The sequence below is a fragment of the Paraburkholderia sp. SUR17 genome, assembly GCF_029536165.1.
Classification (GTDB): Bacteria; Pseudomonadota; Gammaproteobacteria; order Burkholderiales; family Burkholderiaceae; genus Paraburkholderia; species Paraburkholderia kururiensis.
The window spans coordinates 2069801-2183556 of sequence record NZ_CP120509.1 but is presented as its reverse complement, the minus strand read 5'-3'; the positions used below and the strand labels follow the sequence as shown (position 1 = coordinate 2183556).

The following is a 113756-nucleotide window of genomic DNA, read 5'->3' as shown; positions in this document are numbered from 1 at the left end:
GCGGCAGGCCGTTGGGGTTCGCGTCCGTCTTGATCATGATGGGCGGCACGGCGCCGATCAGCACGGCCTTCGCCACGCGCTTCGTGCCATGACGGCCGATGTAGTGCGCCACTTCGCCGCCGCCCGTGGAGTGACCCACGAGCGTTGCTTCGCGCACGTCGAGTGCGTCGAGCAGCGCGGCGAGGTCGTCGGCATACGTGTCCATGTCGTTGCCCTCGAACGGCTGGTCCGAGCGGCCGTGGCCGCGGCGGTCGTGTGCGATCACGCGAAAGCCGTGCTGCACGAGGAACAACATTTGGGCATCCCAGGCATCGGCATTGAGCGGCCAGCCGTGCGAGAACACGACCGGGCGGCCAGTGCCCCAGTCCTTGTAGAAGATCTGCGTACCGTCTTTCGTGGTGATGGTGCTCATGTGTGTGCTCCTGTGAGCGATGGCGGCCACGCGTCGCACGGAGTGCTGCGGGCTGCCAACGCGGTTGAAAAGAACGTGATGCCTGACTGATGCGGCACAACCGGCACGACCGGCATAACCGGAACAACCGGCACGACCGGCTGGCGCGTGTGTCGCGCCAACCGACGCGCCGCACTACGGTGCAGCGACCCGCGTGATGGTCGATACCCTGGAATCCGCGGCCTCGCTCGGCGCAGACCAGCCCCCGCCCAGCGACTTGTAGAGCGCGACCAGCGCGAGCGCCGTGTCGCGGTCGGTCTGCGCGAGCTTGTCGTCGGCGGCGTAGAGCGAGCGTTCGGCGTCGAGCACGGGCAGGAAGTCCACCAGACCCTGGCGATACAGGCGCGTGGCCACGGTCACGGCTTCGCGGTCGCTCGCGGTTTCCGCGCTCAGTTGATCGCGACGCACGCGCGACTGGCCATACGACACCAGCGCTGTCTCCACGTCGCGCAGCGCGCCCAGCACGGTGCGCTGGTAGGCGGCCGCGGCGGCGTCGGTGCGCGCCTCTTCGGCATGCACCTGAAAGCGCACGCGGCCCGCATCGAAAATCAGCCAGCGGATGCTGGGCCCCACCGAGAGGTACCGGCTGGGCGAGGTGAGGAACGTGGAGGCATCCAGACTCTCCAGCCCCGCTGCGCCCGTGAGCGAGAAGTGCGGATAGAGGTCGGCCTTCGCCACGCCGATGCGCGCGTGGGCCGCCGCGAGCCGGCGCTCTGCCGCGCGAATGTCGGGGCGCCGCTGAAGCAGGTCGGAGGGCAGGCCGACGGGCACGTCGGCGACCGGCGCCGGAATGGCCTGGGGCGCATCGAGTTGCGCGAGCAGCGCTTCGGGTTGACGCCCCACGAGCGCGCCGATCCGATAGATCGAGCCGCGCGCGTCCGCGGTGAGCGAGGGGATTTCGGCCTGTGTGTCCGAGACCAGCGCTTCGGCACGCAGCATATCGAGGCGCGACGCAAGGCCCGCGTCGAACTGGGCGCGCGTGAGCACGAGCCCGTCCTGCTGGATGGCGAGATTGCGGCGCGCCACGTCGAGCCGGCGCTGCGCGCCGCGCAGCTCGATATAGTTGCGCGCGATTTCGGCGGCCAGCGTGAGCCGCACGTCCTCGCTGCCGGCAACGGCGGCTTCATACGAAGCGTTCGCAGATTCGACGCTGCGCCGCGTGCCGCCGAACACGTCGATTTCCCACGACGCATCGAAGCCCGCTTGCCAGAGGTTGCCGTTCTTGCCCGGACCCATGCCGCCGGGTTGCACGCCGGTGGGCACGTTGGCGCTGCCGTGCGTGCGGCGATAGAGGCCACCGGCATCGACCTCGGGATAGTCGGCTGCGCCCGCGATGCCGCGCAACGCGCGGGCTTCACGCACGCGTGCCTCGGCTTCGGCGATATCGGGCGCGGATTGCAACGCGTCTTCGATCAGCGCGTTCAGCGTGGTGTCGCCCAGGTTCTGCCACCAGCTATCGAGCGACGCGTCGGGCGAAGCCGCCTTCGACGAAGCCTGGGCGCGCTCCCGATACGCCGCGGGCAGCGCCGTTTTGGGCGCCACGTAATCGGGCCCCACGGTGCAGCCCGCAACCATGCCGGCCATGACACAGGACACCGCGCCCGCGAGCCACGCCCGCGAGCGTCGACGCCCCCGCGCTAGTTCAGGAATTCGAGCCATTTCGGCTGCTCCCTGATGAAGATCCGCGTTTCCACCGACATGCCCGGCGCGATCCACTTCATCGCCTCGCCGGGATTGTCGAACTCGATCTTGACCGGCACACGTTGCACGATTTTGACGAAGTTGCCCGTGGCGTTTTCCGGCGGCAGCAGCGCGAAGCGCGAGCCCGTGCCGCGCTGGATGCTGTCCACGTGGCCGCGCAGGTGCAGGTCGGGGAAGGCATCCACGTCGACGGCCACCACCTGGCCGGGACGCACGCGCGTGAGCTGCGTTTCCTTGTAGTTGGCGATGACGTAAAGGTGTTCGGGCACCACCGAGAGCAGCAATTGACCCGGCTGCACGAAGTTGCCGGGTTCCACCGTTTTCTTCGCAATGCTGCCTGCTTCGCCGGCATAGATCTTCGTGTACGTGAGGTTGAGCGCGGCCTGGTCCACGGCGGCGCGCGCCTGGGCTACGGCGGCTTGCGCCGTGGCGGTCTGTGAGCGTACGAGTTTCGCTTGCGCCTGGGCGGCCTGAACGCGAACCTGCGCTGCGATTACCGAGGCACGCGTGCTCGAGGCCGCCGCCTTGCCTTCGTCCACGCGCTGCGAAGACACGGCGCGAATGTCGGATACCGATTGCAGGCGGCTCAGGTTCACCTGAGCAAGCTTCGCGTTGGCTTCGGCGACTTCGAGTTCGGCCCGCTGACGTGCAATTTCCGCATCGGCCACGGGAATCTGGTCGCGCGCTTCCTGGAGCTTGCCTTCGGCATCGGCGAGGCTTGCTTTGGCCTGCTCCAGTTGCACCGCGTAATCGCGCGGGTCCAGTTCGATCAGAAGCTGGCCCGCTTGCACCTTGCTGTTGTCGTCCACGTAGAGCTTTTTCACGTAGGCCGGCACCTTCGGAATGACGGATACGACGTGGGCGTCCACGTAGGCGTCGTTCGTGCGCTTCTCGTAGAGATCGGGCACGAGGAAGTACAGCGCGATGAGCACGAGCACGGCGAGCCCGAGCGCGCCGAAGACCAGCGAGCGCCGGCTTGCGGGCGGCACGGCGACCGGAGGTGGCGCGGCGGGACCAGGCGACATCCCGGCCGCAGGCGCAGCCGCATTGCGCTTTTCAGCGGGCGTTTCGTGCAGCGGGGTCTCGCTCATTGCGACCTCCTGTCAGCGGAGGCGGCGAGTGACGGGAGCGCATCGTGCCTTCGGGCCGGTCGCCGTGCGCGGGCCGCGCAGCAGGTTGTGTCGTGATTCATGATGGTTTCTTCGGAACGGGCGTGAGCGGCGTGAGCGGCGTGACCGTCGCGGCTGCAACGGGCGTAGGCGGCACGAGCGGGAGCACGCAGAGCGTGAGCACGCCCACGGCGGCCATGAAGGCGAACGCGTCGGCGTAGGCGAGCGTCGCGGCCTGATGCGCGGTCTCTTCGGCCAGCATGCGCACTGCGGCGCGCGAACTGTCGAAGCTCGTATAGCCGCCGTTGCCCGTGAGCGTGGCGCCTAGCGTGGCAAGCCAGTCGCGCGTGACGTCGCGGTCCATGCGGACGTGGTCTGCGAGGCGCGACGAATGCAGCGTCTCGCGATGGGTGATCAGGATAGTGAGCAGCGCCACGCCCAGCGACGCGCCGAACTGGCGAAACGTCATGTAGAGCGATACGCCGTCCAGCAGCCGGTTCTGCTCGATTCTCGCCACGGTGCCGCTGCCCACGGCGGGCAGGAGCGGCGAGAGGCAGGCCGCATAGAGCACGAGCGGCAGCACGAAGTAGGGGCCGGGCGTGCCCGTGGTGAGCAGCCGGTGGAATACGACCATCGAGGCGATCAGCATGACGAGCGCGATCGCAATCGTCTTGCGCTGGCCCACGCGTGTGATGAGCGGCACGATGAGCGGTCGCATGGCCGCGGCGGAGAGCGCGTAGACGCACATGATCTGGCCCGTCTGCGTCGCGCTGTAGGTGTTCGCCGCGAGGTTGCGCAGGAATTCGGGCAGCACGAAGACGCTGCCCGAGAGAATCATGCCCGTGAACACGCCCAGCACCGCGGACGAAAGCACGTGGCGGTCGCGCAGCAGATCGATGCACATGAGCGGCGAGCGATTGGCGGAACTGCCTTGCCAGGCCACGAACAGCACGAATGCAGCCGCGCCCGCGAAGGCGAGCGTGCGCAGATGCGGCGAGCCGAACCAGCCGTCTATCTCGCCGCGATTCAGAATGACCTGCAGCGAAATGAGCGCAATGGCGAGCAGCGCGATGCCGGGCCAGTCCGTCTGCACGACGCGTTGCGACGAGGCGGGCGGCATGACCGGAAAGTAGCGGGCAATGAGCCACAGCGCGGCGCCGGCATAAACGAGGTTCGGCAGGAAAATGAGGCGCCAGTCGTAGTGGTCGGTGATGTAGCCGCTCGCGAGCAGACCGGCGGCGCTCGACAGATAGAGCACCGTGGAGACGCGCATCAGCGAGGCGCTGCGTTGCGGCTTGGGCATCAGCACGTAGATGCTCGCGCGCCACCACACCACGAGCCCCGCCGCGGCGAGGCCCTGCAGCGCGCGCCAGACAAGCATCGTCTCGAAGCCGGGCGAAAGCGCCACGCCCATCGAGGTGCCCGCGAAGGCCACGATGGTGGCGAGCAGAAAGCGCCGATAGCCGACATGGCCCGCGAGCCACACGGAAACCGGTACGCCGAGAAAGAGCGCACAGCTGTAGAGGGTGAGCAGCCAGCTTGCCTCGTCGCCGGAGACGCCGAGCGAGCCCGTGAGGTCCGGCAGCACGAGATTCATGCTGTCGAACGTGTAGAACTCCATGCCGGTGGCGAGCCCGAGTCCCATCAGCAGCGGTCCGGTGTGAGCGGGGGGAATGGTGGGCAAAGCGGCGGATGCGGCGGCGCCCCCTGCCTGCGCCGGGGCGTGCAATGCGGAGGTCGAACGGGCAAGGTCGGTCATGAATGACGGCTCAGGTGATGCGTGCGGGCGAATCGACGGAAACGGTGCAAACAAAACGGTACGACGCACGAAAGCGGTGCCGCCGTGCTTCGCCGCTAGTCCTTCCAGTGCGAGCCGAGAATCAGGCCGCAGAAATTTCTGCGGCGGTAGTTCGGGTCGCACCGTTCGAGCACGTCGGCATTGGCGGTGCCGAAGGTGGTGAGCGGGCGCCGCTCCATGCCTTGCGCGAACGTTTCGAGAATCTGTTCCTTGAAGCGCGGGCCGCGCGGAAACGCGTTCACCACTTCGTCGCGATCGGCCTGGCACACCTCGTCGAAGTGCATGCCGAGCAGGTCGGTTTCCACGCCCGCGCCCAACAGCGCCGTGAGCGAGGGCATTTCCGCGTGCAGGCCGAACGACGTGTGAAGCGCCACGGCGCGGGCGGCTTCGGCCACGTCGTCGTCGCGCACGCCGTGGCACGAGAGAAACGCCTGCAATGCATTGGCGCTGTCCAGCTCGAAGCGCTTCTGCGAATCGCGATAGAGCGGCGTGAGCCCGATGTCGTGAAAAAGCGCGGCCACGTAGAGCAATTCGGTGTTGCAGGCCAGCGCGCGATGCTTGCCGACCAGCGCGCCGAACAGAAACACGCGCACCGAATGCCGGTAGAGAATGTCCGGTTCCATCGCCATGACCGTGGCGAGCGCGGCCTGTGCCATGGTGCTGTCCGGTATCGGAATGCCGGCGACGCAGCGGCTCATCGTGTCTCCTGTCACAGATCGAGCAGTGCGGCGAGCGAGTAGTGCCCTGCGCCCCCGATGGCGATGGTGCCGAACAGGATCAGCAGCATCCACGCGAACTGCCCCTGTTCCACGGTCCATTCGGGATGCACGCGCAGCAGTGCGATCGCGGTCACGGCCATGACGGGCAGCGCTGCAAGCCGCGTCGCGACGCCCAAGATCACGAGCACGGGGCACACCACTTCCGCGAAGATCGCGAACGCGATGGTGAGCCGCTTGCCGAAGTGAAATGGGTCTTCTATGGCCGCGGCCTCGCTGGCGTAGTGCCGCACCTTCGGCAGACCGTGCACGATGAGCAGCAGCACGCTCGCGCTCACGCGCAGGAAGAGCAGGGCGATGTCGTTGGAGTGCGCTGCGAAATGCGTCGTGATGCGAGCGAGTGCCAGGTTCATGGTGTGCGATCCGGGTGACAGGGAACGAAGCGCGATCAGAACGCGAAGCAGCTACAGCCGAGCGCGCCCCAGAAGCCGTTGTCGTCGCCCGTCGGTACGTTGCTGCGCCATGCCCACATGTGGCCGTGGCCGTGCACGCCGCACTGGTTCGAGCAACCGTCGATGCAGGCGCGCGCCGTGGCCTCGGCCGCAGTCATCGATGTGGCCGAAGCAGCCGGCCGATAGCGGCTGTAGCCGCCGAACTCCGCCACCGGCGACCACGTGGGGCTCACAGGCAGCGCGGGCGGCGCGAGCGGGCTGAATTCCTCGTCGGCGTAGACCACCTTGCCGTTCACCACGGTCAGCACCGACGAGAGGTACTTGATGCGTTCTTCGTCCACGGTGAAGAAGTCGTCGGTAAGCGCGGCGAAGTCTGCGTACTGGCCCGGCACGAGGGCGCCCTTGCGGTCGTCTTCGTTCGAGAACCATGCGCTGCCCACGGTGTAGCGGCGCAGCGCTTCCATGCGTTCCAGCCGGTTGCGCTCGGGGTACAGCAGCGTGCCGCCCACGGTACGGCCCGAGATCATCCAGTAGAGCGAGACGAACGGGTTGAAGCTCGCCACGCGCGTGGCGTCCGTGCCCGCGCCCACGGGTAGGCCCGCCGCGAGCATCTTCTGGATGGGCGGCGTGCGTTGCGCGGCTTCCTCGCCGTAGCGGTGGATGAAGTACTCGCCCTGATAGGCCATCCGGTGCTGCACCGCGATGCCGCCACCCAGGGCGGCGATGCGGGCAATGTTGGCTTCCGAGATGGTTTCGCAGTGGTCGAAGAACCAGCGCAGGCCGTCGAACGGCACTTCGCGGTTCACTTCTTCGAACACGTTGAGAAAGCGGCTGATGGATTCGTCGTAGGTGGCGTGCAGGCGGAACGGCCAGCGGTTCTGCACGAGCAGCTTCACAACGCCCTTCAGCTCGGTTTCGAGCGACTCCGGCAGGTCCGGGCGCGGCTCGAGAAAGTCTTCGAAGTCCGCGGCGGAGAACACCAGCATTTCGCCCGCACCGTTCACGCGCAGGAACTCGTCACCGTCGCCGGGCTTCGTCATCTTCACCCAGCGAGCGAAGTCGTCGATCTCCTTCTTCGCGTTCTGCGTGAACAGGTTGTAGGCGATGCGCATGGTCAGCTCGCCGCGCTTCGCGAGTTCCATGATGACGGCGTAGTCGTCGGGGTAGGCCTGGTAGCCGCCGCCTGCGTCGATGGCGCTCGTCACGCCCAGCCGGTTCAGCTCGCGCATGAAATGGCGCGTCGAATTCATCTGGTCGTCATACGGCAGCTTCGGGCCTTTGGCGAGCGTGGCGTAGAGCAGGCCCGCATTGGGGCGCGCGATCAGCATGCCCGTGGGGTTGCCGCCGCGGTCGCGCTGGATCTCGCCGCCGGGCGGGTTCGGCGTGTCTTTCGTGTAGCCCACGGCGCGCAGCGCGGCGGCGTTCAGGAGCGCGCTGTCGTAGAGGTGGAGGATGAAGACCGGCGTGTCGGGCGCAATGGCGTTGATCTCTTCGAGCGTGGGCCCGCGGCGTTCGGCGAACTGCAGCTCGTTCCAGCCGCCCACCACGCGCACCCACTGCGGGGCCGGCGTGCGGGCCACCTGGCGGCGCAGCATGTCGAGCGCGTCGGCGAGCGAGGGCACGCCGTCCCAGCGCAGCTCCATGTTGAAGTTGAGGCCGCCGCGAATCACGTGCAGGTGCGAGTCGTTGAGCCCCGGAATCACGGTGCGGCCTTGCAGGTCGATGCGCCGCGTGTTGGCGCCCGCGCGCTGCATCACGTCGCGGTCGTTGCCCGTGGCGAGCACGCGGCCGTCCTTGACGGCCAGCGCCGTGACGAACGAGCGCTTTTCGTCCTGGGTCGCAATCTTGCCGTTGAAGAAGACCGTATCCGCGGTCGCCGTGTCGTCGAACTGGGCAGTCATCGTGCGTTCCTGTAGGTGGGTGGACAGGGCTGTCCGAAATGGCGTGAAGGCGATGGGCGGTGGCGGTGCGGCCGTGTGGTGGTGTGGCCTGGTCGCCGTGTTGAGGGTCGCCTCGTGCTGCGCCGTCTGTTTTTCAACACTACGCAAGGGCTGGCTGAAAGTCCTTAGCCGCACCTGAAACGTTCTGAAGCAAGCGCGCACGCGGGCTGAACGGCGTGCATCGATGCATAACGGGAGGATGCGGGCGGCGGCGGGCAGCCTCAGGCCGAAGCAGGCGGCCTCAGGCAGAAGCAGGCGACAGCGCGGCAGGAGAATTCAGAACGATTAAATCGGTGCGGCGGCGGCGCGTTGTTACGATGGTTTCGCGTCCTGGCCGTGGCGCGAAGCTCTGTCGCCGCGGCACCTGCAGGCGCTTTTTCTCACCATTGCGCACCGCAAGGACCGACGTCATGCAATACGTCTACTCGCTCTTATCGGGCCTGCTGTTCGGCATCGGCTACGGGCTGTTGGGCCTGAAATCGCCTGCGCCGCCCTTGATCGCGCTGGCGGGGCTGCTGGGCATGCTGGGCGGCGACCAGCTCGTGACGCAGCTGAAGGCGCACCTCGCGGCCCGCAACGCGCCGGCTGCGGTGAGCGCGCCGGCGTCCACGTCGTCCATGCCCACCCACACCTCCACGCCCATCGTCACCGCGCAGCGCGACGCGGGTGCCGACGACCAGCCGAAGCCATGAGCACGGCGCACGAGAGGACCCCGACATGAACTTCCCACCGTCTGCCGTGCAGGGCGGCCAGCCGCATGAGGTGCATGAGGTGCACGAGGTGCGCGCCGAAGCATCGACGCCGCAACGCCTCGTCACCATCCTCGCGTTCATCGCGGGTTACGTGGACGCGTTCGGCTTCGTCGCGCTGTTCGGCCTCTTCGCCGCACACGTCACGGCGAACTTCGTGCTGATCGGCGCGAACGTGGTGGGAGAGGGCCAGGGCATGCTCATCAAGCTGCTCGCGTTTCCGGCGTTCATTGCGGGCGTGGCGGTGGCCCGCGGTGTCGTGGGCATGGCGCAGCGGCGCGGCGTTTCCGCCGAGCGCGGCCTTTATGTGCTTCAGGCTCTCTGCCTGTGTCTGATGATGGCGGCGGGTCTCGTCGTCTGGCCCCACTACGGGCCCGAGAGCGCGTGGGCCATCGTGGCGGCGCTCTTCGGGGCCGCGGCCATGGGCGTGCAGAACGCCCACAGCCGGCTCGTGCTGCCCGGCCAGCCGCCCACCACGATGATGACGCTCAACGTCACGCTGGGCGTGCTCTACACCATCGACGCTCTCACCGGCCACACGAGCGACGCGAAGCGCGCGGCGCGCGAGCGCCTTGCCGACATCCTGCTGCCGGTGGCGGGCTTTGCCATGGGCGCGATCGTCGCGTCCATCGCGTTTGTGCAGGCTTCGTTCTGGGCGCTGCTGTTCCCCGTCATCCTGCTCGCCATCCTGGCGCTGCGTGCCGGAACAGGCTCATGCGCGGTGGCCGAATGAAGCGGCGGTTCGTGACAGGACGTGGCGGCCGGCTCGCCATGCGGCCGCGCCGCCACAAGAAGATTTAAGCGAACGCAAAGGACTCTTCAGCGCGGCGCGCATAACGTCATGCTGCGGGTGTCGCGTGGCTGGTCGCCGCAATGTCCGCCGCGTCGCGCCTGGGGTCACGGTTCACTGCGCGGGTCACTGCGCGGGTCACTTCGCGGTTCACGTCGCGGTTCACGTTACCCGCCGGCGGCCCATGAGCACGCTGCGAGCAACGCATGACGGATGCGGCCGCAGCCCGCGGTATAGCCATTCCTTCCTGTGCGAGGACACGCCAAATGGAAGAACTCGATCGTTGGGAACACGTCGTCATGCTGCTGTGGCTGCAGTCCGAGGCGCGTCAGCCGATGCACGCCGTGCGGCCCGAAGCGGCGCGCTCGCACGCGCGCGGCGGCGCAGGCGCACGCAAGCAGGCGGGCGGCAATGCCGCGCGGGCGGCGGCCGGCGTCGGGCTGAACCGCACGTCGATCATCGCGCTCGAGAAGCAGAACGACAGCTCGATGCTGGTGTCGTGGAGCGACTCCACGCGCTGCCGCTACATCGACCAGCGCTGGATCAGCGCCAAGTCGCGCTCGAGCGGCTACTGCGCGCTCACGGGGCGCGCCATCCGTCGCGGCGATCCGATCTACAAGCCGCAGTGGCGCGGCGCGCATCGTCCGGCGAACAGCATGGAGATGATTCTCGCCGCGGAGCTGGAACAGATGGCCGCGCGCTGAAGCAGAGATCCGGCTCACATGCGCGACTCACATGCGCAGCTTCATGTACGGCTTCACGCGCGACCCGGGCTCCGGCCGCGACGCTTGCCGCCCGAAACCAGTCCGGCGCCGCCCAACACGATGGACGGCGCCGTTTCGTAGTTCGCATTGCAATTGGAGAAAACAGCATGATTCGAAAGACGTGGATCTCGGTGGCCGTGGCGGCGTGTGCCGCCGTCTGCGTGCAGACCGCACAGGCGCAGGTGGTGGGCCATCAGACGATCGGCATTTCGGTGACCGAGGCCGACGCGATTCTCGCGGGCTGGAGCGTGAAGCGCTCCATCCTCGGCAAGCCCGTGTTCAACGAGCAAGGGCAGCAGGTGGGCAAGGTTTATGACATCGTCGTGGCGCCGGACAAGTCCGTCTCGTACGCGATCGTGGATGCCCAGCGCTTCGTCGGCATGCGTCACGACGTGGCGGTGCCCATCGAGCAGCTCGATTTCGCCGACGGCAAGCTCGTGCTGGCCGGCGCCACGCGTGAGGCGCTGAAGGCCATGCCGGTGTTCCAGTACACGAAGATGCCCGTGGTGCCTAAGCCGCGCGACGCCTATCAGCACCCGTGACGTGACATGAAGTGAAGTGCCTGCATGCCTTCGCGGCCAGTCGATCGTTCGGCGCCGCGGCCCGAAGGCATGCGCCGCCGCTCACTGCAAGCTGCTTATTGGAAAACCGGAATAGAAGCAAGCCGTACTGCCTGAGAGATTCACGCCTCCAATAAAAAAATCCTCTAATCAAAAATATCGAACATTCAGTTCGGAATATTTAAATCTTCGAATGAGGGGAATGCCGTAGCATGAGCGTGCCGCGCGGGGCGCGCCGGCAGGACTGATGACTTAATACCGACTCATTTGTCGAAAGACAGCTTGCAATGATTCAGATCGGGCAACTCCACGTCTTTCTCGAGAGCCGCGAAATTCGTTTGAACGGCGAACGGGTGCGTATCGGCAGCCGCGCATTCGATATTCTCGAATTGCTGATTCGGGCCGAAGGCGCATTGGTGTCGAAGGACGAGATCATCCGGTGCGTGTGGCCCACAACGATCGTTCAGGAAAACAACCTGCAGGTTCACATCGCCGCCTTGCGCAAGGCGCTGGGCCCACAGCGCGATCTCATTCGCACGGTGCCCGGACGCGGCTATTGTCTGGTCGGCGCGCTCAGCGACGCGGCGCCGAAGCGCAGCACGGCAGACCTCGTGCCGCCGCTGCCGGTATCCGCTTCGGCGCTCGTGGGGCGCGAGGCTTCGATAGCGCAGGTCGCGGATGCACTCGGCGCGCTGCGCATCGTCACGCTGGTGGGCTCGGGCGGCATCGGCAAGACGCGTGTGGCCACCGAGGTGGCGGCGCGCGTGGCATCGCGCTTTCCCGACGGCGTGGTGTTCGTTCCGCTCGCTTCGGTATCGGACCCGCGCTTCGTTGCAGACGCGCTCGCGGATGCACTCCCGGCTGCGCTCGCGGGCTCGCTCGGCATGGCGAGGCCGGCCGGCCGCCTGGCGCTTGCCGACATCGTGCCGGGCCTCGCGGGCCGGCGCATGCTGCTCGTGCTCGACAACTGCGAACATCTGATCGACGTGGCCGCGCAGGTGGCCACCGCGGCCACGGCTGCGAGCGAAGGGCTCTGCGTGCTGGCCACGAGCCGCGAGGCGCTGCGCATTCCCGGCGAACTGCTGCACCAGGTGCCGCCGCTCGACGTGCCCGGCGAGGCGGATACGGGCGACGCCATCGTGCAGGCCAGCGCCGTGCAGTTGTTCATTGCGCGCGCACGTGCCGCGGACGCGCGCTTCCCGCTCAACGAACGCACGCTGTGCCTCACGGCCGCCGTATGCCGGCGGCTGGACGGCATACCGCTTGCCATCGAACTTGCGGCGGCGCGCGCGGCGGTGCTCGGCGTGGAAGTGCTCGCGGACCATCTGGACGACCACTTCCGCATTCTGGCCGGCGGCTTTCGCACGGCGCTGCCGCGGCATCAGACCTTGAAGGCGATGCTCGACTGGAGCTATCGCCTGCTCGACGAAACCGAGCGCACGCTGCTGCGCTGGCTCGGTGTCTTCATGGACGGCTTCTCGTTCGACGCCGCGTATTACGTCGTGAGCGGCATGACGGGCAACGGCATGGAACGCAGCGAAGGAAGCAGCGCGCCGCGCGGCTTTTCCCAGCCGCAGTTGCTCGACGCGTTGAGCGGGCTGGTCGCAAAGTCGCTCGTGATTCGCGAAAGCGCGGACGCGGGTACCGGCACGGACACGCGCTACCGCTTGCTCGCCATCACGCGTGCCTATGCGCTGCAAAAGCTCGAAGACTGCGGCGAGCGCAAGGAGGCGGCGCTCGCGCATGCCACCTATTTCCATGCGGTGTTCTCGCAGGCGCCCTCGCTGACCAGTGGCCACGCGCCCGGCACCTGGTTTCTCGCGTTTCGCCGCGAACTCGGCAACTTGCGCGCGGCGCTCGACTGGGCCTTCGCGCCCGGTGGCGACGCGGTGGTGGGCATCGCGCTCGCGGCGGTCGCGGTGCCGTGCCTCTTCGATGCCTCGCTGATCGACGAATGCTGCGAACGTGCGCGCGCCGCGCTCGATGCCACGCTCGACCCCGCCGTGGCGCCCGTGCCGCCCGAGACGCGGTTGCGCCTGCTCGCCGCCTACGGCGCTGCACGCGTCTATACGCACGGGCCCGTGCGCGAGGTGCTCGACGTCTGGGCCGACGTGCTCACGCTCGCGCTCGAAACGGACAGCGGCGAGTATCAACTGCGCGCCTTGTGGGGGCTCGCGAGCGCCTGCCGCTACGCAGGCAACGTCCGCGCGGCGCTCGCGTTCGCGCAGCGCTTTCGCGCGCTCGTGACGCGGCAGGCCGATCTGCCGGTGGGCCTGATCGGCCTGCGGCTCGAGGCTATCGCGCTGCACTATGCCGGCGAGCAGGAGGCCGCGCGCGAGCGGCTCGACGAAATGCTGGCCGTCTACGCGCATCCTGTGCATCGCTGGAACGTAGTGGGGTTTCGCATCGAACACGGCATTGCCACGCGGGCCACGCTTGCGCGCGTGCTGTGGGCACAGGGCGAGACGCGCGAGGCGCTGCGCGTGGCGCAAGACGCGCTCGATGCCGCGATGCGCTACGAGCACGACATCGTGACCTGCTACGTGCTGGTGGAAGGGCTCGTGCCGGTCGCGCTGCTGACGGGGGCGCACGACGCTGCGCGAGAAGGCATCGCGCTGCTGGAGACGCGCGCGGCACGCACCGGCTTCGTGATCTGGAGCGCCTGCTGCGCCTGTTATGCCGCGAGCCTGAAATGTGCCGTCGATCCGCAGCCGGCTCATTTGCGCGAATTCGCCGCCGCGCTCGACGGCTTGCGCAAGACCGGTTATCTCGCGCCGCTCACCCTGCTGCTGGGCCAATACGCGCGTGGTTTGCGTGCCTGCGGACGGCACGACGAAGCCGCAGCCGCGCTCGACGAAGCGAAGCGCCACAGCGAAGCCAATGGCGAGCACTGGTTCGATGCCGAACTGCGCCGCATTGGCGCGAGCATTCCCCGCGTACACGGGCCGGGCGGCCTGAGCAACATGAGCGACCTGAGCGGCATGAGCGATGAAGTGGCCGCCGCCGCGCCGCTCGCGCGCCGTACGCTCAAATCTGCGTGATGAAGCGGTCGATCAGGTCGGGGCGGTCGAGCTGTTCCACCCACCATTGCAGCGCACGTCCCGCTTCGTCTTCGCGCCATGCGAGGTAGCAGTGCGTGAATTCGCGCATGCCCGTGACGCGGCGTGCCACCAGCTTGCCTTCGTCGATGGCGCGCTGGGCGAGGCACTCGGGCAGCGTGCCCACGGCGAGCCCCTCGCATTGCGCCGCGAGCTTCGCGGCGAGGGTGGGCACGGCGATGTAGGGCTGGCCGTCTTCGGTGGCCACGGACCGCGGTTGCAGTTCGCGCGAGGTGTCGCTGATCACGGCGCCGCGATAGCGCAGCACCGTTTCGAGGGAAAGCGGTTCGGGCAGCTGCGCGAGCGGATGGTTGGGCGCGACCGCGAATACGTGGCGCAGCGTGCCCACGGGCCGCGCCACGATATGCGGCAGCGGTGGCGGCTCGCCGGTTGCGCCCACCACGAGATCCGCGCGGCGTGTGACGAGCGCGTCCCACGTGCCGCCCAGCACTTCGGTGGACAGGCGCAGCCGCGTATCCATGGCGAGGCCGTAGAACGTATGGACGTACGGCCACAGCGCGCCGAACGGCAGGATTTCGTCGATGCACAGGCGCAGTTCCGACTCCCAGCCGTGCTGGATGCGCAGCGCCTTGAGTTCGAGCTGCTCGGCCGCATGCAAGAGGCGCCGGCCTTCTTCCACCACCACGCGGCCCGCATGCGTGAGGCGCGCGCGCCGGCCGCTGCGGTCGAACAGTTCGACGTTGAGATCGCTTTCGAGCTTCTGGACGAGATAGGTGAGCGACGACGGCACGCGGTGCAGCCGTTCCGCTGCTTCGGCAAAGGTGCCGGCCCGGTCGATCGCATCCAGTGCTTCGAGGGCTTCGAATGACAGCTTCATGGCCAGATTCCTGTTCGTATGGGGACGTCGCGGCGGGCGCAGGGCAAGTCGGCCGTGCCGGCATCCACGGCGCATCAGCGGCATCGTAGCTTGATTGGGGCCGGTTATGAGCGCGCTTCAGAACGTTTCAAGGGGCTTTGCCACCGCATGCATGCGGGTTTGCGCAGCATTCGACGTGCTCGCGGCGCGTCATGGTTCTCATCCGATGCAAGGAACGGCAGATGCCCGCCGTGCCGCATCCGCACGTTCAGAACGTTTAACCCGCGGCCAAGGCTTAACACGCGGGCCTTCGCTAACCTCGTCAATCCAGCCATGCCGCCTGCCGCGCGGCGCACCCGTTTGCCGAGGTCGACCATGAGCGCCAGCCCGCCGAACCCTTCCGCTTTGCCCGACTTGCCCGACGTGCCGGCAGCGGAACTCGATACGCCTTACTCGTCGCTCGAACATCGTCAGCACCAGATGTTTCCGAAGCTCTCTGCCGCGGAAATCGCCAGCCTGCGGCGCTTTGCGATGCCCATGCACTTCGCGGCAGGCGAATTCGTGTTCGAGACGGGCCAGGTGGCGCCGGGTCTCTTCGTGCTGCTGAAGGGCCGCGTGCGCATCTGTTCGCGCGACCGCCTGGGTCGCCAGACGCTCGTCACGGAACACGAAGACGGCCACTTCATGGCCGAGATGGCGCAGCTTGCGGGCAAGCCCGCGCTGATCGACGGCTTCGCCCTGACCGACTGCGACACGCTCGTGGTCACGCCGGAACGTCTGCGTGCCTTGATCGTCGCGGACGCCCAGCTGGGCGAGCACATCATGCGTGCGTTGATCCTGCGGCGCCTCGGGCTCATCGAGCAGGGGCTCGGGCCGATCATCGTGGGCGATGCCGGCGATGCGCACCTCGTGAGCCTGCAAGGTTTCCTGCGCCGCAACGCCTATCCGGCTTCCATCGTCGATGCCCGCACGGACGCCGACGCGGTGCGCCTGCTCTCGGGGCTCACCACGGGCCCCGCGGATTTCCCGCTCGTGTTCTGCCCCGACGGCTCGGTGCTGCGCGCGCCCGACGAGGCGCAACTCGCCACGCGCCTCGGTCTCGTGCCCACCTTCGAGCGCTCGCACATCTACGACGTGGCCATTGTCGGTGCGGGGCCCGCGGGACTGGCGGCTGCAGTGTACGCGGCCTCGGAGGGGCTCTCGGTCGTGGTGTTCGACCGGCGCTCGCCGGGAGGCCAGGCCGGCGCAAGTGCGCGCATCGAAAACTACCTCGGCTTTCCCACGGGCATCTCGGGCCAGGCGCTGGCGGCGCGCGCATTCCAGCAGACGCTGAAGTTCGGCGCGCATGTGGCGATTCCGGGGTCCGTGGTCGATGTGCATCGCGAGGTGGCCCGTGAGGTGGCCCGTGAGGTGGCCCGTGACGTGACGCGGGATGCGACCCGATCCTCCGCTGGTTTCGTGCTGGGCCTCACCGATGGGCAATGCGTGCGCGCCCATGCCGTGGTGGCGGCGAGCGGCGCCGCGTATCGCAAGCCCGCGGTGCCGGGGTTCGAGCGCTTCGAGGGGCGCGGCCTCTATTACTGGGCGTCGCCCATCGAGGCGCGGCTTGCGAAGGGGCAGGACATCGTGCTGATCGGCGGCGGCAACTCGGCGGGGCAGGCCGTGGTGTACCTCGCGGGCTTCGCGCGCAGCATCCGCATGCTGATTCGCGGCAAGGACCTGCGCGCGAGCATGTCGCGGTATCTGATCGATCGCATCGCGGCGCTGCCTAATGTCTCGGTCTGCACGGGCTGCGTGCTCGATGCGCTGGAGGGCGACGCATGCGGGCTCGCGCAGATTCACATCGTGCGGGACGGGGACGGGGCGCGAGCAGGGTTGGAGCCAGAAACGAAACCAGAAGCGGAACCAGAAGCGGAACCAGAAGCGGAGTCGGCCTGCGCCCAGGCCCAGGCCGACGGCAAGACGCGCGAGACGATCGCGACGCGGCACCTGTTCCTCTTCATCGGCGCGGATCCCAAAACGGACTGGCTTGCCACCAGCGGCGTGGAACTGGACAGCCGCGGCTTCGTCGTGACGGGACACCGCTATGCGCTGGAGACCAACGTGCCGGGCCTCTTCGCCGTGGGCGACGTGCGCTCGGAGTCGGCCAAGCGCGTGGCCGCGGCCGTGGGCGACGGCGCGGCCGTGGTCGCGCAGATTCACGCGTACCTGGCGAACATGAAAGCGCATGCGTAGCGACCAGCCGCCGGTCGCGTCGCGGGCGGGTTCAGTCCGCGTTCGTGTCCGGGGCCGTGGCCAGCGGGGCGGGTTCCGATGCAGGCTCCGACTGCGCGCGCCGCGATCTGGCGAGCGGCGACCCGCTGGGCGGCGAACCATTGCGCCGCCAGGCGCCTGGCGACATGCCCACCGTTTTCTGGAACACGCGGCTCAGATGGCTCTGGTCCGCGAAGCCGCAGATAGCCGCAATGTCCGAAAGCGGCAGGCCGGTTGCCTCGATGAGGTTGCGCGCCTGGGCCGTGCGCTGCTCCAGCAGCCACTGGTGCGGCGTGCGCCCCGTGGTCTTCGCGAACGCGCGGATGAAGTAGGCGCGCGACAGTTCGCATTCGCGGGCAATGTCCGAAATCGATGCGCCCGCGTGCGAGGCATTCATCAACATTTCCTTGGCCCGCGCTTCGGCCGCCATGGAAAGCGCGCCTTTCAGGGGCTTCAGCGGTGGCTGCGCATCGGGCACACCATGCGCCACGCGCGCGTTGCCGTATTGCCGCGCGAGATGCGTGCCGATGGCGAGTCCTATCTCTTCGACAAACAGCTTGCCGAGTGGGCCAGGCGCTTCGAGACCCGGCGCGAGCGCCTGCGCGAGACGGCCCAGCACGCGGTCTTTCTGATGCATGGCGCAGGCGAGCCCTGCGATGTCGGCAATGCCATGCTCGTCGGCGAGCCGCATGAGGAAGGCGCGCGGAAGCTCCACGAGCACGAAGTCGAAGCCGCCGTAGAGGTCGGCGCGGTAATCCTCGGAGAAATCGCGGATATAGATGGAGCCTGCTTCGAAGCGACGGTCCACGGCGCGCGCGCCGCGGAAGATCTTGCGCCGGTGCCCTGCTGCAAGCGAAACGCCGATCAGGAAGCCGCGCTCGCAGGCGGGCATCGCGATGCGGTCCAGTTGCGCCTCTTCCATGCACTTGCGGTAGAAGCGGATGTCGTCGCCATCGAACTGAACGTCTTTGAGCAGTTTGCTCGACACGCAACCCAGCGTGTCCTTCGACGCCTTCGCAGCGCCGGCCGTTGCGGTGTGTGCGTGAGACATGGGGCGGATTCCTCGAGACCGTGTGTGGCGTCGTCGTGACGGGCGGCGCCAGACGGCCCGGCTAAAGACAATTGCAGGACAACTACGGGACAACTACGGACGGCTGCGCAGGACTGCGCCATGGCGTGCGTGAGCACTATTGTTCAAGACAGGATATTACCGCCCGTTTACTTTTTTGACATTTCATCAGGCGGGTGCGCGCCCGAGGCGCCATTGCAAAACGCTGCCAGAAGCGAGGAGAGTGGCCATGAATAGGATCGGCACATTGCTGGTGAATTTCGACCAGCGCGAAGTTCATCAGCACGGCCGCTCGCTGCGTGTCGGCGCGCGGGCGCTCGACATTCTGGAAGTGCTCTTTCGTGCCAACGGCGCGATTCTTTCCAAGGACGACATCATGGATGCCGTCTGGCCCGGCCTGATCGTCGAAGAGAACCGGCTTCAGGTGCACATTGCCGCGCTACGCAAGCTGCTGGGCGGCGACCGCGATCTCATCAAGACCGTGCCGGGCCGCGGCTATCTGCTCGTGGCTCACGCCGCGCGCACGGCCGATCCAGGCACCGATGCCGCCTCCCACGCCGATGCCGACCTCGACACCCGGGCCGCAGGCTCGCGGCAATCGACTACAACGCCGCGAGGCCGCATGCTGCCCGTGGGCGTTTCGCGTCTGATCGGACGGCAGGCCGAAGTCGAGCAGATCGTCGATCAAACCACCCGCACGGCCGTTACCACCCTGGTGGGCGCGGGCGGCATCGGCAAGACCTGCCTTGCCGTGCATGTCGCGCGGGAAATGCGCGATCGCGGCAACCTCAGCGTGTACTTCGTCGAGCTGGCCCAGGCGTCGTCGCCCGATGCCGTGCTCGCCACGCTCGCAGCCGCCCTGGGCCTGGCCGATGCTGCCGCGCCGCTCAGTGCACAGAGCGTGGCCGACGCGTTAGCCGACACCTTGGCGGACACCGGCTGCCTGCTCGTGCTCGACAACGCGGAGCACGTGATCGACGCGGTGGCGAGCCTTGTCGAAGTGCTGGTGCTGCGCAACCCGGCGTTGCGCGTACTCGTGACGAGCCGCGAGCCGCTGCGCATCTGGACCGAGTGCGTGTTTCGCGTGGAGCCGCTCGCCGTGCCGGCCAACGGAGCATCCGCCGATGCGATCCTCGCCCATTCCGCCGTCGAGCTGTTCCTGCATCGCGCACGCGCCATCGTGCCCGGCTGTGCGGCGGACGAAGCGAGCCTTGCGATCGTGGCCGACATCTGCCGGCGTCTCGAAGGTTTGCCGCTTGCCGTGGAGCTGGCCGCGGCGCGGGTCGCCACGCTCGGCGTGGAAGGCGTGGCCTCGCGGCTCGACGACCGCCTGAATCTGCTCACGGGCGGCCTGCGTTCAGCCTTGCCGCGCCACCAGGCCTTGCGCGCCACGTTCGACTGGAGCTACGCGCTGCTCGACGCCACCTCGAAGGCGCTCTTCAGGCGGCTCGCGTTCTTCACGGGCACGTTCAACTTCGACGCCGTGTGCGCAGTGGCGACCGAGCCCGGCATGCCGGTCGCGTCCGTCATCACGAGCCTCGGCGAGCTGGCCACGAAGTCGCTCGTCAACGTGGAGTGCCGCGGCGCCATTGCCCAATACCGGCTCACCGAATCGACGCGCGCCTACGCCATGGAAAAGCTGCGCGACGAGGGCGAGGTGCAATTGATCGGCACGCGCCACATGTTGCACGTGCAAAAGCGCATGGAAGAAAGCGCGCTGCCCGCGGGCGGGCACCCGGCCGGCGGCGCCGCGCAGGAGCGCCCGCAGCCATCGCTCGACGAGGCCCGCACGGCCTGCGACTGGGCGCTCGCCGGCGACGGCGACCGCGCGCTCGGCGTGGCGCTGGCCGGCGCGCTGGTCTGCACGCTGTTCGAAGCGGGCCTCGTGCACGAATGCCGCGACCGCGCACAACGCGCGCTCGCGATACTGGACACGTTGCCCGCGGGCGCCGTGGACACCGTCTGCGAAATGCGCCTGTGCACCGCGTATGCCTCCACGCTGCTCTACACCGACGTGCCCGTGCAGAACGCCCTGTCGCTCTGGAACCGGGTGCTCTGGCTTGCGCGCGACGCCGGCGACGACACGTTTCAGGCGCGCGCGCTCTGGGGCCTGTGGAACACCATGCTCACCACGAGCGACATTCACGCATCGATGCGCTTCGCGACGCGCTTCCAGCATCTCTCGGAGCGCAGCGGCTCGCCGTTCCAGCAGGCGCTCGCCGCGCTGATGGTGGCCGTGTCGCTGCACCTCTTCGGCGAGCACGAACAGGCGCGCCAGCGCATCGAACGCGTCATGGATTCCATCGACGAGTCGCGGCCTTCGGAGTGCTCGCTTTCGGTCGATCCGCTCATCATCGGCAACGCCACGCTCGCGCGCATTGCCTGGATTCAGGGCGACGCCGAACGTGCCATGCAGTACATCGAGAAGGCCATGAATCGCGTGAGGGCCGACATGCTCGAACCGTCGCTCAGCCATCTGCTTGCGGTGGGCGTCGTGCCGCTCGCGCTGCAATGCGGCGAGCTGGAGACCGCGTCGCGCTACCTCACCATCCTGCGTTCGCAGGTTGCGATCCATCGCTTCGAAAGCTGGCAGGACTACGCGGAATGCCTCGCCGGGCAGATCGATATCGAATGCTGGCGTACCGAGGCGGGGCTTGCGCGCATGGGGCCCGCGCTGGCGCGGCTGCTCGCGCGCGGCTTTCGGCGGCTCGTCACGCCCCTGATCGTGGTATGGACCGAGGGGCTCGCGCGGGCGGGGCGCATCGACGAAGCGCGCGCAAGGCTCGACGAAACGCTCGCGCATGGCGAGGCGAACGGCGAGCACATCTTCTTGCCGGAGCTGCTGCGCGTGCGCGGCGTCGTGGAACTGGAGCGCGCACGCCGGGTGGCCGAACGCGCACCCGACGCCGCAGAAATGCACGAGGCCGCGGGCCGCCGGCTGCTTTCCGATGCGATGAAGCTTGCCCATGAGCACGACGCGCCCATGTGGGAACTGCGCGCGGCGCTCGACTTCGCGGGGCATCTGGCGGAGAAAGGGCAGGTGCGGCAGGCGGCGGCGCTCACGGCGGACCTCTCGCCGCGTTTCGACCTGCACTCGGATGCGCCGGACATTCGCCGTCTCGTCACGCTGGGCGACACGCTGGCGAAGAAGATGGGCACTTCGCGTGCCGCCGAGGCCGGTTATGGCAGCGAGACCGCTTCGTCGCAGAAGGCGACGGCGTCGCCGGCACAGCAGGCCTGGCAAACGCCCGCGCTTGCCGTCCATCCGGCGGCGCGGTCGTTGCAGTGAGCCTGTGCATGAGGCGGTGAAGCCGCGGCGGCGACGGGCGCCTTTACGCTTGCGTTTGTTCCATTCGGCGCCGCAGCGCGTCGCCGGCCAGCGGCATCTCGCGAATGCGCAGACCCGTCGCGTCGAAAAGCGCATTCGCGAGTGCGCCCGCTGTCGGTCCCATCGCGGCTTCGGCGGCGCCCAGAAACGGCGTGCCGGGCCGGTCGATCAGATGCACGGCGACGCGCTTAGGCACCGACGAAAAACGCAGGATCGGATAGCTGCTCCAGTCGAAGCTGCGAATGCGTTCGGTGTCGTAGCGCAGTGCTTCGTGCAGCGTCCAGCTTGCGGACTGGATCACGCCGCCCTCAATCTGGTTGCGGATGCCGTCCGGATTCACGATCTGCCCCGAGTCCACGGCCACCTCGGCGCGCTCCAGCGTAACCTCGCCCGTCTCGGGTTCCACCGATATTTCCACGGCCATCGCCACGTAGGCCATCAGGTTCTTGTACTTCGCGAAGCCGAAGCCCACGCCGTGATGACGGGCGCGCGGCGAAGACATCGCACGTTGCCAGCCGAAGCGTTCCGCCGCGAGCCGGATCACCTCCTTCGCGCGCGGGTCGTCCAGGTGGCGCAGGCGGAATTCCACAGGGTCGATCTTCGCGGCGTGCGCGAGTTCGTCCATGAAGCTTTCGATGGTGAACACGTTCGTATGCGCGCCCAGCGAGCGCATGGCCGAGGTCTGCAACGGCATGGTGGGCGAGAAGTTGTTCATCACGTACAGGTTCGGCAGCGCGTAGAGCGGAATCGCGTTGCGGTCGCCGCCGCCCTCCGGTTGCAGCATCGGCACGGAAGGCGCCGAAACGAAGGGCTTTTCGAGCATGCGCGCAGGCAGCAAGCGCCCCGCGTTGACGATGCGCTCGTTGTGCGAACTGCTCCAGAGCGCGTAGCGCCAGTCCACGATCTGCCCGTTCGCATCCAGCGACGCGCTCACTTCCGTCACCATCGCGGGCGTGAAGTGGTCCCAGACGTGCTCCTGCTCGCGCATCCATTGCACGCGGATAGGCTCGCCCGGCAGCGCCGCAGCGATCAGCGCGGCGTGTGCGGCCACGTCGTCGGCGCCGTTGTGGCCGTAGCAGCCGGAGCCTTCGGTGTGGATGCAGCGCACGTTCTCCTTCGGCAGGCTCAGCATGTCGGCGAGCGCATCGCGCAGCGGATAGACGCCTTGCGAGTGCGTCCACACCGTGAGCTTGCCCGCGTCGAACAACGCCACGGAACACGAAGGACCAATCGATCCATGCAGCAGGTAGCGCTTTTCGTAGCGCGCGTTGAGCGTCTTCACGGCAGGCGACGTGGGTGCGTGCTGGTCCGCGATCTTGATTTGCTGGGTAGCAAGCGTCTTGAGATCGCGATGCACGGTGGCCGGGTCGGGCAAGGCGCGGCCAGGCGACCACTTGCTGCCTGCCATGAGCGCGCGCTGCGCCACCACAGCCTGCCACTCGCCCTTCGCGACCACGGCGAGCATGCTGCCGTTGCGCACCACCTTCACGACGCCGGGCAGCTTCATGACGTCGTGCTCGTTGGTGTCGAGCAGTTTCGCGTCGTACGACGGCGGCATCACGACGCGTGCGTGCAGCATGCCGGGCAGCTGCATGTCCTGCACGTAGCTCACGCCGCCCGTGACCTTCGACGGAATGTCGAGCCGCGGCAGCGACGTGCCGATCACGTTGAACGTCTTCGGGTCTTTGAGCGGCGAGGTGGGCGTCGCATTGCGATGCAGATCCACGAAACTCACCGCTTCGCCGTACGTCATGGTGCGGCCGTCCGGCGCGTGGATCACGGCGTCGCGCGTCACGAGTTCGCTGCTCGCCACGCCGAAGCGTTTCGCGACGGCTTCCACGAGCAGGCCGCGCACCTGCGCCGAGGCGTTCAGCAGCGCGCTGCCGCTATCCGCCATGGTGTGGCTGCCCGCGGTGAGCCCTTCGTCGGGCGAGGCGCCCGTGTCCGCCGTGAGAAACGTGATGAGCGAGGGTGCCATGTCCAGTTCTTCGGCGGCCACCTGAAGCAACGCGGTGCGCACGCCGGTGCCCAGTTCCACCTTGCCCGTGAATACCGTGACCTTGCCTTCGGGCGTGATCTTGATCCACGCGTCGAGCAGCGGGTTGGTCTTCAGGCTGCCCGCCAGCATCTGCGTTTCCTTCGCCACGTGCACGGCCGCGCCTTCGTCGGCGATCACCTGCTGGGCGAGCGCCTCGGCGCCCGGCACGAGGCTGAACGTCACGACGAGCGCGCCCGACACCATGAAGCGGCGGCGGCCTTCATCGATGGATTCGTCTTGAGGGTTCATCGGTCGGCCCTTGCTCTCAGGTGGGGATATGCGCAGCGGCGGCTTCTGCCTTCGGCTCCGGCAGCCCGGCCACCTCGCGAATGGCGGCGAGGATGCGCATGTGCGTGCCGCAGCGGCAGAGGTTCGGCTCCATGTGCTCGCGCAGTTGTTGTTCGGTGGGATGCGGGTTGCGCTCCAGCAGCGCCTGGGCGCGCACGATCATGCCCGCGATGCAGTAGCCGCACTGCGCGGCCTGGTGCTCGATAAACGCCTTTTGCAGCGGCCCCGGATGCGTTGCCGTGCCCAGGCTTTCGATGGTGCGCACGGGGCGTGTGCCCACGGCGCTCACGGGCAGCAGGCACGAGAACGTCGCTTCGCCATCCACGATCACGGTGCACGCGCCGCATTGCCCGAGGCCGCAGCCGAACTTCGCGCCGTGCAGGTGCAGATCGTTGCGCAATACGTAGAGCAGCGGCGTGGAAGGATCGATGTCGAGCGCGTGCTGCACGCCGTTCACGGTGAGGGAGATCATCGTGGGGGGGTCTCCGTTTTGAGCGTCTTCCTGAGGCCGGCGACGAGCGGTGCGGCGTCGGGCCATGCTGGCTTCGCCGAATACGCGCCGCGGAGGTAGGCGGCGAGGTCCGCGATCTGGCGGTCGTCGTAGAGGCCGCTGAATGCGGGCATGTAGTTGATGGCGTCTTCGCCGTGCCACGCGATGCCGTTGAGCATCATCTGGATCGCGTTGCGCGGGGTCGCGGCGTTCACCGCGGTGCTGAACGCAAGGGTGGGGCGCTCGCCGATGGTCTGCATGGGCGACGCCGGACCGTGGCATTGCGCGCAGGACGCGTTGAAGAGCACGGCGCCGCGTTGTTCGGCGGGCGTGGTGGGATGCGACGAGGCTGGCGTGATCGCGGCGGTTGTGTCCGCCGTTGCGTTCGCTGTTGCCTCGGTAGAGGCGGTAGAGGCGGGCGTCTTCTGGATCGAAAGGAGGTAAGTCGCAATGGCCTGCACGTCTTCGGTCGGCACGCGTGCAAGGTCGCGCGTCACGGGCAGCATGGGGCCTGCCGCGGCGCCGTGTTCCGAGGCCCGCCCCGTGCGCAGGTATTCGATCAGTTGCGCCTCGCTCCAGGGCCGCACCGCTTCGGAAAGCGCATTGAGCGGCGGGGCTTCCCAGCCGTCCACGATGCCGCCGTCGAACGCGCGGTCCGCCTTTTCGCCGCCAATCGCGTTGAGCGGCGAATGACACGAGGCGCAGTGGCCCAAGCCGTCCACGAGCAGCTTGCCGCGATTCCAGACGGCGTCGTGCGAAGCATCGGGTTCGCGTGGACCAGGCCTTAAAAACAGCACGTTCCAGAACGCGACGAGCGGCCGGAAGTTGAGCGGGAAGACCAGCTGGTTCGCGGGCGTGGTCGCACGAACCGGCTCGCGGCTCATGAGATACGCGTAGGCCGCCGAGATGTCGTGCTCCGGCATGCGCGTGAAATGGACGTAGGGAAAGGCGGGATAAAGCTGATGACCGTCGCGCGCAATGCCGTGCCGCAAGGCGCGCGCGAATGCGGCTTCAGACCAGTGGCCGATGCCCGTGTCCGCGTCGGGCGTGATGTTGGTGGCGTAGATCGTGCCGAACGGCGTGGCGAGCGGCAGGCCGCCCGCAAAGGGCCGGCCGCCTTGTGACGTGTGGCACACCACGCAGTCGCCCAGCGCCACCACGCGCGCGCCTTCGCGCACGAGCTGCGGGTCGAAGCCGGCGGGCGAGGGCACCGGCACGGGGTTGATGGCGGGCTCGTACAGGATGCCGGCCGCCACAGCGAACGCCGCGATGGCGAGACCGGCTGCGGCGATCCATAGTCGTCTGCGATTCATGTCGCTCCTGGCCTGCTTGCGGGTTCAACGATGGCGCCTAGTCTGTGTCAGACCCGCCCTGTTTGTCCTGACGAGGCCTGAAACTGGGGCTTAATCGTTCTGAAGCGCGTACTGGTCACACGCATGCTCACGCCGACGGCGTGGCCTGGCGCGCCTGGCTCGGCTGATTGCGCACATGCGGTCGCCCCACCGCGAGGAAATGCAGCAGCGCGAGAACCGGGAACGTCATGGCCACGCCCGCCACGAGCGGCCAGCCGCCATGTTCGTAGAGCACACTGGCGAGCGCCGAGCCGATCGCGCCGCCCACGAAGATGCTCGTCATGTAAAGCGCGTTCAACCGGTTGCGGCTTGCCGCGTGCAGCGCATAGATTTCGCGCTGGCCGAGCACCATGTTCATCTGCGCGGCGAAGTCGAGCGCGATGCCGGTCACGACAAGGCCGAGCACACCCCAGGCCGGATGAATCAGCGCCGGCGCAAAGGCCAGCGCCCCTGCCACGAGGGCGACGAGCGTGGCGCGCAGCGAGTGGCCCGCATCGGCGAGCCGGCCCGCTACCGGCGCAGACGTCGCGCCGATCGCCCCCACCAGCGCAAACACGCCGATGGCAGTTTGCGAAAGCCCGTAGTGGCGCGTGAGTTCGATGGGCACCGCGGTCCAGAACAGGCTGAACGACGCGAACATGAGCGCCTGGTACAGCGCGCGATGGCGCAGCACCGGCATCGTGCGCACGAGGTGCAGCAGCGAGCCGATCAGCTCGAAGTACGTAGCGCGATGATCGGGCTTGCGCGGCGCGATGGTGAGCGCGAGCACGGTGGTGACGATGGTCATCACGACCGCGGCGCCCGCGAACACCACACGCCAGCCGAAGTGCCCGGCCACGATGCTGGAAAGCGGCCGCGACAGCAGAATGCCGAGCAGCAGCCCGCCCATGATGGTGCCCACCACGCGCCCGCGCGAGTGGTCCGGTGCGAGGTGCGCGGCGAGCGGAATCAGGATCTGCACGGCCACCGAGCTGAAGCCGATCAGCAGCGAGACCGCGAGGAACGCGCCCGCCGAATGCACCATCGACGCCACCGCGAGGCTCGCAATGGAGACCACGGCGGTCGCGATCATGAGCTTGCGGTTTTCGAGCAGGTCGCCGAGCGGCACGATGAAGAAAAGACCGAGCGCATAGCCGATCTGCGTGAGCGAGACGATGAGGCTCGCCGTGCCGTCCGACATGTGCAGCGACGGCCCGATCAGTTCGGTGATGGGCTGCGCGTAGTAGAGGTTCGCGACGATGGCGCCGCAACTGAAGGCGAACAGCGCGATGAGCCCCTGGGTGAGTCCGGCGGCCTGGCCGGGGTGGGTCAGAGCAGGTGACGGCGTGGACATGACGACTCCTTGAACGATGAGCACCAGCGATAGGTACCGACCGCGCCAAGCATAGGCGGCCGGTCCCTCGCGCGGAATACGTACGGTGCGCAACCCGGCATTGCGCACAGCGCAACGGCGGCCTGTGGGCCGCGCCTGCGCTGGCATAATCCGCCGCATGGACAAACTGCTCGCCCTCACTACGCTGCTCGAAGTGGCCGATGCCGGCGGCTTCGCCAAGGCCGCGCAGCGGCTTGGCGTGGCCACGTCGTCGGTGACGCGGCTCATGGATGCGCTCGAAGCGTCGCTCGGTACTGCGCTGCTCACGCGTACGCCGCGCCGCGTGAGCCTCACGGACGCCGGGGTGGCCTACGTGGCGCAAGTCTCGAAGCTGCTCGACGAACTCGCCGAGGCCGACGAGAGCGTGCTGGACAGCGGCGCCGAACCCGTGGGCGCGCTGCGCGTCACCGTGCCCTCCACGTACAACCGCATGGTGCTCGCGCCGCATCTGGCCGCGTTTCTCGACGCCTACCCGCGCGTGGCGCTCGACGTGCTGGTGTCCGACCGCTTCGTGGACCTCGCGCTGGAACGTATCGACGTGGCGGTGCGCATCGGCTTGCCGTCGAACGATCCTGGCTTGATCGCGAGAACGCTCGCAGCGAACCCGCGCTTCGTGGTGGCGAGCGCGGCTTACGTGGAGCGCGCGGGCGCGCCGCAAACGCCCGCGGAACTTGCCGGGCGCGAGTGCGTGCGCATTGCCTACGGCGGCAGTTATCGCGCGCGCCAGGTGTGGACCTTCACGCGCGACGACGGCGAGGAACGTGTGCCGGTGCGCGGGCGGCTGGTGTCGAACAGCCTCGACATGCTGCTCGAAGCCGTGCACGCGGGGCAGGGTTTCGCGCTATTGCCCGACTGGCTCGTGAACGACGATCTCGCGGCCGGCCGCCTGCTGCGTTTCTTTCACGACTACCGCGTCACACCGCAAAGCGGCGAGGTGGTGGCTTACGCCGCGTATCTGCCGAACCGGCGCAATTCGTCGAAGGTGCGCGCGTTGCTGCAGTTTCTCGAAGCGCGGCTCGCACTGCGCGAAGGCGCGTAGCAGCGTTCTGCCGGATCGGCCCTGTTGGCGGCACAGATCGTGCGCACGTGCGGGACACCTGCGGGGGGAACGCGCGTGGCGATCTTCCGTCGTCCCGGCTCCGCGCAGCCAAGGCCATCACATCGAACGGATGCCGCGCATCCGTGGGCTCAAGAGAGGCGAAGCAAGCTGCGTGCTCCGATTGCATGCACGGCATGGGACACGACATGCCACGCGCGGCCTTATCTCCCCTCAGCGCCCCTCAGCGCCCCTCGGCGCCGATCGCGTCCATCTCGGCCAGCACGTCGCTGCTCAATTCGAACGCCGCAGCCTTCAGGTTTTCGCGCAGATGCCCCACGGACGACGTGCCGGGAATCAGCAGGATGTTGGGTGCGCGGTGCAGCAGCCAGGCGAGCGCGACCTGCATGGGCGTGGCGTCCAGCGCCTGGGCGATCTCCGCGAGTTTCGTCGACTGGATCGGCGAAAAGCCGCCCAGCGGAAAGAACGGCACGTAGGCGATGCCTTGTGCGGCGAGGTGGTCGATGAGCGCGTCGTCGTCGCGGTGGACCACGTTGTAGTGGTTCTGCACGCACACCACCGGCGCGATGTGCTGCGCTTCGGCCACCTGCGCTGCGGTCGCATTGCTAAGGCCAATGTGGCGCACGAGCCCTTTCTGCTGAAGCTCCGCGAGCGCAGTCACCTGCTTTTCGATCGATCCTTCCGAAGGGCGATGGACATCGCCCATGACCCGCAGGTTCACGACGTCCATCACGTCGAGGCCCAGATTGCGCAGGTTGTCGTGCACGCCCTGGGCGAGCTGCGCGGGTTCCTGCGCGGGCAGCCAGGCGCCCTCGGCGTTGCGCACGGCGCCTACCTTAGTCACGATCACGAGGTTGTCCGGGTACGGGTGCAGCGCTTCGCGAATGATCTGGTTCGTGACGTGCGGGCCGTAGAAGTCGCTCGTATCGATGTGATTCACGCCCGCTTCCACGGCTTCGCGCAGCACGGCGATGCAGGCGGCGCGGTCTTTCGGCGGTCCGAACACGCCGGGGCCGGCCAGCTGCATAGCGCCGTAACCCATGCGGTTCACGGTGCGATCGCCAAGCTGGAAGGTGCGAGTGGAATGGAAGGTAGCCATGTCGTTCTCCTTGGGTGGGGTGGTGGGACAGGAGGCGAGGGCCAGTATGAGCGCAACTGCGTTGTTCGATAATCCAGGCTAGTGTGTACGGGTTGTTCGAAAATCTGCACAGTCAATGCCTTCTCAGGACACCTCCGGCATGGAAATGAACGATCTGGCCGCCTTCGTCGCCGTCGCGCGCGCGGGCGGCTTTCGCGACGCGGCGCGCGCGAGCGGCGTGTCGGCGTCCAGTCTCAGCGCGGCGGTGCGGCGCCTCGAGACGAAGCTGGGTCTGCGCCTGCTCAACCGCACCACGCGCAGCGTGGCGCCCACCGAGGCGGGCCAGCGCCTCATCGAAAAGCTCACACCGCTTTTCGCGGAGATGGAAGCCGCGCTCGACGTGCTGAACGGCTTTCGCGACAAGCCCGCCGGCACGCTGAAGCTCAACGTGCCGTCCAGTGCCGCGCACATCGTGTTGCCCGGCGTGATTCCGCCGTTCTTGCAGGCGTATCCCGGCATCCGCGTGGAAGTGGTGGTGGAGGATGGCTTCGTCGACGTGCTCGAGGTGGGCTGCGACGCCGGCATCCGCTACGACGAGCGGCTCGAACAGGACATGATCGCGGTGCCCATCGGCCCGCGCGTGGAGCGTTTCGCGACCGCTGCGGCGCCGGCTTACCTCGATCTGCACGGACGCCCCGAGCATCCGCGCGACCTGCTCGGCCACGTATGCCTGCGCGGCCAGTTCGCGGGCGGCGCGATGGCCATGTGGACCTTCGAGCGCGACGGGGAAGTGGTGCGGCTCGACCCGCCCGGCACGCTGGTGGTGCGGCCCGCGGCGGCGATGGACCTCGTGGTGAGCACGGCGCTCGCGGGCGTCGGCGTGGTGCACCTGTTCGAGGACATGCTGCGGCCCCACCTGGAAAGCGGCGCGCTGGAGCCCATTCTGGAGCCGTGGTGGCAGCGGTTTTCGGGGCCGTTCCTGTACTACCCGGGCCATCGCCACGTGCCCGCGCCGCTGCGGGCGTTCATCGACTTTCTGAAGCGGGGCGAGGCTGCGGCGGCTGCGGCTGCGGCTGCGGAGGCGACGGCAGGGCCGGCTACGTTGACCGCTGCTGCGCAAACTGCGCCGCATACTCCACCGCCGACCACCTGAACGGCACCACTGCCGCGCTGCGCCTCACCTCTTCGATGTGGAACCGCACCAGCCGCTCGGCGCCGGCGAACGCATCGAGGTCCGGGCCGCTCCAGATCACCTCGGCCTGCACGGCGAGATAGAGCAGATCGCCGTGTTCGAAGTCGATGAAAAGAAGCCCCGCGCGCGGTTGGCTGACCAGATTGCCGAGCGTGTTGAAGAAGCGGTTGCCCTTGAAGTCGGGCGCGGTCAGCGTGCGGGCGTCGTCCACGCGCACGAAGCCCGGCAGGCCGCCGCGATGCGAGACGTCCACGCCGCGCGCCGGTCCGGCGTCGTCGGCCAGGTTGGCGCTGGCAATGAAAAACGTATCGGCGGTCGCGATCAGCGCGCGGTCGGCGTCGTCGAGCGCGGTGGCGACGCGCTGCGGTGCCGCGGCACGCGCGGATGCATCGCGTTGCAGCGGCTGCGGTTCGCGGCGCTGGATGTATTTGGGGCAGTTGCCGAAGCTCTGGCTCACATGCAGCGTGAAGGCGCCGTTGCCGGCAGCGGTGACGATGCCGTTCACGCGATTGCGCCGCCGCGTCGTGAACTGGATGCCGAGGCCGCCCAGCGCCGCGCCCACGTTCCATGCATCGGCCAGCGGATCGCCGGGCAACGCGTGACCCGCAATGCGCAGCGTTTCGGGGTCCGGCGAGAAGACGAAGCCAGGCTCGCCCACGCGCAGCGTCGCCCACGGCTGGCCGTTGGCATCGAGTCCGCCCAGCACCATGAAAGGCAACTCTGCATAGAACGCGCGATGCTGCTCCGGCAGATAGGTGCGGATGCCGCGCGTTCCGCCGCTATTGCCGCTATTACCGCCGCTGCCTGCGCCCGCACGCACCTGGGCTTCGAGTTCGCCGGCGTGAAACGGCCAGTCGGCACGCGGCCCGTCAAGCGAAAGAGGCGGCGGTAACGTCGAAAGGTCGGACATGATGGGCTTCTCCTGAGACACGATGGCACGCTGAAGCTGCACGGACGGCGCGGCACCGGGCGTGTGCCGCTCGCTTCGGCCACTCATTTGGCGACGCATTCGGCTACTTACCCGGGCACTCACCCGGCAACGCATTCACCCGTTCGTTCAGCGACTCGCCGGGCCACTCATTCGGCCAGCAGCCCGGCCTTCGTCTGCGGCATCGGGACGAAGCGCGGCAACGCTTCGATGCGGCGCAGCCACGCGCGCAGGTTCGGATACGGATCGAGCGAAATACCGCCTTCCGGCGCGTGGGCGATGTACGCGTAGGCGGCGACATCGGCGATGGTCGGCGTGTCGCCCGCTGCAAAGCGCTTGTTCGCGAACTCGCCTTCGATCACGTCGAAGAGCTTCACCGCGACACGTTGAGTGAATGCGTGGTCGAGCGGCGCGCCGAACACGGTGACGAGCCGCGCCGCGCACGGACCGTAGGCGATGGGCCCCGCGGCCAGCGAGAGCCAGCGCTGCACGGCCGCGGCGCCTTGCGGGTCGTCGGGCAGCCACGACGGGTCGCCGTAACGCTTCGCGAGGTAGACGAGAATCGCGTTCGAATCGAACAGCACGGTTTCGCCGTCTTCGATCACGGGCACCTGCCCGAACGGATTGAGCGCGAGAAACTCGGGGCGGCGGTTGTCGCCGGCCTTCATGTTCACCTCGACCACTTCGAACGGCAGATCGAGCATCGTGAGAAACAGCTGCACACGGTGGCCGTGGCCCGACAGGCGCGTCGTGTAAAGGCGAATGGGGTGGCTCGGACGCGAGGTAGCGGGCGTGGGCGACATGCGAGGTCTCCGTCTGGTGTCGGGTTGAGAGGGCACCTGAAAGGGCGTGGACTGAAGCGTAGGGCGTGCGCCGCGTCCGGTGAAGACGGATAATCGCGGAAACATAATCCTTTCCGAGTGGACAATCAGCGATGGCCGATGTACGCGACGTGAATCTGAACCGGCTGGCGATCTTCGCCGCCGTGGTGGAGGCCGGGTCCCTGACGGCCGCGGCCGGGCGGCTGGGTCTCGCGAAGACGATGGTCAGCACGCACATGCAGCGGCTCGAGGCCGAGGTGGGTGCGAGCCTGCTGGTGCGCACCACGCGGCGCCTGAACGTAACCGACGCCGGCCGCGCGTTCTACGAAGCGAGCGTGGCGATTCTGCGCACGGCCAACGAGGCGCTCGCGGCCGTATCGGGTGGCACGGGGCCGTTGCGCGGCACGCTGCGCGTGAGCGCGCCGGTGGACTACGGGTCGGTCGTGGTGGTGCCCGCGCTCGCGGCGTTGCGCGCGGCGAATCCCGAACTCGATGTCGAACTGCTCTGCAACGACCGCGTCATCGACCTTGTGACGGAAAACGTGGATGTCGCGGTGCGGCTGGGCCGCCTCGCCGATTCGAATTACCGCGCGGCGAAGGTGGACGGCTACGAGCGCTGGCTCGTGGCGAGCCCCGAATGGATTGCGGCATGGGGCGAGCCGCGCACGCCCGAGGCGCTCGCGGACCGGCCCTACGTGGCGCGGCCCGTGCCGGGCCGTCCGCAGGCGCTGGAACTCGTGAACGCGCGCGGCGACAAGCGCAGCGTGCGCTGCAAGCGCGCGTTCACCACCGACACCGCGCCCGCCGCCCGCGCCGCCGCGCTCGCGGGTGTGGGCTTCGGCTACCTCACAGACTTTTCGATTGCCGCCGACGTCGAAGCGGGCCGCCTCGTGCGTCTCTTGCCCGCGTGGCGCTCGCCGGCGGCAGGCGTGCACGTCGTTTATCCTTCCACGAGCCATCCGTCGCCCAAGGTGCGGGCCTTGATCGATGCGCTCAAGACCCGCCCAAGGCATCCGTTCTGACTTCACCCGTTCACGCGATTCACCGTCCACTTCCGCACAGACCGACATGAGCCACTTCAAACCCGTCGCACTCGAACATGCCAGCCGCCTCATCAACCACGGTCCCACGGTGCTCGTTACGAGCGCCGACGGCAGCCGCCGCAACGTGATGGCCGCGGCCTGGTCGATGCCCGTGGAGTTCACGCCGCCGCGCATCGCCGTGGTGATCGACAAGCACACCTTCACACGCGAACTCGCCATGGCGAGCGGCACCTTCGGCATCTGCGTGCCGGGTGCCGCCTTCATCGACCACACGTATGCGGTGGGTTCGTCGAGCGGGCGCGAGGGGGACAAGTTCGCGAAGTACGGCATCGAAACCGTGCGAGGCCCGGTGCTGGGGTTGCCGTTGATCGAAGCGGGATGCGCGGCCTGGATGGAGTGCCGCCTGATTCGCGAGCCGCATACCGAAGACGCCTACGACACCTGCTTCGGCGAAGTGGTCGCCGCCGCCGCGGACAGCCGCGTGTTTGCGAACGGCCATTGGAGCTTCGACGGATCGAACGCCGGGCTGCACACCATCCACCACCTGGGCGCGGGCATCTTCGTGCCGGTATCGAATCAGGTGAGAGCAAAGCCGTTGTGAGGCATGGGCGGCGGGGTCTCGGCCTCGCGCATTGACGGTTGTGTGTGGCCGTAGCGGCGTGCGCTGACGCCCGGCTTACCGCTCCATCAAGTCACGCGTCGGCGCCCTGTGGCCATGCGTCTGCGGTGTGGCTGTCCTGCCGCTCAGCAGCGAATCCACCACGCGCCGCAGTAGCGCCGCCGACACCGGTTTGCTGAGCAGCACGTCCCACGGCCAGTCGCCCTGCGCGGGCAGCGGGAAGGTGGCGGTCAGCATGACGACGGGAATGCGCAGCGTGGGCCACTCGGCTTTCAGACGGCGGCACAGCTCCAGCCCGTCGACGCCCGGCATCATCAGGTCCGTGACGATGGCGTCCGGCCGTTGCGCGGCGGCGAGCGCCATTGCGTCGACACCGTCGTGCGCGGTGAGCACGCGGTACCCGTCGATCTCGAACACGAGCCGCAGCGCGCGCAGGAAATTCCGGTCGTCGTCTACAAGCAGCAGCGTAGTCATAAGCCTTTCCATTCCCGGGCGGTGTCACCGTTGCAACCGCGGTGCCGCCGCCGTTAAGTGGCGTAGCGATTGCCGTGCCTGCCCCTCGCGGGCCTGACGTTTGTCTTGTGCTGTGGGTGCGTGCAGGCGTTTTCCGCTGCCGCCGATGGCGTCCGCGCGCCGCTCCTGTTTGCACGGTGGTGGCGTTTCTTTCATGGTGTGCCGCGCGGATGCTTTGCGGCCTTGCCGCATGGCGGGCATGGCCTTGCCGGGTACGCCGGCTGCTATTTCACCGGGGCGACAAGGTTGTCGCAGTCCTATGGGAGAACCCAGATGAACAAAGACCAGGTGAAGGGCGTAGCCGAAAAGGTGAAGGGCAAGGTCAACGAAGAGGTGGGCAAGGCCACCGACAACCCGGGCCGCGAGCTCAAGGGCGATCTTCAGCAGGGCGCCGGCCAGGCGCGCAAGGATATTGGCGACATGAAGGAAGCCATCAAGGACGACGCTTCGCGCCGTCACTGATGTGTCTGCGGCGGGACGGCACGGCGCGCAGCGCCGGCCGTCCCGACCGTGCTGGAGCGCTTGCGTGCAAACCTTGCCTTGCGCTTTGCGCCCGCTTTACCTCTGCCTTGCGTCTGCTTGACGTCCCTCACAACGCCGCGATGCGCGCCACGATATGCGGCGCCCAATACGACGCCGTGAATAGCCACGTGGCAAGCGCAATGAGCGCCGCGGCCACGATCACGAGCGGCGTCAGCACGCGCCGCGTGCGCCGCGACGGCGGCGTGTTTCCAGCGCGAATCAGCGCTTCGGCCACGGCGAGGTTCGGCACGTAGAAGAAGAACGCCATGAAGGCGTCGAAGGGGCCATCGAAGGTGCGCGAGTGATGGCCGATGCCGTGTGCCAGTTTCAGCCAGAGACCGTAATCCATTCGATACAGCCACGAGCCCACCGCGAGTGCGACGAGCCGGATGGCCCATGCGCGATGCCGTGCAAGCTGCCGGGCTCTTGCATGCCTGAATGTTTCCACGGCGGCCACCACCATGAGCACGCCATAGAGGCCGAAGCCGACGTTCATCGGCGTGCCGCCCACGGTGCCGAGCAAGGCGATGTAGAGCGTGCCGCCCAGGCCCGCAATGGCTGCCGCCGCAACGTAGACGCGCCCCATCCAGCGATGCAGCCGGGGCGTCGTGCCGCGCCGGCCCGTGATCAATTGCGCCGGACCCATGGCGAGCAGCATCGACCCCGCGAGGAAGTGCGCCCCAATCGCCACGCTGCCCCAACGCTCGCCGGGCACGTAGAGGCGCGGCAGTACCGCGTTCCAGTCGCGAGGCTCGCCTGCGGGAATCGCGCCGCCGTAATAAACCGCAATGTAGACGCCGAAGATCGCCATGCTCGCCCACGTGACGGCAACGAGCGCGCGCCATCCGTAACGAAGCGCAGGCGATGAACGCAGCGAACCGGAAAGATCGAGCGGGCCCAGCGGCGGCTGCGCGGCGGGCGAAGACAGCGGCAGGTCGGGTTTCATGCGCCCGATTATAGGAACGCGCAGGCGAGGTCGCAGCGCGGCGCGCAGGCGTCGCCGGGAATGTTCGATGCGGTGTCGATGGCTCGTTCAATCGCTCACCAAGGGGGAGTGTCATGTTCGTCCACAACAAGCGTCTGCAGTACACCGTGCGGGTCGGGGAATGCGATCCCGGGCTTGCGAATCTGCTGCTCGAGCAGTTCGGCGGTCCACAAGGCGAACTCGCCGCGGCCATGCGCTACTTCACGCAGGCCATCACCGAAGAGGACCCGGGCCGCAAGGACATGCTGTTCGACATCGCAACGGAAGAGTTGAGCCACCTCGAAATCATCGGCTCCATCGTGGCGATGCTGAACCGCGGCGCGAAGGGCGAACTGGCCGAGGCCGTGGACGCCCAGGCGGAGATGTACCGCAAGCTCAACGGCGCGGGCAACGACAGCCACGTCACGCAGGTGCTGTACGGCGCGGGCACGCCGCTCACGAACTCCGCGGGCGTGCCGTGGAACGCCGCGTATATCGACACCATTGGCGAGCCCACGGCGGACCTGCGCTCCAACATCGCAGCCGAGGCACGCGCGAAGATCATCTACGAACGGCTCATCAACGTGAGCGACGACGCGGGCGTGCGCGAGGCGCTCGGTTTCCTGATGACGCGCGAGGTCTCGCATCAGAAGTCGTTCGAGAAGGCGCTGTATTCGATCAGCCCGAACTTTCCGCCGGGCAAGCTGCCGCCCGTCAAGGAGTACGCGAGCCAGTACTTCAGGATGCAGGTGGGCGATCCGCCTGTGCCGGGCCCGTGGAACCAGGGCCGCGGACTCGAACTCGTGCCCGAGCCGCAGGTCGCGGTGGGTGGCGGCGACGGACTGGCGAGCGGGAAACTCGACGGCAAGGAGGTGGCGGCCGTGGAGGCGATGAAGCAGCGTCTTGCATCGGACACCGCCTCCGACCCCGAGACCGGTGCCGAACTCGGCATGACGGGCATCGAGGGCGAGGAGAAGTAGGCCGCATCGGATGCTGTGTTTGCGGCGTTGTAAGCGCCGTGCCGCGCGATTGAAAAAGCTGCCGGGGAAAAGGCTGCCGGCCAAGATCTGCCGGCCAAAAGCTGAAAACGCGGCCGGCGTGATGAAGACGAACGGACCGGGCAGGTGTCGTACACCGCCCGGTTGCTTCAATGCGCGGCAGTGGCCGGCCGCTGCCTGAAGAATGCCATCCACGCGGCGATGAAGAGCACCAGCGCAAGCGACGCCGTATAGCGGCTCAGTGCAAGCCCGCCGTGATCGACGGGCTTGTCGAGAAAGTCGCCCACTACGGCGCCGAGCGGTCGCGTGAGAATGAACGCGCACCAGAACAGCAGCGTCTTCGAGATGCGGGTCCAGTAGTGCGCAATGGCGAGCACGAGCAGCAGGCCGCCGAACAGAACGGCTGCGCCGCTGTAGCCGAAACCCGCCGAGTCCGCGGTCCAGTCGCCGAGTGCGGTGCCGAGCGTCTGCGAAAACATGATGGTGACCCAGTAGAACACCTCGGCCTTCGGCGACGACACCGTGCTGACCGACACCGAGCCCGTTGTGCGATACCACGCGAGCAGCGAAATCAACACCAGCGCGAACAGGATCGAACTGCCGCCCGCGTAGCCGATGCCGAGCGAGCGGTCCGCGAAGTCGGCGAGCGTCGTACCGACGGTGGTGGTCGCGATGATCGTGAGCCAGTAGAGCGGGGGATGAAACTGTTTCGCGCGAACCTGCGCGGTGACGGCGGCAATGAAGATGACCGCGAAGATGGCGGTGCCGATCAGATAGCCGAGATTCATCGACATCGAGACGGCGTCGCCGCCTGTTTCGCCCAGCGTGGTGGCGGCAATTTTTACGATCCAGAAGCCGAGTGTGACCTCGGGCACTTTGGTAATGGCGAGCGGTTGTTTCGTCATGCGCGGTTCCTTGTTTCCTCGTGTTCGGGATAGTGCTGTGAGTGCAGGCGGTCTCAAGAGTATCCGCAGGCGCTTAAGAGAGTCTTAGCCACGGCGACGTTGGAGACCCGGAAACGACGAAGGCCGCATCGTGCGGCCTTCGCTTCATTGTTTGCGCCTCGGGGCTCGGGGCTCGTGCGCTCCATTGCGCCCCATCACGCGTGGATCATGTGGATCAGGCGCGTCGTGCGACTCCCGGCAACACGCACAGCAGTTCGTATGCAAGGTTTGCACCCAGCAGCGCCGTGGTGCCGAACGGATCGTAGGGCGGCGCCACTTCCACGAGATCTGCGCCGACGATATCGAGCCCCCACGCGCCGCGCACGATCTCCAGCGCCTGCGGCACCGTGAGCCCCGCGATCTCGGGCGTGCCCGTGCCCGGCGCGTAGGCGGGGTCGATGCCGTCGATGTCGAAACTGATGTACACGGGGCCGCCGCCCACGCGTTCGCGCACCTCGTCCATGAGCGGGCTCAGCGAGCGGTTCCAGCATTCTTCGGCCTGCACGACGCGAAAGCCCTGCTCGCGGCACCAGTCGAAGTCTTCAGCCGCGTAGCCCGTGCCGCGCAGGCCGATCTGCACCACGCGCTCGCAGTCGAGCAGCCCTTCTTCCACCGCGCGGCGAAACGGCGTGCCGTGGGCGATCTTCTCGCCGAACATGGTGTCGTTGACGTCGGCGTGCGCATCGACGTGAATCAGGCCGACGCGGCCGTGCTTGCGATGCATGGCGCGCAGGATGGGCAGCGCGATGGTGTGGTCGCCGCCCAGCGAAATGGGCCGGCAACCGTGGGCGAGAATCGCGTCGTAGGCCGCTTCGATGCGAGCGATGGAGTCATGCAGGTTGTAGGGGTTGGTCGCCACGTCGCCGATATCCGCCACGCGCAGCGAGTCGAACGGCGCTGCGCGCGTCGCCATGTTGTAAGGCCGCAGCAGCACCGATTCGCTGCGAATCTGGCGCGGCCCGAAGCGCGCGCCGGTGCGGTTCGACGTGCCCAGATCGAACGGCACGCCGACAAAACAGGCGTCGAGCCCCTGCGCGCTTTCCGCGTGCGGCAGACGCATCATCGTGGCGATGCCGCCGAAGCGGGGCATCGCGTTGCCGCTCATGGGCTGGAAGTATTCGTCGCTCATCGCCGTTCCTCGTGGTTTGCGGGTGGGTTTTCGATATTCATCTGTTGTGGCCTATCATGCTCATGACCCTTTGCGGCAGTAGTTTGTCGCGCCAGAATCGAAACTTGAATCGCTAATTTGCAACGTTCACATTGATGAATTCATATGTATCTACAGGTGGCCTGGAGATGACATGCTTGGCGCGCTGACCGATCTCGACCTGCGCCTGATACGCGTGTTCGTCGCCGTGGCGGATGCCGGCGGCGTGAGCGTTGCGCAATCCACGCTCAACGTGAGCCAGCCCACCATCAGCACGCAGCTTTCCACCCTGGAGACGCGGCTCGGCTTTCGGCTCTGCGAGCGCGGCCGCGGCGGCTTTCGGCTCACGACAAAGGGCGAGCGCTTCTACGCGCTAGCAAAGAAGCTCTACGCAGCCGTGGACGAATTCAGCAGCGAGGCGCGCCATATGGACAAGCAGCTCGTGGGCGCGCTCCACATCGGCCTGATCGGACATACGCCCGTGAGCCATAACGCGCGCATCAGCGAAGCGATTGCGCTCTTCAGGCGGCGCGACGAAGCGGTGCGTTTCTCGATTTCGGTGCGGCCGCCGGGCGAACTCGAAGAGCGGTTGCTGGCGGGCGACGTGGACATCGCCATCGGCTATTTCTGGCACCGCGTGCCCACGCTCGACTACACGCCGCTGTTCGAAGAGCGGCAGGTGGCGTACTGCGGGCGCGGCCACCCGCTGTATCGGCAGGCGGGGCGCGTCGACCCGGCGAAGGCTGCGGACTTCGAATGGGCGTGGCGTACGTATCCGCTGCCCGAGGTGCAGCTTTCCACGACGCCCGCGAAGGTGACCGCTCAGGCGGACAACATGGAGGCCGTCGCGCTGCTGATTCTTTCGGGCCACCACCTGGGATATCTGCCCCAGCATTTCGCGGCGCCGTATGTGAAGCAGGGGCTGCTCGCGGCGCTGAACCCCGCGAAGCTACGCTACGACGTAACGTTCCACATGGTGACGCAACAGCGCAGCCGCCGGGGGCCGATTGTCGAGGCGTTTCTCGAAGACATGCGGCGGGCGCATGGAGGGACGCCAACGCCAACGTGACAGGGGCAGAGGGGCACGTGGGCACTACAGGGGGCAACGCTCATCCTTATCCATGCCGCATAAAACGGTCTCTTTGCATGCGAATTCCGGAATGGGCGTCCGTCGCGCGCCATCCCACGCCTCGCAATCCACGCGAACGGGCCAGCCTTGCGCCTACCCGTTCAATCCCTCCCGGCTGCCCCGGCCGCGCGCCGCCGCCGTGCAGCGCCGGTTCAGTTCCGACCGGATGAAGCGGTCTGCCAGCAGCCGGCGAGTTTCGAGCAGCCCGTAGCGGGTGCACAGAATGCCCTCGATGGCCTGCCAGTCGGCATAGCGTCCGCTGTCGGCCAGGCTGTAAGCCACGTGTCGTATAGTTTCGCGTCGTCCGGTCCTGAGCACGTCTGTCGTGGTCCTCACGATCTGCCCCCTTCGGCTTGGACATGTGCAGTGATGCGCCGGTGCGCGGCACCTCGTGCGTGCGCACCGGCATGTCGATCTTTTCAATATAGGACTGAGCCTGCGGATGCGGCAAGGCGGCAAGCTTCGGCACGGCCCGGCACGCGGCACGGGACCGCGCGTTCCCGCCGCATGCCCTGTGCTATGTTTGCGGCTCGCCCCACCTCCTGGCTGCTTTGTCCCCATGCCGATCATCAGCGAACTGTTCGTCTATCCGATCAAGTCGTGCGCAGGCATTGCGCCTGCGCGTGCACGCCTTGGCGAAACCGGCTTCGATTACGACCGCAACTGGATGCTCGTCGATGCCGCGGGCGCGATGCTCACGCAGCGCGTTCATCCGCGGCTCGCGCTCGTGAAGCCTGCCCTCGGCGACGGCGTGCTCACGATCAGCGCGCCGGGCCGCGCCCCGCTCACCACGCCGCTCGCTGCCCACGCGCTTCTCGACTCTCTTGCCGGCGCACCCACCGTGGCAGCCACGGTATGGAAGGACACGGTCGAAGCGCTCGATACCGGCGCCGAAACTGCCGCATGGTTCAGCGACTTCCTGGGCTTTCCCGTGCGCCTTGTGCGCTTCGCGCCCTCGGCGCGCCGCGAGGTGAGCCGCAAGTGGACCGGCGAATTCGTTTCAACGACGCAATTCGCCGACGGCTATCCGCTGCTCGTACTGGGCCAGGCGTCGCTGGACGACCTCAATGCGCGGCTCGCGGCGAGGGGCGCGCCGCCCGTGCCCGTGAACCGCTTTCGTCCCAATATCGTGGTGACAGGGCTCGACCCTTACGAAGAAGACTACGTGGAGCGCCTCGAGATCGACGCGAACGGCGTGCCCGTGGATGTGCGGCTCGTGAAGCTCTGCACGCGCTGCCCGATGCCCACCATCGACCAGCAGACCGGCGCACCTGACCCGGCGTGGCCGCACGAGCCGCTCGACACGATGCAGGCCTATCGTGCGAACCCGCGTTTCGACGGCGCGCTTACGTTCGGCAACAACGGCATCGTGGTGGCCGGCAGCGGGACCTGGCTCGAAGTGGGCATGACCGTGAATGCCGAATTGGGCTTCGACGCCTGAGCGCCGGCCCGTGGGCAAGCGTGCATGAGGCGTTGATAGCGGCGCCCACGCTTGCCGAACATCACGCCGTAGCCGCCGCTTCCTGCAAGATCCAGTCGCGAAACAACTGCATCGCGGGCGACAGGCGGCGCGACTTCAGCCACGTGAGCCAGTAGGCGCCCGCACGCAATTCCGCCTCGAACACGCGCGCGAGCGTGCCCGTCTGCAGTTCGTGCACGAACATGCGCGGCGGCGCGAGCGCCACGCCCGCGCCCTGAACGGCCGCTTCCGCCATCAGCCGCGACGAATCGAATACCGGCCCCGTGGCCGCGAGGGGCGACATGCCGGCCGCCGCGAACCAGTTCGGCCATTCGTCGATGCGATACGAGCGCAGCAGCGTTTCGTTGGCGAGATCGGCGGGCTTCTTGAGGCGTCTCGCGATAGCCGGTGCGCAGAGCACCGCGAGCGGGGCATCGAGCAGCAGCGTGTTGTGGGTGGCGGGCCAGCCGCCGTCGCCGAAACGCACTGCGAAGTCGAGCCCTTCGGCCGCGAGGTCCACGAGGTTGTTGTGCGTGAGGAGGCGCAGTTCCACGAACGGATGCGTTTCGCGAAACTGCCGCAGCCGCGGAATTAGCCAGCCCACTGCGAACGTGCCCACGGCGCCTACCGTGAGCACCTGGCGGCGCCGGCCGCCTTCGAACTGCTTGAGCACGGTCTCGATGCGCCCGAACGATTCGCTGAGCACGGGCAGCAGGGCGAGCCCTTCGTCGGTGATGGCAAGGCCGCGCGGCAGGCGCTTGAAGAGCGCGCAGCCGAGCCGCGCTTCGAGCGTGCGCACCTGCTGGCTCACGGCGGCTTGCGTGACGTTGAGTTCCTGCGCCGCGCGCGTGAAGCTCAGATGCCGCGCCGACGACTCGAATGCCCGCAGCGCGTTGAGGGGAAGATGAAGACGCATGGTCGCCGAAGCCGATAGATTTTCTTTTGCGTGGCGGCAATTATCGTCGATTGTGGACTGCCCGCAACGGGCCGATAGTGCTGTTCCGGCAGCCCCCTTGCCCGACCATCACGACAAGAGACGACCCATCATGACCCATCGCCCGCATCGCCCTTCGCGCCGTACCCTGTTGCTTGCCGCCGGCATGCTGCCGTTTGCGTTCACCCTGGAAGCGCGAGCGCAGACTCCGTCAACGCCTTCGCAGGACGCTTCCGTGCGAGACGCGCTCGCTGCGCTGGAACGCACGTCGGGCGGGCGTCTGGGCGTATGCGCCATCCCGACCTGCGCGGGCGGCGAGGCGGGCAGCGAGGCAGGCTGCAAGCCGCGCGAAGTCCGCTATCGCGCCGACGAACGCTTTCCCTTTTGCAGCACCTTCAAGGTGGTTCTGGCCGCGGCGATTCTCGCGCGAAGCCTCGACGTGCCGGGCCTGATGCAACGGCGCATCCGCTACACGAAGCACGATCTCGCGCACTACTCGCCGGTTTCTTCGAAGCATGTGGAAGACGGCATGACAGTAGCGGAACTATGTCAGGCCGCCATTCAGTACAGCGACAACACGGCGGCGAACCAGCTCATGAAGGTGCTGGGCGGTCCGCAGGCCGTGACGGCCTACGCGCACGCCACGGGCAACGCCGCCTTCCGGCTCGATCGCTGGGAGACCGAACTCAACACGGCTATCCCCGGCGACCTGCGCGACACGTCCACGCCGGCCGCGATGGCGCGAACGCTGCAGACGCTTACGGTGGGGCAGGCGCTGCCGTCCGCACAGCGCGATCAGCTCGTGACGTGGCTGCGCGGCAACACGACGGGCGCGCATCGCATTCGTGCGGGTGTTCCGGCAGATTGGCAAGTGGGCGACAAGACGGGCACTGGCGATTACGGCACCGCCAACGATCTGGCCATTCTCTGGCCGCCCGGGCGTGCGCCGGTCATGCTCGCCGTCTACTTCACCCAGCGCGAGCCGAAGGCGAAGGCGCGCGACGACGTGATCGCGGCAGCGGCGCGCATCGTGGCAGGGGCGTTGGGATAGGGCGGTTGCGGGCGCGCTTCGGTTTCGATGTCAGCTTTTGTTTCGGGCGACCGCTTCAGGCGACAGGCCGCAGGCAGCCCGCAGCAGACGCTCTTCAAGCCGCCTGCATGACGCGCCGGAACGCATTCGGCGCTACGCCGAGCGCTTCGCGAAAGCGATGGCTGAAGTGCGTCGCGTTCGCATAGCCGCATTGCGCGGCCACCTCGGCTAGCGGCAGCGCCGTGTTGCGCAACAGTGCGCGCGCCCGCTCGATGCGCCGGCCCGCAATCCACGCATGCGGCGCTGCGCCGAACGAGATGCGGAACATCCGCGCGAAATGGTATTCGGAGAGCGCGGCCTCGCGCGCCAGGTCGCCCAGCGTGACGGGCTGCGTGAGATGCGCGTCGATGTAGTCGCACAGGCGCCGGCGCACAGCCGGCGCGAGGCCGCCTTTCAGCGCGAGGCCGGCGCGCGTGGCGCTCTGCCCGCGCAGCAGCAGGCTCAGCACTTCGTGCGCGGTTTCGTTGACGCGCAGCCTGCCGTCGGCGTCGTCCCAGTGTTCGTCGATCAGCATCCGGCACAGCGCCGCGATGCGTTCGTCCTCGAAATAGGTGCGGTCGGCGAGCGTGAGTTCGCGCGGTTCGCGGTCCAGTTCCTGCACCGCGCGGCGCGTGAAATGCTCGGGCAGGAAGTAGAGGTGCAGGAAGTGCATTTCGCCGCGCACCCACCACGACGACTCGTGATCGCCCGGCAGCGCGCACAGGCGGCTCGGCGCGCCATAGCGGCCCGGCAGCTTGCGGCGCTCGGTGCGATAGCCGCCGTCCAGGTAGCACGACAGCGTGTGGTGGCCCGGGTGGTCGTAGGCGGTTTCGACTTCGTCGGTGAAGCGCGACCATTCGGCGATGGCGAGCTGGTCGCCGAGCCACGCGAAGCGTTCGAGCTTCGCGTCCGTTTCACTCAATGTGCGGCACACCGAATGCAGGCCGAACGGCATCTCGCCGGCCTCGCGCAGGCGGGCGAGGATGTCGGGCGTGCTGTCGTTCGCGGGGGCAAGGGTGGGATCGCGCATGGTCGCGCCAGTATAAGGCCCGGCGTGGGCCCCTTGCCGGCGAGCTACCGGCCAGCCCAGAAAAGACCGCAATTCTGGACAACGGACTGCCCGCGCAGGGCGGCATAGTGGGCGTTCCTGGGCAGATTTCGCCCGCGGCCCGACGTGCGTCGAGCCGCGCGGCGGGGCGAACACGACAACCGATGCCCAGGCTCGCTACCCACCACCGTTCATTGCGCCATGAATCTCTTTCTTTACGCCGTCACCGTGCTGATCTGGGGCACCACGTGGATTGCCATCAAATGGCAGCTCGGCGCCGTGCCGCCGCCGGTTTCCATTGCGTGGCGTTTCTGGCTCGCGGCCGCCGCGATGTTCCTGCTGCTGCGCCTGCTCAGGCGGCCCATGAAGCCGCCGCGCGGCGCGTGGCGCTTTCTCGTCGCCCAGGGCCTTGCGCTCTTCTGCATCAACTTCCTGTGCTTCTACTACGCCGAGCAGGCGGTGCCGAGCGGGCTCGTGGCCGTGGTGTTCTCCACCGCGCCGCTGCTCAATTCGATCAACGGCCGGCTGTTCATGGGCCGGCCGCTCCAGCCGTCGGCCATTGCCGGTGCGGCGCTCGGCCTCGCCGGCATTGCGTGCCTCTTCCTGCAACAAATGGCGGGGCACGTCGGCGATCACGGCACGTGGTCAGGCCTTGCCATCGCGTTCCTCGGCACGATGTGCTTTTCGGCGGGCAACCTGCTCTCCAGCCGGATGCAATCGATCGGTCTCAATCCGCTCGTCACCAACGGTTGGGCCATGCTGATCGGCGCGGCGGTGCTCACGCTGGGCAGCGCGCTCGCCGGCCTGCCGTTCACGGTGGAGCTCACGCCGCGCTATCTGGGCGCGCTCGCCTATCTCGCCGTGCCGGGGTCGGTGATCGGTTTCACCGCGTATCTGACGCTCGTGGGACGCATTGGACCGGAACGCGCGGCCTACTGCACGGTGCTGTTCCCGCTGGTCGCGCTTGCGGTGTCCACGGTGTTCGAGGGCTACCAGTGGTCGCCTCTCGCTGTGGTGGGCCTGCTGCTCGTGGTGGCAGGCAACCTCGTGGCGTTCGACGTCACGCGCCGCGTCTTCGTGCGGCGCGCGAGTTCGTAGGCTGAGAGTGGGGTGAGCGCGACAGGTTGGCGCCGGAGCGCGTGGCATTCGGCATAGCCTGCGAGGGGCTCGTGTTGAGCGTGTTGGCGTCTTTTGAGGGCCGGAAGCAACTGCTGGACTGAAGCGCGAGGGAATAAAGTACGTGGGCCAGGCGTTATCGCTGGCAGTGCCGCGCGTCTCTTGCGCGGTGTCCGGCGGCGGGCTTTCATTCGCGCGGCCGTTATGCACCCTGGTACGCACCCTTCGAGCTTCCAGCAGAGCCACGATGAACACCAACACCCTACGAGCCCAGGCCGAACGCGCGCGCCCCGGGCCGGCCGCGCGCTACAGCCGCGTCGCCATCCTGCTTCATTGGGCCATCGCCGCCGGCATCCTCTGCAACGTGGTGCTGGCCTGGACGGTGGATGCCTTGCCCGACGACTGGGTGCGCCCCGTCATCGACACGCACAAGTCCATCGGCATCACGGTGCTGGGCCTCGTGCTCATGCGCATTCTGTGGCGCGCATCGCACCGGCCGCCGCCGCTGCCGCTCGCGTTTCCCCGGGCCGAGCGCTTCGCGGCGCACGTGGCGCATGGGCTGCTCTACGCGATCATGCTGGGCCTGCCGCTTTCGGGCTGGTTCCACGACTCGGCCTGGAAGGACGCGGGCACGCACCCGATGACGCTCTTCCATCTCGTGCCGTGGCCACGCGTGGGCTTCATCATGCATCTCGAGCCGCAGTTCAAGGAGCACATGCACGACGTGCTTGGCGCTGTGCATACGTGGTTCGGCTACGCGCTCTATCTGGTGCTGGCGTTGCACGTGGGCGGCGCGCTCAAGCACGAGCTGATCGATCGACATTCCGTTTTGCGGCGGATGTGGCCATGAGTTCCGTGCCCGATTTTGCGGCGCTCGAAAGGCGCAATGGCGAGCGCGACGTCAAGTGCAATCCCAGGCGCAACGACCAGGGCAATCCGGTGAGCCAGGCGGCGGACGCGCACGCTCGCCCGCCGCGCTGCGCGTCTTCCATGACTCGATCGGCGGCTGCCGCGACCCATACGCTCGGCGACGCCTTCGCCCAGGCCTCGTCGCGCATCACGCCGCGCGGCACGCCGCTCGTGAGCGTGCTGATCCACGGCGGCGTGCTTGCTGTATGGATCGTGCTGTTCGCCCGCGCGTTCTTCCTGCACAACGTGGTGGCGTGGTCCGTGGGCATTGCCTATGTCGTGTACGACACGCTGCTGCTCGCGTTCGTCGCCTTCAAGACGCTGCCGCTGATGAAGCCGCAGCCCTCGCACGCACCGGACGCCGCAGCGCAAGGCGCGCAGCCCACGCTCGGTGTGATCGTGGCGGCCTGGAACGAGGCGTCGGTGCTGCCCGTCACGCTCAAGGCGCTGCTCGAACAGGACGCGCCGCCCGCGCAGATCGTGATTGCCGACGACGGCTCCACGGACGGCACCGCCGCGCTGCTCGCGGGACGCTACGGTCTCGTGCCGCCGCTCGAAGGGCAGATCAGCGCGCCGAGCGTGCTGTTTCCCACGCTGCGCTGGCTGCGTCTGCCGCATGCGGGCAAGGCGCACGCACTGAACGCGGCAATTGCGCTGATGGAGACGGACACGGTGCTCACCGTAGACGCCGACACGCGTCTTGCCGGCACGGCGTGCGCCGCGATGCGCGACGCGTTCGCGCGCGAACCCGAACTGGTCGCGGCCACGGGCATCATCACGCCGATGTGCGCGCGTACGCTGACGGGCCGCTTTTTCCAGTGGTTTCAGACCTACGAGTACATCCGCAACTTCATTTCGCGCTTTGCGTGGATGCGGGCGGACAGTCTGCTGCTCGTTTCGGGCGCGTTCGCGTGCTTTCGTCGCGAGGCGCTCGTCACGGTGGGCGGCTTCGACACGCAATGCCTCGTGGAAGACTACGAACTGATCCACCGGCTGCGCCGCTACGCCGTGGAGCACGGCAAGACATGGCGCGTGCGCGTGATCGGCACCGCGCACGCGCACACCGACGCGCCCGGCACGCTCGCCGCGTTCCTGCGCCAGCGCCGCCGCTGGTTCGCAGGCTTCCTGCAGACGCAGTACTGGAACCGCGACATGGCGGGCAATCGGCGCTACGGCGCGCTAGGTCTGCTGATGATGCCGGTGAAGGCCATCGACACGTTGCAGCCCATCTACGGACTCACGGCGTTCGTACTGTTGCTGGTGTTCCTGTTCACGGGGCGCATCGGCATTGCGCTTTCGGTGTCGGCGGTGATCGTCGCGAAGATCGGGGTGGACCTCGCGTTTCACCTGTGGTCTGTGCACCTGTACCGACGCTGGACCGGCGAGCGCCGCGGCTCGCATTTCGCGCTCGCGGTTCTCGCGGCGCTGGCCGAGCCGTTCAGCTTCCAGTTGCTGCGGCACACGGGCGCGGCGCTCGGCTGGTTGCACCTGCTGACGGCGCGCAAGAGCTGGGGCGTGCAGGAACGAACGGGACTCGTCGACGAGGCGCGTCGGTGAAGGGCTGAAGAAGCGCTGAAGAAGAAGGACTGAAGCGCTGCGCTGCTCAGCGGTCGCAGCGCTTTTACGTCCGCTTTTACTCCCCCTTCTACGCCCCCTTTCTACGAGCTGATGAGCCCAGCCGCCGGACGACGTGGCCGCCGCAAACGCAAAGGGCCGCTTACGCGAGAATCTCCGAAAGGTGGTCGAGGCGCGAAGCCATCTCCGGGTCGCTCGGCTTTTCGAACACGTCGCAGAACGCGACGGTGGCCGCCTGGGCGCTGTTCGTGCTCTTCACCGCGGAAATGGCGCCCGATTCCGAGGTCTCGAGTTCCTGCTTCAGATAACCGTAATTGGCCGCCTGGCTCGACGGGTCGAGCCCGTGCTCGTGCGCGTAGTCGATGAGCCCCTGCTTGCGCGAGCCGCCCCACTGGGCAATGCCGTAGCCGTTGCCGTTGTCGTCGGCCATGTTGGAACTGGGCGCGCCGATCGCGCCGCCCTGATTGATGCCTGAATTCATGCCGCCGCTCTCGTGCCAGAGGTTCGCCACGATGCCGGCGGCCTGGTCGCGCGTCAGACCGAAATCGTGCTGGAGGTTCGAGACGTAGGCGTCCGCGGTCTGCTTGCTCTGTTCGGGCGTGAGCGCCGTGGTTTGCGGCGCCGTGCTGAGCGCAATGACCGAGCCCGTTTGCTGCGGCGAACCCGATTGACCGTTCGGCGTGCCGCTGTTGCCGGTGACGGGGGCGCTCGTGGTGCCGGTCGTGGCGGGTGTCGTGGCGCCGCCGGTCGTGCCGGTTGCGGCGCCGAGATTGAACGCCGGCGCCTGGAAGTTCGAGGTGCCTGAACCGAAGCCGCCGCCTCCGCCGCTGCCCGTGTTGCCGCTGGTGTCGAAGTCGCCGTTCGCCGTGGCGACGCTGAGGTCGGCGAGCAGCTGTTCGATGTCCTGCATGATGCGCAACTCGATGTCCGACGCAGACGGCGTGTTGCCGGCCTGCGCGTCGTCCACGGGCGTCTGCGTGCGGAGGTACTGATTGGTGATGGTGTTGCTCATGGTAGTGACCGGGTCGTGAGAAAGAACGGGAAGCCGGACAAACGAAAGCACGAACGACACGTACGGCGGGAACGACAGAGCCGCGCGCAGGCGAGGGTGCACCGCCTGGTTGCTTCAGGACACTTTATTCATGCGTCATGGCAGCGCCGGTAAGGGCGCGAAGCGGCGTGTCGCGAAGCGAACGCAGGCGTGCCGGGAGGGACCCGGCGAGGGGCACCTGAAGCGGCAAGACAAGGGAAGGACGCGCCGCCGTCAGCGGCCGGCGGCGCTCCAGGAGGTGAGGTGGGGTTGTTTCGGATGATGCGGCGCCGGAGATCAATCGCCGCCGCCGTACAGCGCGTTGATGCGGTCGAGTGTGCCGTCCTGCTTCGCGCGCAGGAAGTCCTGATAGACCTCGGCGCGTGTCTTCGCGTGAGGCGCGCCGCTCGCGCTCATGCCGGGCAGCTGGCCGCCCACGGCGTCGTTTGTCATGGCTGCGTTGTCGCCTTGCGCCGTCGCCGTGCTGGTGGCGTCGGTCTGTGCGTAGGCCTGAGCGGCGCCGAGTGCGAGCGCGGCTGCTGTAATCAGGAGTGAAAGCTTCATGATGTGCTCCATTCGCCGAAATGGGACCGGAGTCGGTCGTCCCGATGCGATGCGTCCGTCGTAGCTGGAACGCGATATGCACGGGTTCGCGTGCGGCTTTGTGCGGATGAAATGACCGCGGTGGAGGCCGCGGTACACGCACGAAAGCGGCACGTGCAGGGTGAACCGTGCGTGGACGCGGGTTATTCCCGCTCAGGAAGATTTATTTAGTCGGAGGTGTGCGAGCGATCAGTCGCGGCGCTCATCACTCGCCGTTGTTCGCCTCGCTGCGGTGCTGCGCGGCGAGCCGTTCCTGCTGGCCCGGCGGCACCGGGTCGTAATGACTGAACTGGATGCTGTAATTGCCGTCGCCGCCCGCCATCGCATTGAGCCGCGACTGGTAGTCGTTGAGTTCCGCGAGCGGCACCTTGCCCGCCACCACGATCGCGTTGCCGCCCAGGGTGCGCGTGCCGTGCACCTGGCCGCGGCGCGCGGAGAGGTCACCTATCACGTCGCCCATTGCGGCTTCGGGCGCCATCACTTCGATATCCACGATCGGTTCGAGCACGATGGGCTGCGCCTTCAGCACGGCCTCGATGAAGGCTTTGCGGCCCGCCGTGGCGAATGCTACTTCCTTCGAATCGACGGGATGGCTCTTGCCGTCGTAGACGGTCACGCGCACGTCCTGCATCGGAAAGCCCGCGAGCGGGCCGTTCTCGATCACCTGAAGAATGCCTTTCTCCACGGCGGGAATGAACTGCCCCGGAATGGCGCCGCCCTTCACGGCGTCCACGAATTCGAAGCCCGCGCCGCGCGGCAGCGGCTCCACGCGCAACATGACTTCGCCGAATTGCCCCGCGCCGCCGGTTTGTTTCTTGTGGCGGCAATGGCCCTCGGCCTTGCCGCCAATCGTTTCGCGCCATGCAATCCTGGGCGGGCGCGTCACGACTTCGAGCTTGTACTGCTCCGTGAGGCGTTCCAGCATGTAGCGCAGATGCAATTCGCCGAGGCCGCGCACCACGGTCTCGTTGGTGCCCACAGGGTGATCGATCACGAGGCACGGGTCTTCGGCGGCCAGCTTTTGCAGGATCTCCCACAAGCGTTGCTCGTTGCCGCGCCGCGCGGGCTCGATAGCGAGGCCGTAGATGGGCGTGGGGAAATCGAGCGGCGTGAGGTGGATGTTGCCGTCCTCGGGCGCGTCGTGCAGCACGGCGTCGAAGCCGATCTCGTCCACCTTCGCCACGGCGCAGATGTCGCCGGGGCCGGCGCGCTGGATGTCGGCGTGGTCCTTGCCCTGCAGCATCAGCAGGTGCGCCACCTTGAAGGGCTGACGTCCCTCACCGATATAAAGCTGGCTGTCGCGCGTCACGGTGCCCTGATGGATGCGAAACACCGCCATCTTGCCGATGTACGGGTCCATCACGATCTTGAAGACATGCGCGAGCACGTGCTTGTCCGCCACGGGTTGCGCATGCACGACTTCGACATGCCCTTCTGTTTCGCGATAGAAGAGCGGCGGATTGCCTTCGGTGGGGTTCGGCAGGAGTCGCACGAAGATGTCGAGCAGCGCGCCGATGCCCGCGCCCGTGGCCGCCGACGTGAAGCACACGGGCACGAGATGCCCTTCGCGCAGCGCGCGCTCGAACGGTGCGTGCAACTGCTCGGGGCGAATGGCCTCGCCTTGCTCCAGATAAAGCTCCATCAGTTCCGGGTCGAGTTCGATCACCTGATCGATGAGCGCGTCGTGCGCCGCTCCCACCGAAAGAAAGTCCGCTTCGCCCGACGGATTGAAGAAGCAGTCCACCACGTCGCGCCCCTGCTGCGCCGGCAGATTGATGGGCAGACAGGTCTTGCCGAACGCTTCCTGAATCTCGGCGAAGAGACGCGGCAGGTCCACCTTTTCGCCGTCGATGCCGTTCACGACGATCATGCGGCACAGCTTGCGTTGCTCGGCGTACGCCATCATGCGCCGCGTGGTCATCTCGATGCCGGTGCGCGCGTTGATGACGATGGCCGCGGTCTCCACGGCGGGCAAGGCGCTGATCGAAAGGCCGGCGAAATCGGGATAGCCCGGCGTGTCGAGCAGATAGATGCGGGTGTCGTGGTAGTGGAAGTGGGTGACGGCGGAGGAGAGGGAGTGGTGGTACTTGCGTTCGAGCGGATCGAAGTCGCACAAGGCGGTGCCGCGCTCCACGGTGCCTTGCGTATGCACTGCGCCGCCCTGAAACAGGAGTGCTTCCGCCAGCGATGTCTTTCCGCATCCTGCGTGTCCCACCAGAGCAATGGTGCGGATGGCTTCGGGGCTGTAGTGCATGGCCGCCCTCGTCCGGAGATGGAGGTGCGGCCATTATTGGCGAAAAAAGCGGGCACGGCTAGTTGGGTATTCGAGCGTGGCCGGCAGAACGCGTGAGCGTGGCCGCTTACGCTGCAACGCAATAACGGCGTGGCGCCGCTTCCGCTATGCGTTGCCGGCGAAGAGCGAGTCGTCTATCGGCAATGCGCGCAAGGCCGCTTCGACGAGCGCGAGGTCGGCTTCGCGGCTGCTCGCCTGGATGTCGCGCAATGGCGAAACGTCGAGCGCGATGGCGCGGCAGTGCGGGTAGTCGCGCACGCGCAGTTCAGGCGCGACGGTGGTGAAGAACGCGGTGGTGGGCACGTCGAAGCCGGCGGCGATGTGCACGGCTGCCGTGTCCGACGTGACGAGATGGCGCGCCTTGGCCACCCAGGCGAGAAAGTGCGCGGTATCCGGCGACAGTGCGCTCACATCGATGTAGCGAGGATGATCCACCGCGCCGAAGCCGAGCACAGGCAGATCGAACCGGCGCGCGAGCGCATCGACGAGCCGTGTATGCGCCGAGGCCGGAATGCTGCGCACCGGCGTGCTCGCGGTGGGGCAGAACATCACGTACGGAGCGGTTTGCCAGGCCGCGGGCAATGCGGGCAGACGCAGCCGTTGCAGCCAGCGGTTGGCTTTGTGTGCGGCCGGGACCGTGGCCGCATCCACGCCGAGCGCTTCGAGAAAGAAGTCGATCATCGGCAGCTTCATGAACGCGGGCCAGAACAGATGATTGCCCACGTCGATGCGCGGGCCGTCTGCGGGCAGCGCGGCGAGCGGCCAGGGCAAGGGGCGAAAATCGGCGATCACGCCTTGCGCGAGTGCGTAGAGCGCTTCGACATAGCGCGGCGCTTCGGCGGGCCGGTACACGGTGAAGCGCACATGAGGATGTGCATGCGCGATAGCCTGAATCGCCGTGAGCCCGATGATGGAGTCGCCCAGCGTCACGCCCATGCCATTGATGATGTGCGCCGCATGCGCTTCGGTGTAGTCGATGCGCAGCGGTTCGGCGAGCGCGCTGACGATGCCGTCTTTTACGCCGAGCGCGCGGGCGCTCTCGATGTCGCGGCCGGTCACTTCGAAGTCGTACGGCGCGACGATCTGCGCGTCTGCGCTCAGCAGTGAGCCGGGATGCGTAAGCGCTTCGTCGGGGCGCAACGTCGTCATTGTCCTTGTCCTCTGGCGGGCCCGTTTGTCGATCTGTCGATCGATGCGGATCGTACACGACTGCGTTCAGACACGCAGTCGAGCGCGCAATGCAGGGCGATGTGCGAGCCGCGCGACTCCTATGATGAATGCTTCACGGAACGCCAAATCGAACGTTCAAACGTGTTCCATAGAAAACTGTGCCGGGGGCCAAAGTGGGAACAAGGGGACGGGGTTCATCATGGGAGGCCGGGGCGCAGGCATGCGAAGACCGCGGCGCGATTCTTCAGCAGTCGGTGCTGTTTCGCGACATGCCTCAGGCATTGGTGCGGCATGCCGCGACCCACGTGGTGGAGCGCCGCTTGAACGACGGGGAAGCGCTGTTTCTCAAGCACGACCCGGACGACTTCGTCGCGTTCGTCGTATCGGGCCGCGTGTATTCGGTCATGTACGGGCCCGACGGACGCGAGCTCATCATCAACAGCACCGAGCCGGGCGATGTGGTGGGCGAGACCGCGCTCGTCGAATCCGGCGTGCGCGAATCCGCGGCGTTCGCGTGCGGGCACACGCGCATTTTCATTCTCGGCCGACGCCACTTTCCCGAACTCACGAAAGAGCCCGTGTTTCTGCAGCGTCTGCTCATGCTGCTGCGCCTGAAGCTGCGCGAAGCGGCGGCGTTCGTGGAATCCGTCTGCCTGTATCGGCTCGAGTCGCGGCTTGCGCGCTATCTGGTTTCCGTGGTGGACCGGTGCGGGCGCGCCGAATACGGCGGCATCGTCGTGCCGCTGCCGCCCAGCCAGAGCAGCCTTGCCGCGATGGTGAACGCGAGCCGCCCCAAGCTCAATGCGCAATTGCAGACGTGGCGCCGCAACGGCCTTGTCACGTGGACGCAGGACAAGCTGCTTATCGTCGATGTCGATCAGTTGCGCTACATGGCCAACGTGGCCGGCGGCTGATGCACAACGCGCGCCCTTGAAACGAAAGCGCCGAAGCGGTGTGCCGCTTCGGCGTGCTGCCTGCGAGTTTCACGACTGTCACGACTGTGACGAGTGTCGCCGGTGAACGCCACTCGCAAGGGCCGACCGCTCAGATCGCGCTGCCCGGAGGGTTCAGCGCGTTGAGGATCGTGAGGAGGCTCGTGAGGTTGTCGGCGACGCCCGTCTGCGCGACCTTTTCGGTGGCGCCCGCAGCAGCCGTCGTGTCGAGCGTGTAGACCTGCATCACGCCCTGGTTGGCGGCGGCCTGCGACAGCGTGTTCTGCTGCTGCTGCGACGACACCGAGTTCTCGAACAGGATGCCGGTGGAGTGGGCCATCGTCTGGTAGATCGAACCCATCGCCATGGCCGGAGCCTCGGCGACGACTTTCACGTTCGACTGCGTGACGGCGTCGGTGATCTGGTTATTGACGGAAGTGGGAAAGGCCATTGCTGTGCTCCTGAATCATGCGTTTCATGCGTTGAGGATGATGCCCTGCGTATCACGCGTGACGGCGGCGCGCCTTAGCGCTGACGGAACGCGTTGAGCACCGTGAGCAGGCTCGTGAGGTTGTCCGAGACGCCCGTCTGCGCGACCTTTTCGGTGGCGCCCGCGGCCGCGGTCGTGTCGAGGCTGTAGATCTGCATCACGCCCTGGTTGGTGGCGGCCTGCGTGAGCGTGTTCTGTTGCTGCTGCGCGGACACGGCGTTCTCGAACAGGATGCCGGTGGAGTGGGCCATCGTTTGATAGATGGAACCCATCGCCATGGCGGGCGCTTCGCCGACCACCTTGACGTTGGACTGCGTGACGGCATCGGTGACCTGGTCGTTCACGGAAGTGGGAAAGGCCATGTTGAGACTCCTTGAGGTTGGTGCACGGCACGTGCCGCGCTGGTTGCATGAACGTCCACCATGGGACTCTGTGAAGCTCTCAGGCCGCGGGCGGCGGGGCGGGCTGCGCGGCGGTGTTGGGGTTTGGCGCGGCGTTGCCTGCCGTGTTGCTCGTGGCGGTGTTTTGCGGCGTTGAGGTTTGTTGTGTCGCCTGGCCTTGCTGCGGTGAGGCCTGTTGCGTCGAGGCTTGCTGCGCGCTGTCCGTCTGCGTGTCCGCGGGCGTTTTGTTCGCGTCGTGCAACTGCGTGAGCGCATTCGCAAGCTCGCGCTGCAAGGGGCCGAAGTTCTGCTGGAAGCAGCGTTCCACCTCGCTCTTCACGAGATTCGCGAGACGGTCTGCGATCTGCGGCAGCACGAGTTGCGCGGCGGGCGGCACGCCGCTGCCTGGAAGGCTCAGCGCGGAAGGCCGCAGGTCGTTCAGCGAGCGTGCGCTCTCGACGATCTTGAGGATGGCGGCCTCTTCGTGCTCGTGCGCCTGCAACGCCTGCGCCGCTGTGCTCTGCAGTTTCTGCAGGATGTCGCGGATGACGTTCTCCGAGCGCTGACGTCCTTCAGCCAGTGCCTGTGCGGCCTGCGCGCGCGCGTGGTCGGCAGGGTCGCTCGACGTCATGTTGCCTCGCACCTGAGTGGTGGCAGGCATCGCGGCAGGAGCGTCGCCGCTTGCCCACGACTGCTGGAAGTTCTCCAGTTCGCGCGCCTCGGCCGGCGTCAGGCTGCGTTTGAGCCAGGTCTCCGCGAGACGGCGCAACGAGGAGGAGACCTGCGATTCGATATCGCTCATGGGGTGTCCTTGAGTTCTTCGTGAATAGGCTGAATCGGCCTGAATCGGTGTGAGCGGGCGTGGTGCGATTCAGCTTGCCTTGCGGTTCGCGAGTGTCTGGCTGTACTTCGCGATGCTCTGATCGATCTTGTCGATGGCGAAGCTCGCGGCATCGGCCTCGATCGCGCCGGCCGCTGCGGCGACAGCAGCCGCGGCGCCCATCAGCAGATCGGTGGCCAGTGCACCCAGTGCGTCTTCGGCGGCGCCGGTCAGGTTCTCTTTGGCGATGTCTTCGGTCATCTTCTTGAGCAGCACGGCCTGGCTTGCGAGCGCGAGCTTGCTCACGCCGTCGAAGTAGTTCGCCGCCGACTGTGCAACGAGCCCCGATGCCTGGCTGATCATCATGTCCGGCGCAGTCGCGATCTGCGACGCCGCGTAGCTCGCGGTCTCCGCGTTCGTGAGCTGGACCGCCTGCACGATCTGGCTGTTGAGCGCATCCGTGGGCGGCGTAGCGGCTTGCATCTGCGCGGCGAGCAGCGTGTTCATGCGCGACAGCGGAGTGGGTTGTTGGGGCATGGGTATCGGTGTTGGTGTCGGTGTTGGTGTCGGCGTTGGCGTTGGCGTTGGCGTTGGTGTTGGTGTTGGTGTTGGTGTTGGTGTTGGTGTCGGTGTTGGCGTGGGTGCAGGCACAGGTGCAGGTGCAGGCTCAGCCGTGCTGCCCGAAGCCGGCGCAGCGTCTTGTGCCTGCTGGGCAGGCGGCGCGTCCTGTGTCGTGCCTGTACCCGTAGCAGCGCCTTTGCCCGCATCGGCCCCCGGCGCCGCGCTTGCGCCCTGCGTCGCAGCCGCCGGCCGCGCGCCCTTCGTAAACAGATCCCAGATAGCCATGACGGAGTGCTCCAGTGTTGACCTCGACCGCTCGCGTTATGCGCATCGGCTGCGCTATTCGCCGATGGCCATGATCAGCGCCACGGCTTTCGACACCACGGCGGTCGATATCTGGTTCAGCGACTGCTGGCTCTGCACCGCGTTCTGCAGCGACAAACCCGCGGAGTGGCTCGCAACCTGGTAGAGCGATGCAATGGCCTGCGCCGGCGCCTCGGCAACGACCTTGACGTTGGTTTGCGTGACGGCGTCGGTGATCTGGGCATTGACTGCGGTGGAATCCGCCATGGAGTTTCTCCTTGAGGTCGTGGGTCCGTTGGATCGCGAGGCGCGGCTCGGGTAACGGCAGTAAGAACGTCTCAGCCGCGCATTCGTGAATGCGGGCGTGGCTGCGTGTGACGCTTTTCCACGGCGGCGCGCAGCTTGCGGCGCAATAGCTCGACACGTTTGCGCGCGAGCGCTTCGTTGATGTGCAGCTCCTCGGCAATCGCGGCGTAGGAAAGCTCGTGTTCGAACTTGAGCGAGAAGAGCTGGCGTTGCGCGGGCGTGAGCCGTTCGATGGCCTCGGCGATCAGCGCCAGTCCTTCGCCAAGCTCCACGATGTGCGCGGGTGAAATGGTGGTGGCCGCGGCTGCGCCCAGGTAGTCGGCATCGGACTCGTCGCAGTAGTACAGCACGCGGCCTTCGCGGCTCGCGTGGCGCACGCTGTCGAGGAACACGTGATTGAGCACGGTGAAGAGAAACCCTTCGGGGTTGCGGATGCGATCGGGCATGCGCCGCATGTAGACGAGGGCCTTGAGCGCCGTGTTTGCGACAAGATCGTCGGCGGCGACGCGATCGCCCTTGGCAAGGTTGCGCGCGCGTTGTTCGAGGTGGCCGCGAACGGAACGCCACGCGCGTTCGAATGCGGCATTCGCCGTGCATGACGCATCGGCGCGCGGGCGAAACGTGCCCGTGGGTAACACGTTGGTCTCGGGTCTCATCGCTATCTCGCGTGATGGGGTGCACGTGAGATTGGCGATGCGCAGAGTGCGTAGCTGTTACCTGGGTGACAACAAACGCCCCTCGCGTTCGATTCGACTCAACTTCATGCCCACTGCATCTGAATGCGGGCAGCGCTCATGCGCGCTGGTTGAATCGGATGCTACGTGCGGCTTTTGCGAGCCTGCATGGCCCGCGCATAAGAGGCGACCATGGCCGCCAGTTCCTGGGCGGCGGGCGTGAGCGGCGCGTCCGCACGTTGCAGCAGGCCTATGTCCGTGCGCTTGACGCGCTCGCGAATGGGAACGGTGGTGAGCATGCGCGAGAACGACCGGTGCCGCGTCACTACCGAAGGCTCGAGCGAGAGGCAATCGGTTTCGATGATCAGGTGCAGCGCGTCGAACAGCGCCTCGGTGGTCACGAAAATCTTGGGCGGCTGCAGACGATGTTCGGCGAACAGATCGACGAGGCGGCTGGCGGGTGCCGTGCCCGCCGCGATGCCGGGCTGATGCGGCGCACGTGTCGCGATCCATTGGCAGCCCGCGAGCTGGCGCAGCGACGTGGCGGCGGCGAGCGGGTGCCCGCGCCGACATACCACGACCGGGTCCGACGCATAGAGCTTCGTGACTGTCAGCCCGGTGACGTCCGTATGTTTCGACACGGGCGCCACGGCGAAGTCGAGCGTGCCGTCGCGAATCCACGAGACCATCATGCGCGACGTGCCGCTCATGAGATGCACCGCCACGCGCTCGTAGCGTGCGCGAAACTCGCTAAGTACGGGAGCGAGCGTATCGACGAGCGGTTCCGTGGTCATGCCGAGCGAGACGGTGCCTTCGAATGCACCGCGCAATTGCGCCATTTCCTGTTCGGTGCGCTCGCACTCGCCCAGAATCGCGCCGGCGCGCGCGAGCAGCCGCTGGCCGAACGCCGTGAGCGCGATGCCGCGGTTCGTGCGCGTGAAGAGCGTGGCGCCCAGCGTGCTCTCCAGGTTTTGCAGCTGTTGCGTGACGCCGCTCTGCGCGGTGCCGAGCGCGCGCGCCGCGGCGCGCAGACTGCCGTGCTCCACGACAGCGGTGAAGATGCGCAATTGCGTGAGCGTGAGAGCCATGGCGATGGACGATCGGAAAAGACGATCATGATAGCGGGATCAGCACTCGTGCAGGCAGGCGGCCGAACGTACCATGGCGTTCCGTCGCGGCGGCCACGGCATGCCCCACCGAAGGTCGCACGCGAACCCTCCCGCCGTTTGCCCGGCTCGTCACGATCGTCACGTCCATCATGCACACACGCATCACGCCCTTGCTCTCGCCTGCCATCGGCACGCGGCGCGAGCTTGTCAGTTTCCATTTCGGTTCTTCGTCCCGGGGGGACGGCGCCAAGATCTACATCCAGTGTTCCCTGCACGCCGACGAAACGCCGGCCATGCTGACAGGTGTGATGCTGAGACGCCGCCTTGCCGCGCTCGAGGCGCAAGGCGTGCTGGCCGCGGAGATCGTGCTCGTGCCAGTGGCGAATCCCGTGGGTCTTGCGCAGAACGTGCTGGGGCAGTTCGTCGGTCGCTTCGAATTGCTGAGCGGCAAGAACTTCAACCGGCATTTCCTCGATCTCGCCGCGCTTACGGCAGGCGTCGAAGAGGCCTTGACGAGCGATGCCGGGCGCAACGTCCAGATCGTGCGCGAAGCCGTGCGAGCGGCGCTTGCCGCGCAGACGCCGCAGACGGAGTTCGAATCGCTGCAGCTGGAATTGCTGAGGCTTTCGTTCGACGCGGACGTCGTGATCGACCTGCATTGCTCGCTCGAAGCCACCATGCACCTGTACACGAGCGACGCGGGATGGGAGGCGTTCGAACCGCTTGCGCGCTACCTGGGCGCGCGGGCGTCGCTGCTCGCCACAGATTCGGGCGGCCTCGCGTTCGACGAAGCGCACAGCCTCTTCTGGTGGGGTTTGCAGCAGCGTGCGCCGGCAGGGCGGCCCGTGCGGGCGGGCACGGTGGCGACGACGGTGGAGTGTCGCGGTCAACGCGACGTGACGTGGGAGACGGCGCAACAGGACGCCGACGCCATTGTCGATTTCCTCATGCTGCGCGGCGCGATTCGCGGCGAGCCGAAGCCCTTGCCTGCGCTGCTCGCCGACGCTACGCCGCTTGCGGGCAGCGAGCCTTTTTACGCGCCGGTGAGCGGCATTCTGGTGCATCGCGTGGAGCCGGGCGCTGCGGTGCGCGCCGGCGATGCGCTTTTCGACATCGTCGATCCGATCACCGACGAAACGGTCACGCTCACGAGCCGCACCGACGGCATCCTTTACATGCGGCGCGCCGTGCGTTTCGTGACGGCCGGTGCGCCGCTGGGTCGCGTAAGCGGCGTGCGGCCCATTCGCAGCGGAGTGCTGCTGAGCGCGTGAGCGCATTCATCGCGCACTGAACGTGGGCACGTGTTGCCCACGGCGTTCATCAGAGCGCGAGCGCGGCCGCGACGCCTGTCGCGATACCTGCCACCGCCGCGGCGATGGTCACGCCTTGCAGCCAGTTGCGCCGCGTGAGCAGCGTGATGGCCGCGAGTGCAATCGAGATCTGGATCAGCGTGGTGGCCTGCGCCCAGCGGTGGTGCCGGTGCAGTTGCGTTTCGGCTGCGGCGTCGTTTCGTTCCACTTCCTTTTCGAGCGCTTCCGCCTGCGTGCGGATGGGCTCCTTCTGGTCGCGATACTTTTTCACGTCGGCTTCGAACTTCGCACGCGCGGGCGAATCGGCGGGTGCGAGCGCCGCGCCCAGTTCCGCGAGATTCTGCTTTTCGCCCTTTGCCTGGTAGTAGGCCCACTGATTGGCCGCTTCCGTCTTGCGGATGGCGGCCTCGTTCTTGTAGTAGAGCGCGAGGTTCTCGGTCGTGCCGCTCTGGTAGGAGAGGATCGCGCCCACCGTGGCGAGCACCGCGGTCATCACGGCGATGCGGCCCGGCAGCGGGTCTGCGGACGGTTCGCCGCCGTGGGCGCTGTGTCCGCTGTGTCCGCTGTGTCCATGTACCGCGTGCTCCACGGCGTGATCATGGGGTCCGTGAACTTCATATTCTTCAGGCATGGCTCGAGGCGTTCCGAGGAGACGTAAGAAAGGCGTTAGGGTAAAGCAAAGCAGGCCCGCGCGGTCAGGCGCGAAAACCATGGCGGGCGCGTCTTGTCACAGCGGCTCGTCGTGGCTGCCGGAGGTGACCGCCGGGTAGTGGTCACAGGGCTGTGATCACGACAGTCGGCCGTAGGCGTTACGAGGCGGTCGTGCGGCGCTGCTCGATGCGCTCCGTGACCCAGCACACGGCGAGTGCGCACACCGTGCCGAGTGTGACTTCCGCGAAGCGCACGAGCGCGATGTTCCATGCCGGACCGCTCGCGGGCACGAGCAGGACGATGGTGGTCGTAATCGCGCCGAGGCGCGCGGCGCTTCCCATGTTGAAGCACCAGCAGCCCGCAATGACGATGGCCACGCTCGCCATATAGACCGCGAAATGCAGCCACGCGTGCGTGAAATGCGGCCACGCGTTCGTGGCGCCCGGGCCGCCGCCCAGCATGGCGCCCGCGAATCCGACCAGCCCGCCCGCTATCGCCCCGATGAACTGGTCGCGCGAGAGATGCATCGTGTCGCTGTAGCTGTTCTGCGTGACGGCGATGGCCGTGATCGCCGCCCAGAACGCCTGTTCGGTATGCAGCGCGAGGCCGATGCCATAGGCGAGGCTCGCGCTCAACACGGCCTGCAACGCCATCAACAGACCTTGGGCCAGACGTCCCTTGAACGGCAGCCCCTTGATGAGATCGAACATCGACCGTTGCAGGGCGTCGAGGGCATCGATGCGGTTTTCTTCGCGTGTTTTCATCGGTGAACGAGGGGGTGCTTCAGGAGGTGTTTTCATACGCAGAGCGTCCGCAGGTATTGGGCCGCGTGTTCGAGGTCGTGTTCGATGGCGCGCCGCACGCCGGCTGCGTCGTGTTGCTTCAACTGTTGCATGAGTTCTTCGTGGGCGTGGTTGAGCGTTTGCGCGAAAGCGGCGTCGCCGAACAGCAGGTTCGAAATCGGGCCCACCTGGAGCCACACCGTTTCGATCAGATCGACGAGCAGCGGCGAGCCGCCTGCGCGATAGAGGATCAGATGGAACTTCTCGTTGGCGTCGAGGTAGCGCTTGTGCTTGCCTTGCGCGAGCGCGTCGGCCATGGCGGCGGCGAGTGTGTCGAGGCGGCCGATGTCGCGTGCCGAGAGGTGCGGCACGCCGCGCTCCGCGGCCTCACCTTCGAGTATCAGGCGCACGTTGAGCACGTCGTCGAATTGCGCCTTCGTGAGCTGGGGCACCACGACGCCGCAGTTCGGCACATTGACCACGCCCGATTCGGCCGCGAGCCGTTGCAGCGCCGCGCGCACGGGCATCTCGCCCACGCCGAGCTGCGCCGCGAGATGATGGATCTTGAGCCGCTCGCCCGGCATGAAGCGGCCCACGGTGAGCCACTGACGCAGCGTGGCGTAGGTCTCGTCCTGGAGCGAATGATGATGGCGGGTTTTCATTGACCTCGATGTGTCTTTACGTGGGTCACGTGAGCGCGGCGAGGCACGCGGCGAACGTATCGACGAGGCGATCCACGTCTTCGGCCGTTGTTTCCGGACACACCAGCATCATGTTGTGGAACGGCGTGATGAGCACACCGCGGTTGAGCAGGTACAGATGAACGATGTGCTCGAGTTCGTCGTCCAGTTGCGCTCTCGCCTCGCTGCCGTTGCGCGGCGGGGTGGGCGTGAACTGGAATTCGGTGCGCGCGCCCACGCGCGTCACGCACCAGGGCAGCGTGTGGCGCGCAATCGCCTCGTTGAGTCCGTCTTCGAGACGGCTCGCCAACGCGAACATGTGGGCATAGGCCGCTTCGGTCATGACCTCGGCGAGTGTTGCGCGCATCGCGCTCATGGCGAGCATGTTCGCAGTAAGCGTGGTGCCGATACCCGAGTGACCGGGCGGCGCGGCGCGCTTCGCCTGCTGCGCGCGGGCCGCGAGTTCTGCGCTGAAGCCGTAGACCGCGCACGGCACGCCGCCGCCCACGGGCTTGCCGAGCACGAAGAGGTTCGGCTCGATGCCGTGCGCCTTCGCGTAGCCGCCGGGGCCGCTGCTGATGGTGTGCGTTTCGTCGATGGCAAGCAGTGTGCCGTGGCGCCGGATGAGCGCCTGGGCTTCCTGCCAGTAGCCCGCCTCGGGCAGTACCATGCCGATGTTCGTCATGGCCGGCTCCGCGAGCACGCAGGCCACGTCGTCGCGCTTCAACGCATCGGCCAGCGCGGCGAGGTCGTTGAATTCGACTACGCGCGTGTGTTCGAGCAGGTCGTGCACCTGGCCCAGCAGGCTCGCGCGCTGGGTGGGCCGTCCGTCGATCAGATCGACGAACACGTCGTCCACCGTGCCGTGATAGCAGCCGTTGAACACGACGATCTTGTCGCGCCCCGTGGCGGCGCGCGCCCAGCGCAGCACGAAGCGGTTGGCGTCGCTCGCTGTCATGGCGAACTGCCAGTAGGGCAGGCCGAAACGGCGCGCGAGTTCGGCGCCGACCCACACTGCGTCTTCGCTGGGCAGCATCGTGGTGAAGCCGCGTTCGGCCTGGGCCGCGAGCGCGCGTGCGACGGGTGGCGGCGCGTGGCCGAACATGGCGCCCGTGTCGCCGAGGCAAAAGTCCACGTAGCGGTGGCCGTCCACGTCGGTGAAGCGGGCGCCGCGTGCTTCGTCCACGTAGAGCGAGAAGGGCGTGGACCAGTCGTTCATCCAGTGCAGCGGCACGCCGAAGAGCAAATGCTGCGCGGCTTGCGCGGAGAGCGCCTGCGACTTCGGCCGCGCGGCGGCAAAGGCATGACGTTCGTGCTCGAGCAGCGCTTGCGCGCGTTCCCAGTTCACACCGTGACGAATCTTCAAGCGACGCTCCTTCGAATGGTGACCCGCGGCTGGGTGCGTGTGAGCCACACGCACCGGTTCGTGGCGGCATTGGATTTGATCAAATCCTGGCACGGAAAGCGGATGCTGTAAATTTGATCAAATTTTCCCGTGCGCGCACGGCGCCTGGGTCCAGGGTGGCAGGGAGCGAAGGCGCGGCGTTTTTTGTCGTGTGGCATCGCGAAACCGTCATAAACCGCGGGCTCCCGCTGCGCCGGCCATGCCGGTGCCCTCCCGCCGCGCTCCGGCGAGCGTCGCGCGGGCAGGGTAAAATGCCGCCGAGCCCCGTCTGGCGCGGCTCAGCAGGCGATAGGGATAGGCAATTCCCGCGATCAAACTAACCAATTTTGCAGCGGTGCAGCATTCCCGTAATCTTCGTCTGTCGCAGTTTTATTCACGTTTCAACCCGAACGTCTCAACCCAACCGCGTAAGGAAAGCACGCATGTCTCTCATCAACACGCAAGTCAAACCGTTCAAGGCCACGGCATACCACAACGGCGAATTCGTGCCGGTTTCGGAAGAGAACCTCAAGGGCAAGTGGTCGGTCGTCGTGTTCTACCCGGCTGACTTCACGTTCGTGTGCCCGACGGAACTGGGCGACCTGGCCGATCACTACGCCGAGTTCCAGAAGCTGGGCGTCGAAATCTACGGCGTGTCGACGGATACGCATTTCACGCACAAGGCGTGGCACGACACGTCGGACACGATCAACAAGATCCGCTATCCGCTCGTCGGCGACCCGACGGCAACGCTCGCCCGCAACTTCGAAGTGTTGATCGAAGAAGAAGGTCTCGCGCTGCGCGGCACGTTCGTGATCAACCCCGAAGGCCAGATCAAGCTGTACGAAGTGCATGACAACGGCATCGGCCGCGACGCGAAGGAACTGCTGCGCAAGGTGCAGGCTGCGCAGTACGTGGCAGCGCACCCGGGCGAAGTGTGCCCGGCGAAGTGGACGCCCGGCGCTGAAACGCTGAAGCCGTCGCTGGACCTCGTCGGCAAGATCTAAACGCTCTCATAACGACCACGGTCGTTCCCGACCGGGCCACTTTTCCCACTCATTTGCATGAGCCGCAGGCGCCATTCGCGCCTGCGGGTGGCCCGGTGTTTGCCTTTTTTCTGTACCGCCATTCGCCGGAAATCGCCATGCTCGACGCCAATCTCAAGAATCAACTCAAGAGCTATCTCGAAAAAATCACGCAGCCTATCGAGATCGCCGCATTTCTCGACAACGGCGAGAAGTCGGCGGAATTGCAGGGGCTGCTGCAGGAAATTGCTTCCCTGTCGGATCGCATCACGCTTGCCGAGCATCGTGACGCGGCAGCCCAGGGCGAGCGCGCGCCTTCGTTCACGCTGCGCCGCCCCGGTACGGACATCGCCGTGCGCTTCGCGGGCATTCCGATGGGCCACGAATTCACCTCGCTCGTGCTTGCGCTGCTGCAGGTGGGCGGGCATCCGGTGAAGCTCGAGCCGGAAGTGATCGAACAGATTCGCAACCTCGACGGCGATTTCGCCTTCGAAACCTATGTGTCGCTGTCGTGCCAGAACTGCCCGGAGGTGGTGCAGGCGCTCAACGTGATGTCGGTGATCAATCCGCGCATCCGCCACGTGACGATCGACGGCGCACTGTTCCAGGACGAAGTGGAAGCGCGCCAGATCATGGCGGTGCCCACGATGTACCTGAACGGCGAGGTTTTCGGCCAGGGCCGTTGCAGCGTGGAAGAGATTCTCGCGAAGCTGGATACCGGCGCGAGTGCGCGCGCGGCCGAGAAGCTCAAGGCGAAGGAAACCTTCGATTTGCTCGTGGTGGGCGGCGGCCCCGCCGGCGCCGCCGCCGCGATCTACGCAGCGCGCAAGGGCATTCGCACGGGTGTGGTGGCGGAACGCTTCGGCGGCCAGGTGCTGGATACGCTTGCCATCGAGAACTTCATCTCGGTGCAGGAAACCGAAGGACCCAAGTTCGCGACGGCGCTGGAGCAGCACGTGCGCGCCTATGACGTCGACATCATGAATCTGCAGCGTGCCGAGGCGCTCGTGCCGGGCCAGCAGATCGAGATTCGCCTCGCGAGCGGCGCGGTGCTGCGCGCGAAGAGCGTGGTGATTGCGACGGGCGCGCGCTGGCGTGAAATCGACGTGCCGGGCGAGCGCGAGTACCGCAACCGCGGCGTGGCGTACTGCCCGCACTGCGACGGTCCGCTCTTCAAGGGCAAGCGCGTGGCCGTGATCGGCGGCGGCAATTCGGGCGTGGAAGCGGCGATCGACCTCGCCGGCATCGTGAGCCACGTCACGCTGCTCGAATTCGGCGCCGAACTGCGTGCCGATGCCGTGCTCCAGCGCAAGCTGTTCAGCCTCAAGAACGTGACGGTCATCAAGCAGGCGCAGACCACGGAAGTGGCCGGCGACGGCAGCAAGGTCACGGGCCTGCACTACCTGGAGCGCACCACGGGCGAGAAGCGTCACCTCGAACTGGAAGGCGTATTCGTGCAGATCGGCCTCGTGCCGAACACGGAGTGGCTGAAGGGCACGGTCGCGCTGTCGAAGCACGGCGAGATCGAAGTGGACGCGAAGGGCCAGACGTCGGTGCCGGGCGTGTTCGCCGCCGGCGACGTGACGACGGTGCCGTTCAAGCAGATCGTGATCGCAGTGGGCGAAGGCGCGAAGGCTTCGCTGGGCGCGTTCGAGCATCTGATCCGCTCGTCGGTGGAGCGTGAGCAAGACGCGCAGCAACTGGCCGAAGTGGAATAAGCCGACGCCGGCACAGCTGGTCAGCTCAGCAAAAAAGAAACGGCCCGCCATGAATGGCGGGCCGTTTTTCATTGAGCGCGGCGGGACGCGATTGCGTTGAAGGCGGCGCAATCTGCCGCGCGCGTTTAACCGCACTTAGCTGCACTCAGCCGCGCACGCCGATCTGCTTCTTCCAGCTATCGACGATGCGCTTCGCGAGCGCATCGTAATTGCCGCCGAAGTGATGGTCGCCCGGCGTGCGCACGAGTTCGATGCCCTTGCCCGCGAGCGACGGACACAGCGAATCGGGCTCGCGCTCGCCGTACACGCACTGCACGATGGCGGGCGGCATCTTCGCGAGTTCGGGGCTCACCGGCAGCGCCTTGTCGCTCGCGGGCATGCCGAGCCAGCCGGTCACGCGAATCTGGAAATCGGCGTCGGGCGCAAAGCCCAGCAGCGACACGAATGACACCTTCGCCCGCAGCGCCTCGGGCAGGCGGTTGTACGCGAACGGCATGACGTCGGCGCCGAACGAATAGCCGACGAGCGCGATCTGGCGCGTGTGCCAGCGCGCGCTGTAGGTCTTCAGCACGCGGGCCAGATCGTGGCTAGTTTGTGCGGGCGTCTTTTCGCGCCAGAAATAGCGCAGCGAATCCCATCCCACCACCGAAACGCCTTGCCGCTGCATCGCTTCGGCAATGGTCTTGTCGAGATCGCGCCAGCCGCCGTCGCCGGAAATCACGACAGCGAGCATGTCCGAAGGATGTGCGGCAGGCAGTTCGACGAGCGGCAGGTCGGAGACGTCCTCTTCGCTCTGGACCTCGGCGCGCAGATGCGGCTCGGTCAGCGCGCCGAGGCGCGCGGCCTTCGTCATGCCGGGGGCGAACGTTTCTTGAGTGACCTGGTGCGCGCCGGTTGTCGTCGCAGGAATCGCGGAGCCGGCCGCGGAATTCGCCGCGCGGGTCACGCCTTTGGCGAGGAATCCAGGCAGCCCGGGGCCGCGGCTCAGGGCCGGGTCGGCGGGGCAGGGCGCGAAGCGCGCGTCGAGCGTCTTGTCCGCATCGACCGACACCGCGCCTGCAATCGTATTGGCCGGCGCCTGCGCGAGCGTGCGTTCCGCGAGCAGCGCGCCTTCGCCCGTGCCGGCGACGATCGGCGAGTAATAGCGGTTCGATTCCACCTGGCGTTCAAGCTGATGCCCGATCGCTTCGGCGTCGCCGTAAAGCTTGTGGCAGTTTTCGCGCGTGGCGGCGGTGAGCTTCGCGGCGTAGCGCGCCGTATCCACGCCCACCACGAGGGCGCCGTGGCGCGCGAGCGCGTCCGCGGCTTGCTGGTCGGACGGCGCCCAGCCGCTTGCCTGCGAAAACAGCACGACGAAGCCACGCATGTCGCCCGCGGGCTTCGTGACGGTGACGTCGCCATAGCGGCCGCCCGCTACGTGGTCGGGTGTTTCGGCGTGCGCGGAAGGCGCGAAGGCGAGGGCCGAAGCGAACGTCAACAGCGCGGCCGACGCCGCGCGCACGAGGCGCGGCGAGCCGGCTACCTTGCGGCCTGCCGAAGCCGAAGCCGAAGCCGAAGCCGAAGCCGAAGCCGAAGCCGAAGCCGAAGCCGAAGCCGAAGCCGAAGCCGAAGCCGAAGCCGAAGCCGAAGCCGAAGCCGAAGCCGAAGCCCGCCCACAAACCACGCGTGCTGCCCGGATCAAACCTACTTGAATCAACCCAGTAGCCTTCACGACCGCGACCCTCCCGCCAAAAGCGAAAGATCGGCCAGCGTGAGCAGCACGCTAACCGACCCGGAAGCCGCCAGATAACGTGGCTCCCAGTGCGGCTGAAACTTGTTCTTGAAGCCGCGCAGGCCGCGGAAGTTGTAGAACCAGCCGCCGAAGCGCCAGGCGAGCGCCGCGGCGCGGTGCCAGGGCGAAGCGAGCGGTGTCGGCTGCATGCCCGAGAGCGGCGCGACGCCGAGGCTCAGCGAGCGGAAGCCCGCGCTCTTCAGATGCAGCGCGAGCTGTGTGAACAGATATTCCATGGCGTAGGGCGAAGCGTCGGGCAGGTGGCGCATCACGCCGACCGTCGCTTCGGTATGGAGGTCGGTGGTCATGAAGGTGACGAAGGCGAGCGGCTTGCCTTGCTGGCGCACCAGCATCACGGATTGCGCCGCGAGGTAGCCCGCCGTGAAGGCCGCCACCGAGAAGCTCTTTTCGCGCGCCACGCGGCTTTCGAGCCACGCGTCGGAGATCTCGCGCAGGATGGGCAGGCAGTCGGGCACGCGGTCCGGCTCGATCAGCTCGATGGAAAAGCCGTCGCGCTCGCCGCGTTTCAACGCGTAGCGCAGATGCGCACGGTGCGAGCCCTTCAGTTCGAACTCGGGCAGTGCGATGTGCGCTTCCTCGCCGAGTTTCATCAGCGTGAGGCCGGCGTCCAGATAGAGCGGCAGCGCATCGGCGCGCACCTGGTAGAACGCGGCGCGCCCGCCGTGCGCGTGAGCGAGTGCGACGAACTGGCGGATCAGGCCGGGCCATTCGCAGCGCGAACCCACCGGGTCGTGCAGCGCGGCCCACGTGCGTCCGCGCTTGGCGTACATGAGGAAGGCTTCGCGCGACTCCGAGAACAGGAAGCTCTTGTCGCCCATCATCGCGAGCACGGCGTCGCTGCGCTCCTGGGCGCGCACGATACGCGCGGCTTCGAGCAGATCGGCCTCCTCGGGTTTTTCGAAACGGCCCGGCGCGGGCCGCAGCAGTTGCCAGCACGCGAGCGCCGCCGCGAGCAGACCGGCGGCGAGTGTGGCGCGCAAGGCGCGCGGCGCGCGTTCGTCGAATGCGAACTGCCACCAGAGGTGCTGCGAGTATTGAACGTCGCGGAAAGCGAAGAAGAGCAGCCACACCGCGAGCGCGATCACCATGCCCACCGACACCAGCCAGCCCGGCGTGAAGCGTTCGGCGAACAGCGACGAATGACGGTTGAAGCGCTTGCGCGTGGCGAGCAGCAACGCAATCAGCACGCACAGCACGCCCGCTTCCACGAACGCGAGACCCTTGGCGAGCGAGAGCGCGAGGTTCAGCGACGCAATGATGAGCGCGAACCACCAGGCCGCGTCGAGGCGCCGCAGCAGACCGCGGGCCACGAAGAGCAGCAGCACGCCGAACAGGCTCGCGAGCATCTGCGAGCTTTCCATGACCCACAGCGGCAGCACCGTTTGCAGGATCGCGATGCGCTTCATGAACGCGGGCGTCGCGCCCGAAATCACGAGCATGCCGCCCACCACGAAGGTGCAGATGGCGAGAAAGAGCGGGGCGAGCTGCGAGACGCTTTGCGCACCGCGCTGCGCAAGGCCGGATGCGAGCGGTGCCTTGAGCGCGCGTCCTTCGAAGACGGCGAGCACGCCGGCGGAGAGCGCGAGCGGCACGCCGAAGTAGATCGCCCGATAGGCGAGCAGCGCGGCGAGCACCTGCGGCATCGGCACGCTGCCGCCGAGCGCGTAGACCATCGCCGCCTCGAAGACGCCCACGCCGCCCGGCGTGTGGCCGATCATGCCGAGCAGCATCGCGGCCGCGTAGACGGTGACGAACTGGACAAAGCCCACGTGCGCGGCTGCCGACGTGTCGCCGTGCGGCAAGAGCGCCCAGAGCGCGAGGCCGGCCGCGACCACGTCGACGGCGGCGAGCGCGAGTTGCGCCACAAGGTCGCGGCGTGCCGGAATGTTGAACGAGAGGGCGTCGCGACCGAAGAGTCGCAGCTTTTTAGGCGCCGTGCCGCACGCCGCGATCAGGGCGCCGCTGCCGGCGAGCAGCACTGCGCCGAAGAGCCGCAGCGTGTCGGGCGCGAGCCCCATCATGCCGGCGAGCGTGCCGGCCGAAGCGACCATGCCGGCCGCCGTCATCATCGCGAGGGCCAGTGCGAGCGTGACGCTCGTGAACACGGTCATGCGGCCCACCTGCACGGGCGTGACGCCCGCCACGCCGTACACGCGACAGCGCACGGCGCCGCCCGTCAGCGCGCCGAACCCCGTGGCGTTGCCCAGCGCCGAGCCGACGGTGGCGCCCACCCACAGCGGCAGGCGCGGCACTTTGGCATCGACGTAGCGCAGCCCCACCGCATCGCGGCCGACGAGCGCCACGAAGCTCGCGGCGGTGGCGCCGAGCGCGCCGATCCACTCGCTCGCGCTCAGGTGATACAGGTGCGAGACGACGGAGCGGTAATTGACGGTTTGCGAGAGGTGTTGAAAGACCAGCAGCAGGAGCGCGCACACGCTTGCCGCAAGGACGGGCACCGTAAAGCGCTGCAGGTGCCGCGAGCCACAGACGCGCCGCGCAAGAGCACGGACGCGGGCGAAGCGGGATGAATCAGTGTCGGACATGTATCGGCAAGGATATGGACTGGCATCGTGCCGCTGTGACCTCGAAGTTCGAGGCGCTGTCCGGCGGCGGCACGGTCGATCCTTTACAGCTTGTTTACGCGTGTCGGGCGGGCGGAGCTTCCGCCGACCCTTCTAGCGCGTGACCGCGCGCCTGCGTATGCGCCCACCGGCGTGTTCCGCCCGTTAGCGCGCGTAAAGATTTCGTAAAAGACAGCAAACGCTTATAACGGCCGAATGGTTGACGGGCTTTAGGGAAATGTCTGGATTTGTTGTGTTAATGAAAGATTTAATCCGGGCCGGCGTTTATTTGTGTTTTGCGGACGCTTTGTCGATCGGGCCGGCGATGAGCGGGGCCAGCCCGGGAAGTCAGTGCCGCTGAAGGTGGGCCGGTAAATGGGGGTAAATGGGGGGCAAACGGGGGCAAACGGGGCGCGTCGAAGCGAGCGCTCAGGGGACCAGGTCCCAGTGATCAGGCCTCGGGAACTAAGCCTCGGCCCGGCCTTGCGCGGTGAGCCGCACAGCGGCGACGCTTGCGGCCATCACGGCGAGCATGCCGAGCAGTTGCGTCGCCGAGAGCCGTTCATGCAGCACCACGAAGCCCAGCGCCGCGCCGATCGCGGGCTCGAGGCTCATGAGCACGCTGAAGGCGCCCATGTTCATGCGCCGCAGCGCCATCATTTCGAGCGAATACGGCAGGAGCGGCACGAGCAGCGCGAGGCCTGCGGCCGTCGGCCACAGGGCGGCAGGCAAGCCGGCCGGATCGAGCGTGCGCGCTACCGGCAAGGCGACGACGGCGGCAACGGCGAGCGACAGCGCGAGTCCTTCCTGCTGCGAAAACAGCTGGCCGACGCGACGGGTAAGGATGATGTACGCGCCCCAGCCCAAAGCGGCGCCGCACGCCAGCAGCATGCCGGCCGGGTCCAGCGGACCGTGGGCGCTGCCCGTGCTCATGGCAAGCACGCCAGCGCCGGCCAGCACCGGCAACGCGAAGCGCGGCCAGCCGCGCAGCGCCGTGGCGGCCACCGCGAGCGGCCCCAGAAAGCCGATGGTCGCCGTGGCGCCAAGCGGAATACGCAGCACTGCCTCGAAGTAGCAGAGCGTCAAGCCCGCCATCGCCGTGCCGAGCGCGAGCGCCGCCCGCCATTGGGCGCCGGTCAACCGCAAGAGACGCGGCCGCGCCAACAGGAGCAGTACGAGGGCGGCGCACACCAGCCGCGACGCGGTGACGGAGGCGGAGCCGTGCGCGGCCATCAACGGCTCGGAGAGCGCCGAGCCCAACTGCACGCTGATCATGGAGCCCGTCGCGAGCGCGGGGCCCGCGAGGCGCGGCGATGCGGATTCGGTGGCTTGCGGTGTCACGGTCGAGTCTCCATCGATAGTGTCACCACAGTACGCGCGCGCTGGGTTCAAAGGAACGTGGCAGAATCTATCACCTCCCATAACGTTCTCTTATGGCTATGGATCTCGATATCGGATCGTTGCGCGTCTTTCTTGCCTGCGTGCGGCTCGGCAGCATCAGCCGCGCGGCGCAGGCGTTCGGGCGCACGCAGCCGGCGCTCAGCCAGCAATTGCGCCGGCTCGAAGAGCTGGTGGGCGACGCGCTGTTTCAGCGCGCGCCCAAAGGCGTTTCGCTGACCGATACGGGGATGGCGTTGCTGCCCTACGCCGAGCGCATCGTCGCGCTTTCGGGCGAGGCGCTGGCGGGCGCGCCCCGCGCCACGTTGTCGGGGCGTTGCAGCGTGGGCCTCCTGGAAGACCTCACCGGTACTGCGTTGCCCGCCGCGTTCGCGGACTTCAGTTGTCTGCATCCATCGACGACGCTCGAACTGCTGGTGCTGGGCGGTGCCGAGACGATGGCCGCGCTGGAGGCGGGCCGCATTCAGCTTGCGCTCTGCGATGCTGCGTTTCTGGAACGGCCGCTGCGCTGGGGCACGCATGTGCCGCTCGGGTGGGCGGCGGCCGAGGGCTTTGATGCGTTCGCGGACCCGCTGCCGCTCGTGCTGTTCTCGGAGCCGTGCCGCTGGCGCAACGTCATTTTTTCGGCGCTCGCGCAGGCGGGGCGCCAGTGGAAGGTGGCGTTCGAAAGCGGCAGTCTTTCGGCGGTTCAGGCGGCGGTGCGGGCGGGCGTCGGCGTGGCTACGCTGTTGCCCACGGCGACCGGACCGGGCATCGCGCGCGTGCCCGACGCGGTCGGTCTGCCCGTGCTGCCCGACATCGAAATTGGACTCGCGCGGCGGGCCGGCAATGAAGAGGACGGTCTCGTGAACGCGGTGGAGGCGTTGCTCAAGCAGTTGGTGGCGTAGAGAAAGCGCGCAGAGCGCACGTGGCAGAGGCCGCTGAATGGGAAAGAGGTGCAGCCGAAGTCCGAGAGAGAAAGGCGCAGCCAGAATCGCCGAATGGGAAAAATGCGGCCGAGGCCATTAAAAGGGAAGAACGCGGCCGAAGCCACCGAAAAAGAAAAACGCGGCCGAAGCCACCGGAAAAGAAAAACGCGGCCGAAGCCGCGTAAGCGCATCATGCGGCCGGATGGGCCGAATCAGCGTGGAGATCGAGGAGATCGCCTTCGGGAAGACGATGCAACAAAGCCGCCCGAATATAGCGAAATCCACTGACGATATTGATTCCGGAAATGGCAATTCAGTGTTGAATGTGATGCAGGAATGACGATGCCGATCGCTCGCGGGCTCGCCTGGTGCCCGTTTAGCCGCTGTTTCAGGGCGAATGCCGTACAAAGCGACAGGTCCTGCCGATACACCGCATGCAGGTACCGTCATTATTTCTTATCCGCCGAATAACAATTGTGCGGAATAATGGGAATTTCATTGGCCGCTCGTCACCATTTTGATACAACGCGTTTAGTCAGCGAATCGACTGGAATTAAGGCGGGTTAGTCTCCTCGGGCAATTGCAGCATGGGTCAATCTCATTGGTTAGCCTCATTGGCTACCCATTTCGCGCGCATTGCCTCGTTTATAAACAGGAGAACATCAATGAAAAGACTCGCCCTTACCATGCTGGCGCCGTCCGCACTGTTTGCGGCCGGCGCGGCCCACGCGCAGACCAGCGTGACGCTGTACGGCACCATCGATACCTCGATCACCTACGTGCACAACGCTCAGGGCAACCAGAATCTCTGGGCGCTCGGCAACAGCAGCAACGGCAACCTCTCCGGCACGCGCTGGGGTATCAAGGGTTCGGAAGACCTGGGCGGCGGTCTCCATGCAATCTTTCAGCTCGAAAACGGCTTCAATCCTTCGACAGGACAACTCGGCCAGGGCAGCCGCCTGTTCGGCCGTCAGGCTTATGTCGGGCTGGCGAGCGCGCAGTACGGCTCGCTCACGCTCGGGCGTCAGTACGATCCGCTGATCGACCTCGTGCAGGGCCTCACCGAAGACAACTACTTCGGCAGCGCCTTCGCCACGGCGGGCGACGTGGACAACTACGACAACAGTTTTCGCGTGAACAACGCCGTGAAATACGCGTCGCCGGTCTGGTACGGCCTGCAGGCCGAGGCGATGTATTCGTTCGGCGGCGTGGCGGGCAGCACGGGCGCGGGCCAGTCGTACGCGGCGGCGGTGTCGTACACGAACGGGCCGCTCGGCGTGGCCGCGGGCTACTTCTATGCCGCCAACAGCCAGGCGACAGCAGTGCCGCGTACGACATGGGACAGCACGTCGGACGGCACCTTCGACGGTCCCGTCAACACCGGCTACCAGACTGCCCATTCGCTTTCCATCGCACGCGTGGCGGGGCAGTACGCCCTTGGACAATTCACGTTCGGCCTTGCCTACAGCAACGCGCAATACCGTCCCGACAGCAGCTCGACGTTCGTTTCCAGCGAGAAGTACAACACGGGCCAGGGCTGGTTGAACTACCAGGTTGCCGCGCCGTTGCTGGTGGGTCTCGGCTACAGCTACACGAAGGCAAGCGGCGATACGTCCGCCACTTATCACCAGGTTTCGCTGGGCGCCGACTACAACCTCTCGAAGCGCACCGACGTCTATTTGACCGCCGCATATCAGCACGCGAGCGGCCAGACGGGCAACGGTACGGGCGGTTCGATGCCGGCACAGGCGTCCATCGGCTCGTACGGCTATGCCGGCACGAGCACGCAGGAGATGGTCAATCTGGGGCTGCGCCACAAGTTCTGACCGGTGTTGGTCGCGCCATGCACGTCGCCGCGCGGCCGCGTTGCCCCGAAAAGGGTGAAAAGGGCGAACGCGGTACGCGGCGGCGGCTCCGCATCGTCGTGACCGGATGGCGCTTCAATACGGCCTCCCGTCACGTTGCGAACACGCGGAACACGCCGGCGAACAGGCCCGAGAAACGCGCGAGCACCGTGCGCGGTGCCCGCCACGCACTCGTCAGCGAGACCCGTGCGGCTTCGTGGCTGTCGGTGCTGAGCCAGATCCGCTCGCCGCGTTGCAGGCGCATTGTCTCGCCCGCCTTCATCCAGTAGTCGTAGGGCGAGCGAATGCGCGTGAGCCAGATGCGTTCGCTGTGCACGCGCAGTTCGGCGTCGGCGGTGACGCGCCAGGTGACGGTCTCGGCCGGGTTCACCGCGAAATGGAGCACGAGCTTCGGCAATGCCTCGTCGTCGCGCGGGTTTTGCTGCGCGGGCCGGTGGCTTAACAACTGAGATGCGGACTGCAAGCTGGACTGCTGTGACGCCTCTTCCATCTTCTTTCTCCGTCAGTAGAAGCCGACAGAGGAAGGGCGCCGTCACCACAAACTAAAAGGCCCCAAACCTTGTCGGCGGGGCCTTGTGATACGCAAGTGATGCTACCTGCTATCGCGCACGCGTCCCCCATGACTCGAACCAACGGGCGTAACCCCAATGGTTGTTCATTGGCTTATTAATCGCGATGGTGGCGAGGGCTGGCGTATGCATGCGAACGAGTGTGTCTCGACTGGCGGGTAATTGTCAATCTTTGTGTCGGCCTGCGCCGAAAAAACATTCGCGAGCAGGCTCGCCGCAGCGGACGCGGCCCTTCATGCGGCCTTCCACGCCGATGGGAAATGCAGATGGAACCGCGTGCCTGCCTCGTCGCTTTGCACGCTCACGGTGCCGCCGTGCAGGTCCATGATGGTCCGCACGATCGCGAGGCCGAGACCCGTGGAGCCGGCCGCCGTGCTCGTGCGCGATTCGTCGGCGCGGTAGAAGCGGTCGAAGATCCGTTCGAGATGCTCCGGTGCGATGACGGGCCCGGGGTTGGCCACCGTGACCGTGATGCCCTGGGCGTCCGGCGCGGCGCTCAGCGTCACGGTCTCGCCGCGCGGCGTGTAGCGCAACGCGTTGGCGAGCAGGTTGCTCACCGCGCGGCGGAACAGGTCCACGTCGGCGCGCAACGTGCCCTTCGCGTCCACGCGAAGGGCAATGCCGTTTTCATCCGCGATGCCTTCGAAGTAGTCCGCAATGCGCGTGAGTTCTTCCTGCGCTGCGAACGTGCTCGCGCTGCGCGCGAATTGCGGATGTTCGGCGCGCGCGAGGAACAGCACGTTTTCGACCATGCGCGACAGGCGCTCGCATTCCTCGATGTTCGACACCAGCAGCGCCTGATATTCGTCGACGGAGCGCGGTCGCGCGAGCGCCACCTCGCTCGCGCCGCGCATGTTGCCTAGCGGTGTGCGCAGATCGTGGGCGAGGTCGGCCGTGAACTGCGAGAGCCGCTGATAGCCGAGTTCGAGCCGGGCGAGCATCGCGTTCAGCGCGTTGGCCAGCGCGCGCAGTTCGGCGGGCGCTTGTGCCGCATCGATGCGCGTATCGAGCGCGCCCACCGTGACGCGCGCGGCGCTGCCCGCCATGTCGCGCAGCGGCTTGAGCGTCTCGCGCACGGCCGCGTAGCCGAGTATGGCCGCCGCCGCGAGCGCGCACAGCGTGATGCCCGCAATGATGAGCCGGTAACGCGCGAGCAGCGCTTCGCGGTCGCTCATCTCGCGGCCCACCACGGCCTCGATCACGCTGCCGTCGCGCAACTGCATGCCGGTGGCGACGCCGCGCAGGCTCAAGCCGCCCGTACCGCGCCACGCAGTCACGTCGTGTTCGAGAATGCGGTGCGTGAACGAGACCTGCTTCAGCGTGCCGATCGCAAACTGCGACGGGTTGCGTTCGAGCAGCACGTTGCCGGCCTTGTCCGTGATGCGCATGAAGAACGCCTGGTTGCCGAGCACGAGGCTGCTGAGCCGCGACTCGTGCTCGCGGATGTCGTCGATGCCCTGCAGTTCTTCGGCGAGGCGGCGCAGGTGGCGCGCGGTGAGCACGAGATCGAGGTCGTCCTGCGCGCGGATCTGGTCGGCGAGTGCGTCGTAGAGCACGGCGCCGCCCGCCGCGAACACGAGCACCGTGATGGCGGCAAACCAGAGCGCCAGCCGCGCGGTGAGCGACAGCGGCCGGCGCATCAGCCTTCTCTCGCTTCGAGCACGTAGCCGACGCCGCGCACGGTATGAATCAGCTTCACGGCGAAGTCGTCGTCAATCTTCGCGCGCAAGCGGCGAATGGCGACGTCCACCACGTTCGTGTCGCTGTCGAAGTTCATGTCCCAGACGTAGGAGGCGATCTGCGTGCGGCTCAGCACCTCGCCGGTGCGTCTTGCGAGCAGATGCAGCAGCGCGAACTCGCGCGGCGTGAGGTCGATGCGCTTGCCCGCGCGCCGCACGCGCCGCTGGCTCGCATTGATTTCGAGGTCGGCGATGGTGAGCGCGTCGCCCTCGCGCGCCTGACCGCGCCGCGCCAGGGTGCGCACGCGCGCAAGCAGCTCGACGAATGCGAACGGCTTGATGAGGTAGTCGTCCGCGCCCAGTTCGAGGCCGCGCACGCGGTCTTCCACTTCGTCTCGCGCGGTGAGGAACAGCACGGGCGTGTCCTTGCGGCCGCGCAACTGCTGCAGCACCTGCCAGCCGTCCATGCCGGGCAGCATGACGTCGAGCACGATAACGTCGTGTGCTTCCTCGAGCGCGAGGTGCAGCCCGTCCACGCCGTTGCGGGCGACGTCCACGACAAAGCCGGATTCTTCGAGGCCCTTCTTCAGATAGTCGCCGGCCTTGGGCTCGTCTTCGATCACGAGAACCTTCATTACGGCACCCTCGTTGGTGAACTGGAAAATGAGCTAAGAAAATAAGCTGGAAAGAGCTGGAAGTGAGCAGACAAACGAGCCAAAAACTGTTGCCGATGATACCCGGCGCGCGGCGCGGCCATCATTACATCTTTGTCATTCTTGCGCCATGGAGCCGCAAATGCAGACCCCGCAGACTGCGCACATCTTTTCTGCGCCCGGGTCTTCGCCATGTGGATCGTCAAAGTCGCGCTGCGGCGCCCCTACACGTTCATCGTTCTCGCGCTGCTGCTCGCGATTCTCGGGCCATTGACGATCCTGCGCACGCCCGCCGACATCTTCCCGAACATCGACATTCCCGTCATCAGCGTGGTGTGGAGCTACAACGGTCTCTCGTCGGAAGACCTGTCGCGCCGCATCGTGGCGCCGTACGAACGCGCGCTGACGTCCGACGTGGAAGACATCGAACACATCGAATCGCAGTCGCTGAACGGCGTGGCGGTAGTCAAGATCTTCTTCCATCCGGGCGCGGACATCACGCGTGCGATGAGCGAAGCGTCCACGGGCGCGCAGTCGCTCTTGCGCATCCTGCCGCCCGGCACGCTGCCGCCGCTCGTGCTCACGTACAACGCCTCGACGGTGCCCATCATGGAACTCGCGCTGTCGAGCAAGACGCTGCCCGAACAGCAGCTCTACGACCTCGGCAACAACTTCATCCGCACGCAACTGGCCACGGTGCAGGGCGCCGCGGTGCCCATTCCGTACGGCGGCAAGGTGCGGCAGATCATGGTCGACATCGACCCGCAGGCGCTCGCCGCAAAGCACCTCACACCGACGGACGTGGTGAACGCCGTCAACGCCCAAAACCTCGTGCTGCCCGGCGGCACCGCGAAGATCGGCACGTTCGAATACAACGTGAACATGAACGGCGCGGCGCGCTCGGTGGCCGAACTCAACGCGATTCCGGTGCGCGCGAATCCGGACGGCACCGTGATCTATCTGCACGACGTCGCTACCGTACGCGACGGCTACGCGCCGCAGACCAACATCGTGCGCCACGACGGCCAGCGCGCGGCGCTGCTCGAAGTGGAGAAGAGCGGCAGCGTATCGACGCTCGACATCATCTCGAACATCAAGCAGCTCTTGCCGCGCATCCGCTCGCAAATGCCGGCGGCGCTCGACATCCGCACCGTGACGGATCAGTCCACCTTCGTGAAGTCCGCCGTGTCGGGGGTGGTGCGCGAAGGCCTGATCGCGGCGGGGCTCACGGCAGCCATGATCCTGCTCTTTCTCGGCAGCTGGCGCGCCACGCTCATCATCGCGATCTCGATTCCGCTCGCCATTGTTTCATCGCTGATCGCGCTCTCGCTGCTCGGGCAGACCATCAACATCATGACGCTCGGCGGACTCGCGCTCGCGGTGGGCATTCTCGTGGACGACGCGACGGTCGCCATCGAGAACATCACGCACCACCTCGAGCAGGGCGAGCCGCTGCTGCAGGCCATTCTCTACGGCTCGGGCGAAATCGCGGTGCCTACGCTCGTCTCCACGCTATCCATCTGCATCGTGTTCGTGCCCATGCTGCTGCTCTCTGGCGTGGCGCGCTATCTGTTCACGCCGCTCGCCGAAGCGGTGGTGTTCGCGATGCTCGCGTCGTACTTCCTCTCGCGCACGCTGGTGCCCACGCTCGCGATGTATCTGCTGCGACACACGAGATCGACAGGCGAGGCGGGTCTGCCTGACGCAGACAGCGCGCCGCGATTCGAGGCGCTGCGGCGTTTCCAGCAGCGCTTCGAGGCCGCGTTCGAAGGTCTGCGCCAGCGCTATCGCCGCACGCTCGAACGGGCGCTCGCGCAGCCGCGTCGCTTCGTGGCGGGCTTCATCGTGATCGCGTTCGGTTCGCTAGCACTTGCCCCGTTCCTTGGCCGCGATTTCTTCCCGCAGATCGATTCGGGACAAATCCGCCTGCACATGCGGGCGAAGACGGGCACGCGCATCGAGCAGACGGCGCGTCTGACCGACGAGGTGGAAGGCACCATCCGCACCGTGATTCCGCCTGCCGAGCTTTCCACCATCGTGGACAACATCGGGCTGCCGGCGAGCGGCATCAACCTCTCCTATACGAGTTCGGGGCCCATCGGCAGCGCGGATGCCGACATTCTCATCACGCTCAACGCGAAGCACCATCCCACAGCGCAGTACGTGGCCGCGCTGCGGCAGAAGCTTGGCACCGCGTTTCCGGACATCACGTTTTCATTCCTGCCTGCGGACATGGTGAGCCAGATCCTCAACTTCGGACTGCCCGCACCCATCGACATCCAGGTGATCGGCACGAACCTTGACCAGAACCGCGCGTTCGCCGATGCACTGCTCGCAAAGCTGCGGGGCGTGGACGGGCTTGTCGACCTGCGCATTCAGCAGCCCGCCGACCAGCCTGCCATCAACGTGGACGTGGATCGCACCAAGGCATTGCAGGCGGGCCTGCAACAGCAGGACGTGGCGCGCAGCCTGCTGATCGCGCTCTCGGGCAGCGCGCAGACGTCGCCGAACTTCTGGTTGAATCCCGCCAATGGCGTGAGCTACCCCGTCATTACGCAGACGCCGCAGTACGACATTCACTCGCTGCAGACGCTTGCCAACATTCCGCTCGCGGCCACCTTCACGCCGGGCACGGGCGGATCGGGCAGCAACGCGGGCGCGGTCACGGGCATTCTCGGCACGCTCGGCACGTTCTCGCGCGGCTCGCAGCAAGCGGTGGTGTCGCACTACAACGTGCAGCCCGTCATCGATATCTACGCCTCTGTGCAAGGGCGCGACCTGGGCGGCGTGGCCGCGGACGTCACGCGCATCGTCGATGCGGCCAAAGCACAGTTGCCGCGCGGCGCGCGCGTCGTGATCCGCGGCCAGGTGCAGACCATGCACGACTCGTTTGCGGGTCTGGCGGCCGGCATCACGTTTGCCGTGCTGCTCGTGTACCTGCTCATGGTCGTGAACTTCCAGTCGTGGCTCGATCCGCTCGTGATCGTCTGCGCGTTGCCCGGCGCGATGGCCGGCATTCTCTGGATGCTGTTCGTCACGCACACCACGCTCAGCGTGCCCGCACTCACGGGCGCCATGATGTGCATCGGTGTGGCGACGGCGAACAGCATTCTCGTTGTGAGCTTTGCGCGCGAGCGGATCGCCGAAGGCATGGCGCCGCTGAAGGCCGCGCTCGAGGCCGGCGTGAGCCGCTTCCGTCCGGTGCTGATGACGGCGCTCGCCATGGTGATCGGCATGGTGCCGATGGCGCTCGGTCTCGGCGACGGCGGCGAGCAGAACGCGCCGCTGGGCCGCGCCGTGATAGGCGGACTGCTTGCCGGCACGCCCACGACGCTGCTCCTTCTTCCCGTGGTGTTCGCCCTCGTGCACGGCTGGCTCGCCTCACGGCGGCGCCATGCGGTGGAGCAGCCCATCGATACCAGCATCCTGAATTGAGCGGAGTTGACCATGTCTTCCAGCGATTTCGACACGGCCGCGCGCGACGCGGAGGCACCCGGCGAGGCTTCGGCCGGTGAAAACACGGACCGGACGAGCCAGGCGAGCCAGATGAACGACAGCGAGCGCAGCGCCGCCGCCGACGTGCCTGCCGGCAAACCGGCCTCAGCACGGAATCGGTGCGGTCGGCGTGGTCGACGTATTGCCTTGGTGGCCGCCGCCGTGGCGGCAGCGCTCGCGGTGGGCATCGTGCCGCGCCTGTCCGCCCACGCGGCGTTGAAGAAGCAGACCGCGGTGCTCGAAGTCCCAACGGTGCAGGTGACGAAGCCTACCGTGGCGCCCGCTGACCAGCCGCTCGTGCTGCCGGCCGACATCGAGGCCAACCAGCAGACGCCCGTCTTCGCGCGCACGAACGGTTATCTGAAAGCGTGGTACGCCGACATCGGCACCCACGTGAAGGCGGGGCAACTGCTCGCCGTGATCGATGCTCCCGAAGTGGACGCAGCCCTGCGCGCCGCGCGCGCCGATCAAGCGCAGGCACGGGCAAACGACCAGCTTGCGCAGGTAACGGCCTCGCGCTGGCAACAGCTCGTCGACACGCACGCGGTCTCGCAGCAGGAGACGGACATCAAGGTGAGCGACGCGCAGGCGAAGCACGCCGCGCTGCTCGCGGCGCAGTCGAACGTGGCGCGGCTTGCGCAGATGCAGTCGTACGAGAAGGTTTATGCGCCGTTCGACGGCGTGGTGACGGCGCGCAACGTCGACGTGGGCACGCTGATCGATGCGGGCAGCGCGGGCGGTCCGGCCAAAGAGATGTTCGACCTCGCGCAGACGCGCACGCTGCGCGTCTATGCCGACGTGCCGCAGAACGATGCGCCGGCCGTGAGCGACGGCACGCCGGCGTGCCTCGTCCTCACGCAGCAGCCGGGCGAATGCCATGCCGGCACCGTGGTGCGCAACAGCGGGGCGATCAACCCGTCCACCCGCACGCTGCGCGTGGAAGTGGATGTGCCCAATGAGGACGGCGCGGTGCTGCCCGGCTCGTACGGCCAACTGCGGCTGACGTTGCACCGCGCGCGGCCGGGGCTTTCGGTGCCCGTGAACGCGTTGCTGTACCGGCCGCAGGGCGTGCAGCTCGCGACCGTCGATGCCCGCCATCGCGTCGTGCTGAAAACGATCACGCCGGGGCGCGACTTCGGTACGCGCATCGAGGTGGTCGCCGGCGTGGGGGCGAACGATCAGGTCGTCCTGAATCCGTCGGACTCGATCACCGATGGCGAGCAGGTGCGCATCGCGCCAGCGGGTGGGGCACAATCATGAGAGACGATGTTTTCTGCGGGCTCGTCGGGCGTATCAGGCAGCGTGTCGGCGCCAGGGCGGCAAGCGAGGGTGGACTCTGCCCTGCGGACCAGCGCTGCCGCCACAACGATGAAGGCACGCTGCGGCACGCTCGTGTCGCGCTCGCGGGCGCGCTCGCCGCGCTGCTGCTGGGTGGCTGCATGATCGGCCCTGACTACGTGCGCCCGCAGGTCGATGTGCCTGCGGCGTACAAGGAGGGCGCGCTGTCCACCTCGTCGCCGGCCGCTGCCACTGCCGCTGCCGCTGCCGTTGCCACTGCCGTTGCCACTGAGGCAGCGGGTGGCGACGCGGCGTCGTCCGCCTGGACGCACGCCATGCCTGCCGATGCCGCCGCCCGCGGCCCATGGTGGACGCGCTTCGGCGACGCGCAGCTCGCTGCGTTGGAGTCGCGTGTCGACGTGTCGAACCTGACCGTGCAGAAAGCCGCCGCGCAGTGGCGCGAGGCGCGCGCCATGGTGGCCTCCGCGCACGCGGACTGGTTCCCGACCATTGGTGCCTCCACGGCTGCGTCGAACCTGCATGACTCGGCGAACGTCATCGGTCACCAGCAGACGGCGGGCAAGACGTTCCAGGACTACGCCGTGGTGGCCGACGCCACGTGGGAGCCGGACCTCTGGGGCCGCGTCGCGCATGAAAACGACGCCGCCCGCGCGAACGAGCAGGCCAGCGCCGCGGATCTGGAAAGCGTGCGGCTTGCCATGCAGTCCGAGCTGGCCGTCGACTATTTCAATCTGCGCACGCTCGACGCCACGCAACGCCTGCTCGACCAGACGCTCGCGGACTACCGCCAGGCGCTCAATCTGACCACGAGCCGGTATCGCATCGGCATCTCGTCGCAGGCGGACGTGGAGCAGGCGCGCACGCAGCTGCAAGCCACCCAGGCGCAGGACCTCGACCTCGGCGTGGCGCGCGCGCAATACGAGCACGCCATTGCGACGCTGATCGGCCAGCCGGCCTCCACATTCACGCTGCCGCCCGCCGCAGCCAACTTCACGCCGCCTGCGATTCCGCCCGGCGTGCCGTCGCAGCTGCTGGAACGCCGGCCCGACATCGCCGCCGCCGAGCGCCGCGTGGCCGCGGCCAACGACGAGATCGGCATCGCGGAGTCGGCGTTTTTCCCGAACCTCGTGCTCTCCGCGGCGGGTGGGCTGGAAAGCTCGGCGCTCTCGAACTGGCTGATGGCGCCTTCGCGCGTGTGGTCGCTCGGGCCGGCACTGGCGGGCACCCTGTTCGACGGCGGCCGTCGCAGAGCCGAGACCGACCGCGCGAAGGCGCAGTACGACGCCAGCGTGGCCGACTACCGGCAGACGGTGCTCGCGGCGTTCCAGCAGGTGGAGGACAACCTGGCGGCGCTGCGCATCCTGCAGCAGGAGACGACGCAGCAGGATGCGGCGGTGCAGTCGGCCGACAAGACGCTGCAGCTGGAACTCGAGCAATACCGCGTCGGCACCGTGAATTATCTGGACGTAGTGGTGGCGCAGAACACGGCGCTCACGAACGAGCGCGCAGCGGTCGACTTGCGGCGGCGCGAAATGGACGCGAGCGTGGATCTCGTGAAGGCGCTGGGAGGTATCTGGTAAGGCGGAATGGCCGCGGCGCGTGCCGTGAGAAAGGGCGGAGCGCGTCCTGGCATTCGTCGACCGACTGTTGTAATCTACCGACAGGCTATCTGATATACTACATACGGAATATTGATTTTTGCGGCGACGCACCATATGATTGAGTCATCCGTTCTCTCAATCTTATGGAGCTTCAAATGGAATTTGTATCTCTCGGGCTTTTTGCCCTCGCCGTGGTGGGTCTGGGCGCTGCCGCAACTGTGCTGCTGACCCGGTGGGTGCCGACATCCGTGGCGCGCCAGGCCGCTCTGCACGGCCGGTTTGCCGATCTGGGCGACGTGCCGGCTGCCGTTCCCGCCGCTTCGTATCGTCCTGCTGTCCGTAAAGAGGCGATGAATGTCGTCGGAACTTCAAACTGAAGCGAGAGTAACGCCGATGGCGACCCCTCTCACGCTCGCGTTGCAACCCATCAACGCGAGCGCCAGTCTGCGCGATCAGGCCTACGCGATGCTGCGTCAGGCCATTGCCGATGCGGACATCTATCAGTCGCACGACGAAATAAGGCTGGACGAGCGCGAACTGAGCGAAAAGCTCGGCGTGAGCCGCACGCCGGTGCGCGAGGCGATGACGCTGCTCGAGCAGGAAGGTTTTCTGCGCATGGTGCCGCGCCGCGGCATCTATATCGTGCGCAAGAGCAAGCGCGAGATTGTCGAGATGATCCAGATGTGGGCGGCGCTCGAAAGCATGGCGGCGCGTCTTGCCACGCTGCATGCGAGCGACGGGGAAATCGCGAAGCTGCGCCACATGTTCGACGACTTTCGCGACACCACGCCCGCCGAGCACATCGAAGAGTACTCGGACGCGAACATCGCCTTTCACCAGGCCATCGTGGAACTCTCGAAGTCGCAGATCATTCTGGACACCATCAAGAACATCTTCATCCACGTGCGTGCGATTCGCCGCATGACCATTTCGCAGAGCGATCGCGCGTCGCGGTCCATCGTCGATCATCTGCGCATCATCGAGGCGCTGGAGAAGCGCGACACGGAACTCGCGGAAAAGCTCGTGCGCCAGCATTCGCTCGATCTGGCCGCTTACGTCGAAGCGAACTGCGACTTCCTCGATTGAACACGGCGGCGGGCGGCGCATGAGCCGCCCGCCGCTTTAGTTCATCTTCCACTCACGCCGAATCACATCGCCCGCAGCGCTTCGACCATCGTTGCGCCGAGCGCCGCCGGCGACTGCGCGACGTGCACGCCCGCCGAGCGCATGGCCTCGATCTTCGCGCCGGCCGTGCCCGTGCCACCCGAAATGATTGCGCCCGCATGGCCCATGCGCCGGCCGGGCGGCGCGCTGACGCCCGCGATGAAGCCCACCACGGGCTTCTTCGTGCGCGCGTCTTTCAGGAAGCGCGCGGCGTCTTCCTCTGCACTGCCACCGATCTCGCCGATCATGATGATGCCTTCGGTGTCGTCGTCGACGAGGAACATTTCGAGACAGTCGATGAAGTGCGTGCCGTTCACGGGGTCGCCGCCAATGCCGATGCACGTGCTTTGCCCGAGTCCCGCCGCGGTGGTTTGCGCCACCGCTTCATAGGTGAGTGTGCCCGAACGCGAGACCACGCCGATTTTGCCCGGCCGATGAATGTGGCCCGGCATGATGCCGATCTTGCATTGGCCCGGCGTGATGACGCCCGGGCAATTGGGGCCCACGAGCCGCGTGCGCGAACCGGCCAGCGCACGCTTCACGCGCACCATGTCGAGCACGGGAATGCCTTCGGTGATGCATACGACGAGCGGCACGCCGGCGTCCACGGCTTCCAGGATCGCGTCGGCCGCCACGGGCGGCGGTACGTAGATCACCGAAGCATTCGCGCCCGTTCGTTCCACTGCGTCTGCCACGGTGTCGAACACGGGCAGCCCCAGATGCGTCGTGCCACCCTTGCCGGGGGTGACGCCGCCCACCATCTGCGTGCCGTAGGCGAGGGCCTGTTCCGAATGGAACGTGCCCTGCGAGCCCGTGAATCCCTGGCAAATCACCTTCGTACCACTATCGATGAGGACGGCCATGTCAGTGCACTCCTTCAACGGCCTTGACCACCATGGCGGCGGCATCGGCGAGATGATCGGCGGAAAGAATGGGCAGGCCCGATTCGCGCAGGATCTGTTTGCCCAGTTCGACGTTGGTGCCTTCAAGCCGCACCACGAGCGGTACGTCCAGTTCCACTTCGCGCGCCGCGGCAACCACGCCTTCGGCAATCACGTCGCAGCGCATGATGCCGCCGAAGATGTTGACGAGAATGCCCTTCACCTTCGGGTCGCGCAGAATCAGCCGGAATGCCGCGGCCACGCGTTCCTTCGTGGCACCGCCGCCCACGTCGAGGAAGTTGGCGGGCTCGCCGCCGTAGAGCTTGATGATGTCGAGCGTCGCCATCGCAAGGCCGGCGCCGTTCACCATGCAACCGATGTTGCCGTCGAGCGTCACGTAGTTGAGCGCATGCTGCGCGGCTTCGAGTTCGGCCGGGTCTTCCTCCGCTTCGTCGCGCATGGCTTCGATCTGCGGATGGCGGAAGAGGGCGTTGTCGTCGAAATTGATCTTCGCGTCCAGCGCGAGCAGATCGCCGTCTTCCGTGACGACGAGCGGATTGATCTCGACGATGGAGGCATCCAGTTCCACGAATGCGCGCCACGCCGCCAGCATGAACTGCGTGGCTGCGTTGATCTGCTTGCCTGAGAGCCCCAGCGCAAACGCCAGCCGGCGTGCGTGGTAGGCCTGCATGCCCGTAGCCGGATCGATGGCGAGCTTCACGATCTTCTCCGGCGTGCGGGCGGCCACGTCTTCGATCTCCATGCCGCCTTCGGTCGATGCCATCACGGTGACGCGCGAGGTGCTGCGGTCGATCAGCATTCCCAGGTAAAGCTCGCGTGCAATCGCGCAACCTTGCTCGACGTAGACGCGTTTCACCTCGCGCCCGGCCGGCCCCGTCTGCTTCGTTACCAGCACGGAAGACAGCATTTGCTCCGCGTGGCTCGTCACTTCCTCCGCTGAGCGCACCACGCGCACGCCGCCCTTGCCGTTGGGGTCGTCGGCGAAACGGCCTGCGCCGCGCCCGCCCGCATGAATCTGCGCTTTCACGACCCATGCCGGGCCGCTGAGCGCCCGTGCCGCCTCGCCGGCTTCGTGAGCCGTGAAGGCCACGCGCCCTTCGGGCACCGCCACGCCGTACTGCCGCAGCAGCGCCTTCGCCTGATATTCGTGAATGTTCACTGTCTCCTCGCTCGCGTTCGTCCGTTCCAAAGGGCACCGCAGCCGGTGCGGGAAAGATCGTGCTTGACGACCTCAAAAATATGGTATGTGATATATCACACGTCATCAAGACGTGACGAAGTCCAGGGTTTTCCCGGGAATGCAGGGCGCGAAGGCTGGAAAATTTGAGTTAATCACTTGAACCAAAAAGAGATTTGGCTCGAACCACCAGCGAATGGCACGGGAAAATTCGTCTTGATTGAATGTGATATATCACATACGGTGTATTGAAAAGCGGTCGCAGGCTATCCGCGTGCCGGGTGTCTTCGATGTGAGCAGCAGTCGCCGTTGAACAAACCGATCGACCAGGAGACGACCATGTCCGCAGTGGTTTCACCCGTCAGCCCCAGCGGCACCACGACCGCAGAAGACACCCTCAAGCAGAAAAGCCGTGACGCGAACATCGTCTCGGGCGGCCATCTGGTTGCGCGAGCCCTGAAGAACGAAGGGGTGGACACCATCTTCACGCTGTGCGGCGGCCACATCATCGACATCTACGACGGCTGCGTCGACGAAGGCATTCGCATCATCGACGTGCGTCACGAGCAGGTAGCCGCGCACGCGGCAGACGGCTATGCGCGCCAGACCGGCAAGCTCGGTTGCGTGGTGACGACGGCCGGCCCCGGTTGCACGAACGCGGTGACCGGCATCGCCACGGCGTTCCGCTCGGAAAGCCCGGTGCTGCACATTGGCGGCCAGGGCGCGCTGGGTCAGCACAAGATGGGTTCGCTGCAAGACCTGCCGCACGTGGACATGATGTCGCCCATCACGAAGTTCGCGGCCACGGTGCCCAGTACCGAACGCGTGGCCGACATGATCTCCATGGCTGCACGCGAATGCTTCAACGGCGCGCCCGGGCCCGCCTATCTCGAAATTCCGCGCGACGTCCTGGACCGCGAAGTCGATCTCACACGCGCCGTGATTCCGCAACCAGGCCACTATCGCGCGTCGACGAAATCCATTGGCGACCCGCGCGACATCGAGAAACTGGCCGACATCCTCGTCAACTCGGAACGGCCGGCCATTCTCTACGGCCAGCAGGTATGGACGGCACGCGGCCACGAAGAAGCCATTGCGCTGCTGCGCGGCCTCGACATTCCCGGCTACTTCAACGGCGCAAGCCGCGGCCTGCTGCCGCCGGGCGACCCGCATCACTTCGACCGCACGCGCTCGCAGGCCTTCGCCAACGCGGACGTGCTGATCGTGGTGGGCACGCCGTTCGACTTTCGCATGGGCTATGGCCGGCGCATCAGCAAGGAGCTCACGCTGGTGCAGATCGACATGGACTACCGCACGGTGGGCAAGAACCGCGATATCGACCTCGGGCTCGTGGGCGACCCCGGCGCGATTCTCAATGCCGTCTTGCAGGCCGCGAGCGGCCGCATCAAGAACGACCGGCGCGAAGCGCGGCGCAAGTGGATGGCACAGCTTCAGGATGCCGAAATGACGGCGACCGAAAAGCTGATGCCACTCTTCAAGTCGAACAACACGCCGATTCATCCGTACCGCGTCGCCTATGAACTCAATGCGTTCCTCGGCGAGGACACCATCTACATCGGCGACGGCGGCGACGTGGTGACGATCTCCGCGCAAGCCGTGCGTCCGCGCCGGCCGGGTCAATGGATGGACCCGGGCGCACTCGGATCGCTCGGCGTGGGCACCGGCTTCGCGATTGCCGCGAAGCTCGCGCATCCCAACAAGGAAGTGCTCTGCTACTACGGCGACGGCTCGTTCGGCATGACCGCCTTCGACATGGAAACGGCCAATCGCTTCGGCGTGCCGTATCTCGCCGTGATCGGCAACAACTCCGCGATGAACCAGATTCGTTACGGACAACTGGCGAAGTACGGCGAAGAGCGCGGCAACGTCGGCAACCTGCTGTCCGACGTGCCCTTCAGCAAGTTTGCCGAAATGCTGGGCGGCTACGGCGAGGAAGTGCGCGACCCCGCGCAGATCGCGGGCGCCCTGCAGCGTGCCCGTGAAGCGATTCATCGCACCGGTCGCTCGGCGGTGGTGAACATCTGGGTCGACCCGCGCGAATATGCGCCGGGCACGAAGAACCAGACCATGTACAAGTGACGCGCCGATCACGCGAATCAGGAGAAGGAGACATCAAATGGGCAAGGCACTCGATGGTGTGCGCATTCTCGACTTCACGCATGTGCAGTCTGGCCCCACCTGCACGCAGTTGCTCGCGTGGTTCGGTGCGGACGTAATCAAGGTGGAACGCGCAGGCGCAGGCGACATCACGCGCGAGCAACTGCGCGACGTTCCCGATGCGGACAGCCTCTACTTCACGATGCTGAACGGCAACAAGCGTTCGATCACGCTCGACACGAAAAACCCCGAAGGCAAGCGCGTGCTGGAAACGCTGATCCAGCATTGCGATGTGCTCGTGGAGAACTTCGCGCCGGGTGCGCTGGACCGCATGGGCTTCACGTGGGAGCGCATCCAGGAACTCAATCCGCGCATGATCGTGGCTTCGGTGAAGGGCTTCGGGCCTGGGCCGTACGAGGACTGCAAGGTCTACGAGAACGTCGCGCAATGTGCGGGCGGGGCGGCCTCCACCACGGGCTTCGACGATGGCCCGCCTGTGGTGACCGGCGCGCAGATTGGCGACAGCGGCACGGGGCTGCATCTCGCGCTCGGCATCGTGACGGCGCTCTATCAACGCGTGCAGACGGGCCGCGGTCAAAAGGTGCTGGCAGCCATGCAGGACGGCGTGCTGAACCTGTGCCGCGTGAAGCTGCGCGACCAGCAGCGGCTCGAACGTACCAGCGTGCTCAAGGAGTATCCGCAGTATCCGAACGGCACCTTTGGCGAAGCCGTGCCGCGCGCCGGCAATGCATCGGGTGGCGGGCAACCGGGCTGGATCCTGAAGTGCAAGGGCTGGGAGACCGATCCGAACGCCTACATCTACTTCATCACCCAGGCGCCCGTGTGGGATCGCATCTGCAATCTGATCGGCCGCGAAGAGTGGATTAGCGATCCTGACTATGCAACGCCGAACGCGCGCCTGCCGCGGCTCAAGGAAATCTTCGCCGAGATCGAACACTGGACCATGCAGCGCACCAAGTTCGAAGCGATGGAGCTGCTCAACAAGTACGACATTCCGTGCGGTCCGATCCTCTCGATGAAAGAAATCGCCGAGGACCAGTCGCTGCGCGCGACAGGCACGATCGTCGAAGTGGACCATCCGGTGCGCGGCAAGTACCTGACGGTCGGCAACCCGATCAAGCTTTCCGACAGTCCGACCGACGTGAAGCGTTCACCGCTCCTTGGCGAGCACACCGACGAGGTCATGGCGGAACTCGGCTACTCGTCGGAGCAGATTAGCGCGCTGCGGGCTGCGGGCGCGATCTGAAGGCTGTTCTGACGACCGCTTTCAAGCGCGACGCCGCCACCCTGGAATAGCCGGCCTCTCGCGCTCGCCGCCGCTCTTCGTTGTCTGCCCGGCAGAGGACATGCAACGCGACACCCGTGCGCCGCTCATGCGGCGCGCAGGGCGGCTCTTCTTCAACCTGTTTCGGAGACGGCAGGACATGGCATACGAAGACGCACTCACGCTCAAGGAACGCGGCACGGCCGCCGTTCAGGACGCAACCGGCCGCGCGGGGAAGACGCACAAGGACATCGTGCGGCACATTCTCGATCACGTGAAAGCCGAAGGGCGCAACGCGCTCACGGCGCCGGAAGGCAAGCTCATTTGCGACGTCTACGGCATCGCGGTGCCGAAGGAAGGCGTGGCGGCCACCGCCGCGGATGCGGCGCAGCTCGCGAGTGAAATCGGATTCCCAGTGGTACTGAAGATCGTGTCGCCCGACATCCTGCACAAGACGGAAGCGGGCGGCGTGCTGGTGGGACTCGCGAACGCGGAGCAGGTAACGCAGGGCTTCGCGACCATCATGGAAAACGCTAAGCGCTACAACGCCAACGCGAATCTCGTGGGCGTGCAGGTGCAGCAGATGGTGGGCGGCGGCCAGGAAGTGATCGTGGGCGCCGTGACCGACCCCTCGTTCGGGAAGCTTGTGGCGTTCGGTCTTGGCGGTGTGCTGGTCGAAGTGCTCAAGGACATCACGTTCCGCCTTGCGCCGGCCACACGCGACGACGCGCGCTCCATGCTCGACGGCATCGCGGCTGCGGAAATGCTGAAGGGCGTGCGCGGCGGCGAGCCGGTGAACCGCGACGCGCTCGCTACGCTGATCGAAAACGTGTCGCGGCTCGTCACGGACTTCCCTGAAATCGCTGAGATGGATCTGAACCCCGTGTTCGCGAGCAAGACAGGTGCGATTGCCGCGGACGTGCGCATCGTGCTCGATTTTTCGCCGCCCGTGGAGCGCTATCGTCCCAGCCAGGAAGACATCGTGCGGCAGATGAACCGCATCATGCGGCCGGATCGCGTCGCGGTGATCGGTGCCTCGTCGGAAGACGGCAAGATCGGCAATTCGGTGATGAAGAACCTGATCAACGGCGGCTACCAGGGCGATATCTATCCAATCCACCCGAAAGCCGACGAGATCATGGGCCGCAAGGCGTATCGCAGCGTGCTCGACGTGCCGGGCGATATCGACGTAGCCGTGTTCGCGATTCCCGCGAAGTTCGTTGCGGCGGCGCTCAAGGAAGTGGGGCAGAAGGGTATTCCGGGCGCAGTGCTGATTCCGTCGGGCTTCGCGGAAACGGGCAACGTGGAAGGCCAGCAGGAGATCGTGGCGATTGCGCGCGAGTACGGCATCCGCCTGATGGGGCCCAACATCTACGGCTTCTACTACACGCCGAAGAACCTCTGCGCGACGTTCTGCACACCGTACGACGTGAAGGGCAAGGCGGCGCTCTCGTCGCAGTCGGGCGGCATCGGCATGGCGATCATCGGATTTTCGCGTGCGGCGAAGATGGGTGTCTCTGCGATCGTCGGGCTCGGCAATAAGTCCGACATCGACGAAGACGATCTGCTCACGTTCTTCGAGCAGGACGACAACACGGAAATCATCGCGCAGCACTGCGAAGACCTGAAGGATGGCCGCGCATTCGCGGAGGCGGCGCGCCGCGTGTCGAAGAAGAAGCCGGTCGTGGTGCTGAAGGCGGGACGCACGAGCCTTGGCGCACGCGCGGCCAGTTCGCACACCGGCGCGCTCGCCGGCAATGACCGCATCTATGAAGACGTGTTCAGGCAATGCGGCGTGATCCGCGCGCGCTCGCTGCGCGATCTGCTCGAATTCGCGCGCGGCATTCCTAAGCTGCCCACGCCGAAGGGCGAAAACGTCGTGATCATCACGGGCGCGGGCGGCTCGGGCGTACTGCTCTCGGATGCCTGCGTGGACAACAGCCTCTCGCTCATGACGATGCCACCCGATCTGGATGCCGCGTTCCGCAAGTTCATTCCGCCCTTCGGCGCAGCAGGCAACCCCGTGGACATCACGGGCGGCGAGCCGCCCACCACGTATCAAAACACCATCCGGCTGGGCCTCGAAGACCCGCGTATTCACGCGATCATTCTTGGCTACTGGCACACCATCATCACGCCGCCCATGGTGTTCGCGAAACTCGTGGTCGAAGTGAAGGAAGAGATGAAGGCGAAGGGCATCGAAAAGCCCATCGTGGCATCGCTCGCGGGCGACGTGGAAGTGGAAGAGGCGGCGGCCTATCTCTACGAGCACGGCGTGCCGGCCTACGCGTACTCCACCGAAATTCCGGTAGCGGTGCTCGGCGCGAAGTACCGGTGGGCACGCGCGGCAGGCCTCATCTGATGCCGGCGTGAGTGAGCGAATGCGACGGGCCGCACGCTGTGTGGCCGGTCGCACATAGACGGGCATCGGCAACGTTCAGCATGGTGCGGACGGCCGGCATGACGACACGTGTGCAGGGCCGGACCGCCACGGAGGCAAGCATGGAAACATGGATGCGCTTCATGTCCAGCGACGGCGGTATCGCGTTTGGACGCGTCGAGAACGGCTATCTGCACGAATACGAGGGCATCGACCAGCCCGTGCCGACCGGCGCCGTGCTCTCCCTGCGCGCGTTGACACCGCTTGCGCCTTGCGCGCCGGGCAAGGTGGTGGCGCTATGGAACAACTTTCATGCGCTTGCCGCGAAGCTCGGCAAGGCCGTGCCCGCGCATCCGCTTTTCCTCATCAAGCCCGCGGGTTCCGTGATCGGGCCAGGCGAGGCGATCCGGCGACCGTCCAGCTACGCCGGCAAGATCGCGTATGAAGGCGAGTTGGGCATCGTGATAGGCAAGCGTTGCCGCGATGCGAGCCTCGAGGCGGCCGAGGCGGCCATCTTCGGCTACACCATCGTCAACGACGTGACCGCCGCCGAACTGCTCAACGAGAACCCGGATTTTCCGCAGTGGTGCCGCGCGAAGGGATTCGATACGTTCTGCGCAATTGGCCCGGCGATCGTCTCGGGCTTCGACTGGCGCGCAGCGCGCGTAGTGACCACGTTAGATGGCGCCGAGCGGCAGAACTATCCCTTGGCGGACATGGTGCTCACGCCCGCGGAGCAGGTCAGCATGATTTCGCACGACATGACGCTGGAGCCCGGTGACGTGATTGCATGCGGCACGTCGCTCGGCGTGGGCTCGATACGCGATGGCGCGACGGTCACGATCGCGATAGAAGGCATCGGCGAGCTTGCCAACACACTGGCCGCGACGCAGGCGCAGCAGCCGACGGTAGCGACGATGGCGGGGCAGGAATGAACGCGGTTGCGCACAGGCTGTATGTGCGCACAGGGCTGCGGCGAGGCATGCTGCCGTGCCGAAACCCGAAGCGAGGCTGTGAATCAGTGGGCTGTGAATCAGTGGGCTGTGAGTCAGTGGGCTGTGAGTCAGTGGGCCGGGAACCCCCGGCCCATGAATCAGTTTCCAGCCTGGGGCGAGATCTCGCGGAAGTACTCGCTCTTCTTGCTGAGAATCAGCTGCGCGAGAAAGTCGGCGTCATAGGCGCGATGCAGATGCGCATGAAACCGTTCGATGTAGGCCGTGATGCGCGCAAGCTCGCTGCTGAACTCGTTGAGCGCGGCGAGCGTGTCATGGTCCCAGCGAAAGCGCAGCCCCAGGTCGCTGAACGCCGCGTTGTAGGCGTCGAGGTGGGCGTCGAGGTGGGCGTCCGCCGCGCTTTCGGTCGCGCTGCGGGACGGGTTGCGCGTGATGGAATGGGACAGAACCGAAGCGTGATTCATGGTCGGACTCCTGTGCAGTCGAGTGAGAGAACTCGACTCCAGCATAGAGGCCGCAATGGATTTGCAATAGTTAAAGTTTTATTGGAAGTCCATAACTTAGCCTTTATGCACCGTCGATTCGGTCACGCGCGTGATCCGTTCGATCAGCTGCGCGCCTTCTTCCATGAGAAAGCGCTTGAAGGCGAGCGCAACGGGCGGCAGCCGCTTGTTGCGGCGATGCACGACGTACCAGTTCAACATGACGGGGAAGGTCTCCACGTCGAGCACGACGAGATTGCCCACCTGCAATTCGAGCGCAATGGTGTGGGCGGAAAGGAAGGCGATGCCCATGCCGGCAATCACGGCCTGCTTGATCGTTTCCGTGCTCTTGATCTCCATGGCGATCTTGAGATTCGAGAGCTTGCCGGCGAAGCCTTCCTCCATGGAATTCCACGTGTCCGATCCGCGTTCTCTCACGATGAACGCCTCGTTCGCGAGCGTGTTCAGCTTGATGTTGCGCTTGTGCGCGAGCGGATGATTGGGCGCCGCCACGATCACGTACGGATGCGGCGCGAAAGGCTCGTTGATGGAGTCCATCTCGTGTGGCGGTCGCACCATGACGGCGAGGTCGGTTCGGTTCGTGGCCAACTGATGCAACAGTTCCTCGCGATTGTGCACCGCGAGGTTCAGCACGACGCCCGAATAGCGGCGCATGAATTCGGCAAGCAGGCGCGGAAAGAAGTAGTCGCCCGCGCTGATCACGGCAACGTTGAGCGTGCCGCCCGAGACGCCCTTCAATTGCCCCATCGCTTCGTCCACTTCGTGGAACTGCTGGATGATGGCGCGGCTGTAGTGAAGCATTTCGGTGCCGGCGGGCGTGAGGTAGATCTTCTTGCCGAGCTGCTCGAAAAGCGGCAGGCCCGCGTGTTCCTCGAGCTGCCTCACCTGCGTGGAGACGGCGGGCTGTGTGAGGTGCAATTCCTCTGCGGCGCGCGAGAAGCTGAGATGGCGCGCCACCGTCTCGAACACCTTGAGCTGGCGCAGCGTGGCGTTTCTCATCGTCATGGCCTTATCCATAAACGAAGGTGAATGCTGATAATAACAAACTTTAATTATGAGTAATTCAGCAATGACCCTAGCATGACTTTGAAAGCATGAGTCGCGGGCCGGGAAATGCGGGTTAACGCGCGGGTAGACGCGGCGCAAAGCAGTAAAAAGCGGGAAGAAGTGGTAAAGAACGGCGAAAAACAAGGAGGGCGCGGTTCCGGAGCATGCGCGGAGCCGGGCAGGCGGGAGCGAAAGGCGGCACAGGTTTTATTCCGCATTTTGCTTAATTCCCGTAATGGAAAATCCGGCAGTCCAATAGCCGGGACATAACCATAAGGCGGAATGGATGCAGGCCGGCGTATTGGCCTGTTGCCCTGAATACATAGCGGAGACAAGTCTCATGGAAGACGTCAATCAACCGGCGGCCGGTCCGTTCTGGCAGAACCGCTGGTGTCAGCTTGTCATCGGCATGATGTGCATGGCGCTGGTGGCTAACCTCCAGTATGCCTGGACCCTCTTCGTCGCGCCGATGAACGCGAGACACCATTGGGGCCAGGCGTCGATTCAACTCGCCTTCTCCATCTTCATCCTGACCGAGACGTGGCTCGTGCCGGTGGAAGGCTGGCTCGTGGACCGCTTCGGCCCGCGTCCCGTCGTGGCAGGCGGCGCAGTATGCGCCGGGCTCGCGTGGGTACTCAACTCGTATGCCACGACGTTGCCCATGCTGTACGTTGCCGCCGTGATTGCGGGCGTAGGCGCAGGCGGCGTGTACGGCACCTGCGTGGGCAATGCGCTCAAGTGGTTCCCGGACCGCCGCGGCCTTGCCGCAGGCCTCACGGCTGCAGGGTTCGGCGCAGGCGCTGCCGTGACGGTGATTCCGATTGCCAACATGATCACGCGCTCGGGCTACGAACACACCTTCCTGTTCTTCGGCCTGCTGCAGGGCATCGCGATCTTCGTGCTCGCGCTGGTGCTCAGGAAGCCTCAGATCCGTGCGGTGACTGCGCAGAAGAAGCGCTTCGCGGTATCGCGCATCGACTTCACGCCAGGGCAGATGATCAAGACGCCGGTGTTCTGGGTCATCTACGTGTGCTTTGTCGCGGTGGCGGCGGGCGGCCTGATGGCCACCGCGCAGATCGGTCCCATCGCGAAGGACTGGGGCTTGGCCCGCATACCGATGACGGTGTTCGGCGCAACGCTGCCGCTGCTCACGCTCACGCTTTCCATCGACAACATCTGCAACGGCTTCACGCGTCCGCTATGCGGGTTCATCTCCGACAAGATCGGCCGTGAAAACACCATGTTCCTGATCTTCATCGGCGAAGGGCTCTCGCTGCTCGGCATGATGCAGTTCGGCACGAACCCCTATGCGTTCATGGTGTTCGCCGCGCTCATCTTCCTGTTCTGGGGCGAGATCTTCTCGATCTTCCCGGCCATTTGCGCGGACACGTTCGGCAGCAAGTACGCAGCTGCAAATGCGGGCACGCTCTACACGGCGAAGGGCACGGCGTCGCTGCTCGTGCCGATCGCGTCGGTGCTTTCCGCAACGGGCGGGTGGAGCGCGGTGTTCGTGGCCTCCGCGGTCATTACGATTGCCGCGGGTGTATCGGCCAAGTTCATTTTGCAGCCCATGCGGGCGCGCTGGATCGAATCGGGCGAAGCCTTGTCCGGTGCGGTGCGCAATGGCAACGGCGGCGCGTCGCGGCTCTCGCACTGGCCTGAGCAGACCGGCGAGTAATCACGTGAGCAGGAAGGCGAGAGGCAAGAGCGCGTAAGCGTGCAAGGCTTCATCGAAGGAACGGTCGCACATGAACGTTTCGCTGCATCAGTTGAAGGTTTTCGTGGTGGTGGCGCGTGAGCGCAGTTTCACGCGCGCCGCGCGCGAGTTCGGGCTCACACAGTCCGCAGTGAGCCGCTGTATTCGCGAGCTCGAAGATGCGATCGATCTGCGGCTCTTCGATCGCACCACGCGCCAGGTCGCGCTGACGTCGGCGGGCGCGGGGCTCGAGCAACGCATTGGGCGGTTGCTCGACGAGATCGAACTCGCGCTCAACGAGGGCCGCGCGTCGTGCGTCGGCCATACCGGTGTGGTGGCGCTGGCCAGCAATGCCGTGTTGTCGTCCGGCTGGTTGCCTCTGGGACTCGCGCAGTGCGCTGCCGCATTTCCGGCGCTTGCCGTGCGCATTCGCGATTTGCCGCAAGCCGCTGCGATTCCGGCCGTGGAGCAGGGCGAGGTGGATTTCGCGCTGATCGCGGATTCGCTCGTGGCCGGGAACGCAACGGTCGCGGCGGCCGGCACCATCGAAGCCCAGCCGCTTTTCACGACGCCGCTTTGCGCCGTGCTGCCTGTGGGTCACGTGCTCGCGCAACGCGACGCGCTTACGTGGTGCGACCTCGATGCGACGCCGCTCATTACGCTCAACGACGACGCGTGCGGCCACGGTGTCATCGCGCGGGCACTGGCCGCGCGCGCGCCCGATGCGGCATCGGTTCAGGAGCTTGGCCATCTCGCCGCGGTGCTGCGGATGGTGGAACTCGGGCTCGGCGTGGGACTGTTGCCCGTGGGGGCGCATTGGCCCGCGCCCTCAGCCGCATTGGCGGTGCGCGTGCTGCAACCCGAAGTGACGCTCACGACCATGCTGGTGCGGCGCAAGAACCGCTCGCTGCGTCCGAATGCTGAAGCGGTGTGGCAGCAGCTTGTCGCCTATGCACACGATGGGGCGAATGAAGCGGCAAGCGCAGCAGCGGGCGCAGCCCCAGGCGACACCGCAGCCGTAGACAAAAGCGTGCAAGCCGCATCGCCGGACGCCCCCGACACCGCCGACGCTCTCGCCCGCCCTCCGGTGCGCACGGTCGCATCGTCGCACGGTGCGCAGCGACCGCCGTCCTTCACGGCGCGCATCGCCTGAGGCATGGGCCTTGCATCCGGGGACGCGAGGGCCCGCGTGCGATCCAGCGTGCAGCGCCCATGCGAACCACCACGCGGAGCGAGCGAATTGCAACCCTTCGATCGATGCAAGGAGTCTCACCATGGAATCAACCACCCACGCAGACCTCATCCGCCATGATCTGCTGATAGACGGCAAGCGCATTGCGCCCAGCGGCGGCGACTATTCCGTCGACCTGAACCCGGCCACGGAAGAGCCCATCGCACTCGTTGCGCAAGGCACGGTGGCGGATGTCGACGTCGCCGTGCGTGCCGCGCGTGCCGCGCTGAAAGTCTGGAACGGTATGCGTGCCGGCGAACGCGGGCGCATTCTGGGCCGCTTCGCCGAGTTGTTGCGCGAGCATCAGGACGAGATCGCGGCGCTCGAAAGTCTCGATGCGGGCAAGCCCATCGCCGCCGTGATGCGCCAGGACGTCCCGGCCGCCATCGACACGCTCGCCTACTACGCGGGCTGGTGCGACAAGATCAACGGGCAGGTGGTGCCCGTGCGTCCCGACGCGCTCACCTACACGGTGCGCGAGCCGGTAGGCGTGGTGGGCGCGATCGTGCCGTGGAACTTCCCGCTCATGATCGGCATGTGGAAGATTGCGCCCGCGCTCGCGTGCGGCTGCACGCTCGTGGTGAAGCCAGCGGAGATCACGCCGCTTTCGGCGCTGCGTATCGGCGAACTCGCGCTCGAAGCCGGCGTGCCGCCCGGCGTGCTCAACATCGTGACCGGCAAGGGCAAGGTGGTGGGCGACGCGCTCGTTGCGCATCCGGGCGTGGACAAGGTCACCTTCACGGGCTCGCCTTCGGTGGGGCGCGGCATTCTGCAAGGCGCCGCGGGCAACTTCAAACGCGTGACGCTCGAGCTGGGCGGCAAGTCCGCGAACGTGATCTTCGCCGATGCGAATCTCGATCAGGCCGTGCGCGCGGCGGCGTCGGGCATCTTCTTCAACACGGGGCAGGTGTGTTCCGCGGGTTCGCGCATCCTTGCGCATCGCGATGTCTACGACGACGTGGTGGAGCGGCTCGCGGCACGCGCGAAGGCCATTCGCGTGGGCGACCCGTCGGGACGCGACACGTCCATGGGGCCGCTCGTTTCCGCAGCGCAGATGAAGACCGTGCTCGACTACGTGAGCATTGGCCGCGACGAGGGCGCGGCGCTCGTCACGGGCGGCAAGCGCATCGGCGAGCGCGGTTTCTATGTGGAGCCCACGGTGTTCGCGAACGTCGAGCACGAGATGCGCATTTCGCAGGAGGAAATCTTCGGACCGGTGGCGAGCGTGATCCGCTTCGAAGACGAAGAGGACGCTGTGCGTATCGCAAACGGCACCGCCTACAGTCTTGCGGCCGGCGTGTGGAGCGCCGACATCGGGCGCGTGCATCGCATGGCGCGCGAATTGCGCGCGGGCACGGTGTGGATCAATACCTATGGCTATACCGACGTGCGCCTGCCGTGGGGCGGTACGGGCGATTCGGGTTTCGGGCGCGAGCACGGCGACGTGGCGATCGAAAACTTCACGGAGCCGAAGGCGGTATGGCTCTCGCTCGCGCAGTAATGCGGCTGCGGGCGTAAAGAAGGCGGGCCGCTTACACGGCCCGCCTTTTGTTTTTACTGCGTCAGGGCTGTGCGCAATGACGTACGCGTGCACGCACGCGATATGCCGATATCACGCCCCCTGCAACGCCATCCGTTCGCGCTGCTTTACCAGGCCGAGCACGATGTCGATGGTGGGTGTCGGCTCGCCAATCAGGCGCCCCATCTCCTGCACGACGGTCAGGAGCGGATCGATCTCCAGCGGCCGGCCGTGTTCCAGATCGACGAGTGTCGAGGTCTTGTGCGCGCCCACCGCACCCGCGCCATCGATGCGACGCTCCACGTCCACGCGAAAGTGCACGCCGAACTGCTCGGCAATGCGCTTGGCTTCCAGCATCATCGTGCGCGACAGGGCGCGCGTGGCCGGGTCGCTCGTGATGATGTCGAGCGTGGCATGCGTGAGCACGCTGATCGGATTGAAGCAGAGGTTGCCCCAAAGCTTCAGCCAGATTTCGTCGCGAATGTTGTCGCGTATCGGCGCATCGAATCCGGCGGCCTGCATGATCTCGTGCAATTGCTGGATGCGCGGCGTGCGCTCGCCGCTCGGCTCGCCGATGGGAAACTTCTTGCCGTAGACGTGTTTGATGACGCCAGGCTCCGCGATTTCAGCAGCGGGATACAGCACGCAGCCGATGGCGCGTTCAGGCGTGAGGCGCGTCCATTGCGCGCCGTCCGGATCGACGCTTTCCAGCCGCGTGCCCGCGAACTTGCCGCCGTGCTGATAGAAGTACCAGTACGGAATGCCGTTGGTGCCCGTAACGATGGCGGTGTGGCTACCCAGGAGCGGCTGCATCGAATCGATGACGCCGGCGACCGAATGGGCCTTGAGCGTGATGATGACGTAGTCCTGCACGCCCAGTTCGCGCGGGTCCGAGGTGCAACGCACCCTGGCCACGTGTTCCTCGCCGTCTATCAGAAGCCGCGCACCGTTGGCCTGCATGGCGGCGAGGTGCGGCCCGCGCGCAACGAAACTCACGTCCGCGCCCGCGCGTGCGAGTTCCACCCCCATGAGCGCGCCGATTGCCCCCGCCCCGAAGATACAGATCTTCATGATGACATCCCCACTGACGATGAAAGGCCGGTTGCCCTTTGCACGCGTGGGCGCTGCGCCGCGTCCCGTTCAGGCGAACGGGAACGGGGCGCGCCGGCGAGGGCGATGATCACAGCATAGGAGGCAATGTCGATTCACGACAGTTAAAGTTTTTCGATTCAACCATTAGGAATGGCTTATGAACGCCTTCAGGCGCGGCGCGCGAACAGGAAACTGACGCCGATGGCGCCAAGGAACGCACCGCAGCAACGGTTGAACCAGCGGCGCACCGAGGCGCGCGCGAGCCAGCGCGCCAGATACACGCCGGCCGCGGAGTAGAGCGCAATCGCAATGCATTCGAGCACGAGAAAGCTCGCGCCGAGCACCGTGAACTGCGGCAGCATGGGCTTCGCGATGTCGACGAACTGCGGCAGAAACGCCGTGAAAACGAGGATCGCTTTGGGATTGCCCGCCGCGACGAAACACTCGCGCCGGGCCATGTGCGCAAGCGAGCCGCCGTCGTCGGCCATCGCTGCAAGCGGCCCGGCATCGCTCCGCCAGAGCTGGATGGCGAGCCAGACCAGATAGGCGGCGCCCGCCAGCTTGATCGCGAGGAAAAAGAGTTCGGAGGCTTGCAGCACGACCGCGAGGCCCGTCGCCGTCAGCACGATCATCGTCGCGAAAGCGACGAGGCGGCCCGCGCCGGCAATGACCGCTTTGAGGAAACCATGTCGCGCGGCGGCGTTGATGGAGAGCAGGTTGTTCGGGCCCGGCGCCATGTTGAGGGCAAAGCAGGCGGGCAGGAAGAAGAGCCAGGCGGAGAGGGACATGGCACATCACCAGTGTGGGGGGATGCGCGGATTGTAGCGTGCGGCACGCGCGCGAGTCCCCTTGCGCGGGTTTCGGCTGCACTGTTTAATCCGCTGCACGACATCGAACACAACGGAGAGCCGCATGAAAGGCAGCACCATCGAGTACCGGCATGCGAAGGGCCGCGCCGTGCGCGAACACATGAAGCGTTCGGCGCACCGCCAGATCGGCGATCTGAGTCGCGACCCGCTCGCGCCGTTGCGCGAGCAGGCCGCGCACTACGCACCGCGGCTCGTGGCGCTGCATCACGGCCGCATGGCGGTGTCGCCGCTCGCGTTCTTTCTCGGCAGCGCGGCGTTGCACGCGCATGACCTGAGCCGCATGCCTCACACCGGCATGCTTGTGCCCCTCTGCGGGAATGCGCATCTGCTCAACTTCTGCGGCTTCGTCACTGCCGGGCGCGAGCTGGCGTTCGAAGTCGACGCGTTCGACGAAGCCGCGATAGGCCCGTGGGAATGGGACGTGAAGCGCCTCGCTGTGAGCCTCGTGCTGGCGGCACGTCAGCGGCGGCTATCCAGCCGCGCGGCCGAAGAGCTGGTGCTGGCCGCCGTGGCGCAGTACCGCGACCGCATGCGTCAGTACGCGCAATACGGCGCCGTCGAGATGTGGCACGAGACGATCACGTTCGACCACATGATCGAAAGCGCGCTGGCACCGGAGGCGCGTCGCGCCATCCGGCGCGCTCTGGAAAAGGGCGCGGCGGGGGCGGATGGCAGCGCGCCCGGCTCGCTCGTCGATCGCACTGCGCACGGCTTCGCATGGCGCAACGCGCCACCCACGCTATTTCGCGCAGAGCACGCCGCGCCGTTGTTCGCATCCGACGAGGGCGGGTTCGAAGCAGGCGCAGACTGGCGCAGCGTGATCGAGCCGATGTGGGAGCAGTATCGCGAGACGCTGGCGCACGACCGGCGCGCCTTGCTCGATCAATTCACGCTTCAGGATCTCGCTTTCCAGATCGAGGTCGAGAACGGCGCGAGCCGGGACTTCGTGCTCTTGTGCACCGATCATCACGACAAGCCGCTCTTTCTTCAGGCGAGGGAATCGCACCCGTCCGCCATTGCGCGATACGTCGATGCCGGCTCGCCACGCGCCTTGCCTGCACGTCATGACGGCGAGCGCGTAGTGATGGCGCAGCATCTGCTGCAGGCTACGAGAGACGTTTTTGCAGGCTGGACCGCCCGTGCCTCGCAGCGTCCCTTCCATGTGCGCGAATGGCGCGACAGGAAGCTTGCCGCGAATGTCGATCTGTTCGACAGCATGCTGCTTGAAAGCTACGCGCGGCTCTGCGGCTGGGCGCTCGCGCGGGCGCATGCGAAGGCGAGCGGCGAGGGCATCGAGATTGCCGCCTACATGGGCCGCAGCGATCAGTTCCCGCAGTCGCTCGCGGCGTATGCGCGCGTCTATGCAGACAAGGCGGAGCACGACTACGATGTGTTCCTTGCGGCGTGCCGAAGCGGCAAGCTCGAAACGCAAAGCGAAAACGACGGCGCCGCAGACATGTCCGGCACGCGCGCCGCATGACGTCATGCGCGGCACGCGCCAATCGTATGCATCACATCAAGGAGACAAGGCAAGGTGAGCATGGGAACAGAGGTCCAGCGTCATGAAGGCAGCGCGGCAGATCCGCGCGCAGGCAAGGTTGCACTCGTCACGGGTGCGGGCAGCGGGATAGGGCGCGCCGTGGTGAAGCGTCTCCTCGCGCACGGTTATCGCGTGGTACTGGCAGGGCGTCGCGCCGCGCTGCTCGATGCGCTAGTGGCCGAAGCGCAGCAACTCGGTCAGGAAGCGCTGGCCGTGCCTTGCGACGTCGCGGATGCCGCAAGCGTCGCGCATCTCTTCGACACCATTCGTTCGCGCTATGGGCGGCTCGACGTGCTCTTCAACAACGCGGGACGCAACGGGCCGCCCGTGGAGATCGACGAACTCGACGTCGACGTCTGGCGCGCCGTGGTGGATACGAACCTCACCGGCGTGTTCCTGTGTACGCGCGCGGCCTTTGCGTTGATGAAGTCGCAGTCGCCGCGCGGCGGCCGCATCATCAACAACGGTTCCATTTCCGCGCACGCGCCGCGACCCAACAGCATTGCGTACACCGCGACCAAGCACGCGATTACGGGGCTCACGAAGTCCGTATCGCTCGACGGACGCAAGTACGACATTGCCTGCGGGCAGATCGACATCGGCAACGCGGCCACGGAAATGGCCGAGCGCATGGCGCGCGGCGTGCCGCAGGCCAACGGCGAAATCGCCGTGGAACCGCTGATGGACGTTTCGCACGTCGCCGACGCGGTGCTGCACATGGCCGAGCTGCCGCTCGCCGCGAACGTGCAGTTCATGACCATCATGGCGACGAAGATGCCGTTCGTGGGGCGCGGCTGACCACACTGCGCAAACCGACAACAACAACGGAGAGCAATGACGATGGACACACAGACCGTACACGCCTACGACACCCGTGCGGCCGCGTACGCGCAGGAATGGCACACGCAGCCCGCGCCCGACGACATGTACGCGTTGCTGGAGCGCTACTTCAGGCCGGGGCCCACGGCGGACGTGGGTTGCGGCGCGGGCCGCGACACGGCGTGGCTCGCTGCGCATGGCTACGATGCGTGCGGTTTCGATGCATCGGAGGGGCTGCTCGAAGCGGCGCGTGCGCTGCACCCGGGGCTGCGCTTCGAGCACGCGGTGTTGCCCGAACTCGCGAACGTCGCATCGGGTGCTTACGAGAACGTGTTGTGCGAGACCGTGATCATGCATCTCGAGCCTGCGGCGGTAACGCCTGCCGTGCAGCGGCTGCTCGACATCACGCATGCGGGCGGTACGGTTTACCTGAGCTGGCGCGTGACCGCGGACGCCTCGCAGCGCGACGGCAACGGACGGCTCTACGCTGCCTTCGACAAGGCCGCAGTGCTCGACGCACTGAGCGTTGACGACACCGTGCTGTTCGACCGCGAGGAGGTAAGCGCATCGTCGGGCAAGCGTATTCATCGGCTCATCGTGCGCAAGGGCGGCACGGCGTGACGGCACGGCAGGCAGACGGCGCGGGCGCGTGACGGCAGCCGCGCCGTCTGCGCGATCAGCGGCGCTCCCGTATACTGGCGCGATCGCGTTCATGCCGTTTCGTTTGTCTGCCGTGCACGATTGCCTGCACCCCGACGATCCTCGTCCGCAACCACCTCTGCGCCCCACCGATGACGATTGTTGTCGCGGCGGCTGCGCGCCCTGCGTTTTCGATCTCTACGACGAGGCGTGCGAGCGCTACCGCGCCGCGCTCGCAGCGTGGGAGGCGCGGCAAGCGGCTCACGCGGAGCACACGCACGAGGCACAGCAGAAAACCCCGCGCGTAAAGCCCCGCTCATGACCGACCTTCTGTCTCCCGCCATCGACCCCGCCGCACTTGCGGCGCTCCACGACTTCGTGCGCCGGCATCCGCGGCTTTTCGTGCTGACCGGCGCGGGCATCAGCACCGACTCCGGTATTCCCGGCTATCGCGACGAAAACGGCGAATGGAAGCGTTCGCCGCCCATCACGTTGCAGGCGTTCGTCGGTTCGCACGAGGCGCGGCAGCGCTACTGGGCACGCAGCATGGTGGGCTGGCCCGTGGTCGCGCACGCGCATCCGAATGAGGCGCATCGCGCGCTCGCACGCATCGAAGCGGCGCAACACGTGGCCGCGCTCGTCACGCAGAACGTGGACGGGTTGCATCAGCGCGCGGGCAGCGCGAACGTGATTGAACTGCACGGCAGCATTGGCGGCGTGACGTGCATGGACTGCAGCACGACGTATTCGCGCGCGTCGCTTCAGCAGACCCTGGAGCGCGACAACCCGGCCTTTGCCGGCGCCAACGCGGAACCCGCTGCGGACGGCGACGCGCATATCGAATGGGCCGATCTCGCCGCGTTTCGCGTGCCCGTGTGCGAGGTCTGCGGCGGCATGCTGAAGCCCGCTGTCGTGTTCTTCGGCGAGAACGTGCCGCGCACGCGTGTAGAAGCCGCGAGCGCCGCGCTCGATGCGGCCGACGCGGTACTCGTGGTGGGCTCGTCGCTCATGGTGTATTCAGGCTTTCGCTTCTGCGTGTGGGCCGAGCGTGCGGGCAAGCCGGTCGCGGCCATCAATCTCGGCAAGACACGTGCGGACCCGATGCTCGCGTTGAAGGTGGAGGCGCCGTGCGGCGAGACGCTGGCCGCGCTCGCGGGACAACTCGCGGCCGCTACTGGATAGAGGGCTCAAAGCGGGCCCAAAGCGAGCTCAAAGCGAGGTTTGCAGCAGGTTTGCAACGGCTTCGCAACGCGCCCGCAACGCGTCAGATTCCCAACTCAACTCCATTGCCATCACGACAAGGACGTGCCGATGCTCACCACACTCGAAGAACTGGAAGCGCTTTACGGTCAGCCGCATGAGCGGTCCGTGCGAAAGGAAATCCGCTATGTCAACGAAAGCTACCGGCAGTTCATCGAGCGCTCGCCTTTCGTCGTGCTTGCGACGGCGGGCCCCGAAGGGCTCGATTGCTCGCCGCGCGGCGACGCGCCGGGCTTCGTGCGCATCGTCGACGAACGCACGCTCGCCATGCCGGACCGCATCGGCAACAACCGCGTGGACAGTCTGCGCAACATCCTCGCGCAGCCGCACGTGGGGCTTCTCTTCATCGTGCCGGGCGTGGGCGAGACGCTGCGTGTGAACGGGCGCGCGCGCATCAGCGCGGACGAGGCGCTGCTCGAGAGCTTCGCCGTGGAAGGCAAGCGGCCGCGCACGGTGGTGATGATCGACGTCGATGCGGTCTACTTTCATTGCTCGAAGGCACTGGTGCGCTCGAAACTCTGGGACCCGGCGCAGCACGTCGAGCGTTCGCTGCTGCCGAGCGCGGGCGAAATGATCAAAAGCATCCGCGACGATTTCGATGCCGTGGCCTACGACCGCGAGCTGCCCGAGCGCCTGAAGACGGGCCTGTACTGAGGCCCGTGCTGAGGCCCGTATTGAGACCTCTCCTGAGCGGGCCCGCGAATTGCCATCGATGAGCACGCGAGGGCAGCGAACGGCCATTTCCCTTATCCTTTGACCCTCGACGCCGCGCAGTGAGCGCAACGCGCACGCGGCATCCCCGTTTTCTGAAGTGGAGAACCGACATGGGCAAACAGGCAATCGGCGTAGTAGGGCTGGCCGTGATGGGACGCAATCTGGCGCTCAACATCGAGAGCCGGGGCTACGCGGTTTCGGTCTATAACCGCAGCCGCGAAAAAACCGACGAACTGATCGCGGAATTCCCCGACCGCAAGCTGGTGCCCACCTACACGCTCGAGGAATTCGTGGCCTCGCTCGAAAAGCCGCGCCGCATCCTCATGATGGTGAAGGCCGGCGAGCCGACCGACGCCACCATCGCGGCGCTCAAGCCGCTGCTCGACAAGGGCGACATTCTGATCGACGGCGGCAACACGCCGTTTCAGGACACCATCCGCCGCAACCAGGAACTCGCGAAGGCGGGCTTTCATTTCATCGGCACGGGCGTGTCGGGCGGCGAAGAGGGCGCGCTCAAGGGGCCGTCCATCATGCCGGGCGGCCAGCGCGAAGCCTACGACCTCGTGGCGCCCATCCTCACCGAAATCGCCGCGAAGGCGCCCGACGGCGAGCCGTGCGTCGCCTACATGGGCCCGGACGGCGCGGGCCACTACGTGAAGATGGTGCACAACGGTATCGAGTACGGCGACATGCAGCTGATCGCCGAAAGCTACGCGGTGCTGAGCCAGGTGGCGGGGCTGTCGAACGCGGAACTCGCCGACGTCTACACCGAGTGGAATCAGGGCGAGCTCGACAGTTACCTGATCGAAATTACCTCGAAGATTTTCCGCAAGAAGGACGACGAAACGGGCAAGGACCTCGTCGACGTGATTCTCGACCGCGCCGCGCAAAAGGGCACCGGCAAGTGGACGAGCCAGAACGCGCTCGACCTCGGCGTGCCGCTGCCGCTCATCACCGAATCGGTGTTTGCGCGTGTGCTGTCGTCGCTGAAGACGCAGCGCGTGGCCGCAAGCAAAGTGATCGAAGGTCCGCAGGCGAAGCCCTTTTCGGGCGACCGCGCCGCGTTCGTTGAAGCAGTGCGCCGCGCGCTGTACCTGAGCAAGGTGATCTCGTACGCGCAGGGTTTCGCGCAACTGCGTGCCGCGTCGGATGAGTACAAGTGGGATCTCGACTACGGCACGATCGCGAAGATTTTCCGTGCGGGCTGCATCATCCGCGCGCGCTTCCTGCAGAAGATCACGGACGCCTATGCCCAGGACAAGGCGCTCGCCAACCTGCTGCTCGATCCGTACTTCCGCGATATCGCCGCGCGCTACCAGGGCGCGCTGCGCGAGGTGGTCGTGGCCGCGGTGACGGCCGGGGTGCCGGTGCCCACGTTCGCGTCCGCGGTGGCGTACTTCGACGGCTACCGCTCCGAGCGTCTGCCCGCGAACCTCGTGCAGGCACAGCGCGACTTCTTCGGTGCGCACACGTTCGAGCGCGTGGACAAGCCGGGCAGTTTCCACGCGCATTGGGCGTGACGAAGCGCGCGGGTGGCGCGGACTATTGCTGTAATCGATTGTTTCAATCGGCCATTTTCGGCTTCATTATTGCGATTGGAACAATAGACTTTGGTCAAAGTAAGGGTTTCCCCTAGAGGATGTCTTGCCTAGACTTGTCTTCAAGCGCTGCACGACAGGGTGTCGAGCAGCCAAAACAGACAAGTTTCGGAGGTCATCATGAATGCAAAGTCTTTTGTTTCCGCAGTTGCCGTTGCCACGCTGCTCGCCGCTCCGGTGGCGTCGTTTGCGCAGTCGAACCAGCCTGTGACGCGTGCGCAAGTGCGTGCCGAACTGATCCAGCTCGAAAAGGCCGGCTACAACCCGGCGGCTGACCGCGTCGATTACCCGGCCGACATCCAGGCCGCCCAACAGCGTGTCGCGGCGCAGGCCCAACTGGCTCAAGCTGACACGAGCGGTTACGGTGCGCAAACGGTGGGGTCGTCCGCAGCAGGTAGCGCGGCGACGAAGACCGCGCCGAACCTCGGCGTGTACTTCGGGCACTAAAGCAGTTGCGCTGCCTGGCGGGTGCCTGTAGCAGCGCAGGCTGGAAGCAGGCGACGCGGATAACGTGTCAGAGGGAACGAAAAAACGCGGACCGGTTACCCGGTCCGCGTTTTTTTATGGGGTGGCGCGCCGGCATTGTGCCGATGCGAGAACCTTCAATGCAGCGTATGCCGTCGCGTGAGATCGTCGAACAGGCCCTCGCTCGGTTCGAGGGCAAAGAGCCAGGTTTCGTCGTAGCCGCTCAGCGTATCAAGTGCATCGCGCAAACGCTCGATGGCAAGCGCAGACACTTCGACTTTCGCTTCCACGCCGCCCGACAGACGGGCCACGCTCGCGAGCTGGACGAGTTCGTCGGCGGCTTCGGCCACGTCCGCTGCAAAGACGAGGTGTGTATTGAGCAATTCGACGAGACCGGGCGACGCTGCAATATCCTCGAGGTTCAACTGCACGGACAGAAAAGTGGCTTTGTTCATGCTGGCGGTCCTTACCGATATGGCTTGCGACGTGGCAAACGGTGAGTGGAGGGAAACTGGGCAGCAGGACCCAGTATAGGCCAGCAGTCTCGTGATGCAATGCGCCTGCGGCCGCAGTTGCCGACCTCGCGCCGGGCACGCCGGTTGCGCATGCGCCCTATAATCGGGCTCTCCATTCATCAGCTTTGCCGGTTCCGTCTGCCCATCGTGTTCCTGGCGCCGCTCCGGTCAGGTACCGTACGCAGCCGGGCCGTTCAGCGCCCACATCATGAAAATCATACGCAGCAAGACGTTCACGGCGCCGCGCGCATGGGGCGCGCTCGACATCGCCAACATGAACGGCATCACCACGCGGCTGCACTGGACCGACCAGCCGTACCGCTGGCACGTGAACGACGGCGAAGAGGTGTTCGCGGTGCTGGATGGCCGCGTCGAGATGCGTTATCGCGACAACGGCGCGGAGCAGAGCACGGTGCTGGAATCCGGCGACATCTTCTTTGCATCGGTGGGCACCGAACACGTCGCGCATCCCATTGGGGAAGCCAGAATTCTTGTAATCGAGTCGGAAGGCAGCGTCTAGCGCGGGCGCCGGCCCGGCCCGGCGCTGGTCGGTGAATTCGCGCGAACGAACCGCGGCTTGCGGCAATCGAATGTGGGTTGGCATCAGCGAGCGGAGGACAACAACGATGATTCGACAGCAGCGCAACGTGGGCATGGATCTGGCAAGGACGCTGGCAAAGGCGGCGGCGAGCACCGGTGCAACGGTCGTGCTCGTTTCCGGCTGTACAACCGGCTGGATGCCCTGGGAACAGCAACCCACCTACCCGAGCGCGAGTGTGCAGCGCACACAGCAGCCGGTGCCCGCGGGCTATTACCGCGTCAACCCTGGCGATACCGTAGCGGGCATTGCCGCGGCGTTCGGCCAGCGCAAGCAGGACATCGCAGACTGGAACCACATTGCCGCGGACGTGCCGCCGCTGCCCGGCCAGGTGCTGAGGGTGGCGCCGCAACCCGCGGCGCAGGCCATGTCGCCGGGTGCCGGCACGGCTGCTAATGGCGCGAACGGGATGGCAGGCGCCAACGCGGCGCCGGCGGTGCGGCTCGCCTGGCCGGTTCAGGGCCCGGTGCTGAAACCGTTCGTGGCCGGCAAGACGAATGGCATCGTGATCGGCGGCACCGAGGGCGAGACGGTGAAAGCGGCCGCTGCGGGGCGCGTGGTCTACGCAGGCACGGGGCTCGAGGCGTATGGGCCGCTCGTCATCGTGAAGCACAACGACTCGCTGATTACGGCTTATGGCCACAACAGCAAGCTGCTCGTCAAGGAAGACGACGCAGTCGCGCAAGGCCAGGCCATCGCCGAGATGGGTGCCGACGCGAAAGGCGCGGGCACGCTCGAATTCGAAGTGCGCCGCGACGGCAAGCCTGTCGATCCGCTCGGCTATCTGCCGCGGCAAGGCGGCTGATCTCCGTCGCGAGGCATTGCCCGGCTTCGCCTGACGTTGCCCAGTACGGGCGCGAACCGTGCGTCGCGTCCATCGCCTGCGGCGTGGCAACGCTTTTCGTTTGGAAATACACTTTCTCCTCTGTGCGATGGGCACTGCGTGTGCCCGTCTCACCATTTGCACCCGTCACGAGGACATGACGCATGATCGATTTGCGTAGCGATACCGTAACGCGGCCCAGCGAGGGCATGAAGGCCGCGATGATGCGCGCCGAGGTGGGCGACGACGTGTGGGGCGACGACCCCACCGTGCAGCGCCTGCAGGACACCATGGCCGAACGCGCGGGCAAGGAGGCCGGGCTCTTCTTTCCAAGCGGCACGCAGAGCAATCTCGCGGCGTTGATGGCGCATTGCGCGCGCGGCGACGAGTACATCGTCGGTCAGGCTGCGCACACCTACAAATACGAAGGCGGCGGTGCCGCGGTGCTGGGCAGCATCCAGCCGCAGCCGCTCGAGAATGCCGCGGACGGCTCGCTGCCGCTCGAGAAAATCGCCGCCGCCATCAAGCCCATCGACGATCACTTCGCGCGCACACGCCTGCTCGCGCTCGAAAACACGATTGGCGGCAAAGTGCTGCCGCCCGCTTACGTGACCGAGGCCGTGCAGCTCGCACGTCGACATGGGCTCGCCACGCATCTGGACGGCGCGCGCGTCTATAACGCGGCGGTCGCGTCGGGGCAGCCGGTCGGCACGTTGACGGCGTCCTTCGACACCGTCTCGATCTGCTTTTCGAAGGGACTCGGCGCGCCGGTGGGGTCGGTGCTCGTCGGGAGCCGCGAGTTGATCGAGCGCGCGCACCGCTGGCGCAAGGTGCTGGGTGGCGGCATGCGTCAAGCCGGCGTGCTCGCGGCCGCGTGCCTCTATGCGCTCGAGCACAACGTCGAACGGCTTGCCGAAGATCACGCGAACGCCGAACACCTCGCAGCGGGACTGGCCGGCATCGATCAGGTCACGGTGCAATCGCAGGCCACGAACATGGTGTTCGCGCAGTTTCCGAAGGAACACTGCGCGCCGCTCGAAGCGTGGCTCAAGGAACGCGGCATCCTCACGCAGATGTTGTACGCGTCGCGTTTCGTGACGCACCTCGACGTGTCGCGTGCGGACATCGACACGTTCGTCGCGGCTGTGAAGGGATATTTCGCACGCTAACTGTGCGAGCGGGCGGGGCGCGCGGTGTGGTTTCTCGACGCGCGCCCGGTTGGTTTTTTGCGGGCTAACGCTTGCCGCCAATGAGGCTGACGGGCAAGACGACGTCAGCGCGTACCTCAGTCGTATTTATAGACGCCCTGCTTCGTCTTGCGTCCCAGGTGCCCCGCGGCCACCAGCTCGCGCAGCAGCGGGCACGCGCGGTACTTGGTATCGCCGAAGTCCTTCAGGAATACGTCCATCACGGAAAGGCACACGTCGAGGCCGATCAGGTCCGCGAGCGCGAGCGGCCCGATGGGATGATTGGCGCCCAGCCGCATGCCCGCGTCGATTTCCTCCGCGCTCGCCACGCCTTCCGCCAGCACGAAGAACGCCTCGTTGATCATCGGCACGAGGATGCGGTTCACCACGAAGCCCGGCGAATTCTTCACACCGATCGGCGACTTGCCGAGGCGCTCCGTCAGTTCGCGCACGGAGTCGGCCGTCGCGGCGCTCGTCTGCAGACCGCGAATGATTTCGACAAGCGGCAGAAGCGGCACCGGATTGAAGAAATGCATGCCGATGAAGCGCGTGGGGTCCGCAAGCGTGGCGCCGAGCGAGGTGATCGAAATGGACGACGTGTTCGACGCGATGATCGCGTGAGGCTGCACCACCGCCTCGATCTGCTTCAGGATGCGGTTCTTCAACTCCACGTTTTCGGTGGCGGCTTCCACGACGAGATCCGCGGCGGCGAGGCGCTGGTAGTCCGTGGACGTCTCGATGCGGGCCAGGGCCGCGTCGCGCGTTGCGGCGTCCAGCTTGTCTTTTGCGACGAGCCGCTCGAGGCTCGACGTCAGCGTGGCGACGCCCTTGGCGAGCGCGGCGTCGGTGACGTCGATCATGATCACCTTGAGCCCGGCGACGGCGGCTGTCTGCGCGATGCCGTTACCCATGGTGCCTGCGCCCACCACACCCACTGTTTCGATAGTCATGCTCGCTTCCTTTGAGTTTCGTTGGAGATTCTGTTGAGCCGGCGCTGAAAAGAGCGCACCGTGCCGGGAATGTCTGAGGAGAAGAGGGCGGCGATGCGCTCGCCGCTGCCAGCGCTCATCGTATCAAGCGGAAGGCGCGCGCAGCCACGGGGCTCGCGCAAACGAAACGAAGAAGGTGGGCGCGCGGACGTTCGCCGATTCGCCTCGCGCGTGGCGACCCGCTATCGCCTGACGGCTGCCTTCTAGCGACCCGTCGGCCCGACCGGCGTGCCGAGGCGATGCGACGGCGCGAAGAGCCGCAAGCCGCTCGCAATCGCGGCGGCCCCGGCGAATACGGCGCCGGCCGCGAGCGAAAGCGTGGGCCCATGACGGCCGGCAATGCTGAAACTGAGCGCGACGAGCGCTGCCCCGGTGGTTTGCCCGAGCAGCCGCGAGGTCGCGATGATGCCGCTTGCGCCGCCGCTGCGTCCG

General features: G+C 66.5%; 102 protein-coding genes (2 of these 102 running past the window's edge). 49 read left to right on the top strand and 53 right to left on the bottom strand.

Translation table 11 applies throughout. The annotated features are described in order from the left end of the window. The 7 genes from P2869_RS27045 to P2869_RS27015 all read right to left on the bottom strand — a co-directional run. Positions 1–412 carry the 5' portion of an alpha/beta hydrolase gene (locus tag P2869_RS27045; RefSeq protein ID WP_277598507.1) on the bottom strand. It extends 410 nt beyond the left edge of the window, so only the first 412 of its 822 coding nucleotides appear in the window; the start codon lies at positions 410–412; the stop codon falls past the left edge of the window. 174 nt (positions 413–586) lie between these two features. Further along, entirely contained in the window at positions 587–2035 is a 1449-nt protein-coding gene (locus P2869_RS27040) for an efflux transporter outer membrane subunit (RefSeq protein WP_277598506.1), read from the bottom strand. Positions 2036–2088: 53 nt separating this feature from the next. Beyond that, positions 2089–3243, bottom strand: a complete 1155-nt coding sequence (locus P2869_RS27035) for an HlyD family secretion protein (RefSeq protein ID WP_277598505.1) — start codon at positions 3241–3243, stop codon at positions 2089–2091. A 97-nt stretch (positions 3244–3340) separates the two neighbouring features. Continuing rightward, the gene (locus tag P2869_RS27030) at positions 3341–5020 is read right to left on the bottom strand and encodes an MFS transporter (RefSeq protein ID WP_277598504.1); all 1680 of its coding nucleotides are present in this window, start codon (positions 5018–5020) and stop codon (positions 3341–3343) included. A gap of 95 nt (positions 5021–5115) precedes the next feature. After that, complete coding sequence (locus P2869_RS27025) at positions 5116–5757, bottom strand: HD domain-containing protein (protein ID WP_017775252.1); 642 nt, start codon at positions 5755–5757, stop codon at positions 5116–5118. An 11-nt stretch (positions 5758–5768) separates the two neighbouring features. After that, entirely contained in the window at positions 5769–6188 is a 420-nt protein-coding gene (locus tag P2869_RS27020; protein ID WP_199542242.1) for a DoxX family protein, read from the bottom strand. A gap of 35 nt (positions 6189–6223) precedes the next feature. Then, entirely contained in the window at positions 6224–8128 is a 1905-nt protein-coding gene (locus P2869_RS27015) for an amidohydrolase (protein ID WP_277598503.1), read from the bottom strand. Positions 8129–8577: 449 nt separating this feature from the next. On the opposite strand from P2869_RS27015, the gene P2869_RS27010 reads away from it, so the two are divergent. From P2869_RS27010 to P2869_RS26990, 5 genes are all read left to right on the top strand, one after another. Beyond that, positions 8578–8859 carry a DUF1427 family protein gene (locus tag P2869_RS27010; protein ID WP_199542244.1) on the top strand — a complete coding sequence of 94 codons (282 nt, stop codon included), beginning with the start codon at positions 8578–8580 and terminating at the stop codon, positions 8857–8859. Between the two features lie 25 nt (positions 8860–8884). Beyond that, complete coding sequence (locus tag P2869_RS27005; protein WP_277598502.1) at positions 8885–9649, top strand: YoaK family protein; 765 nt, start codon at positions 8885–8887, stop codon at positions 9647–9649. A gap of 323 nt (positions 9650–9972) precedes the next feature. Then, positions 9973–10410, top strand: a complete 438-nt coding sequence (locus tag P2869_RS27000; protein WP_126878740.1) for a DUF3331 domain-containing protein — start codon at positions 9973–9975, stop codon at positions 10408–10410. Positions 10411–10577: 167 nt separating this feature from the next. Further along, on the top strand, positions 10578–11012 hold the full coding sequence (locus P2869_RS26995) for a PRC-barrel domain-containing protein (RefSeq protein ID WP_017775258.1): 435 nt from the start codon (positions 10578–10580) through the stop codon (positions 11010–11012). Between the two features lie 305 nt (positions 11013–11317). After that, the gene (locus P2869_RS26990; RefSeq protein ID WP_277598501.1) at positions 11318–14071 is read left to right on the top strand and encodes a winged helix-turn-helix domain-containing protein; all 2754 of its coding nucleotides are present in this window, start codon (positions 11318–11320) and stop codon (positions 14069–14071) included. Here the strand turns inward: P2869_RS26990 and P2869_RS26985 are convergent. Continuing rightward, positions 14058–14966: a LysR family transcriptional regulator gene (locus P2869_RS26985; protein WP_017775260.1), complete on the bottom strand. Its 909-nt coding sequence runs from the start codon at positions 14964–14966 to the stop codon at positions 14058–14060. The genes P2869_RS26990 and P2869_RS26985 overlap by 14 nt on opposite strands. A 354-nt stretch (positions 14967–15320) precedes the next feature. On the opposite strand from P2869_RS26985, the gene P2869_RS26980 reads away from it, so the two are divergent. Then, complete coding sequence (locus tag P2869_RS26980; RefSeq protein ID WP_277598500.1) at positions 15321–17180, top strand: FAD-dependent oxidoreductase; 1860 nt, start codon at positions 15321–15323, stop codon at positions 17178–17180. A 31-nt stretch (positions 17181–17211) separates the two neighbouring features. Here P2869_RS26980 and P2869_RS26975 read toward each other — a convergent pair whose 3' ends face one another. Continuing rightward, positions 17212–18249, bottom strand: a complete 1038-nt coding sequence (locus P2869_RS26975) for an AraC family transcriptional regulator (protein WP_277598499.1) — start codon at positions 18247–18249, stop codon at positions 17212–17214. Positions 18250–18496: 247 nt separating this feature from the next. Between P2869_RS26975 and P2869_RS26970 the strand changes: the two genes are divergently transcribed. Then, entirely contained in the window at positions 18497–21556 is a 3060-nt protein-coding gene (locus P2869_RS26970) for a winged helix-turn-helix domain-containing protein (protein ID WP_277598498.1), read from the top strand. A 43-nt stretch (positions 21557–21599) separates the two neighbouring features. Here the strand turns inward: P2869_RS26970 and P2869_RS26965 are convergent, their stop codons facing one another. The 4 genes from P2869_RS26965 to P2869_RS26950 form a co-directional block, all read right to left on the bottom strand. Beyond that, positions 21600–23882 (bottom strand): molybdopterin cofactor-binding domain-containing protein, encoded by a 2283-nt coding sequence (locus tag P2869_RS26965; protein ID WP_277598497.1) that lies wholly within the window; start codon positions 23880–23882, stop codon positions 21600–21602. 16 nt (positions 23883–23898) lie between these two features. Then, positions 23899–24393 (bottom strand): (2Fe-2S)-binding protein, encoded by a 495-nt coding sequence (locus P2869_RS26960; RefSeq protein ID WP_017775265.1) that lies wholly within the window; start codon positions 24391–24393, stop codon positions 23899–23901. Continuing rightward, positions 24390–25724 carry a cytochrome c gene (locus tag P2869_RS26955; RefSeq protein WP_277598496.1) on the bottom strand — a complete coding sequence of 445 codons (1335 nt, stop codon included), beginning with the start codon at positions 25722–25724 and terminating at the stop codon, positions 24390–24392. Before P2869_RS26955 ends, P2869_RS26960 begins: the two co-directional genes overlap by 4 nt. A 127-nt stretch (positions 25725–25851) precedes the next feature. Then, positions 25852–27096 carry an MFS transporter gene (locus tag P2869_RS26950; protein WP_277598495.1) on the bottom strand — a complete coding sequence of 415 codons (1245 nt, stop codon included), beginning with the start codon at positions 27094–27096 and terminating at the stop codon, positions 25852–25854. Between the two features lie 157 nt (positions 27097–27253). On the opposite strand from P2869_RS26950, the gene P2869_RS26945 reads away from it, so the two are divergent. Next, a complete protein-coding gene (locus tag P2869_RS26945; RefSeq protein ID WP_277598494.1) occupies positions 27254–28174 on the top strand; it encodes a LysR family transcriptional regulator in 921 nt (306 codons plus the stop codon). Positions 28175–28415: 241 nt separating this feature from the next. On the opposite strand, the gene P2869_RS26940 is transcribed toward P2869_RS26945, so the two are convergent. Then, positions 28416–29291: an aldo/keto reductase family oxidoreductase gene (locus P2869_RS26940; protein ID WP_277598493.1), complete on the bottom strand. Its 876-nt coding sequence runs from the start codon at positions 29289–29291 to the stop codon at positions 28416–28418. 139 nt (positions 29292–29430) lie between these two features. Here P2869_RS26940 and P2869_RS26935 point away from each other — a divergent pair, with 139 nt between their 5' ends. Beyond that, positions 29431–30423, top strand: coding sequence for a LysR family transcriptional regulator (locus P2869_RS26935; RefSeq protein WP_277598492.1), 993 nt, complete (start codon positions 29431–29433; stop codon positions 30421–30423). Here the strand turns inward: P2869_RS26935 and P2869_RS26930 are convergent. Together P2869_RS26930 and P2869_RS26925 are read right to left on the bottom strand one after the other, a co-directional pair. Continuing rightward, positions 30368–31372: a pyridoxamine 5'-phosphate oxidase family protein gene (locus P2869_RS26930; RefSeq protein WP_277598491.1), complete on the bottom strand. Its 1005-nt coding sequence runs from the start codon at positions 31370–31372 to the stop codon at positions 30368–30370. The genes P2869_RS26935 and P2869_RS26930 overlap by 56 nt on opposite strands. A 167-nt stretch (positions 31373–31539) precedes the next feature. Beyond that, positions 31540–32193: a glutathione S-transferase gene (locus tag P2869_RS26925; RefSeq protein WP_277598490.1), complete on the bottom strand. Its 654-nt coding sequence runs from the start codon at positions 32191–32193 to the stop codon at positions 31540–31542. 131 nt (positions 32194–32324) lie between these two features. Between P2869_RS26925 and P2869_RS26920 the strand changes: the two genes are divergently transcribed. Further along, a complete protein-coding gene (locus P2869_RS26920) occupies positions 32325–33233 on the top strand; it encodes a LysR family transcriptional regulator (protein WP_017775273.1) in 909 nt (302 codons plus the stop codon). 46 nt (positions 33234–33279) lie between these two features. Then, positions 33280–33855: a flavin reductase family protein gene (locus P2869_RS26915; protein WP_277598489.1), complete on the top strand. Its 576-nt coding sequence runs from the start codon at positions 33280–33282 to the stop codon at positions 33853–33855. A 75-nt stretch (positions 33856–33930) separates the two neighbouring features. On the opposite strand, the gene P2869_RS26910 is transcribed toward P2869_RS26915, so the two are convergent. Continuing rightward, positions 33931–34347 (bottom strand): response regulator, encoded by a 417-nt coding sequence (locus P2869_RS26910; RefSeq protein ID WP_277598488.1) that lies wholly within the window; start codon positions 34345–34347, stop codon positions 33931–33933. A 312-nt stretch (positions 34348–34659) separates the two neighbouring features. Between P2869_RS26910 and P2869_RS26905 the strand changes: the two genes are divergently transcribed. Continuing rightward, a complete protein-coding gene (locus P2869_RS26905; protein ID WP_017775276.1) occupies positions 34660–34848 on the top strand; it encodes a CsbD family protein in 189 nt (62 codons plus the stop codon). A gap of 127 nt (positions 34849–34975) precedes the next feature. Here P2869_RS26905 and P2869_RS26900 read toward each other — a convergent pair whose 3' ends face one another. Next, entirely contained in the window at positions 34976–35854 is an 879-nt protein-coding gene (locus tag P2869_RS26900; RefSeq protein ID WP_277598487.1) for a DUF2306 domain-containing protein, read from the bottom strand. A gap of 113 nt (positions 35855–35967) precedes the next feature. Between P2869_RS26900 and P2869_RS26895 the strand changes: the two genes are divergently transcribed. Next, on the top strand, positions 35968–36852 hold the full coding sequence (locus P2869_RS26895; protein ID WP_277598486.1) for a manganese catalase family protein: 885 nt from the start codon (positions 35968–35970) through the stop codon (positions 36850–36852). Between the two features lie 167 nt (positions 36853–37019). On the opposite strand, the gene P2869_RS26890 is transcribed toward P2869_RS26895, so the two are convergent. After that, positions 37020–37775 carry a membrane protein gene (locus P2869_RS26890; protein ID WP_017775279.1) on the bottom strand — a complete coding sequence of 252 codons (756 nt, stop codon included), beginning with the start codon at positions 37773–37775 and terminating at the stop codon, positions 37020–37022. Positions 37776–37989: 214 nt separating this feature from the next. Further along, positions 37990–38943: an agmatinase gene (gene speB, locus P2869_RS26885; protein WP_199542262.1), complete on the bottom strand. Its 954-nt coding sequence runs from the start codon at positions 38941–38943 to the stop codon at positions 37990–37992. A 172-nt stretch (positions 38944–39115) separates the two neighbouring features. Here speB and P2869_RS26880 point away from each other — a divergent pair, with 172 nt between their 5' ends. Then, positions 39116–40030: a LysR family transcriptional regulator gene (locus P2869_RS26880; protein ID WP_017775281.1), complete on the top strand. Its 915-nt coding sequence runs from the start codon at positions 39116–39118 to the stop codon at positions 40028–40030. Positions 40031–40183: 153 nt separating this feature from the next. Here P2869_RS26880 and P2869_RS26875 read toward each other — a convergent pair whose 3' ends face one another. Continuing rightward, positions 40184–40372, bottom strand: a complete 189-nt coding sequence (locus tag P2869_RS26875; protein WP_017775282.1) for a hypothetical protein — start codon at positions 40370–40372, stop codon at positions 40184–40186. Between the two features lie 277 nt (positions 40373–40649). On the opposite strand from P2869_RS26875, the gene P2869_RS26870 reads away from it, so the two are divergent. Then, the gene (locus P2869_RS26870; RefSeq protein WP_277598485.1) at positions 40650–41531 is read left to right on the top strand and encodes an MOSC N-terminal beta barrel domain-containing protein; all 882 of its coding nucleotides are present in this window, start codon (positions 40650–40652) and stop codon (positions 41529–41531) included. Positions 41532–41592: 61 nt separating this feature from the next. Here the strand turns inward: P2869_RS26870 and P2869_RS26865 are convergent, their stop codons facing one another. Beyond that, positions 41593–42465, bottom strand: a complete 873-nt coding sequence (locus P2869_RS26865; protein WP_277598484.1) for a LysR family transcriptional regulator — start codon at positions 42463–42465, stop codon at positions 41593–41595. 130 nt (positions 42466–42595) lie between these two features. On the opposite strand from P2869_RS26865, the gene bla reads away from it, so the two are divergent. Continuing rightward, positions 42596–43534 carry a class A beta-lactamase gene (gene bla / locus P2869_RS26860; RefSeq protein ID WP_277598483.1) on the top strand — a complete coding sequence of 313 codons (939 nt, stop codon included), beginning with the start codon at positions 42596–42598 and terminating at the stop codon, positions 43532–43534. A 94-nt stretch (positions 43535–43628) separates the two neighbouring features. Here bla and P2869_RS26855 read toward each other — a convergent pair whose 3' ends face one another. After that, complete coding sequence (locus tag P2869_RS26855) at positions 43629–44507, bottom strand: AraC family transcriptional regulator (RefSeq protein WP_051062031.1); 879 nt, start codon at positions 44505–44507, stop codon at positions 43629–43631. Between the two features lie 294 nt (positions 44508–44801). On the opposite strand from P2869_RS26855, the gene P2869_RS26850 reads away from it, so the two are divergent. From P2869_RS26850 to P2869_RS26840, 3 genes are all read left to right on the top strand, one after another. Then, positions 44802–45698 carry an EamA family transporter gene (locus P2869_RS26850; RefSeq protein WP_277598482.1) on the top strand — a complete coding sequence of 299 codons (897 nt, stop codon included), beginning with the start codon at positions 44802–44804 and terminating at the stop codon, positions 45696–45698. Positions 45699–45963: 265 nt separating this feature from the next. Further along, positions 45964–46566 (top strand): cytochrome b, encoded by a 603-nt coding sequence (locus P2869_RS26845; protein WP_017775288.1) that lies wholly within the window; start codon positions 45964–45966, stop codon positions 46564–46566. A gap of 140 nt (positions 46567–46706) precedes the next feature. Beyond that, positions 46707–48182 (top strand): glycosyltransferase, encoded by a 1476-nt coding sequence (locus tag P2869_RS26840; RefSeq protein ID WP_277599859.1) that lies wholly within the window; start codon positions 46707–46709, stop codon positions 48180–48182. A gap of 160 nt (positions 48183–48342) precedes the next feature. On the opposite strand, the gene P2869_RS26835 is transcribed toward P2869_RS26840, so the two are convergent. The 4 genes from P2869_RS26835 to P2869_RS26820 form a co-directional block, all read right to left on the bottom strand. Further along, positions 48343–49212 (bottom strand): phage tail tip lysozyme, encoded by an 870-nt coding sequence (locus P2869_RS26835; protein ID WP_277598481.1) that lies wholly within the window; start codon positions 49210–49212, stop codon positions 48343–48345. A 315-nt stretch (positions 49213–49527) separates the two neighbouring features. Next, positions 49528–49794 carry a DUF4148 domain-containing protein gene (locus P2869_RS26830; protein WP_152495038.1) on the bottom strand — a complete coding sequence of 89 codons (267 nt, stop codon included), beginning with the start codon at positions 49792–49794 and terminating at the stop codon, positions 49528–49530. 244 nt (positions 49795–50038) lie between these two features. Then, a complete protein-coding gene (fusA, locus tag P2869_RS26825) occupies positions 50039–52087 on the bottom strand; it encodes an elongation factor G (RefSeq protein WP_277598480.1) in 2049 nt (682 codons plus the stop codon). Between the two features lie 144 nt (positions 52088–52231). After that, the gene (locus P2869_RS26820; protein ID WP_277598479.1) at positions 52232–53275 is read right to left on the bottom strand and encodes an ADP-heptose--LPS heptosyltransferase; all 1044 of its coding nucleotides are present in this window, start codon (positions 53273–53275) and stop codon (positions 52232–52234) included. 341 nt (positions 53276–53616) lie between these two features. Here P2869_RS26820 and P2869_RS26815 point away from each other — a divergent pair, with 341 nt between their 5' ends. Continuing rightward, complete coding sequence (locus P2869_RS26815) at positions 53617–54210, top strand: Crp/Fnr family transcriptional regulator (RefSeq protein ID WP_233425723.1); 594 nt, start codon at positions 53617–53619, stop codon at positions 54208–54210. A 130-nt stretch (positions 54211–54340) separates the two neighbouring features. Here P2869_RS26815 and P2869_RS26810 read toward each other — a convergent pair whose 3' ends face one another. The 7 genes from P2869_RS26810 to P2869_RS26780 form a co-directional block, all read right to left on the bottom strand. Next, entirely contained in the window at positions 54341–54679 is a 339-nt protein-coding gene (locus P2869_RS26810; RefSeq protein ID WP_017775295.1) for a RebB family R body protein, read from the bottom strand. Between the two features lie 74 nt (positions 54680–54753). After that, positions 54754–55080 carry a RebB family R body protein gene (locus P2869_RS26805; protein ID WP_017775296.1) on the bottom strand — a complete coding sequence of 109 codons (327 nt, stop codon included), beginning with the start codon at positions 55078–55080 and terminating at the stop codon, positions 54754–54756. Positions 55081–55159: 79 nt separating this feature from the next. Beyond that, positions 55160–55900: a hypothetical protein gene (locus tag P2869_RS26800; RefSeq protein ID WP_277598478.1), complete on the bottom strand. Its 741-nt coding sequence runs from the start codon at positions 55898–55900 to the stop codon at positions 55160–55162. Between the two features lie 69 nt (positions 55901–55969). Beyond that, positions 55970–56455: a hypothetical protein gene (locus tag P2869_RS26795; protein WP_199542271.1), complete on the bottom strand. Its 486-nt coding sequence runs from the start codon at positions 56453–56455 to the stop codon at positions 55970–55972. A gap of 363 nt (positions 56456–56818) precedes the next feature. Then, complete coding sequence (locus P2869_RS26790) at positions 56819–57049, bottom strand: RebB family R body protein (RefSeq protein WP_017775300.1); 231 nt, start codon at positions 57047–57049, stop codon at positions 56819–56821. A gap of 71 nt (positions 57050–57120) precedes the next feature. Beyond that, the gene (locus tag P2869_RS26785; RefSeq protein ID WP_277598477.1) at positions 57121–57744 is read right to left on the bottom strand and encodes an RNA polymerase sigma factor; all 624 of its coding nucleotides are present in this window, start codon (positions 57742–57744) and stop codon (positions 57121–57123) included. Between the two features lie 161 nt (positions 57745–57905). Further along, positions 57906–58850, bottom strand: a complete 945-nt coding sequence (locus tag P2869_RS26780) for a LysR substrate-binding domain-containing protein (protein ID WP_017775302.1) — start codon at positions 58848–58850, stop codon at positions 57906–57908. Positions 58851–59020: 170 nt separating this feature from the next. Between P2869_RS26780 and P2869_RS26775 the strand changes: the two genes are divergently transcribed. Beyond that, a complete protein-coding gene (locus P2869_RS26775) occupies positions 59021–60142 on the top strand; it encodes a succinylglutamate desuccinylase/aspartoacylase family protein (RefSeq protein WP_277598476.1) in 1122 nt (373 codons plus the stop codon). Positions 60143–60191: 49 nt separating this feature from the next. On the opposite strand, the gene P2869_RS26770 is transcribed toward P2869_RS26775, so the two are convergent. The 4 genes from P2869_RS26770 to P2869_RS26755 form a co-directional block, all read right to left on the bottom strand. Further along, entirely contained in the window at positions 60192–60812 is a 621-nt protein-coding gene (locus P2869_RS26770) for a DUF4337 domain-containing protein (RefSeq protein ID WP_277598475.1), read from the bottom strand. Positions 60813–60990: 178 nt separating this feature from the next. Further along, complete coding sequence (locus P2869_RS26765; RefSeq protein WP_126878709.1) at positions 60991–61596, bottom strand: FUSC family protein; 606 nt, start codon at positions 61594–61596, stop codon at positions 60991–60993. Between the two features lie 32 nt (positions 61597–61628). After that, positions 61629–62276: a GntR family transcriptional regulator gene (locus P2869_RS26760; RefSeq protein ID WP_277598474.1), complete on the bottom strand. Its 648-nt coding sequence runs from the start codon at positions 62274–62276 to the stop codon at positions 61629–61631. 25 nt (positions 62277–62301) lie between these two features. Beyond that, a complete protein-coding gene (locus P2869_RS26755) occupies positions 62302–63660 on the bottom strand; it encodes an aspartate aminotransferase family protein (RefSeq protein WP_277598473.1) in 1359 nt (452 codons plus the stop codon). A gap of 461 nt (positions 63661–64121) precedes the next feature. Between P2869_RS26755 and ahpC the strand changes: the two genes are divergently transcribed. Then, a complete protein-coding gene (gene ahpC / locus P2869_RS26750) occupies positions 64122–64685 on the top strand; it encodes an alkyl hydroperoxide reductase subunit C (protein WP_042303364.1) in 564 nt (187 codons plus the stop codon). A gap of 137 nt (positions 64686–64822) precedes the next feature. Continuing rightward, positions 64823–66421 carry an alkyl hydroperoxide reductase subunit F gene (ahpF, locus tag P2869_RS26745; protein ID WP_277598472.1) on the top strand — a complete coding sequence of 533 codons (1599 nt, stop codon included), beginning with the start codon at positions 64823–64825 and terminating at the stop codon, positions 66419–66421. 145 nt (positions 66422–66566) lie between these two features. On the opposite strand, the gene P2869_RS26740 is transcribed toward ahpF, so the two are convergent. Next, entirely contained in the window at positions 66567–67898 is a 1332-nt protein-coding gene (locus P2869_RS26740; RefSeq protein ID WP_277598471.1) for an AcvB/VirJ family lysyl-phosphatidylglycerol hydrolase, read from the bottom strand. A 46-nt stretch (positions 67899–67944) separates the two neighbouring features. Here P2869_RS26740 and P2869_RS26735 point away from each other — a divergent pair, with 46 nt between their 5' ends. After that, a complete protein-coding gene (locus P2869_RS26735) occupies positions 67945–68112 on the top strand; it encodes a hypothetical protein (protein ID WP_277598470.1) in 168 nt (55 codons plus the stop codon). Positions 68113–68128: 16 nt separating this feature from the next. Here the strand turns inward: P2869_RS26735 and mprF are convergent, their stop codons facing one another. Together mprF and P2869_RS26725 are read right to left on the bottom strand one after the other, a co-directional pair. Next, on the bottom strand, positions 68129–70756 hold the full coding sequence (gene mprF, locus P2869_RS26730) for a bifunctional lysylphosphatidylglycerol flippase/synthetase MprF (RefSeq protein WP_277598469.1): 2628 nt from the start codon (positions 70754–70756) through the stop codon (positions 68129–68131). A gap of 483 nt (positions 70757–71239) precedes the next feature. Continuing rightward, positions 71240–72115 carry an EamA family transporter gene (locus tag P2869_RS26725; RefSeq protein WP_277598468.1) on the bottom strand — a complete coding sequence of 292 codons (876 nt, stop codon included), beginning with the start codon at positions 72113–72115 and terminating at the stop codon, positions 71240–71242. A gap of 92 nt (positions 72116–72207) precedes the next feature. Between P2869_RS26725 and P2869_RS26720 the strand changes: the two genes are divergently transcribed. Continuing rightward, positions 72208–73059 (top strand): LysR family transcriptional regulator, encoded by an 852-nt coding sequence (locus tag P2869_RS26720; protein WP_277598467.1) that lies wholly within the window; start codon positions 72208–72210, stop codon positions 73057–73059. 686 nt (positions 73060–73745) lie between these two features. After that, positions 73746–74906: a porin gene (locus P2869_RS26715; protein ID WP_026121561.1), complete on the top strand. Its 1161-nt coding sequence runs from the start codon at positions 73746–73748 to the stop codon at positions 74904–74906. A gap of 130 nt (positions 74907–75036) precedes the next feature. On the opposite strand, the gene P2869_RS26710 is transcribed toward P2869_RS26715, so the two are convergent. The 3 genes from P2869_RS26710 to P2869_RS26700 form a co-directional block, all read right to left on the bottom strand. Further along, on the bottom strand, positions 75037–75435 hold the full coding sequence (locus P2869_RS26710) for a DUF2917 domain-containing protein (RefSeq protein WP_277598466.1): 399 nt from the start codon (positions 75433–75435) through the stop codon (positions 75037–75039). Positions 75436–75747: 312 nt separating this feature from the next. Continuing rightward, entirely contained in the window at positions 75748–77154 is a 1407-nt protein-coding gene (locus P2869_RS26705; protein ID WP_277598465.1) for a heavy metal sensor histidine kinase, read from the bottom strand. Beyond that, positions 77154–77828 carry a heavy metal response regulator transcription factor gene (locus P2869_RS26700; RefSeq protein WP_017775318.1) on the bottom strand — a complete coding sequence of 225 codons (675 nt, stop codon included), beginning with the start codon at positions 77826–77828 and terminating at the stop codon, positions 77154–77156. The genes P2869_RS26705 and P2869_RS26700 overlap by 1 nt, the downstream gene beginning before the upstream one ends. A 210-nt stretch (positions 77829–78038) precedes the next feature. Between P2869_RS26700 and P2869_RS26695 the strand changes: the two genes are divergently transcribed. The 5 genes from P2869_RS26695 to P2869_RS26675 all read left to right on the top strand — a co-directional run bounded on the left by P2869_RS26695 (position 78039) and on the right by P2869_RS26675 (position 85327). Further along, a complete protein-coding gene (locus tag P2869_RS26695; protein ID WP_277598464.1) occupies positions 78039–81281 on the top strand; it encodes an efflux RND transporter permease subunit in 3243 nt (1080 codons plus the stop codon). Between the two features lie 12 nt (positions 81282–81293). Beyond that, positions 81294–82601: an efflux RND transporter periplasmic adaptor subunit gene (locus tag P2869_RS26690; protein ID WP_277598463.1), complete on the top strand. Its 1308-nt coding sequence runs from the start codon at positions 81294–81296 to the stop codon at positions 82599–82601. Further along, entirely contained in the window at positions 82598–84220 is a 1623-nt protein-coding gene (locus tag P2869_RS26685) for an efflux transporter outer membrane subunit (RefSeq protein ID WP_277598462.1), read from the top strand. The genes P2869_RS26690 and P2869_RS26685 overlap by 4 nt, the downstream gene beginning before the upstream one ends. A 176-nt stretch (positions 84221–84396) precedes the next feature. Further along, a complete protein-coding gene (locus tag P2869_RS26680; RefSeq protein ID WP_017775322.1) occupies positions 84397–84618 on the top strand; it encodes a hypothetical protein in 222 nt (73 codons plus the stop codon). Beyond that, positions 84596–85327 (top strand): GntR family transcriptional regulator, encoded by a 732-nt coding sequence (locus tag P2869_RS26675; protein ID WP_277598461.1) that lies wholly within the window; start codon positions 84596–84598, stop codon positions 85325–85327. Before P2869_RS26680 ends, P2869_RS26675 begins: the two co-directional genes overlap by 23 nt. Positions 85328–85389: 62 nt before the next feature. On the opposite strand, the gene sucD is transcribed toward P2869_RS26675, so the two are convergent. Together sucD and sucC are read right to left on the bottom strand one after the other, a co-directional pair. Then, positions 85390–86268, bottom strand: a complete 879-nt coding sequence (gene sucD, locus P2869_RS26670) for a succinate--CoA ligase subunit alpha (protein ID WP_277598460.1) — start codon at positions 86266–86268, stop codon at positions 85390–85392. Position 86269: 1 nt separating this feature from the next. Beyond that, positions 86270–87466, bottom strand: coding sequence for an ADP-forming succinate--CoA ligase subunit beta (gene sucC / locus P2869_RS26665; protein WP_026121563.1), 1197 nt, complete (start codon positions 87464–87466; stop codon positions 86270–86272). Between the two features lie 357 nt (positions 87467–87823). Between sucC and P2869_RS26660 the strand changes: the two genes are divergently transcribed. The 4 genes from P2869_RS26660 (at position 87824) to P2869_RS26645 (ending at position 94202) form a co-directional block, all read left to right on the top strand. Next, a complete protein-coding gene (locus P2869_RS26660) occupies positions 87824–89584 on the top strand; it encodes a thiamine pyrophosphate-binding protein (protein WP_277598459.1) in 1761 nt (586 codons plus the stop codon). A gap of 37 nt (positions 89585–89621) precedes the next feature. Continuing rightward, a complete protein-coding gene (frc, locus tag P2869_RS26655) occupies positions 89622–90869 on the top strand; it encodes a formyl-CoA transferase (protein ID WP_017775327.1) in 1248 nt (415 codons plus the stop codon). Between the two features lie 178 nt (positions 90870–91047). Further along, positions 91048–93249: an acetate--CoA ligase family protein gene (locus P2869_RS26650; protein ID WP_026121564.1), complete on the top strand. Its 2202-nt coding sequence runs from the start codon at positions 91048–91050 to the stop codon at positions 93247–93249. A gap of 140 nt (positions 93250–93389) precedes the next feature. After that, entirely contained in the window at positions 93390–94202 is an 813-nt protein-coding gene (locus P2869_RS26645; RefSeq protein ID WP_199542300.1) for a fumarylacetoacetate hydrolase family protein, read from the top strand. 158 nt (positions 94203–94360) lie between these two features. On the opposite strand, the gene P2869_RS26640 is transcribed toward P2869_RS26645, so the two are convergent. Beyond that, complete coding sequence (locus P2869_RS26640) at positions 94361–94684, bottom strand: hypothetical protein (protein ID WP_277598458.1); 324 nt, start codon at positions 94682–94684, stop codon at positions 94361–94363. Between the two features lie 96 nt (positions 94685–94780). After that, positions 94781–95728, bottom strand: a complete 948-nt coding sequence (locus tag P2869_RS26635) for a LysR family transcriptional regulator (protein ID WP_126878684.1) — start codon at positions 95726–95728, stop codon at positions 94781–94783. A 382-nt stretch (positions 95729–96110) separates the two neighbouring features. Here P2869_RS26635 and oxlT point away from each other — a divergent pair, with 382 nt between their 5' ends. The 3 genes from oxlT to P2869_RS26620 all read left to right on the top strand — a co-directional run bounded on the left by oxlT (position 96111) and on the right by P2869_RS26620 (position 100198). Beyond that, complete coding sequence (gene oxlT / locus P2869_RS26630; RefSeq protein ID WP_017775332.1) at positions 96111–97448, top strand: oxalate/formate MFS antiporter; 1338 nt, start codon at positions 96111–96113, stop codon at positions 97446–97448. Between the two features lie 70 nt (positions 97449–97518). Continuing rightward, positions 97519–98619: a LysR family transcriptional regulator gene (locus P2869_RS26625; protein WP_277598457.1), complete on the top strand. Its 1101-nt coding sequence runs from the start codon at positions 97519–97521 to the stop codon at positions 98617–98619. 121 nt (positions 98620–98740) lie between these two features. Next, a complete protein-coding gene (locus tag P2869_RS26620; protein ID WP_277598456.1) occupies positions 98741–100198 on the top strand; it encodes an aldehyde dehydrogenase family protein in 1458 nt (485 codons plus the stop codon). A 111-nt stretch (positions 100199–100309) separates the two neighbouring features. Here P2869_RS26620 and P2869_RS26615 read toward each other — a convergent pair whose 3' ends face one another. Then, positions 100310–101287: a 2-dehydropantoate 2-reductase gene (locus P2869_RS26615; RefSeq protein ID WP_126878679.1), complete on the bottom strand. Its 978-nt coding sequence runs from the start codon at positions 101285–101287 to the stop codon at positions 100310–100312. 188 nt (positions 101288–101475) lie between these two features. Further along, positions 101476–102096 carry a LysE family translocator gene (locus P2869_RS26610; RefSeq protein WP_277598455.1) on the bottom strand — a complete coding sequence of 207 codons (621 nt, stop codon included), beginning with the start codon at positions 102094–102096 and terminating at the stop codon, positions 101476–101478. Positions 102097–102220: 124 nt separating this feature from the next. Between P2869_RS26610 and P2869_RS26605 the strand changes: the two genes are divergently transcribed. The 8 genes from P2869_RS26605 to P2869_RS26570 all read left to right on the top strand — a co-directional run bounded on the left by P2869_RS26605 (position 102221) and on the right by P2869_RS26570 (position 109194). Further along, complete coding sequence (locus P2869_RS26605; protein WP_277598454.1) at positions 102221–103657, top strand: DUF2252 domain-containing protein; 1437 nt, start codon at positions 102221–102223, stop codon at positions 103655–103657. 60 nt (positions 103658–103717) lie between these two features. Then, a complete protein-coding gene (locus P2869_RS26600) occupies positions 103718–104515 on the top strand; it encodes an SDR family oxidoreductase (protein WP_277598453.1) in 798 nt (265 codons plus the stop codon). Positions 104516–104557: 42 nt separating this feature from the next. Next, complete coding sequence (locus tag P2869_RS26595) at positions 104558–105157, top strand: methyltransferase domain-containing protein (RefSeq protein WP_026121565.1); 600 nt, start codon at positions 104558–104560, stop codon at positions 105155–105157. Positions 105158–105248: 91 nt separating this feature from the next. After that, positions 105249–105497: an oxidoreductase-like domain-containing protein gene (locus P2869_RS26590; protein ID WP_277599858.1), complete on the top strand. Its 249-nt coding sequence runs from the start codon at positions 105249–105251 to the stop codon at positions 105495–105497. Beyond that, the gene (locus P2869_RS26585; protein WP_277598452.1) at positions 105494–106357 is read left to right on the top strand and encodes an NAD-dependent protein deacetylase; all 864 of its coding nucleotides are present in this window, start codon (positions 105494–105496) and stop codon (positions 106355–106357) included. Before P2869_RS26590 ends, P2869_RS26585 begins: the two co-directional genes overlap by 4 nt. Positions 106358–106486: 129 nt before the next feature. Further along, positions 106487–107089 (top strand): pyridoxamine 5'-phosphate oxidase family protein, encoded by a 603-nt coding sequence (locus P2869_RS26580; RefSeq protein ID WP_042303388.1) that lies wholly within the window; start codon positions 106487–106489, stop codon positions 107087–107089. Between the two features lie 170 nt (positions 107090–107259). Next, positions 107260–108669 carry an NADP-dependent phosphogluconate dehydrogenase gene (gene gndA, locus P2869_RS26575; protein ID WP_277598451.1) on the top strand — a complete coding sequence of 470 codons (1410 nt, stop codon included), beginning with the start codon at positions 107260–107262 and terminating at the stop codon, positions 108667–108669. A gap of 198 nt (positions 108670–108867) precedes the next feature. Next, the gene (locus P2869_RS26570; RefSeq protein WP_017775343.1) at positions 108868–109194 is read left to right on the top strand and encodes a DUF4148 domain-containing protein; all 327 of its coding nucleotides are present in this window, start codon (positions 108868–108870) and stop codon (positions 109192–109194) included. A 155-nt stretch (positions 109195–109349) separates the two neighbouring features. On the opposite strand, the gene P2869_RS26565 is transcribed toward P2869_RS26570, so the two are convergent. After that, positions 109350–109667 (bottom strand): hypothetical protein, encoded by a 318-nt coding sequence (locus P2869_RS26565; RefSeq protein WP_017775344.1) that lies wholly within the window; start codon positions 109665–109667, stop codon positions 109350–109352. Between the two features lie 268 nt (positions 109668–109935). Here P2869_RS26565 and P2869_RS26560 point away from each other — a divergent pair, with 268 nt between their 5' ends. The 3 genes from P2869_RS26560 to ltaE all read left to right on the top strand — a co-directional run bounded on the left by P2869_RS26560 (position 109936) and on the right by ltaE (position 112317). After that, a complete protein-coding gene (locus tag P2869_RS26560; protein WP_277598450.1) occupies positions 109936–110247 on the top strand; it encodes a cupin domain-containing protein in 312 nt (103 codons plus the stop codon). A 106-nt stretch (positions 110248–110353) separates the two neighbouring features. Then, positions 110354–111130 carry a peptidoglycan DD-metalloendopeptidase family protein gene (locus P2869_RS26555; RefSeq protein ID WP_233411691.1) on the top strand — a complete coding sequence of 259 codons (777 nt, stop codon included), beginning with the start codon at positions 110354–110356 and terminating at the stop codon, positions 111128–111130. Between the two features lie 182 nt (positions 111131–111312). Beyond that, entirely contained in the window at positions 111313–112317 is a 1005-nt protein-coding gene (ltaE, locus tag P2869_RS26550) for a low-specificity L-threonine aldolase (protein WP_277598449.1), read from the top strand. Positions 112318–112433: 116 nt separating this feature from the next. On the opposite strand, the gene P2869_RS26545 is transcribed toward ltaE, so the two are convergent. Beyond that, a complete protein-coding gene (locus P2869_RS26545) occupies positions 112434–113285 on the bottom strand; it encodes a 3-hydroxybutyryl-CoA dehydrogenase (protein WP_017775348.1) in 852 nt (283 codons plus the stop codon). Between the two features lie 242 nt (positions 113286–113527). Further along, a protein-coding gene (locus P2869_RS26540; protein WP_126878750.1) for an MFS transporter crosses the window boundary here: on the bottom strand, positions 113528–113756 show its 3' end. The gene runs 1139 nt beyond the window's last position; the window shows 229 of its 1368 coding nt (coding positions 1140–1368); its start codon lies off the right edge, out of view — the gene reads right to left on this strand; it ends in the stop codon at positions 113528–113530.

Excerpts from the sequence above, each read along its gene's own strand:
- P2869_RS26960 (WP_017775265.1), bottom strand. The coding sequence starts at position 24,393 with ATGATCTCCCTCACCGTGAACGGCGTGCAGCACGCGCTCGACATCGAT.
- P2869_RS26970 (WP_277598498.1), top strand. The coding sequence starts at position 18,497 with ATGAATAGGATCGGCACATTGCTGGTGAATTTCGACCAGCGCGAAGTT.
- P2869_RS26930 (WP_277598491.1), bottom strand. The coding sequence starts at position 31,372 with ATGTCCGACCTTTCGACGTTACCGCCGCCTCTTTCGCTTGACGGGCCG.
- P2869_RS26955 (WP_277598496.1), bottom strand. The coding sequence starts at position 25,724 with ATGAATCGCAGACGACTATGGATCGCCGCAGCCGGTCTCGCCATCGCG.
- P2869_RS26890 (WP_017775279.1), bottom strand. The coding sequence starts at position 37,775 with ATGACGAAACAACCGCTCGCCATTACCAAAGTGCCCGAGGTCACACTC.
- P2869_RS26915 (WP_277598489.1), top strand. The coding sequence starts at position 33,280 with ATGAGCCACTTCAAACCCGTCGCACTCGAACATGCCAGCCGCCTCATC.
- P2869_RS26925 (WP_277598490.1), bottom strand. The coding sequence starts at position 32,193 with ATGTCGCCCACGCCCGCTACCTCGCGTCCGAGCCACCCCATTCGCCTT.
- P2869_RS26805 (WP_017775296.1), bottom strand. The coding sequence starts at position 55,080 with ATGGCCTTTCCCACTTCCGTGAACGACCAGGTCACCGATGCCGTCACG.
- P2869_RS26555 (WP_233411691.1), top strand. The coding sequence starts at position 110,354 with ATGATTCGACAGCAGCGCAACGTGGGCATGGATCTGGCAAGGACGCTG.
- ahpC (WP_042303364.1), top strand. The coding sequence starts at position 64,122 with ATGTCTCTCATCAACACGCAAGTCAAACCGTTCAAGGCCACGGCATAC.
- P2869_RS27005 (WP_277598502.1), top strand. The coding sequence starts at position 8,885 with ATGAACTTCCCACCGTCTGCCGTGCAGGGCGGCCAGCCGCATGAGGTG.
- P2869_RS26945 (WP_277598494.1), top strand. The coding sequence starts at position 27,254 with ATGGACAAACTGCTCGCCCTCACTACGCTGCTCGAAGTGGCCGATGCC.
- P2869_RS26800 (WP_277598478.1), bottom strand. The coding sequence starts at position 55,900 with ATGAGCGATATCGAATCGCAGGTCTCCTCCTCGTTGCGCCGTCTCGCG.
- P2869_RS26975 (WP_277598499.1), bottom strand. The coding sequence starts at position 18,249 with ATGTCTCACGCACACACCGCAACGGCCGGCGCTGCGAAGGCGTCGAAG.
- P2869_RS26705 (WP_277598465.1), bottom strand. The coding sequence starts at position 77,154 with ATGCGCCGGCCGCTGTCGCTCACCGCGCGGCTGGCGCTCTGGTTTGCC.
- P2869_RS26570 (WP_017775343.1), top strand. The coding sequence starts at position 108,868 with ATGAATGCAAAGTCTTTTGTTTCCGCAGTTGCCGTTGCCACGCTGCTC.
- P2869_RS26720 (WP_277598467.1), top strand. The coding sequence starts at position 72,208 with ATGGCTATGGATCTCGATATCGGATCGTTGCGCGTCTTTCTTGCCTGC.
- P2869_RS27030 (WP_277598504.1), bottom strand. The coding sequence starts at position 5,020 with ATGACCGACCTTGCCCGTTCGACCTCCGCATTGCACGCCCCGGCGCAG.
- P2869_RS26710 (WP_277598466.1), bottom strand. The coding sequence starts at position 75,435 with ATGGAAGAGGCGTCACAGCAGTCCAGCTTGCAGTCCGCATCTCAGTTG.
- P2869_RS26990 (WP_277598501.1), top strand. The coding sequence starts at position 11,318 with ATGATTCAGATCGGGCAACTCCACGTCTTTCTCGAGAGCCGCGAAATT.
- P2869_RS26910 (WP_277598488.1), bottom strand. The coding sequence starts at position 34,347 with ATGACTACGCTGCTGCTTGTAGACGACGACCGGAATTTCCTGCGCGCG.
- P2869_RS26645 (WP_199542300.1), top strand. The coding sequence starts at position 93,390 with ATGGAAACATGGATGCGCTTCATGTCCAGCGACGGCGGTATCGCGTTT.
- P2869_RS26835 (WP_277598481.1), bottom strand. The coding sequence starts at position 49,212 with ATGAGCAACACCATCACCAATCAGTACCTCCGCACGCAGACGCCCGTG.
- P2869_RS26635 (WP_126878684.1), bottom strand. The coding sequence starts at position 95,728 with ATGACGATGAGAAACGCCACGCTGCGCCAGCTCAAGGTGTTCGAGACG.
- P2869_RS26595 (WP_026121565.1), top strand. The coding sequence starts at position 104,558 with ATGGACACACAGACCGTACACGCCTACGACACCCGTGCGGCCGCGTAC.
- ahpF (WP_277598472.1), top strand. The coding sequence starts at position 64,823 with ATGCTCGACGCCAATCTCAAGAATCAACTCAAGAGCTATCTCGAAAAA.
- P2869_RS26935 (WP_277598492.1), top strand. The coding sequence starts at position 29,431 with ATGGAAATGAACGATCTGGCCGCCTTCGTCGCCGTCGCGCGCGCGGGC.
- P2869_RS26680 (WP_017775322.1), top strand. The coding sequence starts at position 84,397 with ATGGAATTTGTATCTCTCGGGCTTTTTGCCCTCGCCGTGGTGGGTCTG.
- P2869_RS26545 (WP_017775348.1), bottom strand. The coding sequence starts at position 113,285 with ATGACTATCGAAACAGTGGGTGTGGTGGGCGCAGGCACCATGGGTAAC.
- P2869_RS26625 (WP_277598457.1), top strand. The coding sequence starts at position 97,519 with ATGAACGTTTCGCTGCATCAGTTGAAGGTTTTCGTGGTGGTGGCGCGT.
- bla (WP_277598483.1), top strand. The coding sequence starts at position 42,596 with ATGACCCATCGCCCGCATCGCCCTTCGCGCCGTACCCTGTTGCTTGCC.
- gndA (WP_277598451.1), top strand. The coding sequence starts at position 107,260 with ATGGGCAAACAGGCAATCGGCGTAGTAGGGCTGGCCGTGATGGGACGC.
- P2869_RS26775 (WP_277598476.1), top strand. The coding sequence starts at position 59,021 with ATGCACACACGCATCACGCCCTTGCTCTCGCCTGCCATCGGCACGCGG.
- P2869_RS26965 (WP_277598497.1), bottom strand. The coding sequence starts at position 23,882 with ATGAACCCTCAAGACGAATCCATCGATGAAGGCCGCCGCCGCTTCATG.
- P2869_RS26685 (WP_277598462.1), top strand. The coding sequence starts at position 82,598 with ATGAGAGACGATGTTTTCTGCGGGCTCGTCGGGCGTATCAGGCAGCGT.
- P2869_RS26900 (WP_277598487.1), bottom strand. The coding sequence starts at position 35,854 with ATGAAACCCGACCTGCCGCTGTCTTCGCCCGCCGCGCAGCCGCCGCTG.
- P2869_RS26620 (WP_277598456.1), top strand. The coding sequence starts at position 98,741 with ATGGAATCAACCACCCACGCAGACCTCATCCGCCATGATCTGCTGATA.
- P2869_RS26845 (WP_017775288.1), top strand. The coding sequence starts at position 45,964 with ATGAACACCAACACCCTACGAGCCCAGGCCGAACGCGCGCGCCCCGGG.
- P2869_RS26675 (WP_277598461.1), top strand. The coding sequence starts at position 84,596 with ATGTCGTCGGAACTTCAAACTGAAGCGAGAGTAACGCCGATGGCGACC.
- P2869_RS26605 (WP_277598454.1), top strand. The coding sequence starts at position 102,221 with ATGAAAGGCAGCACCATCGAGTACCGGCATGCGAAGGGCCGCGCCGTG.
- oxlT (WP_017775332.1), top strand. The coding sequence starts at position 96,111 with ATGGAAGACGTCAATCAACCGGCGGCCGGTCCGTTCTGGCAGAACCGC.
- P2869_RS26895 (WP_277598486.1), top strand. The coding sequence starts at position 35,968 with ATGTTCGTCCACAACAAGCGTCTGCAGTACACCGTGCGGGTCGGGGAA.
- P2869_RS27035 (WP_277598505.1), bottom strand. The coding sequence starts at position 3,243 with ATGAGCGAGACCCCGCTGCACGAAACGCCCGCTGAAAAGCGCAATGCG.
- P2869_RS27040 (WP_277598506.1), bottom strand. The coding sequence starts at position 2,035 with ATGGCCGGCATGGTTGCGGGCTGCACCGTGGGGCCCGATTACGTGGCG.
- P2869_RS26660 (WP_277598459.1), top strand. The coding sequence starts at position 87,824 with ATGTCCGCAGTGGTTTCACCCGTCAGCCCCAGCGGCACCACGACCGCA.
- P2869_RS26590 (WP_277599858.1), top strand. The coding sequence starts at position 105,249 with ATGCCGTTTCGTTTGTCTGCCGTGCACGATTGCCTGCACCCCGACGAT.
- P2869_RS26820 (WP_277598479.1), bottom strand. The coding sequence starts at position 53,275 with ATGACGACGTTGCGCCCCGACGAAGCGCTTACGCATCCCGGCTCACTG.
- P2869_RS26920 (WP_017775273.1), top strand. The coding sequence starts at position 32,325 with ATGGCCGATGTACGCGACGTGAATCTGAACCGGCTGGCGATCTTCGCC.
- P2869_RS27000 (WP_126878740.1), top strand. The coding sequence starts at position 9,973 with ATGGAAGAACTCGATCGTTGGGAACACGTCGTCATGCTGCTGTGGCTG.
- P2869_RS26615 (WP_126878679.1), bottom strand. The coding sequence starts at position 101,287 with ATGAAGATCTGTATCTTCGGGGCGGGGGCAATCGGCGCGCTCATGGGG.
- P2869_RS26585 (WP_277598452.1), top strand. The coding sequence starts at position 105,494 with ATGACCGACCTTCTGTCTCCCGCCATCGACCCCGCCGCACTTGCGGCG.
- P2869_RS26850 (WP_277598482.1), top strand. The coding sequence starts at position 44,802 with ATGAATCTCTTTCTTTACGCCGTCACCGTGCTGATCTGGGGCACCACG.
- P2869_RS26790 (WP_017775300.1), bottom strand. The coding sequence starts at position 57,049 with ATGGCGGATTCCACCGCAGTCAATGCCCAGATCACCGACGCCGTCACG.
- P2869_RS26785 (WP_277598477.1), bottom strand. The coding sequence starts at position 57,744 with ATGAGACCCGAGACCAACGTGTTACCCACGGGCACGTTTCGCCCGCGC.
- P2869_RS26700 (WP_017775318.1), bottom strand. The coding sequence starts at position 77,828 with ATGAAGGTTCTCGTGATCGAAGACGAGCCCAAGGCCGGCGACTATCTG.
- P2869_RS26950 (WP_277598495.1), bottom strand. The coding sequence starts at position 27,096 with ATGTCCACGCCGTCACCTGCTCTGACCCACCCCGGCCAGGCCGCCGGA.
- fusA (WP_277598480.1), bottom strand. The coding sequence starts at position 52,087 with ATGCACTACAGCCCCGAAGCCATCCGCACCATTGCTCTGGTGGGACAC.
- P2869_RS27020 (WP_199542242.1), bottom strand. The coding sequence starts at position 6,188 with ATGAACCTGGCACTCGCTCGCATCACGACGCATTTCGCAGCGCACTCC.
- sucD (WP_277598460.1), bottom strand. The coding sequence starts at position 86,268 with ATGGCCGTCCTCATCGATAGTGGTACGAAGGTGATTTGCCAGGGATTC.
- P2869_RS26780 (WP_017775302.1), bottom strand. The coding sequence starts at position 58,850 with ATGGCTCTCACGCTCACGCAATTGCGCATCTTCACCGCTGTCGTGGAG.
- P2869_RS26695 (WP_277598464.1), top strand. The coding sequence starts at position 78,039 with ATGTGGATCGTCAAAGTCGCGCTGCGGCGCCCCTACACGTTCATCGTT.
- P2869_RS26905 (WP_017775276.1), top strand. The coding sequence starts at position 34,660 with ATGAACAAAGACCAGGTGAAGGGCGTAGCCGAAAAGGTGAAGGGCAAG.
- P2869_RS26880 (WP_017775281.1), top strand. The coding sequence starts at position 39,116 with ATGCTTGGCGCGCTGACCGATCTCGACCTGCGCCTGATACGCGTGTTC.
- P2869_RS26995 (WP_017775258.1), top strand. The coding sequence starts at position 10,578 with ATGATTCGAAAGACGTGGATCTCGGTGGCCGTGGCGGCGTGTGCCGCC.
- P2869_RS27010 (WP_199542244.1), top strand. The coding sequence starts at position 8,578 with ATGCAATACGTCTACTCGCTCTTATCGGGCCTGCTGTTCGGCATCGGC.
- P2869_RS26870 (WP_277598485.1), top strand. The coding sequence starts at position 40,650 with ATGCCGATCATCAGCGAACTGTTCGTCTATCCGATCAAGTCGTGCGCA.
- P2869_RS26715 (WP_026121561.1), top strand. The coding sequence starts at position 73,746 with ATGAAAAGACTCGCCCTTACCATGCTGGCGCCGTCCGCACTGTTTGCG.
- P2869_RS26940 (WP_277598493.1), bottom strand. The coding sequence starts at position 29,291 with ATGGCTACCTTCCATTCCACTCGCACCTTCCAGCTTGGCGATCGCACC.
- P2869_RS26980 (WP_277598500.1), top strand. The coding sequence starts at position 15,321 with ATGAGCGCCAGCCCGCCGAACCCTTCCGCTTTGCCCGACTTGCCCGAC.
- P2869_RS26830 (WP_152495038.1), bottom strand. The coding sequence starts at position 49,794 with ATGAAGCTTTCACTCCTGATTACAGCAGCCGCGCTCGCACTCGGCGCC.
- ltaE (WP_277598449.1), top strand. The coding sequence starts at position 111,313 with ATGATCGATTTGCGTAGCGATACCGTAACGCGGCCCAGCGAGGGCATG.
- P2869_RS26795 (WP_199542271.1), bottom strand. The coding sequence starts at position 56,455 with ATGCCCCAACAACCCACTCCGCTGTCGCGCATGAACACGCTGCTCGCC.
- P2869_RS26565 (WP_017775344.1), bottom strand. The coding sequence starts at position 109,667 with ATGAACAAAGCCACTTTTCTGTCCGTGCAGTTGAACCTCGAGGATATT.
- P2869_RS26650 (WP_026121564.1), top strand. The coding sequence starts at position 91,048 with ATGGCATACGAAGACGCACTCACGCTCAAGGAACGCGGCACGGCCGCC.
- P2869_RS26770 (WP_277598475.1), bottom strand. The coding sequence starts at position 60,812 with ATGCCTGAAGAATATGAAGTTCACGGACCCCATGATCACGCCGTGGAG.
- P2869_RS26610 (WP_277598455.1), bottom strand. The coding sequence starts at position 102,096 with ATGTCCCTCTCCGCCTGGCTCTTCTTCCTGCCCGCCTGCTTTGCCCTC.
- P2869_RS26865 (WP_277598484.1), bottom strand. The coding sequence starts at position 42,465 with ATGCGTCTTCATCTTCCCCTCAACGCGCTGCGGGCATTCGAGTCGTCG.
- P2869_RS26840 (WP_277599859.1), top strand. The coding sequence starts at position 46,707 with ATGACTCGATCGGCGGCTGCCGCGACCCATACGCTCGGCGACGCCTTC.
- P2869_RS26690 (WP_277598463.1), top strand. The coding sequence starts at position 81,294 with ATGTCTTCCAGCGATTTCGACACGGCCGCGCGCGACGCGGAGGCACCC.
- mprF (WP_277598469.1), bottom strand. The coding sequence starts at position 70,756 with ATGTCCGACACTGATTCATCCCGCTTCGCCCGCGTCCGTGCTCTTGCG.
- P2869_RS26600 (WP_277598453.1), top strand. The coding sequence starts at position 103,718 with ATGGGAACAGAGGTCCAGCGTCATGAAGGCAGCGCGGCAGATCCGCGC.
- frc (WP_017775327.1), top strand. The coding sequence starts at position 89,622 with ATGGGCAAGGCACTCGATGGTGTGCGCATTCTCGACTTCACGCATGTG.
- P2869_RS27015 (WP_277598503.1), bottom strand. The coding sequence starts at position 8,128 with ATGACTGCCCAGTTCGACGACACGGCGACCGCGGATACGGTCTTCTTC.
- speB (WP_199542262.1), bottom strand. The coding sequence starts at position 38,943 with ATGAGCGACGAATACTTCCAGCCCATGAGCGGCAACGCGATGCCCCGC.
- P2869_RS26985 (WP_017775260.1), bottom strand. The coding sequence starts at position 14,966 with ATGAAGCTGTCATTCGAAGCCCTCGAAGCACTGGATGCGATCGACCGG.
- P2869_RS26855 (WP_051062031.1), bottom strand. The coding sequence starts at position 44,507 with ATGCCGTTCGGCCTGCATTCGGTGTGCCGCACATTGAGTGAAACGGAC.
- P2869_RS27025 (WP_017775252.1), bottom strand. The coding sequence starts at position 5,757 with ATGAGCCGCTGCGTCGCCGGCATTCCGATACCGGACAGCACCATGGCA.
- P2869_RS26810 (WP_017775295.1), bottom strand. The coding sequence starts at position 54,679 with ATGGCCTTTCCCACTTCCGTCAATAACCAGATCACCGACGCCGTCACG.
- P2869_RS26760 (WP_277598474.1), bottom strand. The coding sequence starts at position 62,276 with ATGAAAACCCGCCATCATCATTCGCTCCAGGACGAGACCTACGCCACG.
- P2869_RS26765 (WP_126878709.1), bottom strand. The coding sequence starts at position 61,596 with ATGAAAACACGCGAAGAAAACCGCATCGATGCCCTCGACGCCCTGCAA.
- P2869_RS26580 (WP_042303388.1), top strand. The coding sequence starts at position 106,487 with ATGCTCACCACACTCGAAGAACTGGAAGCGCTTTACGGTCAGCCGCAT.
- P2869_RS26640 (WP_277598458.1), bottom strand. The coding sequence starts at position 94,684 with ATGAATCACGCTTCGGTTCTGTCCCATTCCATCACGCGCAACCCGTCC.
- P2869_RS26560 (WP_277598450.1), top strand. The coding sequence starts at position 109,936 with ATGAAAATCATACGCAGCAAGACGTTCACGGCGCCGCGCGCATGGGGC.